Origin of the sequence: Novosphingobium sp. KCTC 2891, from assembly GCF_025938155.1 — a bacterium.
Classification (GTDB): Bacteria; Pseudomonadota; Alphaproteobacteria; order Sphingomonadales; family Sphingomonadaceae; genus Novosphingobium.
The window spans coordinates 284,008-396,364 of the sequence record NZ_JAPCZG010000001.1; the positions used below are offsets into that span (position 1 = coordinate 284,008).

Sequence of the window (112,357 nt, forward strand, 5' to 3'; positions counted from 1 at the left end):
CTCGCGGGCTTCGGCACCGGCGTGCTCGGCACCGGCGAACTGAAACTGGGCGCTGCGGCATCCACCGCCGGCGACCATCTGATCTACAGTGCCGCCACCGGCGCGCTGTTTTACGACGCCGACGGTGTCGGCGGCGCGGCGCAGGTGCAGATCGCCACGTTCACCGGCAGGCCCGCGCTGACCGCGGACGATTTCATCGTCGCCTGAGATGTGACGACGGGGGGCCGGACGTCAGGCTCGGTCCCTGCCGCTGCGGCGCAGTTCCAGCAATAAGCCTTCCAGGCGCGAGACATCGGGCACACCGCCCACCTCGAAGCGCTCCGTCACGCGGTCACCATCGGTGTCTACGTGGCTGCCTGTTTCGATGCGCAGCGTACCCCAGCCATCGGCCCCTGCACGCACGTCGACCGGCCCCATCTGGTCGATCATCACGCTTTTCGCCTCGCGCTGGCGCCCGGCGGTCAGGCGCAGTATCCGCCGGTCGGTCAGGCCGAAGATCGTGCGCGTGGCTTTGCGCAGCGCGATCACGGGCACGGCCAGCAGGCCGGCCCCCACGGCCACGAACGGCAAGCCGAACAGCGGGAACAGGAGGCCGAAGGTCCAGCGGATGCCATCGGGCGTGCGCGTTTCCGCCAACCAGGGCAGCAGCGTCATGCCTTCCCAAAACAGCGCGAAGGCCGTCCAGGGCACCGCGAACAGCCACACCGCGAATACCTTGCGCAGCCGCGCCGGATCGGGACGCGCCTGCCACAGCAGCCGCTCGCCGGGCAGCAGTTCGCGCCGCAGGATTTCCGTCAGTTCGCCATCGGTCATGCTGTGCCCTCCGCGCGCCGTCATTCGCGCGCTGTCTAGCAGCCAAGTGTTACCGCTGCCTTGTTGGTCCGGATATCTGGCCGGAGCGCACGAAAAAGGGCGCCACTGCGGCGCCCTTTCGTGGTCCTCGAGAAGAAACGGGCGGGCCGTGCCGGGGTGATCCCAGAACCCCTTAACGACCCGCCCGCCGCCTTCGTACCCGCCGTGCGTGGGGCCCGGCGGGGCCGAAGGAACCGTCAGAAGCGGTAGGCGATGCCCGCGCTCAGCACCCACGGGTCGAGCTTGTGCTTGGTTTCGAGCGCCAGCGTGCCGTTGTCATAGAACTTGGCGGTGGGCTTGATGAAATACTTCTTGGCGTCGAGGCTGAGGCCGAAGCCCTTGTCGCCCAGCGGAATGTCCACGCCGCCCTGCAGCGCCACGCCGAAGGCATTGCTCATGCGGACCTTGTCGATGCCGAGTGCGGCAGCGGTCGCGCCGGGCTTTTCACCGAACACGAAGAACACGGCAGGGCCGGCGCCGATGTAGGGCTTGATGGGGCCGAGCGGCATGTGTGCCTTCAGCGTCAGGGTCGCGGGCAGGATCAGCACGTGATCGACGATCTCGGTGCCGGCAAGACCCTTGTCGCCGCTGACGTGATGCTGGGTGAAGCAGCAGATCGTTTCGACCGAGACGTTGGGCGTGAAGAAGTATTCAACGGCGAGCGTCGGCACGACGTTGTCGTTGGCCTTGGTTTCGACCCCGGTCACACCCGCAAGCGTGCTGCCCAGCGTGGTCGTGGTGTCGATCGACTTGATCTTGTCGATCTTGCCGTCGGGAAGCACTGCGGTGCCGAGCACCTTGACCTGCCACTTGCCATCGGCCGAGCCGGCGTGCGCGGTCGCAGGGGCGACCAGAGCCGTGGTGGCGAGGGCGGCGCCGAGCGCGGCGCTGATAATCTTCTTCATGGGTTCACGTCCTGCGCCGCTGGTGGCCTGCCCCTCGCAAAGCCAATTATTCCCTCGCGGCGTGGTCAGCGTGATGCACCGGTGCCGAATCGCCAGCATTGACGGAGCGCAAATTTCGCAAGCCATCGAACTGACTTTAGTTCATCCTTGTATTTCCAGTGATTTGACTCGCATCAATGTTGACCCCCGGGATCGGGCGCACGGGCGGATGGCATCTTGCATGGAAGGGAAGGCTCCATGGAATCGTTAGTGATGCGCAGCGGCATCTGGTTCGCTGTGCTGGTTTTTGCCGTTATCGCGATGGCGATGGCGGTTGATGGGGGGTTTGCCATCCACATGGGCATCTGCGCGCTTGCCGCGCTGATCGGCCTTGTCGTCTCGCTTCGGCAGGCGGATGTGGATGGTATCGCGCGCGGCATCCTGAAGATGCCCGATCAGGGGCGTTATGATGACGACCCGATCCGCTGGGGGGTTATCGCGACGGTGTTCTGGGGCATGGCGGGTTTCCTCGCCGGTCTCTACATCGCGCTCGAACTGACCTGGCCGCAGCTCAACTTCGGACTCGAGTGGATCAATTTTGGCCGCCTGCGTCCGTTGCACACTTCGGCGGTCATCTTCGCTTTCGGAGGCAATGCGCTAATCGCCACGTCGTATTACGTCGTGCAGCGCACTTGCCGGGCGAGGCTGGCCTTCCCTGGCCTCGCCCGTTTCGTTTTCTGGGGCTACCAGCTGTTCATCGTGCTGGCCGCCACGGGATACTTGCTCGGCATCAGCCAGGGCAAGGAATACGCCGAGCCGGAATGGTACGTCGATCTGTGGCTCACGATCGTCTGGGTCGCCTATCTCGCGGTGTTCGTGGGAACGATCCTGAAGCGTTCGGAACCGCACATCTACGTCGCCAACTGGTTCTATCTCTCGTTCATCATCACCGTGGCGATGCTGCACATCGTCAACAACCTGAACCTGCCGGTCAGCTGGTTCGGCACCAAGAGCTATCCGGTGTTCGGCGGCGTGCAGGGCGCGCTGGTGCAGTGGTGGTATGGCCATAACGCGGTCGGCTTCTTCCTGACCGCCGGCTTCCTCGCGATGATGTACTACTTCGTGCCGAAGCAGGCCGAACGTCCGATCTACAGCTACCGGCTGTCGATCATCCACTTCTGGGCGCTGATCTTCCTCTATATCTGGGCGGGTCCGCACCACCTTCACTACACCGCGCTGCCCGATTGGGCGCAGACGCTGGGCATGGTCTTCTCGGTCATGCTGTGGATGCCGAGCTGGGGCGGCATGATCAACGGCCTGATGACGCTGAACGGCGCCTGGGACAAGATCCGCACCGACCCGATCATCCGCATGTTCGTGATGAGCCTGGCCTTCTACGGCATGAGCACGTTCGAAGGTCCGATGATGTCGATCAAGAGCGTGAACTCGCTCTCGCACTACACCGACTGGACCATCGGGCACGTTCACTCGGGTGCGCTCGGCTGGAACGGCATGGTCACCTTCGGCACGCTCTACTACCTCGCGCCGCGCCTGTGGAACCGCGAGCGCCTGTACAGCCTGCGCATGGTGAACTGGCACTTCTGGCTCGCGACGCTGGGCATCGTGTTCTACGCCGCCTCGATGTGGGTTGCGGGCATCATGCAGGGGCTGATGTGGCGCGAATACGGGCCGGACGGCTACCTGGTGAACTCGTTCGCCGATACCGTCGCTGCGCTCCACCCGATGTACGCGCTGCGCGCCTTTGGCGGGCTGCTCTACCTCACCGGCGGTGCGATCATGGCGGTGAACATCACCCGCACGATCCTTGGCCACAAGCTGCGCGACGAGAAGCCGATGACGGAAACCCCCTACGACGCCGCACGCGACGTCCCGGTGGCCGCCGTCCCGGCGCACGCCTGAAACGCCCGGAAGGAGACAGACAATGGCACTCTCCATCGTGGAGCGTCACAAGAAGCTTGAACGCAACATCACCCTGCTGGGCATCTTCGCCTTCGCAGCGGTGACGGTGGGCGGCATCGTCGAGATCGCCCCGCTGTTCTGGATCGACAACACCATCGAGAAGGTGGAGGGGATGCGCCCCTACACCCCGCTCGAACAGGCCGGCCGCGACATCTACGTGCGCGAAGGCTGCTACGTGTGCCACAGCCAGATGATCCGTCCGTTCCGTGACGAGGTCGAACGCTATGGTCACTACAGCCTCGCCGCGGAATCGATGTACGACCATCCGTTCCAGTGGGGTTCCAAGCGCACCGGGCCGGACCTGGCGCGCGTGGGCGGCAAGTATTCCGACGAATGGCACGTCCAGCACCTCAAGGACCCGCGGGCCGTGGTGCCGGAATCGATCATGCCGACCTACCAGTTCCTGGCCGATAAGGACCTTAAACCGGGCGACATGACCGCCGAGCTGCAGACGCTCTACCACGTCGGGGTGCCCTACTCGAAGGAGGACATCGCCAAGGCCAACGCCGACATGAAGGCGCAGGCCGATCCCGAAGCCGACTCGGCCGACTTCAAGAAGCGCTATCCCAAGGCGCAGGTGCGTGACTACGACGGCGATCCCAAGCGCCTGACCGAGATGGACGCGCTTGTCGCCTATCTCCAGATGCTGGGCACGCTCGTCGACGTGAACGCTCCGGCGGCGCAGGAGGATCTGGCGAAGGAGAAGGGGCGATGAACCTCTTCTCCCTCAGCTCGCACTCCACCTACGACATGCTCCGCCATCTGGCGGACAGTTGGGGCCTGCTGGTCATGGCGCTCGTGTTCCTCGTGCTCTGCCTCTGGCCGTTCCGGCCGGGCGCGCGCGCGATCAACAACGAAGCGGCCACCTCGATCTTCAAGGATGAGAACGATGGCGAATAAGCGCGTCGACGACGCCACGGGCGTCGAAACCGTCGGCCATGAATGGGACGGCATCGAGGAACTGAACAATCCGCTGCCGCGCTGGTGGTTGTGGTCCTTCTATGCCTGCATCGCGTTCGCGGTCGGCTATTGCGTGGTCTATCCGGCCATTCCGGGCCTGCACAAGGCGTCCGCGGGGACGTTCGGCTGGTCGAGCCGCGGTGCGCTCGCGGCCGAGATGACCGCTGCCGATGCCGGCCGCGCCCAGGTTCGCGCGGCCATCGCGGCCACCCCGGTGGAAGCGCTGGCGAACGATCCCAAGCTGCTGCGCGCGGCAATCGAAGGCGGCCGCGCCGCTTTCAAGGTGAACTGCGTGCAGTGCCACGGTGCGGGCGCGGCGGGGGCCAAGGGCTACCCGAACCTCAACGACGACGACTGGCTGTGGGGCGGCGATATCGCCACCATTCACCAGACCCTGCAGCACGGCGTGCGCCAGCCCGGCGATGACGCCACCCGCATGAGCCAGATGCCGGCCTTCGGCCGCGACGGCATCCTCACCGCGGCGCAGGTGCAGGACGTGGTCAGCCACGTTCGCGTCATCAGCGGGCAGGAAAAGGCCAGCGGCTCCTCGCAGCGCGGCGCGAAGATCTTCGCCGAAAACTGCGCAGTGTGCCACGGCGCCAACGGGGAGGGCAGCCGCGCCGTCGGCGCGCCGCGCCTCAGCGACGCCATCTGGCTCTACGGCGGCGATCGCCAGGCGCTGACCGAAACCGTGACCAACGCCCGCTATGGCGTGATGCCGGCCTGGGGCACGCGCCTCGACCCCGTCACGGTCAAGATGCTCGCCACCTATGTCCACTCGCTGGGCGGCGGTGAAGCAGCGCCTGCTGCTGCGCCTGCCCCTGCGGCAAGCGCCCCTGCGGCGGCACAATGACGAAGTGAAATGAAGTGACCGTCGCCCCAGCGTGGGGCGGCGGCCACACTTCAAAGGACGTACCAGTATGAACGCGCAAGATCCCACCCTCGCCCGCGCGGACCACTCGGACGAAATTTCCTTCTACGAAAAGCGCAAGGGGGTGTTCCCCCGCGGCTCTGACGGCCGCTTTCGGCGCTTCAAGTGGGCGGTCATGGCCTTCTGCCTGATCGTTTACTGGGGCACGCCGTGGCTGCGCTGGAACCGCGGTCCCTACGCGCCCGACCAGGCGGTCCTGGTCGATCTCGCCCACCGCCGCTTCTACATGTTCGACATCGAAATCTGGCCGCACGAGTTCTATTTCGTGGCGGGCCTGTTGATCATGGCCGGCATCGGCCTGTTCCTCGTCACCAGCGCCGTGGGCCGCGCCTGGTGCGGCTATGCCTGCCCGCAGACGGTCTGGACCGACCTGTTCCAGCACGTCGACCGCCTCGTCGATGGCGACCGCAATGCCCAGATCAAGCTGCAGAACGCGCCCTGGACGGCCTCGAAGGTGGTCCGGCGCCTGTTCAAGTGGGGCATCTACCTCACCATCAGTTTCCTGACCGGCGGCGCCTGGATCTTCTACTTCGCCGACGCGCCCACGCTCCAGCATGATTTCTGGACCGGGACCGCCGCGCCCGTCGCCTATGCCACCACCGGCGTGCTGACGTTCACCACGTTCTGGCTGGGCGGTTTCATGCGCGAACAGGTGTGCATCTACATGTGCCCCTGGCCGCGCATCCAGACCGCGATGCTCGACGAAAGGTCGCTCACTGTCACCTACAAGCACTGGCGCGGCGAACCGCGCGGCTCGGTGAAGGCGGCAGCGAAGCGCGTGGAGCAGGGGCTGGACCCGCTGGGCGACTGCATCGATTGCAAGCAGTGCATCGCGGTGTGCCCCACTGGCATCGACATCCGCGAAGGACCGCAGATCGGCTGCATCACCTGCGCGCTGTGCATCGACGCCTGCGACAAGGCGATGGAAGACGTCGGCCGGCCGCGCGGCCTGATCGACTACTTCACGCTGGAAGATGCCGAAAAGGAACAGCGCGGCGAAACCGCGACATCGCTGGTCCGCACGATCTTCCGCCCGCGCACGCTGGTCTATTTCGGCGTGTGGGCCTCGATCGGCGTGGCGATGCTGTTCCTGCTCGGCCAGCGCACCCGGCTCGACCTGTCGGTGGCCAAGGACCGCAATCCGGAATACGTGATGCTGTCCGATGGATCGGTGCGCAATGGCTTCACCGTCAAGCTGCGCAACATGGAAGATCGTCCGCGCGCCGTCGTGGTGTCGATCGCCGATCTGCCCGGCGGGACCATCTACACCGACGAGATGGAATCGCAGGCCGCCAGCACCGCGCTGTCGGTCGAAGTGCCGGCCGACACGACCAAGCGGATACGCGTCTATGCCGTCGCTCCGCGCGGCGCGAAGCCGACCGACTTTTTGTTCGATCTCAAAGCGTCGGACAAGGAAGGCGGGCATGACGTGGCTCGCACCACGTTCACCACAGCGGAAGGAAACGGCCAGTGACCCAGCAGCGCCGTAACGTCCGTCCCCACCAGGGACGGCAATTCACCGGAAAGCACATGGCCGCGATCATGATCGCGTTCTTCGGCACCGTCATCGCGGTCAACGTCGTCATGGCGCGGATGGCCATTTCCACCTTCGGCGGCGTGGTGGTGGAAAACTCCTACGTTGCCAGCCAGCACTTCAACGGCTGGCTGGACGAAGCGCGCACCGAAAAGGCGCTCGGCTGGAAAGCGCTGTTCGGCCGCCGCGCGGCGGCCGAAATGCAGGTTGGGCTGGTCAACAGCCTGGGCAAGCCCCTCGCGGGCGCCCACGTCACCGCGATTGCGGAGCACCCGCTCGGCCTGCGCAGCGACGAGACGCTGACCCTGCGCGAGGTCGCGCCGGGAGAATACGCAGCGCCGTTGCCGGCCGGCCGGTGGCGCCTGCGCCTGACGGCGAAGGTCGGGGACCACACCTGGCGCACGGTCGGGGACGTCCTGTGAACGCCCCGGCCCGCCTTGCGGGCGATGTCGCGGAAAGCGTGATCCACAGCATCTACTCGGTGCCCGGAATGCACTGCGCCGGCTGCATGGCCAAAGTCGAGCGCGGCTTGTCGGGCTTGTCTGGCGTAACCTCGGCGCGCGCCAACCTGACTGCGCGCACGGTCGAGGTCATCCATGCCGAAACCGTCGAAACGCCAGACATCGTCGCCGCGCTCGCCGCTGCCGGGTTCGAGGCGCAGCCGCGCGTGATCGCGGAGGAAGCCCCTTCGGCGGTCAAGCCTTTGCTGGCCCCGCTCGCGGTCGCCGCCTTCGCCTGCATGAACGTGATGCTGCTGTCGGTCAGCATCTGGTCAGGCGCCGAAGGCACCACCCGCGCCATGTTCCATTGGCTCTCCGCCGCCATCGGGGTGCCGGCCATCGTCTTTGCCGGGCGGCCGTTCTTCTCCTCCGCGCTCGCGGCGCTGAAGCGCGGGCGCACCAACATGGACGTGCCGATTTCCATCGGCGTCACGCTGGCGACCACGCTGTCGCTTTATGAAACCGTCACCGGCGGCGCCGATGCATGGTTCGACGGCACCCTAATGCTGCTGCTGTTCCTGCTCGCGGGGCGCGTGCTCGATGCGATGATGCGCGACCGCGCGCGTGCCGGGGTCGATGCGCTGCTGCGGCAGGCCGCCTCTGGCGCGATGGTGGTGGAGGCCGATGGCACCACCCGCTGGGTTGCCGCGCCCGCACTTGCCCCCGGCATGGTCATGCGCATCGCCGCCGGCGAACGCCTTGCCGCCGATGGCCGGATCGTGCGCGGCGAAAGCCGGTTCGACCAGGCGCTGCTCACCGGCGAAAGCGCGCCGGTTCCCGCCTCTGGCAACGATCCCGTCCACGCCGGCACGCTCAACATCGACGCGCCCGTCGACGTGGAGGTCACCGCTGCCGGGCAGGACACCGCACTGGCCGAAATCGCGCGCCTGATGGAAGCGGCGGGGCAATCGCGCTCCGCCTATGTCCGCATCGCCGACCGCGCCTCGCGGCTCTATGCGCCCGCCGTCCACACGCTGGCGGCGCTCAGCTTCGCCGGGTGGATGGTTGCGGGGGCAGGGGTGTATCACTCGCTCGTCATCGCCATCGCGGTGCTCATCATCACGTGTCCTTGCGCGCTCGGGCTTGCCGTGCCGGTGGCGCAGGTCGTTTCCGCCGGTGCGCTGATGCGCCGGGGCATCCTGGTCAAGGACGGCTCGGCCATGGAGCGGCTGGCCGAAGTCGACCGCGCGATGCTCGACAAGACCGGCACGCTCACGCTTGGCCGCCCCGTGCCCGACGAGGCCGCGCTGGCGATGCTTTCGCCGGACGAGGCGTCGGTCGCGCTCGCACTGTCGAGCAACAGCCGCCATCCGCTCTCGCTCGGGCTGGCGCAGGCGCTGGCCGCGCGCGGGGTGAAGGCGGCTGAACTGGAAGGCGTGGGCGAACAGGCCGGGCGCGGTGTTTCCGCGCGTTGGCAGGGGCAGGCGGTGTCGCTCGGCCGGCCGGTGGCGGCAGAAGGCATGGCCACTGCGCTCAGCGTCGGCGATGCGCCGGTCAAGGTGATCGGCTTTGCCGACCGTCTGCGGCCCGATGCGCAAGCGGCTTTGGCGGAATTGGCCGGTCTGGGCATCGAATGCTCGATCCTCTCGGGCGATGCGGTGCCGGCCGTGGCCACCGTTGCGCGCGAAACCGGGCTGACCGCGCGCGCCGGGGCTTCTCCGGCGGACAAGCAGGAAACCATCGGCGTGTTCCAGAAGGCCGGCCGCAAGGTGTTGATGGTGGGCGACGGTTTGAACGACGGACCCGCGCTCGCCGCGGCCGATGCCTCGATCGCGCCGGGCAGCGCCAGCGATGTCGGCCGCCAGGCATCGGACTTCGTGTTCACCGGCGAATCGCTGCTCGCCTTGCCGCGCGCGGTGCGCGCCAGCCGCCGCACGATGCGCGTGGTGCGCCAGAACTTCGTGCTGGCGATCGGCTACAACGTGCTGGCGGTGCCTTTGGCCATCGCTGGATTTGTCACGCCGCTTGTCGCCGCCATTGCGATGTCGACCAGTTCACTGATCGTCGTCGCCAATTCGCTGCGCCTCAACGGAGCGGCTCGATGACCAGCCTCGCGTTCCTTCTTCCGATCGCGCTGGGCATGGGCCTGTGCGGGCTGGCGGCATTTTTCTGGGCTTTGAAGCGCGGGCAGTTCAGCGATCTCGACGGGGCCGCCGCGCGCATCCTGATCGACGACGAGGAGGACATCCACCCGTGAACAGGCTTCACGCCGTGCTGGCCCCGCTGGCCGTGCTCCAGATGGCAGCGCCCGCGCCGTCGGGCGCGGCGTTCCTGCTGGTGCCGATCTGCGGCGAAGCGGCGGGCCATGTCGTGCCGATCCGCGTGCCTGCCAAGAATGATGCGCCGGGCGGCGCGCCATGTTGCAAAATTTGCCATATCTCAATGAGGAAGCGCATCGGGGGCGATAGCTGTTGCGGGGAGGAGGACGACCCCGATGTCGCCTGAAGCAATGCCCCGGCCGGAAATCATTGGCGGCTGGACCTATCATCCCGATCTGCTGGCCCGGCCGGTGCCGCGCTACACCAGCTATCCCACCGCGGCCGAGTTCGTGGAGGAATCGTTCGAGGAACGCCAGCGCAACGCGCTGCGCAACTTGCGCGGCACCGCATCGCTCTATCTCCACATCCCCTATTGTCAGGAAATCTGCTGGTATTGCGGCTGCAACACCGGTGCCGCGAACAAGCGCCAGCGCCTGACCGCCTATCTTGAGGCGCTGCACCACGAGATCGAACTGGTCGGGCAGATGCTCGATCCCTCGGTCCGCATCTCGCGAATCGCGTTTGGCGGTGGCAGTCCCAACGCGATCAAGCCGACCGACTTCGTCCGGCTGGTGGATACGCTGACGCTCAATTTCCGCATGGACCAGCCGGTCGTCTCGATCGAACTCGACCCCCGCAGCCTGCCGGCGGACTGGTTCATGGCGATCCGCGGGATCGGCGTAATCAAGGCCAGCCTTGGCGTGCAGACGCTCGACCCGCGCGTGCAGGCGGCCATCGGCCGCGTCCAGCCGGCCGACATGATCGAGCGCGCGGTCGAAGGTCTGCGCAAGGCAGGCGTCGATTCGATCAATTTCGACCTGATGTATGGACTGCCGTTCCAGGACGACGCAGTGCTGGCCGATACGCTGGATCGCAGCGTGGCGATGGGCGCGGACCGCATCGCGCTGTTCGGCTATGCCCACGTACCCCACCTGATCGCGCGGCAGCAGCGGATCGACGCCAGCCAGTTACCCGATCAGCGCGCGCGGTTCCGCATGGCGGCCGAAGGATACCAGCGGCTGGCCGGCGCGGGCTACCAGCCGGTGGGCTTCGATCACTTCGCACTTCCGGGCGACAGCCTTGCCGTGGCGGCGCGTTCGGGGACGCTGCACCGCAATTTCCAGGGCTTCACCGACGATAGCGCGCCTGTCCTGATCGGCCTCGGGGCGTCCTCGATCAGCGAATTTCCCGAACTGTTCGTCCAGAACGAGAAGAACGCCGGCCGCTACCGTATGCTGACAGGCGCGGACCAGCTTTCGGGCCGCAAGGGCGTGGTCCGCACTGGCGACGACCGGCGCCGCGGCGCGATCATCTCGGACCTGCTGTGCACGGGCCATGCGCGGATTGACGCGGACCTGCTGCCCGCCGCGCGTGAGCGTCTGGGCGCGTTCGAGGCGCGGGGGCTCGTGCGGCTCGAGGGTGATCGGCTGGCGCTCCAGCCGGGCAGCGAGCCCTATGCCCGCACCATCGCGGCAGTGTTCGACGCCTACCGCGAGGGCGCAAGGCAGTTCAGTTCGGCCGTCTGAGGGCATTCTGCCACGGTAATAGCTATGCGCACCGCTCGTTAGCGGCTGCACAATGAAGGCGTTGCACGTTACTCTCCGCACTCCATAATTCGCGAGAGAGACGAGCCATGAAGCCGATCGAGTCCATCATGCGCACCGCGCCGGTCATTCCGGTGCTGGTGGTCGAGGACGTGGCCCACGCGCTGCCGATCGCGCGCGCGCTGGTCAAGGGCGGCCTGCGCGTGCTGGAAGTCACGCTGCGTACTCCTGCCGCGCTGGACGTGATCCGCGCGATGAAGGGTGTCGAAGGCGCTATTGTCGGCGCGGGCACGGTGACCAATCCCGATCAGCTCAAGGCCTCGATCGACGCCGGGGCGGAGTTCGTCGTCTCGCCGGGGCTTACCGAGAAGCTGGGCAAGGCGGCGGTGGCCTCCGGAATTCCGTTCCTCCCCGGCACTGCCAATGCGGCGGACATCATGCTCGGCCTTGACCTTGGCCTGACCCATTTCAAGTTCTTCCCGGCGATGACGTCGGGCGGCTTGCCCGCGCTGAAGGCGCTCGCCGGGCCGTTCCACCAGTGCCGCTTCTGCCCCACGGGCGGGATCACGCTTGGAACCGCGCCCGAATGGCTGGGTTTCGATCCCGTGCTCTGCGTTGGCGGCAGCTGGGTGGTGAACAAGGGCGAGCCGGACGAAGCGGCGATCGAGGCGGCGGCGCGGCAGGCCGCAGCCCTCGCCGTGCGCTGATACGGCCCACGGTAAAGTGGCGCGCAAAGGGGGAAAACGAGCGATGAAGACGGTCGACGCGCTGCGGGACAGGTTACGCAAGCTGCATGAACGGACGGCAGAAACACCGCTGTTCAATCCCGTTTTCCAGCTCAGCCACGATCTTTCGCGCCAGATCGAAAGCGGCGCGATGGGGCTGGACGAGGTCGAGAGCCTTGTCGCCGAACTGGAATGCGAAGCGCTGCAAAGCCGTGCCGCGCGCCTGCGCCGGCTGGTCGCGCCCACCGACGCGCCCGACAATCTCGCTCGCATCACCGCGCTGCTCCACGAGGAAGACGGCTTCTCCGAGTTTCGCACGCGCTGGGAAAAGCCGCTGCTTCACGCGGTATTTACCGCGCATCCCACCTTTCTGCTCACGCCCGTCCAGTCCGATGCCGTCGCCACCGCCGCGCTGGCCGACGATCCGCTGGCGGCGACGGTCTGCACCGTTCCCTCTGCCGGTCCGCCCATCACGCTCGATTTCGAGCACGCCGAAGTCTGCGATGCCATCGAACGCGCCGCCGCCGCACGCGACCGCATCAACGCCGCCCTGCTGTCCCACGCGCGCCATCGCTGGCCGGGCCGGTGGCTCGATTTCCGTCCGCTGCCGTTCCGCTTCGCCAGCTGGGTCGGCTATGACATGGACGGCCGCACGGACATCGGCTGGCACACCTCAATCTCCTACCGCCTTGCGGAAAAGGCGCGGCGGCTGGCGAGTTACGGTGCGCAGCTGGCCGCCATCGAGCCGGGGCACGAACTGGTCGAGGTCCTTGAAGCCGCGCAGGCCCACGCCGCTGAAATGGCGGACGTGTTTTCTGTGCCGCTCGACGCCACCGATGCGCTGGCCACTGCCGCCAACCGCCTGACCGCAGACGATCCGGCCAAGCTGCTCAGCCTGACCCCGCTGATCGCTCGCCTTGAGGCCGATGCCCACGCTGCCGAAGGTGATGCCGCCATCGGCCTCGCGACGCTGGCCGGGGCCATGCGCGCCGACGGCCTGGGCATGGGCTGGATTCATTTCCGCGTGAACGCATCGCAGCTTCACAACGCGCTGCGCCGCCGGATCGACCCCGACGGCACGCTCGACCTGTCGAGCAAGAGCGCGATTTCGCGCCTGCGCGAACTGCTGGCGGAGGTGAAGCCGCTGCGCGTCAACTTCGCCGCGCTCGCCATCGAGACCAGCACCGCGATGCGCCAGTTCCTGGCCATGGCGCAGATCCTCCACCACATCGACGCGGACGCGCCGATCCGGATGCTCATCGCCGAATGCGAACAGCCGCAGACCGTGCTCGCCGCGCTCTATTTCGCGCGCCTGTTCGGCATCGAAGGCAAGGTCGATGTCTCCCCGCTGTTCGAAACCGAGACCGCGCTCGAACACGGCGGCCGCTTCCTCGAAGCGCTGCTGTCGGAGGAAAGCTACCGCGCCTATGCCCGCCAGCGGGGCCGCGTTTCGATCCAGACCGGTTTTTCCGATGCGGGCCGCTTCATGGGCCAGCTTCCCGCCGCGCTCGCCATCGAGCGCCTGCAAGGGCGCCTGGCCGAGGCGATGAAGGCCAATGGCCTGACCGACGTTGCCGCACTGATCTTCAATACCCATGGCGAATCCATGGGGCGGGGCGCGCATCCTTCGGGCTTCGTGGACCGCCTGACCTGGCCGCTCTCCCGCTGGGCGCGCGGGCGCTTCGCCACTGCGGGCATCGCGATCGAAGCCGAGGCCAGCTTCCAGGGCGGCGACGGCTACCTGTTTTTCCGCAACGATGATCTTGCGCTCGCCACGCTCACCCGCATCGCGGAGGCCGAAGCGGCGCTGGCCGGGGCAGGGGGCTCCGACCCGTTCTACGACCGCACCGATCTCAGTCTCGATTTCTACCGCTCGATCCGCCGCGTCCAGCGCGAGCATCTGGAAAGCGCGACTTATGCGCGCGCGGTCACCGCTTTCGGCCTCGGCCTGCTCAAGGTGACGGGCAGCCGCGTGTCGCGCCGCCAGTCGGACATCGGCGCCGACCGCACGATGAGCCTGCGCCAGATCCGCGCCATCCCCCACAACGCCATCCTCCAGCAGATCGGCTACCCGGTGAACGTGGTCGCGGGCGCGGGCAGCGCTGCCGGCGACGAGATGGAGGCGATTGCCGAACTGCTCGGCCATTCCGCGCGCGGCAGCCAGCTGGTCCGCCTGCTTCGCGCCGCGAACGGCCTGGCCTCGATCAAGACCGTGGCCGCGCATGGTGAGCTGTTCAATTCGGCCTATTGGGCCAGCCGCCCCTATCGCGGTACGGAGACCGGGCTTGAAACCGGCTGTCTGGCACTTGCCGAATACCTCACCAAGGACGACCGCGCGGGCGTGTTCCGGCGGCTGGTGTCGCGCTTGCGGGTGGACTGGATGAAGCTCCACCGCCTGCTCGCGCTGACTGCCGGCGGATCGACCGAGCGCGACCCCGTTGTCGATGCCGAGCGGCGCAACATCGGCCTGCTGCAATCGGTGCGGCTGGCGCTGCTGATGCACATGTTCCTGCGCGCGGTGCAGGTGCCGCCTTTCGCGCGCTCGAACGATGTCAGCCGTGACGACGTGCTGGAAATGGTGCTCTCGCTGCGGGTGGAGGATGCGCTGGCGCAGCTGCGCCGCGCCTATCCGGTCGTCGAGCCGGGCATCGCGGATTTCGCGGTGAACGAGCCGACCGACTTCCCCGACCATCGCGGCGAGGACTACGGCGCGATCCGGGCGCGGTTCATCGACCCGATCGAGCGCGCCCATGCACTCAACCTGCGCATCGCGGTGGCCATCGCCAACTACTTCGGCGCGCACGGCTGACGCTCACCAGCCTGTCCCGGCGCTGCGTGATGGCAAGGACAGGTTCAGGTCATGGTCCGGACATGATCGGGTGCGTATCAAGGGCGCTGTTATGGACAAGGCATTCACCACGCTGATCCGATTCGGACTGGGGCGCCGACCCGGAGAGGCGCTGCCCGCCGATCCGGCGCGCTGGGGCGAAGCGCAGTTCGCCGCATTCCGCCCGGCGCTTCCCGGTGCCGACCGGCTGGCAAGGCCCGAGGCGGTGCTGGCCCGCTATCTGGAATATCTGAAGGAGCGAAAGGCCGAGAAGCAGGCCCAGGCCCGGTCGATCGCGATGGCGGAGGCCGGGGCTGGACCGGGGACCGAACCGGGTATGGACCCGGGCATCGGTCCAGCAAACGGCCCCGTGGAACCGCTGCCCGCCGCAAAGCCGGCGGAAGCGGCTGGTCTGGAATTGCGCCGCTTCCTGCGTCAGCAATATACCGCGCAGGTCGGCCTGCGGCTGCGCGCTGCGGCGTCGAGCGACGCGCCTTTCGTCGAGCGGCTGGTGCACTTCTGGGCCAACCACTTCGCGGTTTCGGCGGACCGGGCGGACTTGCGGGCGCTGACCGCTTTTCTGGAATTCGATGCGATCCGTCCGCACGTGCTCGGCCGGTTCGAGGATATGCTCGTCGCGGTCGAACGCCATCCGGCGATGCTGCTCTATCTCGATCAGGCGAAATCGGTCGGCCCCGGCAGCGCGCTGGGCAGGCGCTCGGCGGACAAGGGCCGGCCCATCGGTCTGAACGAAAACCTCGGGCGCGAGATCCTGGAACTGCACACGCTGGGGGTGCGGGCGGGCTACAGTCAGGCCGATGTCACCGAACTGGCGCGGGCGCTGACGGGGTGGAGCGTGACCGGGCTTGGGCGCGGCGTCACGGCGGGCGCGGGGCAGGGCACGGCGCCCGCGGGTCAATTCGTATACGCGGCCGACCTGCACGAACCCGGCAGCCGCACGGTGCTCGGCAAGACTTATTCCGATGGCGGAGAGGGGCAGGCGCGCGCCGTGCTGGCCGATCTTGCCCGCGCACCGGCAACGGCGCGGCACATCGCGGTCAAGCTGGCGCGGCATTTCGTGGCCGACGATCCGCCGCCTGCGCTCGTTGCAGGGCTTGAACAAGCGTTCCTTGAAAGCGGCGGCGATCTGCCGCGCGTCTATGCCGCGCTGCTCTCCGCACCCGAAGCACTGGCCGGCGCCCCGGCCAAGTTCCGCTCGCCGTGGCAGTGGACCTTGGCCTCGCTGCGCGGCGCGCCCGAACTGCTGCGCGGCATGACCGATCAGGGGCTTACCGCCACGCTCGAACAACTGGGGCAACCGACGTGGCGGCCGGGATCGCCCGCCGGCTTCGACGACATCGCTGCCGCTTGGGCCGCGCCCGATGCGCTCTATCGCCGGATCGAGGCTGCCGGCCGGCTGGCCGCGCAATATACACAGGGCGATCCGCGCGCGCTGGCGCAGGATCTGTTCGGTGCCGGTCTCTCGCCGGCCACGCGCGATACGGTGGCGCGTGCCGACAGCGCGCAGCAGGGCTTTGCGCTGCTGCTGGTCTCCCCCGAAATGCTGAGGTGCTGACAATGCTCGGCCGTCGCAATGTGCTGAAAACGCTCGCGCTGGGCGGGGCTGCCGGGCTGGCGGGAAGCGCCTTTCCGGTGCGGATGGCTTTCGCCGCGGCCGCCACCGACCAGCGCTTCGTGTTCGTGATCCAGCGCGGCGCCGCCGATGGCCTGCACATCGTGCCGCCGCTGGGTGATCCGGGCTATGCGCCCTTGCGCGGCCGGTTGCTCGGCAGCCTGCAGAGCGCGCACAAGATCGACGGCACGTTCTCGCTCCATCCCGCGCTGACGCGCACCGCGTCGATGTTCGGCCAGCATCAGGCCATGGCCATCCATGCGGTTGCCTCGGCCTATCGGGATCGCTCGCATTTCGATGGCCAGAACGTGCTCGAAACCGGCGGGCGCGGCCCCTATTCGGAACCGGACGGCTGGCTCAACCGCCTGCTCGCGGCGCTGCCTTCGGCCGAGGCACGGGCGCTGGCGCTCGCTCCCGACATTCCGATGGCGCTGCGCGGCAGCCGCGCGGTGGCCAGCTACGCGCCCTCGACCTTGCCCGAGGCGACCGAGGATCTCCTGCAACGGGTGTCGTCGCTTTACGCCGGCGATGCCCAGCTGGCGTCGCTGTGGCGATCCGCGCTCGATACGCGCCGTGTCGCCGAAGGGGCGGACCAGTCCGCCACCGGCAACAGCGGCGCCGTGATCGGCGCGCTGGCGGCGCGGCTGCTGCGCCCGGCCGATGGGGCGCGGGTGCTGATGATCGAAACTTCCGGCTGGGACACGCACAGCAGCCAGGCGCTGCGGCTGAAGACCCGGCTGCGCTCGCTCGATGACCTGATCGGCGCGCTGGCCGATGGCCTGGGGCCGGCGTGGAACAGCACGATGGTGCTCGTCGCCACGGAGTTCGGCCGCACCGCCGCCGTGAACGGCACCGACGGCACCGACCATGGCACCGCCAGCGCGGCGCTGCTGCTGGGCGGCGCGCTGCGGGGCGGCGGCACGGTTCATGCGGACTGGCCGGGCCTTGGCCAGAACGCGCTCTACGAAGCGCGCGATCTCAGGCCCACGCTCCCGCTCGAAGGCGTCATCACCGGTGCCCTTGCGCGCCACTATGCGCTTGATCCCGCGCGGCTCGCTGCCATGCTCTATCCCGAACAGGCGGGGCTGAAGCCGGTTCTGGTCTAGCCGATGAAGCCGCGGCCCTGCCGCACCGGACGCGCGGGCGCGGAGAAGATCGCGCCTGCCGAAAGCCGGCTGCCGCGCACCACCAGCATGACCTGATCGCCTGCTTCGATCTTCACGTCCTCGCCCGGATGCTCGATCGCCTGCCCGCCCACGCGGTCGATGCGCACGATGAAGAACGCGCCGTTGCCGCGCCGCTCGGCTTCGCCCACCGTCTCGCCTGTCAGCGCGCCCTTGTCCGCCGCGCGCACCACTTCCAGGTCCAGGCCGAAATCGTGGAGGTTGCGCTTCACGTCGCCGATGTCGGCGCCGTCGGTCATCGCGTCGGTCGCGGGATAGAGGATCAGTTCGGTGATCCGCTCGGCGCCGATGTGCGTGGGCAGCACCACCTTGTCGGCGCCGGCGTGGAACAGCTTGTTCTCGGTGGTCGGCGCCTCGCCCCGGGCGATGATCTTGACCGCCGGGTTCAGGTTCTTGGCCGAAAGCGTGATGAACACGTTGGCGGCATCGTCGGGCAGAACGGTCGCCAGCACGCGCGCGCGGTCGATACCGGCGGCTTTCAGCGTTTCCTCGTGTGTCGCTTCGCCCACCAGCGTCAGGTAGCCGTGCGCCTTGGCCTCCTCGGCTTTCGCCACGCTGCGCTCCAGGATCAGGAACGGGTGGCGCGCTTCGGTCAGCGCCTTGGCCAGTTGGACGCCGATCCGGCCATAGCCGCAGATGATCGCGTGGTTCGACAGCTTCTCGATTTCGGTATGCATGCGATCAAGCCCCAGCAGGCGGCGGAACTGGAAGAGGGTGAACACCTGCACCAGCGCGCCGGTCAGCACGATCATCCCGGTGCAGCCCAGCACGATGGTGATCGTCGTCCAGACGCGCAGGAACGTGGTGTCGATCGGCCGGACTTCGCCATAGCCGACCGAGAAGATGGTGAGCAGCACCATGTAGGCTGCATCGCCCAGCGGCCAGCCCGCGCGAACATAGCCCATCGTGGAAATGCAGAACAGCGCGGCGACATAGATCACCGTGCCCGACAGCAGCCGCAGCGGCGAGCCGAGCACCGTGTTTGCGCCCTCCGAGAAGGCCGAACGTTCGCTGTTCTGATCCATGCCGCCCCTTCGTCCGCGCCCGTACTGGAGCAGCGGACGGGGGCTTGTCCAGCGCCTCGGCCCTGATGGCGCCTCTGTCGTCAGACCGCGTCGAGCGCCTGCGCGAAATCGGCGATCAGGTCGTCCGCGTCTTCGATACCGATGGATATGCGCACAAGGTTGTCCGTGATCCCCAGCAGCGCCTTGCGTTCGTCTGGCACCGAAAGGTGCGTCATTGCCGCCGGATGGCTCGCCAGCGTCTCGGTGCCGCCAAGGCTCACCGCCAGCTTGGCCAGGCGCAGCGCGTCAAGGAAGCGGAAGCTCTCCGCTTCGCCCCCCTTGATGAACAGCGAGAACGTGCTGCCCGCGCCCGAACAATGCCGATCGAAGATGTCCTGCTGGCGCGGATCGGCGATCATGCCCAGATAGCCCAGCCCTTCGACCTTGGGATGCTCGGCCAGAAAGGCGCAGACCTTGGCCGCGTTCTCGCCAGCGCGGGTCATGCGCAGTTCCACCGTCTCCAGGCTGCGCAGCAGCATCCAGGACGAATAGGGATCGAGGATGGTGCCCATCACGTTGCGCAGCGAACGGATCGGATCCATCCAGCGCTTCGCGCCCGAAAGCCCGCCCGCGACAAGGTCGGAATGGCCGCCGACATACTTGGTCAGCGAATAGACCACGATATCCGCGCCGTGCAGCAGCGGCTGCTGCCACAGCGGGCCGAGGAAAGTGTTGTCGATGGCGATGGGCGGGCCGTCGGTGCCCAGCACGGCATCGCGCGCCTGCCCCACGGCCTCGATATCGACCAGCGCGTTGGTCGGGTTCGCCGGGCTTTCCAGATAGACCAGCGCCAGCTTGCCGCCCTTCTGCGCGGCCAGCACCTTGCCCTGCTCAAGGATCGCCTCGATTTCCGCGCGCGATGCGCCGGCGGGAAAATCGAGGTAGGAAACGCCGAAGCGCGACAACACCTTGGCGATATAGGTTTCGGTCGCGGCATAGAGGGGGCCGGAATGGACCACCACGTCGCCCTGGCTGCACTGCGCCAGCAGCAGCGTGGCGATGGCCGACATCCCGCTGGAGAAGACGAGGCTGTCCTCCGCCCCATCCCAGATCGAAAGGCGGTCCTCCAGAATCTCCTGGTCCGGCCCATTGAACCGGCCATAGACCAGGCCGTCCGCGCCGCCCGGCCGCTTGCCGGTGATCCCTTCGAAATGGCGCTTGCCCGCCGCCGCGCTTTCGAAGGCGAACGTCGATGTCAGGAAGATAGGCGGCTTCAGCGCGCCTTCCGACAGACGGGGATCATAGCCATGCCCCATCATCAGCGTCGAGGGCTTCAACTGGCGTCCGCCGAGCGTGGGGGGCTGGCGCTTGGTGCGGTCGGTCATGCGGCGGGTATCCTCTCGTGAAACCGTGTTGGTTTCATGTGTAACTGTCAGGGGCGCGGTTGGCCAGTCAAAGCCCGCCGAGCCGCTCCACCAGCCAGACCAGCGCGGCCGTGCCGGTGAACGCGGCGAGAACGAGCCGCACGGCGCTTCCGTTCCGCAGGCGCGGCAAGGTCATCAGCAAGGGCAGGGCGCCCAGCACCACCAGCAGCTGCACCGCCTCGATCCCCACGTTGAAACCCAGGATCGCGGTCAGCCGCGTGGCCGTGCCCAACCCGAAGTTGGCGATGGTGGTGGCAAAGGCCAGACCGTGGACCAGTCCGAACAGCCCGGCCACCACCGCCTCGCGTCCGGGAAAGATCGGGCGCGCCGCGTGGACCGCGGACACCAGCACCGAAAAGGCGATGCCCGCTTCCACCGGGGCGGCGGGCAGGCGCGCGCCCAGCAGCGCGGCGGCGATCAGGGTCAGGCTGTGGCCCAGCGTGAAGGCGGTGACGATCCCTGCAAGATGCCGCACCGTCGCCCGCGCGGCGCGGCGCTCGCCCCAGCGTCCGCCCTGCGCCAGCAGCGGCGCGGGCAGCAGCAGGGCCAGCAGGAACAGCAGGTGGTCATACCCTTCGGCGATGTGCCGCGCGCCCAGGCGAAAGGCGCTGGCGAACAACGAGGGCAGCGTCGCCGCGCCGCGATCCACCGTCAGGCTGGGCCGCGCCGCCGTCAGCGCGCCGACCAGCTCGCGCGTTTCCGCGGTGCCGCCGGCCAGATCGCCGCCGATCACCAACAGCGCGAAATGGGTCGGCACCTCGCGCGTGATGACCCGCCAGTCGATGCGAAAATGCCGGTCGCCTGCGCCGGGCGGGGGGATGAGGACGAGACTGGCGTGCAGGTCCGGCGGGCCGGCAATGGTCTCGAAGGCCAGCCGCCGCACGCGCACCTGCCACGCGCGCCCATCCGGCGCCGTCACCGCCATGTGGCCCAGCAGATATCCCCGCGCCGCGCGCAGGCTGTCCGGGTGGTTGTCGATGGCAAGCCCGGTGGCATAGCCGAACTCGCTTTGCGGCACGACCACGTCGGCGGTCACCGCGCCGGGGGCAAGATCCAGCCTGATCTCCGAATTGGGCGTCAGGTGCGCCGCCGCCGGGGCGGCCCATATCGCCAGCAGCACCGCAAGCCCGGCCAGCAGCCGGCGCCCTGCGTCAATCATGCCCGAACCACACGAACCGCGCCGCCGGATCGGCGGCCTTCGGATTGATCTTCAGCGCCGCCGTGCGTGCGGCCTCGGCTGCGCCGCCGCGTCCCAGCGCGTCGAGCGCCTCTGCCTTCTGGAGCAGCAGCAGCGCCGAACGCCAGCCGCCGCGCTCGGCTTTGTCGATGGTCGCCAGCGCGCCCGCCGCATCGCCCGTCAGCAATTGCGCGCGCGCCAGCAGCGCCAGCGTCGCGCCGTGCGGGCGCCGCGCCGCATCCGCGCGCGCCAGCACCAACGCCCGCGCCGGATCGCCCACCGCCAGTTCGTGCTCGGCGGCATGGGCGGCGGCCGCTTCGGGCAGCACCTGCACCCGCCGCGCCCAGATCGCGCCGGCGCGCGCGGCCCATTGGCGGCTTTCGTCCCGCTTGCCCTGCAAGCGCAGCAGGTGCGCCAGCGCGTCCATCACTTCGGGCGCTTGGGTGTGCTCGGCCAGCGCGGCATAGCGAGTGGCCGCCACGTCCGGGCGCCCCTCGACTGCTTCCTGCTGCGCGGCGAAGGCCTGCGCCAGCCACTGCCCCGGAAACACGCCGTCGGCATAGCGCACCCAGCGTCCCGCCGCCGCCCAGTCGCCCACGGCATAGGCCACGGTCGCGCGTTGCAGCGCCGCGCTCGCCAGCGCCTGCCGGGTCAGCCGCTTGCCGCGCAGCACCGCGTTCACACGGCGGCGCGCCAGTTCGGGATCGCCGGTGCGCAGCGCCAGCATCGATTGGCGCAGCGCCAGCCCGGCATTGTTCGCCGCCGCTTCGGCGCGGCCATAATCCTCGCGCGCGCTGGCATAATCGCCGCGCTGCATCGCCCCATCACCGCGCAGCGCCCATGCGCTCGACGCCTCGTCGGGCAGCGGCCTGGCCTTTTGCGCGTCGAAGCGCGTCAGCGCCTTCTCCACGTCATCCAGCCGGTGCAGCGTGTTCGACAGCGCCGCGCGCGACAGGCTGGGGCCGGCGGGAAAGTCCGCCAGCGCGATGGCCTCGTCCAGCGTGCGGTCGGCCTCGGCCAGATCGTCCCAGTTTCCGGTCAGGCGGTAACGGCCCACCAGCGTATCGCCCAGGATTTCAAGATGGAGCCAGTCCTTCTGGCCGCGCGCGATCCGTTCGCGCGCGCCGTCGATCTGCACGTTCGCGGCGGTAATGGCCTCTGCGGCGGTCTTCGGGCCGAACCACGGGTGGATCTCGGCCGGCACCGGGTCGGGCGGTCCCTGACGATGCCGCCAGCGCTGCACGCCATAGCCGGTCGCCGCCACCACCAGCACGGCCAGCAGCAGCAGCCACGGCCAGCGGACCCGCACGCTCCTCTGCGCGTCACGCGTCATGCTGCCGGCGATCCGAAAACGGCGATCAGGATGTCTTGGCGCAGAGCTTGAGGCCGAGGCCCACCAGATCGTCGCCAATCAGGTGGAACAGCTCGCCAAGATCGGCCTTCTCTTCCTCCAGATACTTGTCGCTCGCGTCCACCCCCGGATTGTCATCGTTGTATTCGACCTTCTTCGGGCCACGGATCAGCGCGGTGGCGACCGCCGGATTGCCCATGCGGTCCACGTTGACATAGCCCGCATCCGCATCGGTGCGGAAATCGAAGCCGCTGCCCGTGCCGCTCGCCACCGTGGGCGATCCGTTCGGCGCGGCGAGGAACGGGAAGTTCAGGCTGAACGGCTTGTCGTTGGATGGCGGGTCGAGCGGGATATTGGCCAGCGTGTTCGGTCCCTGCCCCGATGCGCTCATGTCAAGGAACAGCGTGGCCAGCAGCAGGTCCACCACCGGGTCCGACGGATGGCGCCCGTTGGGCCAGCGCGTGGGGCGGGTCAGGTCCAGCTTCAGCGTGTCGGGGATGATGATGCCCTTCAGCGTCGAGGTCGCCCCCGTCTGCCCCTGGATCTGCTGGCTGAAGCAGGGCGTCACGTCATAGGCGATTTCGCTCGGCGTGGGCGTGGGGGTGGGCGTGCCGGTCGTGCTGGGCTGCGGCGCTGGCACCACCACCACGCTGCCCGCGCCGTCCTCTCCGCAGGCGGCCAGCGTCAGAGCGAGCGCGACGGGCGCGCCGAACAGCATCGCGGCGCGGGAAAGCGAGAAGCGCGCCATCACAGGTTCCCTCCGAAGCGCAGGGTCTGGCCCCAGAACTCAAGCTGGCTCACGTCGCCGCCAAAGTTCGCGTCGGGAATCTCGAACACCACGGCGGTGTCGTTCTGCCCGTCGAAGAAATTGCGGTTGTTGCGGATGCGGACCTGCCCGAACGAGCGCGTCTCGCGGAAGCCGATCAGGTCGAAGAAGAACGGTTCGTCGAACAGCCCGGCGCGGGCCTTCACCCCGTCCTTCTCAAGGTTCGTCTCGACCGGTCCCTCGATCGTGCCCACGCCCGGCACGCCCTCGAACCGCACCCCCCAGTCGTTCGCGCCCGCGCCCTTGCCGAAGCGCGCCTTGATGGTGAACTCGTCGGTGGTGCCCGGTGCCTTGGTCGAAATGTGGATCTTGTAGAGCACATCGCGGTCGTAATAGCTCGGCGCCGTGGTCGCGACCGGGCCGGCGAACGTCATCGCGATTTTCACCGTGCCGTTGGAATGCCACGCGAACACGTCGGCGATGTCTGCCGGCACGTCGGGCGTGGTGTCGAAGCCGGCATCGGTGCGGGTCGGCGGGTCGAGATGGTCGGCGCTCTCCGCGCCGTCGGACGGCACCAGCACCAGCCCTGCCAGCGCGGCCGAAACCCCGCCTGCGGCCATCAATGTCCTGAATATCCTGCGCACGGCGTCCCTCTTCCAAACCGACCGAAAGTTCGATTGCTGGTGCGCCCGCAACATACCCGCTCTGCATGTCGCCGCTGTGCCGTCCCTCACACAGGGGCACGCGCCGTTACACCGGCAGGATCAGGACGATTACTTACCGGCAAACGGCCCCGGCTGGGAAGGGGAAAAACGCCCCGCCTAGAGGCTCATGACGCTCGCCACGCCCCACACCACCGCCACGATCAGCACCGCGCCCGCAAGGTCCAGCATCAGCCCGGCACGCAGCACGCGCGGCATGGCGATATGGCCCGTGGCCCAGGCGATGGCGTTCGGTCCGGTCCCGGCGGGCAGCATGAAGCCCCAGCTCGCGGCGAGCGCGGCGGGCAGCGCCAGAAGGATGGGATCCGCGCCCAATGCCCCGCACAGTGCCGCGACCACCGGCATGATCCCGCTTGCGGCGGCGATGTTGCTGGCGAATTCTGTGACCACGATGACGAAGCCCACCAGCACCAGCGCCACCACCGGCAGCGGCACCTTGGCCAGCGGCAGCATCGCCTGGCCCAGCCAGTCGGCGAGTCCCGATTCGCTCATGCCCATGGCCAGCGAAAGCCCGCCGCCGAACATCAGCACCACGTCCCACGGCGCGCGGTTGGCTTCCTTCCACACCAGCATCGGCCGTCCCGTCCCATCGGGCAGCACGAACAGGACAAGGCCCGCGATCGCCGCGATGGTCCCGTCGGTCAGCCCGCCCTTGGGAAACAGCGGCTCGGTGAGCGGCTGGGTCACCCACGCCAGCACCGCCAGCACGAACACGGGCAGCAGACGCTTTTCGGGCGTGGTCCATTCGCGCGAATGATCGATCGCCGCGCGCGCCGCCGCCGGATCGAAGGTATCCTCCGCCAGCCGGTGCACGCGCGCGATGATCCACGCCGCCAGCGGCACCGAAATCAGCACCACCGGCAATCCGAAGGCCGACCATTCGATGAAGCTGATCTTCACGCCCAGCGTCCGGTCCAGCAGCGCGACGGCGATCGCGTTGGTGGGCGTGCCCACGATCGTGCCATAGCCTCCCAGCGTCGCGGCAAAGGCCACGCCCATCGGCAGCGCGCCGGCCATGCCGCGCGTCTCGCCCTGTTCGACCCCGCCCGAAGCGAGGATCGCCAGCGCCATCGGCATCATGATCAGCGCGGTCGACGTGTTCGAGATCATCGTGGAGATCGTTGCCGTGGCCGCCATCACCGCCAGCAGCAGGCGGAACGGGCTGGACCCTGCATGGCTCAGCATCGCCAGCGCCAGCCGCCGGTGCAGCCCGGTGCGCTCGATCGCCAGCGCCAGGAACGCGCCGCCGATGAACAGGAACATGATCGGCGAGTAATAGGCGCCCGCGGTCTTGTTGGCATCGGCCACGCCCGTCAGGGGCAGGATCACGAACGGCAGCAGCGCGGTTGCCGAAAGCGGCAGCGCCTCGCTCATCCACCATACAGCCATCCACCACACCAGCCCGGCGGTCAGCCAGGCCGCCACCGGCATCGCGGCGGGCGGGGCCAGCACCAGCGTGAGCGCGAAGCCCAGTGGTCCGGCCACCAAGGCCAGCTTGCGAATATCCATGCCCCCAATGATCCCCTTTGTCTTTGCCGGGGGCGTAGCAGACGCGCGCGGGCCGGGGGAAGGGGAAGGCAACGCAAAAAGGGCGCACCTCGCGGCGCGCCCTTTTTCGATTCGCAGTGAAGGTCCGGCGCTTACTTCGGCGCCAGCACCATCAGCATCTGGCGGCCTTCCATGCGGGGGAAGGCTTCGACCTTGGCGATCTCCGCCACGTCGTCCTGCACCTTGCGCAGCAGGTTCATGCCCAGCTGCTGGTGCGAGAGCTCGCGGCCGCGGAAGCGCAGGGTCACCTTCACCTTGTCGCCATCCTCGATGAAGCGGAACACGTTCCGCATCTTCACGTCATAGTCGTGATCATCGATGTTGGGACGCATCTTGATCTCTTTGATCTCCTGCGTCTTTTGGCTCTTTCGGGCGAGGTTGGCCTTCTTCTGCGCCTCGTACCGGAACTTGCCGACATCGAGGAACTTGCAGACCGGCGGGTCCGCGGTGGGCGAGACTTCGACGAGGTCGAGGCCAACTTCGGCCGCCTGATCGATCGCCTCGCGGGTGTACATCACCCCCAGGTTTTCGCCGTTCTCATCGATCACGCGCACCTTCGGCACGTTGATCATCAGGTTGTAGCGTGGCCCGCTCTTGACGGGGGGCGCCATACTGCGCCGGGGAGGGGGAGCTATAGTGCGATCTCCTGAATGTTGCTCGAAATTGCGGCTTCGGGCGCGCTCATATCACAATGGCGCAGCAGATAAAGAGCCAAGCTTGCAAGATGGTGACTGCGACGTGCCGGATCAAGCCCGATGCTGGCTTTCGCGCCACAGCGGAAAGCGCGCGAGACGGCCCGCCGCGGGCACCAGCGCGTCGATCGCGCGCGCCGGCTGCATTGCCGCCAGAATGGCAGGATCGCCCGCATCCATCCCGCCGGTCAGCGCGCCGAAGGCCGGCAGGATCAGCTTGCGCTCGCTCGCAACCACGCAAGGCCGCGCAATTCGGCGGCCGCGCGCGGTAATCCGCAGCTTGGGGTGGAAGTGACCGGAAAGCTCGGGCCGTGTCTCGCCGGGCCGCGCTTCGTGCCGCAGCAGCAGCCCGCGCACGTCCAGCTCGTCCACGAAAGTGCCCGGCGCCTTGCCGCCCTTCACGTCGTGATTGCCGGTGATCCACACCCAGTCGGTCGCGCGGCTCAGTGCATCGAGCATCCCGGCCGCGTGCGGTTCGAGCCGCTCGGCGCCCTGCGCATCGTGGAAATTGTCGCCCAGGCAGAACACCCGCCGCGCGCCGGTCTCGCGAATCGCCTCCGCCACCCGCTCCAGCGTCTCGCGGCTGTCGTAGGGGGGCAGCATCTGCCCGAACCGCGCAAAGTAGCTCGCCTTTTCCAGATGCAGGTCCGCCACCAGCAGCGCCTGTTCCTCCGCCCAGTACAGCGCGCGCCCGCTGCCCAGCCGCAAGTCCTGATTGGCGAACGAAAAGGGAACCATGGCTTCCCCTTGCCGGATGGCGATTCCCTTGGCAAGGCCTCTGCATGACCGAGACGAAGACCGACTGGACCGACCAGACCGCCCGCGCCCGCCAGTGGTTCGAGAGCCTGCGCGATCGCATCTGCGCCGAATTCGAAGCGATCGAGCGCGAGGCCGGCAGCGACGCCCGCTTCGCCTATACCCTGTGGAACCGCGAGCACGAAGGCGAGCCGGTCGAAAATGGCGGCGGCGGCGTGCAGGGCCTGATGAAGGGCAAGGTTTTCGAGAAGGTCGGCGTCAACGTCTCGACCGTGGGTGGCACCTTCTCCAAGGACTTCGCCGCTTCGATCAACGGGGCGGACCCGGAAAACCCCGGCTTCACCGCAACCGGCATCAGCCTCGTCGCGCACATGGCGAACCCGCACGTGCCCGCCGTCCACATGAACACCCGCTTCCTCACCACGCGCAAGGCATGGTTCGGCGGCGGCGGCGATCTCAACCCGCCGATCCCCTATGCCGAGGATACCGCCGATTTCCACGCCGCCTACAAGGCCGCGTGCGATGCGCACGATCCCGAATACTACCCGCGCTTCAAGGCGTGGGCGGACGACTACTTCTACATCCCCCATCGCAAGGTGCATCGCGGGGTCGGCGGGATCTTCTACGATCACCTCGAATGCGCCGATGAAGCGCAGTTCGACGCGAACTTCGCTTTCACCCGCGATGTCGGCGAAGCGTTTCTGGCCGCATTCCCCATGCTGGTCCGCCGCCGCATGGGGCTGCCGTTCAACGACGCGGAAAAGCTCCAGCAGCTGCAATGGCGCGGTCGCTACGCCGAATTCAACCTCGTCTACGACCGCGGCACGCTGTTCGGCCTCAAGACCGGGGGCAACATCGACGCCATCCTGATGAGCCTGCCGCCTGAAGCGGTGTGGAGCTGACACCCGGATGCTGAAGCTCGCCTGCCTTTGCGGCCAGGTTCATTACGAAGTCCGCCAGCGGCCGGACTTCATCAATGAATGCAACTGCACGCTCTGCCGCAAATCGGGTGCGCGCTGGGCCTACTTCCATCCTGACGATGTGACCGTCCAGGGGGCGTCGGCGGGCTACAGCCGCGAGGACAAGCCCGAACCCGGTGCGAACCTCCGGTTCTGTCCCGCCTGCGGTTCGACCACCCATTTCACGTTGACCGAAAGCGCGGCAGCGAAGTTCGGCAACACCATGATGGGGGTCAACATGCGGCTCGCGCCGGAAAGCGACCTCGCCGGCATCGAACTGCGCTATCCCGATGGCGCCGCCTGGGCGGGTGAGGGTGACTTCACCTACGTGCGCGAGGCGCGGATCCTGTAATGGGGCGCGGTCAGGAACGGACCGCCACCCGGCTCCGCCTCAGCCGTTCTCGCTGACGGTGCCTGGCGGGGTCCGGCTCTTCAGCTTGCGCAGCGTGGCGGTGAAGCCCATCACCGCTTCGCCGTCCTGCCGCAGCGTGCCGCGGATGAACGCCAGCCTGCCGGTCTCGCGGATGCACTCCACTTCGCCCACAAGCGGCACGCCCAGCGCCGCGCCGGCAAGGTACTGCATCGCGAAATCGACGGTCAGCGTGCCGCCGCCCACGCCCATCCGCTCGTGCAGCGCCAGTGGCAGGTACAGCACCTGCTCGCCCAGCGAGGCAAGGAACGCGCCGTGGACCAGTCCCTGGTAATTGCTGCTGCTCTCGTCGGGCACGACCCAGCATTCCGCGCCTGCATCGGTCTTGCGCGCGAAGATCGGCGGCATCGTCCGGCCATAGCCGGCGGGGGTTTCGTTGATGCGCCGCCAGCCGGCGCCCTGCGGGCTATCAAGCTTGAGAGTTTCCATCGTGTCAGGCCTTTGTCGCAGGTGCGAACGCCGCGCAAGGGGCGCGGGCCCCTTTTTCGCGCGAAGCATCTTCCCTTTCCCCGTCATCCCCGCGAAGGCGGGCATCCCGTCTCGCCGCGTCAGGACCAAAACGCATGATCACGCCCGACCACCCCGAACCGCTCCGCGAAGGCTACCATGCGGTCGCCCCGGGCGATCTCGCCTGCGTGGTCACGGCGCTCGAAATGCTGGCCCCGCCGGCGGCGTTGCGAAGGTTGGCTCCCGAAGCCGACGTGCCGCTGCAACTGGTGCGCTGGAAGGATACCGCGCCCGAAAAGTACCGCCTGCTCTACAAGCGAGTCGGAGCGCCGTGGCTGTGGTGGTCGCGGCTGGCGAAAAGCGATGGGGACCTTGCCGCGATCATCCACGATCCCGCCGTCCAGCTCTATGCGGTCGCGGATCGGGCCAAGGTCGAAGTCGGCATCCTCGAACTTGATTTCCGCGTGCCGGGCGAATGCGAGATTGCCTTCTTCGGCCTCATTCCCGGCGCGACCGGCAAGGGGCTGGGCAAATGGCTGATGCGCCGCGCGCTCCAGATGGCCTGGGCGCCGGGGGTGGAGCGGGTCTGGGTTCACACCTGCACGCTCGACGGGCCTTCGGCGCTGCCGTTCTACATGGGGCAGGGCTTCACGCCCTATGCCCGCTACGTCGAGATCTTTCCCGACCCGCGTCTTGGCGGGGTGCTTCCCGAAGACACCGCACCCCAGCAGCCGCTACTGCGCGCCTGAACGCGGCGTCATCCGCCGCCACACCGCCCACACCAGCACGGCGGAGGCCACCGGCATCAGGTTGAGATGCAGCGGCAGGGCGACCGCGCGCGTCGCCAGCGGGGCCAGCCACAGCCCGGCCACGGTCATCTTCTCCCACGGCCGCCAGCCCTGCGCCCGCGCCTCGCGCACCAGCCAGAATACCGGCAGGACCAGGAACGGCAGGTCGTAGGAAAACAGGTAGGGAGAGGCGAGGGCGGTCGCCGCCAGCAGCAGCGCGCCGTTCGCCTGCGTGTCCTGCGTCCGCCGCCAGCCCAGCCAGACCAGCGCGCCGCAGCCGATCGTGACCAGCCCCTGTCCCAGCAGCGCCGCGTCCGCCCCGAAGTGATAGCGCAGCCCGGCATAGAGCGTGGACATCCGCAGGTAGAAATCGGTCCCGTCGCGCGCCATCAGCACCGCGCTGGCCTTGAAGCTTTGCGGATAGGCCGCCCACGTCTCCGCGCCGAACACCGCCAGCGACAACAGGCACAGCAGCGCCGCACTGGCCCCGGCGGCGGCGAAGGCAGTCCACTTGCGCCCGGCGGCCAGCCACAGCGGCACCAGCAGCGCCAGGTGCGGCTTGATGATCAGCAGCCCGAACAAGGTGCCCGACAGCGCCTGCGAGCGCCGCAGCGCCAGCACGGCGCCCACCAGCAGCGCCCCCGTGAACAGCCCGTTCTGCGCATGGCTCGCGGCAAGGTAGGCGCCGGGGAAGGCCAGTATGGCGATGGCAGCGTCCGGCAGGATGCGCCGCGCCACCGCGAACCACACCGCCCAGCCGGTGAAGGCCCACAGGATCCACCCGGCGGCATAGGGCAGGGCGCCCAGCGGCATGACAAGGAACAGGTAAGGCGGCGGATTGACGTAGGCGACCAGTTGCCCGGTCCCGCTCAGCGCCTGAACCGCCTGCTCGGCAGCAAGGTTGTAGACCGCCGCCGGCGTCCCCGCCGCGATCAGCTTGCCCGCGCCCCAGAAGGCGAGGAAGTCGCTGCCGATGGTCCCGGTCGCCTGGCGAAAGACATTGGCGATCATCGGCAGGTAGGCGACCAGGATCATCAGCGCATAGACGCGCACCCTCCCGGCATCGAGCCACTCGCCGGAGCGGAGCGCGGCCAGCACGCGGGCCGGGCCGCCGCGCTCTTCCGCCCGTTGCTGCTTCACGTCCATTGTCCCCCCGGCCGGTGCCGCCTGCATCGCCTTCATGTCGTCTCAGGTGCCTTTAGGTGCCGTTCAGGTCGCAACATGGCAAACAATGCGTGAAGAAACCTTTGCCGGCAGGTTTTTCCCTTGCTCCCACAGGCTTGTTCCCCCCATTTTAGGGGCCAGATGCTGCGCCAGTACGAACTTGTCGAACGTGTGCTCGCCTACGCTCCCGATGCGGACGAGGCGATGCTGAACCGTGCCTATGTCTATACCGTGCAGAAACACGGCACGCAGAAGAGGGCTTCCGGAGACCCCTATTTCTCGCACCCGGTCGAGGTTGCGGGCCTCATGACCGAACTGAAGCTCGATCAGGAAACCATTGTAACTGCTCTGCTTCATGACACGATCGAGGATACCCTCGCCACGGTCGAGGAAGTGGAGCGCCTGTTCGGGCCGGACGTCGCGCGGCTGGTCGATGGCGTGACCAAGCTCTCGAAGATCGAGACGATGACCGAGAGCGAGCGCGCGGCCGAAAACCTGCGCAAGTTCCTGCTGGCGATGAGCGAGGACCTGCGCGTCCTGCTGGTCAAGCTGGCGGACCGCCTGCACAACATGCGCACGCTCCACTTCATCAAGAGCGAGGACAAGCGCCGCCGCATCGCGCGCGAGACGATGGATATCTACGCCCCGCTGGCCGAGCGCGTGGGCATGTACGAATACATGCGCGAGATGCAGCTTCTCGCGTTCGAGCAGATCGAGCCTGAGGCCTATGCCACCATCACCGGCCGGCTCGCCGCGATCCGCAGCGAGGAAGGTGCGCAGGTCGATTCGATTGCCTTGCAGATCAAGCAGTCGCTCGCCGAAGCCGGGCTGAAGGTTGAAGTTTCGGGGCGCGAGAAGCATCCCTATTCGATCTGGAAGAAGATGGCCGAGCGCCACGTCAGCTTCGAGCAGATCACCGACATCATGGCCTTCCGCGTGCTGACCGACAGCGAGGAAGATTGCTACAAGGCGCTCGGCATCCTGCACCGCACCTGGCAGATGATTCCCGGCCGCTTCAAGGACTACATCTCCACGCCGAAGATGAACGGCTACCGTTCGCTGCACACCGCCCTGATCTACAACAACGCGATGCGCGTCGAAGTTCAGATCAAGACGAAGGAGATGCACCGCCTGAACGAGTATGGCCTGGCCGCGCACTGGGCCTACAAGCAGGGCGGCAAGCCCGATGGCGAAGTAGGCTGGCTGCGCGATCTGGTCGAAATCCTCGATGCCAGCCACGATGCCGAGGAACTGCTCGAAAACACCAAGATGGCGATCTATCAGGATCGCATCTTCGCCTTCACGCCCAAGGGCGCGCTGTTCCAGCTGCCGAAGGGTGCGACTCCGATCGACTTCGCCTTCGGCGTGCACACCAATCTGGGCGCGCAGGCGGTCGGGGCCAAGATCAACGGCCGCCACGTGCCGCTGCGCACGCAGCTGAACAACGGCGACGTGGTGGAGATCATCAAGAGCCGCAATTCCGAGCCGCAGCTGTCGTGGCTGGGCTTTGTGGTGACCGGCAAGGCCCGCGCGGCCATCCGCCGCTTCGTGCGGCAGAAGGAGCGGGCCGAAGTGGCGGCGATCGGCCGCAAGCTTTACGAGGAGATCGCCGAGCGGCTGCCGTCGAAGGTGGGCAAGAAGGCTCTGGCCGATGCGGTCAAGCGGCTCAAGCTGGCGTCCGAGGAGGACCTGATGTTCGCCATCGGCGCCGCCAAGATCGACGACCGCGCCGTGCTGGAAGCGCTCGTGCCCGGCAGCGCCGCCAACCTGCCCGGCAGCGAGGAATGGCCCAAGCAGCAGCGCGCGATCGCGGTGCGCGGGTTGACGCCGGGCATGGCGTTCCAGCTGGCCGAATGCTGCCACCCGGTGCCGGGCGACCGCATCGTCGGTCTGCGCCGGCCGGGCAAGGGCGTGGAAGTCCACGCCATCGACTGCATGAGCCTGGCCGACGGCGTCGATGCCGACTGGATCGACCTTTCCTGGGACGCGCGCACCGATGGCGCGGTCGGTCGCCTGCGCGCCGAGCTTTACAACCGCCCCGGCACGCTGGCGGAAATGGCAGGGGTCTTCGCCAGCAACCACGCCAACGTGGTCAACCTGGAGATGACTCAGCGCGAAAACCCGTTCCACACTTACGAAGTCGATCTGGAAGTGCGCGATCTTGCGCACCTGACGCGCATTGTCAGCGCGCTGCGCGCCAGCGACGCGGTGGCGCAGGCCGAGCGCATCTGACCTGCCGGGGGCAGGGTGCCCCCGGCCTCGCTCAGAACGAGAGCAGGAAGTCCCCGGCTTCCAGCACGGGATGGACGCCCGCGCCCATCTTCAGGATCTGCACGGAGGCCGCGCCGCCCGCGCCATCGGCATCATAGTAAACGGCGCCGGTAACGGGATTGTAGACGATGCGGTCGTCGGCATCGTGGGCCTTGGTCGCCCCTGCCGCCGTGTAGAACTGCGCTGCGGACAGCGCGGTGTCGACATCGCCCGACAGTCCTTGAAAGGTCAGCTTGCTCAGCAGGATCTGGTCGCCCTGGGCATGGCTGAAATCGGTGATGAGATCGCGGTCGGCAGACGAAGCGAAGCCGAACAGCGAGAACAGGTCAGCACCCGTGCCGCCCGTCAGCGTATCACGCCCGCTGCCGCCGTCGAGGCGGTCGTTGCCTGCCTTGCCGAGAATGATGTCGTTGCCGCTAAGCCCGATGATCTCGTTCGCGCCGGTGTTGCCGGTAAGCCTGTCGTCGAAGGCGGACCCATAAAGGCGATCGAAGCTGGAAAGCGTATCGGTCCCCGCTCCGATGGTATCCTGCGCGATGGTGATGCGCAGGTCCACGGTCACGCCGGTGTCGGCGTTCTGGTAGGACACGGTATCGACGCCCGCGTTGCCATAGAGCAGGTCGTCACCCCGGCCGCCTTCAAGCTGGTCGTCGCCCGCGCCACCGTAGATCCTGTCGTTGCCGTCCCCGCCATAGATCAGGTCTCCGCCGCCATAGCCGTAGATCACATCGTTGCCGGCATAGCCGGACACCGCGTCGACCTGCTCGGACAGAAGGAACCGGTCATTGCCGGAAAAGGCCTTTGCCAGCAGAGCGAGGTCATCCTGGTTGTCGATGGTGTTCTGCGCCGCGCCCACTTCGGCGCCCTTCAGCGCGATGCCCTGAACGCTTTAGGCTGGCGTGGTGAAGGTGTTCAGCTTGCCGACGAAGTCGAAAATCCCGTTGACGATACCGGCGGAAAGGACCGTGCCCGTTCCGCGCGCAAGGCCGGTCCCGCAGTAGATGCTGTGATACGCGTCGTGTGCCGGGGATGACGACGTGGATCCGAATAGCTTTTTGCGCAGTCCAGGCCGTGCGCCCAGCCTATTGCGAATGAAATCGCACCCTCATCCGTGCCACGAGGCGTGTGCCACTGGCCTGTCGGACATCCACCTCGACAAGCGCGGTCCGCCGGGTGCGTGATACGATACGGGCGTGCAAGTCTGCGGGTTCCGGCAGGCCCGACCGAAGGTAATCCACCGACAGCTGGATGATGCGCCAGCCGTCGGGCGGTGCGAGCGCGGCACGCGCGGACGCGGCGCCGGCCGCGGCAATCGCGCCGCCGTGCAGGGCAAGCGGATCGCGCGATCCCGCAAGGTTGACGCGGTAGGGAAGGCGATGGTCCGTTTCGCCAAGGGGTTCGAGCCCGAGCCCTGCGTAGACGTCCGCAGCTTCCAGTTCCTCGATGATCTGCTCGCCGACTTTGGCAGGGTCCGCGATCGGCCGGGTGGTCGAGGCGCCTGCATCGCCGGGATAGCTGCCCAAGGCAAAGTCGACCGATCCGCGGGCAACTTCCCGTCCATCCGGCTGCACCACGGTCACGGAGGTCTGTCCCAAGCCACCGGCGTCGGCCAGAAGCGCGGCGTCGAACGCAAGACAGGCACCGCGCGCGGGTGCAAGAAAGGTCAGGCTCAGGCTGACCGTGGCATGGGGAAACGCCAGGCCGAGCCGCGACCAGATGGCCACGCTGCCCGCCTGGTCCGCCACCGCGGCGATGATCCCTTCGCAAAAGCGATCATCGCCCGGCTGGATGGCGAAGGCGCCGCGAAAGGGGACGGTCGAGCGGGCCGTTCCGCCGCCGCACCGGGTGGCCGTCATCCCGATCGCTCGCGCGAACGGGATGCCTTGGAGCCGCTCGGTTGCGGCCGCGCCGCCAAGGTCGTCAGCGAGGTCGGTTTCGGGCGCAAGGCTCATGCCGCGTCTCCGGCCCGCGCCGTTATCGCCGCATGCCAGGGACGAGCGCGACCGGGGTCTGGGCCTTGCCCCAATAGGCATCGCGGATCAGGCGCTTGTATAGCTTGCCGGTCTGATGGCGGGGCAGTTCCTGCATGAAGTCGATCTGGCGCGGGGTCTTTACGTGCGACAGGCGCTCGCGGAGCCAGACGGACAGTTCCTGCGCGAGTTCCGGACCCGCGTTGGCCCAGTCCATCGGCTGGATCACCGCGACGACCTGTTCGCCCATCTCCTCGTGCGGGGCGCCGACCACGGCGGCGTCGGCGACCCCGGGATGGCCGACCAACAGGTTCTCGATTTCCTGCGGGTAGATGTTCACGCCGCCCGAGATGATCATGAAGCTCTTGCGGTCGGTGAGGTAGAGGTAGCCCTCCTCGTCGAGCCAGCCCACATCGCCCAGCGTTGTCCAGCCATGCTTGTTGATCGAATCTGCGGTCTTGGCCGGATCGCCATGATATTCGAACGCGTTGCCACCGGCGAAGAACACCGCGCCTTCGGTGCGGGGGGGCAGCGCATCGCCGGCCTCGTTGCAGATCTTCACTTCAGCGGTCAGGCCCTTGCCGACCGAGCCCTTGTGCGCGAGCCATTCTTCCGAGTTGATCACGCAGAAGCCGTTGCCTTCGGTGCCGGCGTAATACTCGTTGATGATCGGCCCCCACCACGCGATCATCGCCTCCTTGACCGGGATCGGGCAGGGCGCCGCAGCGTGGAACACGGCTGTCAGCGAGGACAGATCGTAGCGTGTGCGCACGTCCTCGGGCAGCTTGAGCATCCGGATGAAGTGGGTCGGTACCCATTGCGCAGTGGTCACCTTGTGGTGTTCGATTGCGCGCAGCGCCGCTTCGGCGTCGAAATTCTCCATCATGACGACAGTGCCGCCGATGGCCTGGACCGCCATCGACCAGCCGAGCGGTGCGGCATGGTAGAGCGGGGCGGGGGACAGGTAGATGGAGTCCGCCGTCCAGCCGTAGAGCGCCGCGCCCAGCGTCGCGAGCGTGTTGGGGGCCGCGATATCGGGGTCGATCGCGCCGGCACGCTTGACGCCCTTGGGCCGGCCGGTCGTACCGGACGAATAGAGCATAGCGCTGCCCGCGGTTTCGTCCGTGATCGGCGTGGTCGGATGACCGGCGCGGGCGGCCTCGAAGCTGGCGAACGCTCCCACTGGCTCGCCCAGCACGTAGAGCTGCGGGCAGGATGCCATCGCGGCCGCTGGCGCGGCTACCTCCATCAGCGCCGCCGACGCGACGAACGCCTTGGCGCCGCAATCGTCGAGGATGTACGCCACCTCGTCAGCCGTGAGCTTTGACGAGATGCAGGTAAAGCGCAGCCCGGACCGCTGCGCCGCCCACAGCAATTCATAATAGCGCGGGTGGTTGTCGATGAAGAACGCGATGCCGTCGCCCGCTTCCAGCCCGATCGCGCGGAACAGGTGCGCGCCCTGGTTCGAGCGTTCGTCCAGTTCGCGATAAGTGACCGTCTCGCCCGTGCCGGCCATGATATACGCGGGCTTGTCTGGTGTCGCCTGCGCGTGAAGCGTGGGGTGCATCTCAATTCTCCCGTTGATCATGGTCTTGTTGGCCACGAGCGATGCGGCATTGGATCAAATGAATGATGGCTTGGCAATCCAGGCCTGCCCCAAGCCGCATCGCCGCGACCCCGCCGTGCCCGCCGTTATCGCCATCGGCGTGACGGGGGGCAGGGCCGGGACGGGATGAGGCGAGGCCTGCAAGGACTACCCCTTGGCGCCATCCAGGAATTCGGAGAATCCCGCTGGTGCGTAGGGACCGATGGCCACCTGTTCGAGCACGCCGATGCCGGTCCGCTCGCCGTCGCTGGCGCGAACGACTTGCTGCACGTGCAGGTTTTCGGGAGCGAGCGGATCGAGCTGGCGTGGATCGAAGGATTCGCCCCCGATTTCGAGCTCGCCTTTCCACATGCCCTGGCCCCACACCGGATGGCCATAGCCGAGCCCCTTCATCTGGAACTTCAGGATCGGATCGAGAGAGATCGTCCGCACCTTGCCGTCGAGGTGCACCAGGTCGATTTCGGCAGACTTGGCGAGCCGGGTGCCCGGCACATAGGCAACCCGGTGCCGCGCGGTCGCCATGCGCTGGTCAAGACCGTCCTCGACGCCGGGGACGGCGGCTTCGCTGGCGTAGAGCGGCGCGATGATCCCTTCGCGGACCAGGGCTTCGCCTTGCGGGCCATCGAAGAAGATCGCGTGGGTAATATGGTCGTCCCAGGCGATGGGCGCCCACAGGAAGAAGGCGCTGCCCGGCGGCGTTGGCGCGCCCCCGCTATCGGGTTCGCCCATCCTTCGCACGCCCCACGACCGGTCCTTGGTGCCGCGGCACATGGCGTCATCGACCACGATGTCTCCATCCGGGGTGTGGATCGTGCCGCTCCAGCGCCCGAACTGGTCGAAACGGGTGCTGTCCATGATGCGGCGGGCGCCTGACCACAAAGTCTGCCGCGCCTCCTGGATCGAAGCCGTGCGCGTCGAGAAGGTCAGGTCGCAGGAAAGGCCGCTGGCATTGTCATCGAGAATGACGCGGGTGCGGCGCATGGGCTCGATGATTTCGAGGCGGAACGGCCCGACACTCATGTCGGTGCGTTCGAGCGGGGCGCGGCGCGAGCCATAGAAGCAGTGCTGCTGCTCGCCGGGGCGAACGGTGCTGAAGGCGCAGTCCATGATCCCGCGGTGCGGGTATATCGCCATGCCGATGCCGAAATAATACGAGCCGTCCTGAGCATATCCGTTGAACCAGGTCCGGTCATAGGCATTGCGATCGCTGGTCGCGAGAACGGCCAGCGGCTCGGGGGTCTGATGGACCGGGAAGTCGTCGAGTTTGTTCAGCATCACCAAATCCTTGGCTGGGGGGCTGGGGTAATCTTGCGTCAAAAGGCCGCTGCTGCATCGGCATTCTTCGCCGGATCGAACGGGGACCTGGCCATGCCGGCATCGCTCCTGAAATTGTCCTGCCGGGCAGTCTTTGCGCAACCGAGCGTTTGCATTCCCCTCCTTTGGGAGGGTGCGGGCGTGTTGATCCTGACCGCAACTTGATGCGGCAAGCCCTCACTCGGCTGACAGGAGCCTCACATGACCACCGGCGGCAGCCCCCTCGAACAGGCATCGCTCTATCTCGGCGGCGTCTACGCGCCCGTGATGGACGAGGTTACCGCGACCGACCTGACCGTGATCGGCGAGATCCCGCGCGATCTCAACGGCATGTTCGTGCAGAACGGCGCAAACCCTCGCTTCCATCCCAACGCCGGACATTCGTGGTTCGACGGCGACGGCATGGTCCATGGGGTCCAGATCGATGATGGCAAGCCGGTGTTTCGCAGCCGCTGGATCAAGACCGAGGGCCTGGCCGAAGACATCGCCGCCGGTCACGCCACGTATGTCGGATCGCTCGCCAAGCCCGGCGCGGGCAAGCGCCACAAGAATGTCGCCAACACCGATCTCGTCTACCATTCGGGCCGGCTCCTGGCGCTGTGGTGGGAAGGCGGCGATCCCCACGAACTGTCGCTGCCCGACCTGCAGACCAGGGGCACCTTCACCTACAACAACACGCTGAAGGGCGGGCTGACCTCGCACGCCAAGATCGACCCGAAGACCGAGGAACTGTTTTTCATCTCGTGGTCGCCGCGCCCGCCGTTCCTGCACGTGGGCGTGGCGAGCAATGCCGGGCAGATCACCCGCCACACGCCGATAGATCTGCCGGGGCCGCGCGTGCAGCACGACATGGCGATCAGCGACCGCTTCATCTGCGTGTTCGATTTTCCGCTGATGATGGACTTCAAGCGGCCCGGCCAGGATACGCTCGGGTTCGTGCTCAACGACGAAGCCCCTGCGCGCATCGGACTGGTCGACCGGCACGATCTTGACGCACCGGTGCGCTGGTTCGAGGCCAGCCCGTGCTTCATGTGGCACCTTTCATCGGCGTGGGACGAGGGGGACGAGTTCGTCCTTGTCGGTGCGCGCATCGCCGGCGCGACCCGCGTCGACAAGCGGGGGCAGGTCCACGCCGACCTGCCGCTGGTCGACGGGGAGCACCGTTTCGATTCGCATCCCTACATGTGGCGGCTCAATTTGCGCACGGGCGCCGTCGTCGAACGCCAGATCGATGATGCTTTCGTAGAGTTCCCGCGTGTCAACGATGCCAACATCGCGTCGGGGGCGCGCTACAGCTACATGGCGCAGATCAAGACCGACGAGCCCACGCTGATGGCCAACGGCCTCTTGAAGTATGACCTCGTGTCCGGCGCGCGGGATCGTCTTGCTTTTCCCGACCATCATGTCGGCTACGAGGCGTGCTTCGTCCCGCGCGATGGCGGATCGGGCGAGGATGACGGCTATGTCGTCGGGTTCGTCACCAATCGCACCGACATGGCATCGGAGTTCTGGATCACCCCATCGCGGGCGCTCGCCGACGGCCCGGTCGCGCGCATCAGGTTGCCGCAGAAGGTGCCGCCCAAGTTCCATGGCCGGTGGCTGCCCGCCAGCGTGCTGTCCTGATCGCAATCGAGCGAGAAACACCATGAACCATGAATTCGAAACACTGCGCCTGACGATCGAGCAGGGCGTTGCGCGGCTGACCCTGATCAACGGTGCCAAGGGCAACCCGCTGGGCCGTACGCTCGGCCGTGAACTGCGCGATGCGGCCATCATCCTCGATGAGACGCCCGGCCTTCGCGTGGTCATCCTGACTGCAGAGGGCAAGAATTTCTGTGTCGGGGGCGATCTTACCGTGTTCGCCGCCGAGGAGAACCTGTCTGCTGCGGTCAAGACGATGACGGCCGATTATCACGCGGCGCTCTCCAAGTTGCTGCGGATGGATGCGCCGATCATCACGGCGGTGCAGGGGGCGTGCGCTGGGGCCGGGGTCGCGCTCGCGGCGCTTGGCGACATCGTCGTGGCGTCTGCCAGTTCGCACTTCACGATTGCCTATACCGCGATCGGCTTTTCGCCGGACGGTGCCTCGACCTTCATCCTGCCGCGCCTGATCGGCCTTCGGCGTTTCCAGGAACTGGTCCTGACCAATCGCCGGATTGCCGCGACGGAAGCTGCCGCCATCGGGCTGGTGACCGAGATCGCGGAGGATGACGCGTTGGCGGCACGGGGCGAGGAACTGGCGCAGGTCGTCGCGGCCGGTCCGACCCGCGCGTTCGCGGCCACCCGCCGCCTCCTGCTGGAAACTTTCGGCGCATCGCCCGAAGCGCAGATGGAATGGGAAGCGCGGCTGTTGTCCGAGCAATGCCGGACCGACGATGTGCGCGAAGGCGTCAGCGCGGCCCTGGCGCGGCGGCGGCCTCACTTCACCGGGCGGTGAGGGGGCGGCTTACAGGTCCATGCCCAGCCGGCGGGCCTGGACGAAGGCTGCGGTTCGCGACCTGACCGACAGCTTGGCGAATATGTTCTTGAGGTGCCACTTCACCGTGGTCACCCCGATGGTCATGCGCGCGGCGATGTCGGCATTGGCGAGGCCCTGCGCGGCGAGGGCGAGCACCCGGCGCTCGGTATCGGTCAAGGCGACGGGATCGATCGGCGCATCCCGTTCCATCGATGGCAGGTCGATCGCAGGCTGTCGCCGGCCTGCCCGGCGCCCCAGCTCGCTGATCGCGGCGACCGTGGCGGCGCTGTGCGTGTCGGCCGTATCGTGCGCACGGGCGACCAGCGCGTCGAGAAGCGGTGCCAGAAGCATATGCTCGTCGGCGATGCTGGAAAGGTATCCTGCGTCGGCCATCGTCGCAATCGCGGACCACGCCTGCCGCATCGCCCGGTTCGTGTCGCCGCGGCGGGCCAGCGCGCCGGCGTAGATCAGCGAGGCTTCCCCCCAGCAAGCGATGCGATTGACGCGCAGCGCCGCCGACTGGATCGGCTGGACCAGCGAGATGGCGCGCCGGGGATCGCCGCAGCGCGCGTGGTAGCGCGCGAGTGCGAGGCGCGCGGTCTCGACATACGACGGGCATAGCTGCTGCGCGACCGCATCGTTGCAGACGGCATCGAGCTCGATTTCCAGCGACGGCAGCAAGGCTTCGCCCGGCGCCTGCAGGATCAGCGCCGCGCGGAGGAGCCGCACAAGGCGCCGGGCACGCTCGCCATGGCGGGATGCCATCAACGCTTCGGCTTCCTGCAACACCTGCAGGACCGCCGAAAACTCCGCGTCGCGCGCGGCCAGTCGTGCCGCCGTGCCCCAGCCGTAAAGCGATGTCTCGACGACACTGTGGCGAACGCCTGCGCGCAGCGAAGACCGGATCAGCTGCTGCGCCCTGTCGGTCTGTCCCAGCTCGTAGGCCAGCGCCGCGCGCACGAGGTCCATCGTGTGCCGGATCATGCCCGTAGCATGCGCGGCATCGAGCACCTGCGCCGCGCCGCCTACCTGCCCGTAGGCGAACTTGTGGGCGGCGGCGATGATCGACAGCCAGCCATCGAGGAAGGGGGCCCGCGCCTTGGCAACGTCCGTGCGGGCGATCCCCAGAGCGCGGTAAGCGCCGCTGCTGTCGCGTTCGGCGGTGCACGACCAGAACAGCGCGATCGCGGCGACGGCGCGGTAACGTGGATCGACCAGCGGATGGCGTTCGAGCCAGCGTGGGGCCTCGGTCCGGACCGAATGGAACCGTTCGAGGCCGAAATTTACGCTGATTCCGATGGCTTCCAGCCGTACGCGCTCGTCCTCGCCGAGCTGCGGCGCGCTGTAGGCCTGATCGACAAGCGCGGCGGCCCCGGCAAAATCGCCGGCAAAGATCGATCCGAGCGCCAATTCCGCGGCGAGCGACGACATTTGCGCCGCATCCTTGGGCAGGCTTGCGATCAGTTGGCGAAAGCTGGCCACCTCGCCCCGGCCGGTGATCAGGTCATCGGCAAAGCGGCGCAGGATTTCGATGGCCTTGCCTGCATGGCCGGACTCCGAGAAAAGCCGCGCGGCCTCCAGCCACTCGCCGCGCGCGCCGGCGACTTCGGCGAAGCGGGCGGTCAAGGCGTGATGGCGTTCGGCATCGCCCTGGCGCGCCAGGCCATTGAGGTAGTCGCGGAACAGCGGGTGCAGGCGCTGGCGATCGCCGTTGCGGTCGATATCGAGGACAAAGCCGCAATCGCGCACCGCCGCGCGCAGCAAAGGCCCGCCATCGGCGCGGCCGGTTGCGGCACGCACCACGTCTTCGCTCACCTCGTGGAGCGGCGCGATATCGCGCAACAGGTCGCCGACGCCGGGCGCCAGGTTCGGCATCACCTGTTGCCCGAAATAGGCCGCCAGATCGCGGTCGCGGCCCGAAAACGATCGGGCCAGATCGGCCGGCGCATGGCCTTGGCGCAGCAAGGTGCGAACGACCATCCACGCGCCCGCCCAGCCGCCAGCGCGTTCATTCAGGGCGCGCAGAAAACGCTCGGGGATCTGTCCGGCCAGATCTGCGCCCAGGAATTCGCGTACTTCCGCATCCGCCAGCGCAAGGTCGTGCATGCCGAACTGGCCGACCTCGCCGCGCATCCGGTTGATGGCGAAGAAGGCATCGAGGCATCGATCCGACGTCACCAGCCAGCGCTGTCCGGCCATGACCGCCGCTTCGATGTCCTGCGCCACTTGCGCCTGTCGTTCGGGGGCGAGACGGCCGAAATTCTCGATGATCTGCACCGACGGAAAATCGTCCAGTTCGGCCATGCGTGCGCGAACCTGCCGCACCAGCGTGGCCTTGCCGCTGACCGGCGGCGCGACGATCAGCGTGATGGGATGCACGCGCAGCGCGGCCAGCACGGCCTCGCGCAGCGCGGTACGCGCGACCTCGGTGGCCGCCCTTGTGGTTCGACTATGCTGCCCCATGACCCGGTGGGTTCGCTGCGCCTCGTGTGATCTCCATGCCCCCTCCTAAAGGTGGGGGCCGATCATCGAAAGCCATGTTGTTGATCGTGCGGTAAAGGGAGGCCCCGCGTGATCGATCTCGACGAGCAATACCTCAGCGGCGAGCACAAGGAACTGCGCGCCCAGTTGCGCAAATTCATCGCTGCCGAAATCGTCCCTGCCGCGGCTGCATGGGAGAACCTGGGAACGCTGCCGCACGCGGTCTTCGCGCGGATGGGCGAACTCGGACTGCTCGGCGTCTCGATGCCCGAAGCCTTTGGCGGCGCGGATTTCGATACGCTCGGCACCGTCGTCTTCGGCGAGGAACTGGGGCGATCCGGCTTCGGGGGATTCATGAGCGCGATCAGCGACCACGCGGATATCACCGCGCCGGTGATCAAGCGCAACGGCACGCCCGAGCAGTTGCAGCGCTGGCTTCCCGATATCATCGCCGGCCGGCGGATCGCCGGCCTCGCCGTGACCGAGCCGGGCGGCGGATCCGACCTTGTCCGCATGAAGACGACCGCCGTTCGCGACGGCGACCATTACGTGCTCAACGGCCAGAAGACGTTCATCACCAACGCCCTGTCAGGCGAGATTTTCGTCACGGTCGCGCGGACCGATCCGGAAGCCAAGGGCGCTGCCGGGTTCTCGCTGTTCGTTATCGAAAAGGGCGCGCCCGGCTTCACCACCGGCGCGCCGTTCAGCAAGACGGGCTGGTCCAGCTCCGACATGAGTGATCTGTTCTTCGACGATTTTCGCGTCCCCGCGGCGAACCTGCTCGGCGAGGAAGGGCGCGGCTTCTACCTGATGATGCAGGGCATCGAAAACGAGCGGTTGAGTATCGGCGCGCAATGCGTGGGCATGGCCGAACGCGCCATCGAGATCACGCTCGATCATCTCAAGCAGCGCCAGGCCTATCGCGGGACGTTGTGGGACCTGCAGGTGATCCGCCACGATATCGCGCGGCTCGTCAGCGAGTTGAGCGCCGCCAAGCTCCTGCTCTACCATGCGGCGGTGAAAAAGAGTCGCGGTGAAAGCGTCCGGCTTGAAGCGACCATGGTCAAGGCGACCCTGCCCGAGCTGCTGAAGCGGGTGGTCGACGTTTGCGTCCAGCATCACGGTGCGTCAGGTTACATGCGCGGGACCGAGATCGAGCGGCTGGGGCGCGACGCGCGCCCCCATTCGCTAGGCGGGGGCGCATCGGCCGTCATGCTCGACGAGGTTGCCAAGCTGCTCTGATCGCGTGCGGCCGTTCTGCTCCACGGCGATGCCGGTCAGGCAAGGGTGGCCAGAAAGGCTTCGCCGTCGCGCCACAGCTGTTGCTGTCGTTCGGGGGCGAAGCGGTTCCATGTGGCCACCATTTGCGTCATGCGCGGGTTGCGGGCAAGCCGCTCCCGGTGGCGGGCAATGAAATGCCAGTAGAGCAGATTGAACGGGCACGCCTTTGGCCCCGCCTTGGCCTTCACATCGTAGGCGCAAGACCCGCAATAGTCGCTCATCCGGTTGATATAGGCCCCGCTCGCGGCATAGGGTTTGGAGGCGAGCAGGCCGCCGTCGGCAAACTGGCTCATGCCGATCGTGTTGGGCAGTTCCACCCATTCATAGGCGTCGGCATAGACCGCCAGATACCATTCATGCAGTTCGTGCGGGTCTATCCCGGCCAGCAGCGCGAAATTGCCGGTGACCATCAATCGCTGGATATGATGTGCGTAGGCCTCCTCGCGCGTCTGGCTGATGCAGGCGCGCATGCACGCCATGGGCGTGTCGGCACTCCAATAGAAAGCCGGCAGCGGGCGATGGGCGTCCAGCGCGTTGGATGCCGCGTAATCCGGCATGCGCCACCAATAGATGCAGCGCACAAATTCGCGCCAGCCGATGATCTGGCGGATGAAACCCTCGGCGCTGTTAAGGGGCACGCGGCCGGCACGCCACTCGGCCTCGACCGCCTGGGCCATGGCCAGCGGATCGAGCAGGCCGACATTGAGATAGGGCGAGATCACCGCGTGGCAGAGGAACTTGTGCGCCGACAGCATCGCGTCCTGATAGGTTCCGAAATCGCGCAGGCCCGTCGCCAGGAAGTGCGCAAAGGCGGCTTCTGCCTGGGCGCGGGTCGTGGCGAACCAGAAGGGTTCCAGATCGCCGAAATGATCAGGAAACCTGTGCGCGACCAGATCGAGCACCTCCAGCGTGATGGCATCCGGCGCAAAGCGCAGCGGCTGGGGCAGCAGCAGGGCACTGTCTGCGGGCTGGCGATTGTCGGAATCGAAGTTCCATTGGCCACCGGCTGGTTGATCGCCTTCCATCAGCAGCCCGGTCTTGCGGCGCATCAGGCGATAGAAATGCTCCATCCGCATGGTCTTGCGGCCGTCTGCCCATTGGGCGAAGCCTTGGCGGTCGGCCAAAAAGCGGTCGTCAGGCAGGATGCTGGTGTCGGGCCATGCGGCCATCTCCTGCATCAGCCGCCATTCGCCCGGCTCCGTTACCAGCGTTTGGGTCATGCCATGCCGCGCCAAGGCGCGCTGCACCTCGCCCGCCAGAGAGCCGGTGTTTGCCGGATCGTCCAGCCGCACGTAATCCACCCGCCAGCCCGCCGCCCGCAATTCCTCGGCAAAGTGGCGCATCGCGGCGAAGACGAAGGCGATCTTCTTCACATGGTGGCGCACATACGTGGCCTCGGCCATGACTTCGGCCATCAGCACCACATCGCGCGCCCGGTCGCCCTCGCGCAGGGCGGAGAGGCGGGGCGTCAACTGATCTCCCAGGACAAGGATGAGGCGCTCGGTCATGACGGCGCCTCTACCCGCAATGCAGGTGTGATGAAGCCTGTCCAAGAGTGCCGATAGCCCTACCGTCGATATTCAGCCCGGCTCAGTCCCGGGGCGTGCGTCGGCGTTGCTGGCGGCTGTCAGTTGCCGTCCGCATCGACCACGAACACCATGGGCTTGCCGCGCGATGCGGGCTCCCACCCAGCCAGCAGAGCAGCCCGGATTCCCCGGGAGACAATGGCATCGTTGATCTGGAGGCGGCCCCGCGGCATGCCTTTCAGCAAGCGCTTCGGCGGAGGAAATTCGAGCAAGGCGCCGCGCTGCGTATCCTTCTGGAGCAGGGCAACCGTCATGCCCTGCCAGCCATCGTAATCGCCCCACTGCGGCTCGCGCCGCAGTTCCCACTCATATTGGAACCCGTCTACCTCGACGACACCGGCAAGCTTGTGGATATTGGACATGTTGCCATTCCTAGCATGTTTGTGACCGCAAACCACGGGGATGCGAACCTATTGGCATCCATCAGCGAACGACTGCCAACATTCGACATCAATCGTATCAACGGGATTCAAGCGGTACCTGCATTGATGAAGTCTGCGGCGCTATCAACGCCTGCCTGGCGCGTGTGCGGTTTTATGACGGCTGGCGAAATGGGGCTTGGCGGAGCGGGAGTCCTTAGAACGTATCGTCTAGCCGCATTCACTTTCATCTATCCCTTATTCAACTTTTCCTTGAATTTCCTAGGGCTTGCAAGGTGGAGGCTCTAGAAATCGTCTAGCCGCATTCACTCACTTACGCTACATTGCACCAGCGGAAAGTATGAAAGCGGATGATGAAAATCTATGGCTGAGCACACCCTGAACCGGCTGAAGGAGAAGCAGGTCGCCAACGCGCCGGAGGGGAAGCGGCTACCAGATGGGGGCGGCCTTTGGCTATCGACCATCCGCGGCAAGTCCTGGGTCTTCGTCTATACGCGGGACGGAAAGCGTCGCGAGATCGGGCTAGGCTCTTGCAAGGCCGTCACCTTGAAGGAGGCGCGGCGGCTTGCTGCTGAGGCGCGCGACACGCTTAAGGACGGCCGCGAGCCGGTCTCACCGCGCAAGGCTGCGAAGGCCAAGGCTGAACCGGCTGAAGCGGAAGCTGCGCCTGTCACGTTCGGCGACTATGCCGAGACGTATATCTCCCGAGTGGAAGGCGGATGGAAAAGCCCTGTGCATCGGCAGCAGTGGCGCCAGTCGCTACGCGACCATGCCGCCGCGCTTCAGGGCAAGGCGCTGCCGGACATCACGACTGCGGACGTTCTTGCGGTGCTAGAACCTATCTGGCAGGCCAAGCCGGAAACCGCCAGCCGCGTTCGGGGAAGGATCGAAAAGGTTCTATCGGCCGCACTCGCCGAGGGGCTTATCCCGCGTCCCTATGAAAATCCGGCACGCTGGAAAGACCATTTGGAGCACAGTCTAGGCGGACGAAAGAAGCTAGTCCGGGGGCATCATGCCGCGCTGCCCTATGAAGACGCGCCGGCATTCATGGCAGCATTGCGGAAGCGTTCGGCATTGGCTGCGCAGTGCCTTGAATTCACGATCCTAACTGCCGCGCGCAGCGGTGAAGCGCTAGGCGCGACTTGGGGCGAAATCGACCTAGACAAAGAGCTTTGGACCATCCCAGCCGATCGGATGAAGGCCAAGGCAGAGCATCGCGTCCCGCTGTCGCCTGCGGCAATCGAGATCCTGAAGGAGCTGCTGCCCGAAAAGCCTAAGCCGGATGCCAAGGTTTTCGCGATCAACGGCGCCGCGCGGTCGAATATGGCAATGGCAATGCTGCTGCGCCGGATGGGGCGCGGTGAACTGACAGTGCATGGCTTCCGGTCGACCTTCCGGGACTGGGCTGGAGACGCCACCGGACACGCTCACCAGATCATTGAAGCCGCGCTTGCACATACGATTCAGAACAAGGCTGAGGCGGCATATCGGCGACGCGACGCTCTCGAAAAGCGGCGCGCGCTAATGGTCGAATGGGCCGACTATCTCGCGAAGCCGAACGAAGGGGCTGCCGCATGACAGAGGCGACCGGCTGGCAGCGGTTCTTCCCGCTATTCCTGCGACACGGACTCCTTCCTGAGCCGGAAGCGGTGAAGCGTCTGAGCGAAGAGCTAACGCGCGAACTTGCGGAGATGGAGGCGAAATCGTCGCACGCGGCAGGCGTTCACAATGCCGCTGAATGGGCAAACCTGAAGCGCCAGCGCGAAGAGGCCATGATTGCCGAAATCGAGGCCGCCCGGCTCGACATTGGCAACTATCCCGAATGGGCGCCAACGGGCGAAGACTGGATGCGCCTAGCGATCGGTCTCGCAATCAAGCACGGGGAGCCAGGTTTCGCATTCACGGCGCCGGAGACCGACGAAACGGCCGAACAGAACTGGCACAGGGACCGGCTGCTAGAGGCAATCATGGCGGCCGAAGAAATGCCTGCCGACGCGGCAGCAGAGAAGGCGGAAGCATACATAGCAAAGCAGCAGGCGGCGGGGCAGGGCCTGGAGTATGGCAAGCGATATTCAGCCGACTATCTAAAAGGCGGCTTCGCGGCACGAAATAAGGCGCGTCGGGACGGTCGACAGGTCGATAAGAAATATCGGAGCAAGACTCCATCCTACATTGATTTCCTTCTGTTCTATCAGGAGCACTTCGAAACCATGTTGGAAGAAGCAAGGGCACTGAATCAACCCGAAGTTGATTAGAAACAAGAGGCGAGCAGAGCCGCTTTTTTTCTAATCGTCTCGAATCCACTTTCGCTTTTGCAGCCGGAATTCGCCGGCTCACTGAACGAAGGGATTCGGAATGGAAATCGGGAACCCTGCAGCGCCGTGGGCCGGACTCCCGGCGACTGGACCGCTGCTGCCGCTGAAAGAGGCGGCGCAATACATCGGCTACAGCCTCAGCGGCTATTACGCGGCTGCCGCGCGCGGCGAACTGCCGCCGATGATCAAGATGGGCCGCGGACAAGGCGGCCGCGTTGCAGTACCGCGCCCTTGGCTTGATGCGCTGATTGCGGCCCGCGCCAGTGAAGGCGGCGCCGTATGATTGCGACCGGGAACCCGCCGCTGCGGTTCAGCCCGGACCGCGAAACCCTAGAGCGACTCAAGATTGCCGCCCTCGCCGACCTCGCCAAGGCTGGACTCGTAAAGGCCGATGAAATCGAGCGGCTTGTCGCAGGACCGTGCGACGCTGTGCTCGACCGGATGTTTCAGCACTGCGGTTGCATTCGTGTCCGGTGCGCCAATGGGCAGATCCTGGAGATTTACCCTGGAGGCACGCTGCAATGAGCGCGCATGATCAACGGCGCCGCGTCGCCGCTGCCGAGGAACGGGTTAACCTGGCACTCGCAGAACTGAGCGCGCCGAACCCCTTTGCAACCGGCACATTCCGCCACTTCCGCGAAGCAGAAGACCGCCACGAAGCCCTAGTGAACGCGGAAGCAGACCTGCTGCGCGAACAGGCCAAACTTTCCGCAATGGAGCAAAACCAATGAGCGAAACTGCCGATTATATCGCGCAGGCGCGGGCGGCCGTGGAAGCCGTCGACGCCAGCGAACAAGCCGCAAGGGCGGCACGAAGCAAGATTGCCGAACTGCAGCGGCTGGAGCGCAGCGAGCAGGCCGAACGGGAAAAGCTGCGCGCCCTGGAAGACGAAGCCGAGGCCCTGCGCCAGCTTGATGGCGAGGAAGCCGCGCCGGCAGACAAGGAACGGCTTAAGCGGCTCGCGGCCCTGGACAAGTCAGTCCCTGCCCGCGCCGCTGCCATTCGGATGCAACAAGGCCGTGTTGCCGCCGCGGAAGACGAACTGCGAAAGGCGCGTGCTGCCCTGGCAGGGCCGGCGCTTCACGTCATCGCCGATCTACAGCGCAACGCGACGGATGGAATCCGATCGATCATGGCGCAACTGGCGCCGGAATTTGCGCAGCTCATTGCGGCAGACCAGATCCGGAACGCGCTGCTAGGCGACCGTTTCACGGTTCCGGACGGCTGCCCGCTGCCGATCGGCGGACTCCGTATCGTCGAAAACTTCAACAAGTCGCTGCCGGACCGCCTGAAGGCGCCCGAACTGGCAGACCGGCTTGTGTTCGACGCGGCGCGCGCGGTTTCTTCCGAAATCCTCACTCAGATCAAAGGGTAAGCAGTCATGGCAAAGCGTAGCGTTATCGCCCTGTGCAAAATCACCACGTCCGACCCGGACGCGCAGATGGAATTCAGCGGGCAGTATGACGAACAGGGCAATCCGGTTCTGAAGAAGCAGATGTATTCGATCCTGGCCGGCAGCCTGTTCCAGATGGACGAAGGCGACCCGGACTTCCTGCCGTTCATCGAAAACGAAGTCATCCGGCTCGCGACCGACCTGGAAATTCAGCACGGGCGGGCAATCGACTGACCGGCTGAAGACACTCCCTCAAAAGCGAAGGACAAGCCGTCATGGCAAAGCGTAGCGTTGTCGCAAATCACCTCATTGTCGCATCCGACCCGGACCCCAAGATGGAATTCACGGGGCAGTATGACGACAAGGGCGAACCGGTTTTGCAGAAGCAGACCTATTCAATCGAGCCCGGAACCGTGTTCGAGATGGACGAAGCGGACCCTGATTTCCTGCCTTTCCTTGAACAGGAAACCATCCGGCTCGCGACCGACCTGGAAAGTGAACGCGGCCGAGCAATCGAGGCTTGAGCGGTGCTCACCATGCGCGCGCCACAGGAAATCGCTAGGCATCGCGTTCGGCGGAAGGTCAACGCGAACGCCAAGGATCGGCGCAGTTCTTTGCAGGGGCAGGAGCCGACAGAGCCTCAGCCGTGGAAGCAGGCCGTATGGCTGGAGTCCGCCGTGTCGCACCTGGACGGCGTGCCGCTGCCTTCGCGCTTCCTGCGCCGGTTGATCGGGGCGCGGCAGTGAAGCTGCGCGGCTGGAATCGCTGGCAACGCAGCCGGCGCAAAGAGCTGCGACAGGTCCGCGGCATTCCGCTGAACCTGGCAACGTTTATCGCGCTGAATGAAGCCCGCTGCCGCGCTCGCATAGCCGACGTGATCGGGAAGAAGCGAGCCGAGACGCTGCGCCTGATTGTCTGCCGAGGTTTCGAGCACGGCGCGCATTCTGACGTTCAGTTCCTCATTGCGACCCGTTTGGACCGGCGGACGCGCGAAGAACTGAACGGCATCCCTGAGCTACTGTGGCCGATCGAACTGCGGCCATAGCCCTGAAAAAAGAAACGGCAGCCGGAAAGGTGAAGAACCGGCCGCCGTCTCGCTGTCAAAGGTATAGTAGCAGTGCCCTTATACCCCTTTGACGGCGGGAACTCAACGAAGGTCCTGCCCGGTGAAAGCTGAATTTGAAGAACTGCTGTGCGCCTCTGCTAATACGTCCAACCGCGACGTTGCCATGGAGCTTGCCCGCGCCGGCTTTGCCGTCTTCCCTATCTGCGATTGGGGCGATGGAGACGGGCTGAAGCCGATCAAGAATTGGCCTGAGCGAGCGTCGACCGACGCTAGCCGCGTTGTCTCATGGTGGGCGACGTGGCCCGACGCAAGCGTCGGACTCGCAACCGGAGACCGAAGCGGCCTTGCGGTTCTGGACGTGGACACGAAGAAGGGAAAGGACGGCGTTGCGACGCTTGCCGAGATGGGGTTTGCCGACCTCGCCGCGCTGACTCCGGTCCGCGTCCGAACCCCTAGCGGCGGCTGGCATCTGTATTTCCGGAACGACGATCGTCTCAGGAACGCGGTGGACCTAATCCGACCGGGCAGCGGAATTGATGTCCGCACGACTGGCGGTTTCGTCTATGCGCCCGGCTCGCTGAAGAACGGCCGGCCCTACACGGTTGAAGGGGCAACCCTTGGCAGCGTCACCCTGCCGCCTTTCCCTGAGGTGCTGCTTCAGGACGATCAGCCGACAGCCGAAAACGAAGAGGCCGGCGAACCGCTCACCTTTGAGCCGGGCGAACTGGAGCAGATCCTTGCTGCCCTGCCGGTCGATACGATCGAAAACCGCGCTTCCTGGATTACGATCGGGCAGGCCCTGCATCACCAGTTCAGCGGCGGCGACGAAGGCTTTCGCCTGTGGATGGAGACCAGCCAACGCGGCGCGAACTATCTGGAGAACAGCAGCGAGGCGAAGGAACGGCGCCGATATGATCGGTTCGGCCGGACCCGCCGCAAGCCTGTCACAATGGCAACTGTGCGCCAGTGGGCGAGGGAAGCCGAACTGTTGCGCCAGCTCGAAAACCTGGATGACTTCGACAACCTGCCGGAGACCGGAGACGAATTCGATTCCCTGCTGCTGCCTGCTGCCGCGGCGGTCGACGATCTAGCCGCGTTCGACCTGACCGAAGACGAAAAGGCAGCGGCTGCCGCGCCGCGCAAGAGCCGAGATCCGATCATTGAACGGATGAACCGGAAGCACGCGGTAGTTGCGCACCATGGGCGTACGCTCATTACAACGCTGCAGGACGACGACTCGATTGCGTTCGGCACCATGGCGGACCTGAACACGCTTTACGCGAACGTCCGGCGCACATTCACGACGGGCAAGGGCGACAAGGCTACCGAAAAGAGCGAGCCGGTTTCCGCCTATTGGCTGCGCCACGAAGACCGCGCGACCTATGAGCGGCTGACATTCGAGCCGGGAATCACGCGGAAAGGGGCGCTGAACCTGTGGCGCGGCTGGAACGTCGACCCGGACCCGTTTGCATCCTGCGCCCTGTTTCTGGAGCACGTCCGGAAGGTAATCTGCCGCGGCAATCCCGATCATGCCGCCTATGTGTTCGGATGGATGGCGCACCTTATCCAGCGGCCGGCGGAAAAGCCCGGAGTCGCCCTGGTGCTGCGCGGCGCGAAGGGCGCAGGCAAGGACACGCTAGCCGAGTATCTGGCAGCCGTGATCGGCCGGCGGCACGTTCCGACCGTCAGTCATGAAAACCACATCACGGGGAACTTCAACAAGCGGCTTGAAGCTGCGCTGCTGCTGCATGTGCAAGAGGGCACTTGGGCAGGCGACCACAAGGCAGAAGGCGTCCTGAAGTACCTTGTGACATCAGACTTCGTGGAGATCGAACGCAAGGGTATCGACTCTTTCCAGCTTCCGAGCTTCCTGCGCCTGTTCATTTCGTCGAATGCGGATTGGACCGTGCCAGCGAGCGCCGATGAACGGCGATGGGCCGTGTTCAATGTTAGCGATGTCCGTTGCGGCGATGCCGAGTATTTCGGCCGCCTGCGCGCTGAGATGAAAGGGAGCGGCCCGGCTGCCCTGCTTGCTTGGCTTCAGGCTTACGACCTATCCGGCTTCAACGTCCGCAAGGCGCCGGACACTGCCGGGCTACTTGATCAGAAACTGGCGTCACTGCGAAACGTGGAAGCCTGGTGGCATGAAGTGCTTTGCGCAGGCGAACTGCCGAGCAGCCTTTGCGAGGCGGACGAATGGCAGCATGAAGGCGCGCGCATCCTGTGCGACACTCTGCGCCGTGCCTATGCCGAATGGATGAAACAGCGACGCTATGACGGGGAGACCCTGAGCGATCAGCATTTCGGGCGGAAGCTGCAGGCCTTTTGTCCGGAGATCAAGCGAGCGCGCCCCAACGTGCCCGGTCGACCGCGGCAGTATGTGATTCCGACGCTCGAAACCTGCCGTGAACGCTTCTGCGAATGGATTGGCGGCACGGTTGATTGGACGGGCTAGGCGCTTACTTGGACGGCGCGCGGTTTACTTGGACGGGAGAAACGGCAGAAATCCGCCAATTTTGAGTGTTCCGTCCAAACAGTCCAATCAGTCCAATCAAATATCCCGTGCGAGGCAGTGGCACTTTCTCAGGCTGCATTCGGATGGCGCACGCTGGCACTGACTCCGCTGCAAAAATTCCTCCGGCAACTTTTCCGTTTGGACGGTTGGGACTGTTTGGACGAAGCGAGGATTTCCGCGGGTTTCGGGCTGAATTTTACTTGGACGGCGTTTGGACGGGCCGGACCCCTTACTTGGACGGCAGCCCATAGAGTCCGGCGGGTCCCTGTTCTGGGATTCGGCGCCTACGGGTTGCGCTGAGCCGCGTTTCAAGCACGAGTTGGAATCGTTCTAAGGGGCTAATTACCTGCGAAATCCTACACTTTTGCTTTCATCAACTCCCGTGTTGCGGCATGTATTGGCAGGGGTGAGCGGCAACAGGGTTAATTATGGAAATTGTGCTTATTATCTGGCTGGCATTCGGAATTGCCGGCGCGGTGGTGTTAACAAACAAGGGGCGCAGCGGTTGCGGCGGTTTTGCCCTTGGCTTCCTGCTAGGCCCCATCGGTCTCGTGATCGCCCTAGTCATGAATCGTGATCATCGCGAGCTAGAGAAGCAGGCCTTACAGTCAGGTGCGAACCGGAAGTGCCCGCAATGTGCAGAACTTATCAAAGTCGAAGCTCGGAAGTGCCGCTATTGCGGGACCGAGCTGTCGCCTGTTGAGGCTATCACACAGGCAAATTCGATCGATCCGCGCGACTACTGAGGCACTCCTAAATTTATCGGTCGAAAAGCGAGCTCTTGCGCTTGCTGCGTGCCTTTGTGGGCCGCACATTGAAAACCTGTAGATCGTAGGAAAGTTGGATTGTGGCGCTCCCGGAAATCTTCTCACGACGTAAGCGCCGGGCAAGCGGCGAAGCTGTTGATGTTTACACTTACCACGAAATTCCGAATAAGCTTCGTGTTCAAGTGATTCAAATAATATTAGAAGGTCTGGGTGAATTTGATTATGCAAATAGGGAATCATGGGGAATTATTGTTCGAACAATGCGAAAAGAAAAGGGGGTTTTTGAGTTGGCCAAGGTTGGTTATGGCCAAGATATTGACATGGAGTTCGGAAACTGGCTTTTAAACGAGAAAGAAACAGAAATCGTCATAGATGCAATTGAAGTTGCATTTGCAGAGATTTCCGATTTTCTGGGAGGGTATAAAAGGGCCTATTTTGAGAAAATCTGCAATGAGCTGAATGGGCGGTTCCAAGAGGCTGGGATTGGTTATGAGTTTAACTCGGGGCAGATGGTCCAAATAAGTCAGCAAGTCATCCATGATCAGGTTGTCAAGCCCGCTTTGCACCTTCTAAGTGACCGGCGTTTCAAAGCAGCCCAAGATGAATATCTTGAGGCGCACTCGCTGTTTCGGAATTCCAAATTTGAACAGTCGCTTGTGGAGTGCGGTAAGGCGTTCGAAAGCGTTTTGAAAGTTATAGCGGGCGTACGAAAGTGGGATATCGGCCCCAATGATCCGGCAAGCAAACTGATTGCGGCGGCATTCAATTCCGGTTTCATTCCGACGTATATGCAGGCGCAATTCAATTCACTGCGATCGATGCTCGAAAGTGGTGTACCTGCTGTTCGGAACAGAATGGGCGGTCATGGTGCCGGATCTACCCCACGAACTGTGGACCGTCATCTGGCAGCGTATCAACTCCACCAAACGGCCGCCGCAATTGTATTCCTCGTAGAGCACGACAAAGCGACCCCCTGACTTCCTCAGCGAACTAACATGCTTAGGGCGGTGAGAAAGCCGATTTCCACACCGCTCATTTCCTGCCCGCGCGGCATTGCGCGGATGATCCAAGGCAACAGCGATTCATTGCCGCCGTCGCGCATCATGGCGGCGAATTGCCCGGCATAATTGCGCCCTGTCGCGCAGTCGACGGCATAGTCTCCGGTCCGCTCCGGATTCCAGTGACTTTCAATCGTCCCGTCCTGGCGAAAGGCGACGAACGGCAGCGCGGTGACAGTGTTGCTCATAGTGAGAATCCCTATTCCCAAATTTCGATGCAATGAGAATCGCGATTCTTAGGCAGTAAGTCAAGAATACTGTGAAACATTCAACTGTAAGTAGAAAAGTAAACTCAATCGTGATTTTTGATTACTTCTGTGATATCGGAAACATGGGATCGGTATAGTTGCAAAGGTGAATCCCATGACCCCGCAGAATGCAAAGAACAACACTGGCTACCCCACGGCTAGCCAAAGCGAAATCCTCGCCTCGCTGGAGTCGCTGGGCGTGATCGCCAAGGACCCGGCAGCCGCTGAAGTCGTGGGGCTTGCTCGCGCAGTTGGCCTGAAAGGTTTCTCCGACCCTGACGGCGCCGGGACGCGCGCCCAGCCGGCCAGCCAAAGCGAAATCCTCGCCTCGCTGGAGGCCATGGGGCTCATTGCCGAGGGCGCCGAAGCGGCCGAAGTGGTGGAACTTGCGCGCAGCGTTGGCCTGAAGGGATTCGAGCAGTGATCCGCGGGCTTACCGAACAGGAAATGCGCGCCATCATCCGCGCGCATCCCGAAGTCTTTCGCCGTTTTGTCGACCTGGAGGAACGGCCGGACTCTCACATTTACCGGCAGATGGCCGATATCGCGTCAAATGACCTGGGCGTGATTTGCTCAGTTGTGGGGGCGGGTATGGACCTGGAATCGCCCGCAGAGGCCGCAAAACAGACCGGTCCCATGCGGAACCTTGCGGCGATCCGCATTGCGTACCTGACGCGCGACCGTCACACCGCGGCCGAACTGGAAGGCATTTTTCTGTCTGAAATGGCGAACCTTGTGTTCGGCGATATCGAACAGCCGCAGCCTGAACGCCCAGCCGGACGGCTGTCCCTTGTGCAAGGGGGCCGCGTATGAGCACGCAAAAGGACGTTAGCCTAGTCATCCGGGCGAAGGATGAAGCAAGCCGCGCCCTTGAAGGCATCAACCGCGTAATCGGCGACCTGGTGCGAGCGAACAGCGACGTTGCCCGCTCAGGCGAGCAGGCGAGCGGCGGCCTATCGCAGGCGCTGCAAACTGTGCTGTCACTGGACCGCGCAGTTTCCGGACTAACCGGTAAATTCGATGCCGCGCAGTCCGGACTCGCTCAGCAGGCGCAGGCAATCGCGACAACTGCCGATCGCCTGAGCGCGGTACGGGGGCAGATGACCGGAGCCGCAAGCGCAGCGGACCGACTGCGCACGGCGATCGTCGATGCGCTGCTATCCGGCGCGGATGCCGAACCGCTGCGGCAAAAGCTGCGGGCGGCCGAATCTGCCATGAAGTCGCTGGAAGGCGAGGCAGGACGGCTGCAATCTACCCTTACCGCGCAGCAGGCGCGCTATGGGGCTGCCGGTGAAGCCGTCCGGACCCTTGAAGGCAACCTGAACGCGCTTGCTGCTGCGCAGCGCGCCGCGCGCGAGGAATCCGACCAGCTTGCGGGCGCGATCGATCGGCAGGCCAAGGCGTCGAATGTCCGGCCAACTATCGAGCGCGCAACCGGAGTAACGCGCGACCGTGGCGACTATGACCAGCTAACCGCGCAACTGAGGCAGGAGTCGCAGCAGGCGGCCGAGAAGGAAGCCGCCGCGATCAAGCGGCTGCGGGATGAACTGAACCCGCTGGCCGTTGTGGAGGCCCGCGTCGCGGCCGAAACCGCCAAGCTGAACGAATGGCAGCAGCGCGGCGAAATCACCGCGGACGAACATAGGCAGGCCCTGGCGCTACTGCGCAGCGAAGCGGACCGGGCCGCAAAGTCGCTCGCCCGCGCTGGCGGCGGCGGGAAGGGCAACTTCCTTGGCCTGGAGCCGTACCAGCTTCAGAACCTTGGCTATCAGGTCAATGACGTTTTCACGCAGCTCGCATCCGGCACCAGCATTATGCAGACGCTGGGGCAGCAGGGCGGGCAGATTATCCAGATTTTCCCGCGCGTCGGTTCGGCGATTGCGGCCGGCCTCACCAGCGCGCCGATCCTTGGCGCCGTTGCTGCGATCGGCGGCCTTGTCCTAGCTCTGAAGGAGGCCGGCGACCAAGCCGAGCGGCTGCGCACGTTCAACGCGATTCTTGCCGCGAATGCGGATGGCGCGGCGCATAGTGCCGAACGGCTGAACGAGGCCACGAAGGCGCTAACTCATTACGGGCTTTCGGCAGAGGATGCCCTTGCATCGGTTCGGACCTTCAACCGTGAAGGCATTGACGACTCCCGCCTGACTCAGTTCGGAAAGGCTGCCGCCGACACTGCCGAAGTAATGGGAGTCGACCTGAAGCAGGCAGCGAAGGAAGTCGCGGACGGGCTGACGGGAGGGTATAACGTAGTCGTCAAACTCGACGAGGCTTACAACTTTCTGACCGCGACGCAGCGGGAGCAGATCCGCGCACTGTTTGAGGAAGGCCGGGCCGGCGAGGCGCGCACTCTCGCCCTGAGCATCTACAGTCAGAAGATGGGCGACGCGGCAGACAAGCAGCGCGGCCCGTGGGCAAGCGCGGCCCGCGAACTTGGCGGCGCCTGGTCCGAACTACTGAATTGGTTTTCCGACCTTGGCCCGATCAAGGGCGCCGCGGACGCGATCGCCAGCATCGGCCGCAACCTCGCAGCCCTTATCCGCCAGATCCGCGGCACAACTACCGAAGCGGACGTTCAGGCGCAGATTGCAGGGGCTCAGGCGAACATCCGCGGCTTTGGGCAGCGCGCTCGCGACGGTTACGGAAGCGCTGGCGCCCAACAGCAGCTCGATAACGAACGGAAGCGTCTCGCGACGCTACAGGATCAGCTTCGCACCATTCAGGCGCAGAACGCGGCCGAACAACAGCGCGGGCAGCAAGGTGGCAGCGACACGCGGACGAACGGCGAAAACACGCCTGAGGCTAAGCGCGCGGCCGATACTATCCGGGCGCTTTCCCTAGAGGAGGAACTGCAGCAGCTTCGCGATAAGGCGGACAAGGGACTCACCGCTGCCGAGGCACGGCGCCGGGAGGAACTGGCCGCGCAGATCGCCTACAACAAGGAAATCCAAGCCAGCGGCAACACGCAAATTGCGCTCAAACAGCGCGAACTGGCGCTTGAGCACGAACGCGCGCAGATCCTGCGGCAGAACGAAGAGGCCGCAAAGAATGCGACTGCCGAGCGCGAGCGCGAAATCAATCAATTCACTGGCCGCGTGATCGGAGCCGAGGGCGGCGCCGGGCAAAACCCGTTCTCGACTGCCTCAGGCTTTGGGCAGTTCACGAATGGAACTTGGCTGGCGCAGTTCCGGAAGGTTTTTGCCGAGGAAGCTGCGCGACTGAGCGATTTCCAGATCCTCGCCCTTCGGCAAAACAGCACTGTCGCAAAGGCGATTATCGACAATTACGCCCGTGAAAATGCAAGATTCCTGGAGGGCTTCGGCGCGAAGGTTACGGCGGGGAATCTCTACCTCGCTCACTTCCTTGGCCCGGCGGGCGCGAAACGGATTCTCACGGCGGACCGGAATATGCCCGTCGACCAGATCCTTAGCGACAAGGTGCTGAACGGGAACCGGGGCTATCTCTATACAGACGGCGGCAAGGGGCGCGCTCGCACGGCTGGGGAACTGCAAACATTCATCGCCGGTCGCGTCGGCGATACGGGCGCCGCGCAGACAGCCGGGCAAGTCGCGATCAATGGCCTAATCGAGGAAGGCAAGCGAAAGCAGGACGAATTCAACCTTTCGGTGCAACAGGCCAATGAGGAACGGCAGCGCCAGATTGGAGTCCTGACGACCGAAAACCAGCTTCAGGGCGAGGCGCTGATTCAGGCGCAGCGGCAGGCGGCAATCGATAAGGCGGAATTCGACCTTCGCCAGCGTGTGACCGAACTGAACAAGAACCTGAAGCCGGGGCAGGAAGCGCTTCGACTCAGTGACGAACAGATAGCGAAAACCCGCGAACTGGCGGCCGCTGAATTCGACCTGGCGCACGCTCGAGACCTGGCGCAGGCCAAGAGCAGCGACGCCGAACGGCGAATGAATGACCTGACGGCCGACCGCGACGCGATCAAGCAGCAGATCGAAGCACTACGGGCCGTGGGTGATAGTGCTGGCGCGGCTGCCCTTGTGCCGAAGCTGCAGGGCGTGAATAACGAGCTACGGGCCGCAATCGATCAGGCAATCGCGTTCTATGAGGCGCTTGACCCGAAAACCGACCCGCTACACCGGACCCGCGAGCAAATCGAGGCGATCATTGCCCGGCTGAAGGGCGCGCAGACCGAAACGACGAACTGGACAACTATCCTAGGCATATCCGGGGAGACGATCGCCCGGACGTTCGCATCAGGCGCGGCCGGAGCAATCGACAAGTTCGCTCAGGCGGTTGCCGAGGGCAAGAACGTGTTCACGTCGCTGAAGGACGCCTTCCTCAGCTTCGCGTCGGACTTTCTGCGCCAGATCGCGCAGATGATCGAACAGCAGATTATCTTCAACCTGGTTTCCGGGCTGCTGCGGAGCATCGGTGGGAGCATCGGTGGGAGCGTCGGCGGCATCGGTGCCGGTGCCGGGAGCGCGACAAACGGATTCGGCGCTGTCGGCGGCGTTATGGCGCACGCTGGCGGCGTTATCGGTTCCGGCTCGCTGATTCCGGGCCTGAGCGGCGCAGGGCTATCCGGTCCGCGTGCCGTCTCGCCGGGTTGGTTCAAGGATGCCCTGCGCTATCACACGGGCGGCATTGCAGGACTGAAGCCGAACGAAGTTCCGGCCATTCTCCAGCGGAACGAAGAAGTGCTGACACGCGATGATCCTCGCCACAGCTGGAACGGCGGCGGGGCGCCAGCCGGACCCGTCAACCTGAAGGTTGTGAACGCGATCGATGCCGGCGATATGTACCGGCAGGGCCTTGCCTCAAAGGCAGGCGAAAAGGCATTCCTGAACTTCGTTCGGGACAATGCCGGAGCGGTGAGGCAGGCCCTGAGCTAAGTGCGACAGATCGAATCCGGGCCGGCTGCGAACCGCCCGGATTCGCATTGGACCAAAGCCCATTGGCACGGGCATTATCCGCAAAGTATGAAAAAGAGTATGAAAGCTCCCATTCCCGGCGAAAAAATCTAGTTTTTTCAACGGAAAATGGCGGAGCGGGAGGGATTCGAACCCTCGATACGCTTTTGGCGTATACTCACTTTCCAGGCGAGCGCCTTCGACCACTCGGCCACCGCTCCGCATTGCACTGGATAGGGGACGCGCCCTAGCGGCATGGGAGCGCTTCCGCAAGCAGGCGAAGGATGGCAGAACCCAATTATGTTCCGTACCTCAACTCTTGCCTGCCTGCTGGCAGCGTCAGCAGCTTTCGCAGGACCCGCATCCGCCGCGCCGGCGCCGGCGGAGATCGTCGCCGCGGCGCCTGCAACGGATTGGGCCGCGATCGATCTGGCCGACCTGCTCGTGATGGATCTCGCATCCGGCCCGGCTGACCGCGAGGTGGGTGCGTCGCCGCGCCGCATCGTGATTCAGTTGATGCCGCCGCCTTTTTCGCAAGGGTGGATCGGCAACATCCGCAAGCTTGCCGCAGCGCATTGGTGGGACGGCACGAGTGTGAACCGCGTTCAGGACAATTATGTCGTGCAATGGGGGGATGCGGAGGCGGACGACAAGGCGAAGGCGAAGCCGTTGCCACCGGGGCTGCGGGATCTGACGCGGGTGCCCTATCAGGCGCCCGCTGTCGGAACGGCATGGATCAATCCCAGCAGGGACGCCTATGCCGCCCGGACCGGTATCGTGCAGGGCTGGCCGGTGTCCTTTGCCAAGGACGGCGCGGCGCCCGTCCATTGCTATGGCATGGTCGGCGCGGGGCGTGCCATGCCGCCCGATACAGGCTCGGGCGCTGAGCTCTACGCGGTGATCGGCACCCCGCCGCGCCACCTCGATCGAAACATAGCCCTCGTCGGCCGCGTGATCGAAGGCATCGAGCACCTGTCGTCGCTTCCGCGCGGCACCGGCCCGCTCGGTTTCTACGAGAAAGCCGGGCAGCGCGTGCCGATCAGCTCGATCCGGCTTGGAACAGAGATGCCCGGCCTGCCGCGCTACGAATACCTGTCCACCGACAGCACGAGCTTTGCCCGCTATGCCGATGCGCGGGCCAATCGGCAGGATGCCTTCTTCGTCAAGCCTGCGGGCGGTGCGGACATCTGCAACGTGCCCGTCCCGGTGCGGCGCGTGCCCTGAAGCTGCGTCGCGCCTTTGGCGCTGGATTATATGCTTGACGAAGGTGTGCCGCCATGTGCCCACTTGAGGGCAGGGAAACGGTTTCGTGATCAAAGCACTTGGAGAAATGCGGCCCCGCGCGAACATCCGTTTTCGGTGAGAAATGCCTGCCCGCGCGATCACGCGGGCCAGTAGCAGGATGGACATTCGATGCCTGAAGCCTGCCCGATAATGTCCCGGTTGGAGTTAAAGAACGCGCGGGCCGATCCAGATGATTGCAACGCGAGTGGTTGACGCAAGCGGCTTCGATTCACGGCATGTGTTCCCGAATGGCTTCGCCGCGCGCGCTTTTCTTCACTTCGGCTCGCTGCCAATTGTATTGGCCTTGGCCGCATGCGCTGCCGGGCCAGACTATACTCCCCCACCGCAGGCGGCGCTGTCCGTGCCTTATGCCTATTCGGTCCCGGCCGACTCGCGTGCGCCGGGCAATATTTCCCGCTGGTGGGAGCGTTTCAATGACCCCTTGCTGACCAGACTGATCGACGACGGCGCGCGGGCCAATCTTGATATCGCCATTGCCCTGAGCCGCCTGCGGCAGTCACGTGAGTCCTTGATCCAGGCGCGCAGCGGCAATGTGCCGACCGTCGGCGCGTCCGTCGGTGCCGGACGGACCGAGGTTCTGGCGGGGACGGGTTCCGGCATGCCTGCCAGCAACATTTCCCTGGCCGTTGACGCATCGTACCAGGTCGACCTGTTTGGCGGGCGGGGGCGAGGGATCGAAGCGGCGCGGGCGGATGTCGAGGCCAGCGGGTTCGACTATGGCTCGGTCATCCTCTCCGTTGAGGCAGAGATTGCGAACAATTACATGCTCGCCCGGCTCCAGCAGGCGCAACTGACCAATGCCCGGCAATCTCTGGCCAACCAGGATGACAACCTGCAGATCGCGCGCTGGCGCAACCAGGCCGGACTGGTGGGGAGCCTTGATGTCGAACTGGCGCGCACCCAGCGCGCCCAGACCGCGGCAACGATCCCGCAACTGGAAAGCAGCCTCAACCAATCCATCTCGCGCCTTGGCGTGCTGCTTGGCACTGCACCGGGAGCGATCAAGACGGACTTTGCGACGCCGGCACCGATCCCGGCCGGCCCCGCTGCGATTTCCGTTGGCGTTCCGGCCGGCGTCCTGCGCCAGCGCCCCGATGTCCGCTCTTCCGAGCGCCAGCTTGCTGCGGCAACCGCCCGGATCGGCGTGGCCGAGGCCCAGCTTTATCCCGCGCTTTCGCTGGGCGGCACGATTTCGACCGGCGCCAGTGCGTTCAGAACCCTGTTCGACCTGATCACCGGGCAGGTGTTCGCCAATGTTGCCCAGACCATCTTCGATGGCGGCCGGCTGCGCAGCCAGGTGCGGTCGCAGCGGGCTGCGGCGGATGGTGCCTTTGCCGGTTACAAGCAGGTCGTCCTGCGCGCACTGGAGGATACGGAGAACGCTATTGTCGCATTGCGGGCGGCAGACCAGCGACAGGCGGACTTTCGCATGGCTCTTGATGCAGCCAACAACTCGGCGATCATCGCGCGCACCCAGTATCGCAGCGGATTGATCGATTTCACGACTTTGCTCGGCACGGAAAACCAGGTGCTGGCATCGCGCAGCGGCCTTGCCCAGTCGCAGTACGACCACGCAGCAGCCATCGTGCAACTCTATACGGCTCTCGGCGGCGGCTGGGACGAACTGGCCTCGCCGCCCGCGACGTACCCAGCACCTCGACGGGATCAACCATGAGCGCGCAATCTCAAACCCCGGCCTATGCCCCAGCCGGCACGGTGGCTGTTCCAGCAACAAATCCCCCGGTGGGCGACCAGAGCCTCGACGAGTTTCTGGGCGTAAAGCCCGTCCCATGGTGGCGCCGCTATCTGAAGTGGTTGGCGATCGGGCTGGTGGTGATCGGGCTCATATTGCTGCTGGCGCGGTGCTTTGGCGGATCGAGCGAGGCAAAGTACGCCACCCAGCCCGTCCGCCGCGACACGCTGCAAGTTACGGTTTCCGCCACCGGCCGGCTTGCGCCGACCAATCAGGTGCAAGTGGGCTCGGAACTGTCCGGGCTGGTGCTGAAAGTGCTGGTCGACGTCAACGATCGCGTCCGCGCCGGTCAGGCCATTGCCCTGATCGATCCTTCCCGCTTTGCCGATACGGTTCGCCAGAGCGAGGCGCAACTGGCCGCCAACCGGGCGGGCCTTGCCCAGGCAGATGCGACGCTTGCGCAAGACCGCGCGCAGTTGGGGCGGCTCGAAGAAGTCTATCGCCTGTCTGGCGGCAAGGTTCCTTCGGCCACCGAACTGTCGGCCGGTCGGGCCGAGTATGGCCGGGCCAAGGCGGCGCTGGCAGCCGCGCAGGCCAACGTGGTTTCGGCGCAGGCCGCGCTTTCCTCCAACCAGACCAACCTGACCAAGACCGTGATCCGCTCTCCGGTCAACGGCGTCGTGCTGGCCCGCCAGGTCGAGCCGGGCCAGACGGTCGCGGCCTCGTTCAACACGCCCACGCTGTTCGTCATCGCTCAGGATCTGGCGGAAATGAAATTGCCGGTGGCGATCGACGAGGCGGATGTCGGCGAAGTTACCACCGGTCAGCGCGCGAGCTTCACCGTCGATGCGTTCCCGGGCGAACGCTTCCCGGCCACGATCACCCGGGTCGAACTCGGCTCCAACCAGACGGTTACATCCAGTTCGACGACCAGTGCCGCGGCCAGCGCGGCACAGGTTGTTTCCTACATTGCCAATCTGGCGGTCAAGAACCAGTCGTTGCGACTGCGTCCGGGCATGACGGCCACGGCAGAAATCATCACCACGGCGCGATCCAACGTGCTGCTCGTGCCCAATGCCGCGCTGCGGTTCACCCCCGCCACCAGCGGACAGGCCGCATCGGGAGGAGGATTGGCGGGTGCGCTTACCCCCCGGCGCCCACGCAGCAGCAGTGACGGTCAGGCGCAAGGCGCAGTCAAGGGCCGCGGCGCGAGCCAGACGATCTATGTGCTGGAGGGTGGCCAGCCCAAGGCCGTGTCGATCAGGACCGGGGTCTCTGACGGAACCATGACCGAAGTGATCGGTGGGACTTTGCAGCCGGGGATGCTTGTGATTACCGGGCAACTTGCGAGCGCGAACGGATAATGCCGCAGGCACCGCTCATCAGCCTGCGCGGCATCACCAAGATTTTTGGCGAGGGCGAAGCCCAATTCCAGGCACTCAAAGGTGTCGACCTCGACATCGCATCCGGTGACTTCGTTGCGGTAATGGGGCCGTCAGGGTCGGGCAAGTCGACCATGATGAACATTCTGGGTTGCCTCGATGTGCCAAGTGGCGGCCGTTTCCTGTTCAAGGGCCGCGATGTGGGGATGCTGAACCGCGACCAGCGTGCCCTGCTGCGGCGGCGCTATCTGGGCTTCGTCTTTCAGGGCTACAACCTGCTGGCGCGCACATCAGCGCTGGAGAATGTGGAACTGCCCCTCATCTATCAGGGCGAAACCCGCGAGACACGCCGCACCCTGGCGATGGCGGCGCTCGAAAAGGTCGGCCTTGCGGCTTGGGCCGGTCATTCGCCGGCAGAGCTTTCGGGTGGCCAGCAACAGCGGGTAGCCATCGCTCGCGCCATCGTCACCAACCCCGAACTGCTGCTGGCCGATGAGCCGACGGGCAATCTCGATACCGAGCGCTCGATGGAAATCATGCGCCTTCTGACCGACCTCAATCAGACCAACGGCATCACGATCCTGATGGTGACGCATGAGCCCGAGATGGCCCAGTTCGCACGGCAGATCATCCACTTCCGTGATGGCTTGGTCGAAAGGATTGAACGTACGCCCGAACGGGCGAGTGAGCCGGCAAGCTGATGCTGGGCACCACGTTTATCCTGGCTTTCCGGTCGATCCGCCGCCACCTGATGCGCTCGTTCCTGACGACGCTGGGGATCATCATCGGCGTGGCGGCTGTGATCACCATGGTAACGCTGGGCGAGGCGACGACCTTGGCCGTGCAGCAGCAGATCGCCAGCTTGGGCAACAACATCCTGCAGATCCGGCCCGGGCAGGGCTTCGGGCGCGGCGGTGGCGGTCCTCAGCCGGCCAACTTCACCGAACAGGACGTGACTGCGATACGCACGCAGATTGCCGGGATCACCGCGGTTGCCCCGCAGGCCAGCAGTTCGGTCGTCGCGGTCTATGAAGGGTCCAACTGGTCCACCACCGTCAACGGCACGATCGGTGAGTTCTTCCGGATCCAGCCGTGGCCGCTGGTGGAGGGGCGCAGCTTCGAACCGGCCGAGGAGGAGGCAGGCAAGGCCGTCTGCATTCTTGGCAATACCGTCAGGAAAAATCTGCTTGCAAGAGGTTCGCTGCTGGGCCGCAGGGTCCGGCTGAACAGCATTTCCTGCACCGTGATCGGTATCCTGTCGGCACGCGGGCAGGCCGGATTCGGCGGAGATCAGGACGACGTGGTGATCATGCCGATCAAGCAGGTCCAGCGTCGCCTGACCGGGAACCACGATATCCGCCTGATGCTGGTGGGCGTGGACCAGAAGTACGAGAGTGCAGCCGTACAGGCCGCCATCGCCAAGCTGCTGCGCGAACGACGCAATATCGAGGGCGTGAAGCAGGACGACTTCAACATCTTCGACACCGCCCAGATCAGCGCGACATTGACCGGGACGACAACGCTGCTGACCCGGATCGTCGCAGCAGTGGCCGCGATCAGCCTGGTGGTCGGCGGGATCGGGATCATGAACATCATGCTGGTTTCGGTCACCGAGCGGACCCGCGAAATCGGCATACGGCTGGCGATTGGCGCGCTCGCGCATGAAGTCCTGACCCAGTTTCTCGTCGAAGCCATCGTCCTGTCGTGTCTTGGCGGCGTCCTTGGCATCGTGCTGGCGCAAGCTCTGATCGTGATCATCGCACCGCTCATGCAGGTGCCGGTGGTATTCGTGCCTCAAATCAATCTCATCGCCTTTTTGATCGCAGCGGCCATCGGCGTGATCTTCGGCTATTTTCCGGCACGGCGCGCAGCCAGCCTGAACCCCATCGATGCCTTGCGTTACGAATAGGCACGCTTGGTCCTGGCCTGGAACTGCTCGACACAAGCGATGGCAGATGCGCCAGGGGCAGGCGTTTCAGCGAGCGGGAGCTGAAATGAACGGAGGGCAGCCTTGGCATGCCCCAAAACGCCCCGGAATGATGGATTTGTCAGCGGCAAAGGTCGGTGAACTGTCCCAGTATTGTTGGGCGCCGCATTTTGCCCAGCAGAGCCTTTTTCGGATTCTCGCCGCAGCTCTCTTTCGGGAACCCGATAGCTACCGGGCACAATCACCTTGTCTGCTGGGCGTCCTCGATGATCGAGACATTTGTGGTGCCGGCTGAGGGATTTGAACCCCCGACCTTCGGTTTACAAAACCGCTGCACTACCACTGTGCTAAGCCGGCGCGCGAGCTTCCTTGCCGGAAACCGTGCGCGACGTCCAGTGGGCGAGATGCCGGGAGGGCCGGATCAGATCACGATGAAATCGGCCCTTCCCGTCATCTGGCGCCGAACGTCCAGCCTTCGGTTCGCGCGATGGCGTCTGTCAGGCCGGCGGGGTTCCACAGGCACGCCTCGTGCGCGGCGGTGCGCAGCCAGGCGGCGGTGAGGATCGCGTCGCTGCGGTGATCGTCGATTGCGCCGGGCTGTCCCGCCGGTGTGCTGCCCAGCCGGGCCAGCGCGAGGTCCAACTCGCCGCCGTCGCGGATCTTCGAGCGCGCCGCTGTCCGCCCCGCCGCCATCGCCGCGATGGTGGTGTAGATCTCGCACACCACGGATCCGCGCGGGGGCAGGGGGTCGATGGGCCACACCGGCAGTCGCCCGGCGAGCCGGTGGAGCACGCGCATCCCCGACAGGCTCGACTTGCCGACTTGCGCCGCCCCGACGAGGTTGAAGTTGGAATAGGGCTTGCACCCCTGCGCTTCCTGGGCGCGCTCCGTCACGCGCAGCCGTCCGCGGCCGCCGCCCTTGCCATCGGCGCTGAAATACGCGCCTTCGCGCCCGCCGTGGCGGCGGAAGTGTGGGGCTATGTGCGGATGATCGACGAACGAACCGACTGAAAGGTGCGCATCGTCTGCTGCCATGGAGTCCACCAGCGCCCAAAGCGACCGCGCATCGGGTGGACTGCCCGCCCAGCCGGGAAAGAACGCGCCGACATCGGCGAAGGCCAGGCTGATGCCCAGGTCCATGCCCACCAGCGTGTTGTCCGGCAACTCGTGCGTCAGCCAGTGCAGCACTTCCGCGCGCGACCAGCGGTGCGCGGGGCGGACAAGTTCGGGCGCGGCGTGGCCTGTGCCACAGATCGCCAGCGCAATGCCCTTGTGCCGCTCGCCTGCCGCGCCCGACCAGTCGATCGCGGCGAAATGGCGAAATCGGCCGGGTCTCACGCGCGCTCGCGGCGCTTGCGGTCCCACCACTCCAGCCGCTTCGTTACCTCGCGCTCGAACCCGCGCTCGACCGGGCGGTAGAACGTCTGCGGGACCATGTCCTCAGGCCAGTAGTTCGCACCGGAAAAGCCATCGTCCGCATCGTGGTCGTAGGCGTAGTCCTTGCCATAGCCGATGTCCTTCATCAGCTTGGTCGGCGCGTTCAGGATATTGGCGGGCGGCATCAGCGATCCGGTGTCGCGCGCGCTTTTCCACGCGGCCTTCTGCGCGGCATAGGCCGCGTTCGACTTGGGCGCGGTGGCGAGATAGAGGCACGCCTGCACGATCGCGAGTTCGCCTTCGGGCGAGCCGAGGAACTCATAAGCATCCTTGGCCGCAAGGCACTGGACCAGCGCCTGCGGGTCGGCCAGCCCGATGTCCTCGCTGGCAAAGCGCACCAGTCGGCGCAGCACGTAAAGCGGCTCCTCGCCCGCGACCAGCATCCGCGCCATGTAGTAGAGCGCCGCCTGCGGGTCCGATCCGCGCAACGATTTGTGCAGGGCGGAGATCAGGTTGTAATGCCCGTCGCGGTCCTTGTCGTAGACCGCGACGCGCCGCATCAGGAACTTCGACAGCCCGGCGGGATCGAGCGGCGCGGGCAGCGACACGTCGAACAGCGTTTCCACCTGGTTGAGCAGGAAGCGCCCGTCGCCGTCGGCCGATGCGACGAGCGCCTCGCGCGCAGGCGGCGTGAGGGGAAGGGTGAGGCCGGTCACTTCCTCTGCCCGGCGCAGCAGTTCCCCCAGCGCGGCCGCATCCAGCCGGTGCAGGATCAGCACTTGCGCGCGGCTCAGCAGCGCGGCGTTCAGCGCGAAGCTGGGGTTCTCGGTGGTCGCGCCGACCAGCGTGACCGTGCCCTTTTCAACAAAGGGCAGGAAGCCGTCCTGCTGCGCGCGGTTGAAGCGGTGGATCTCGTCCACGAACAGCAGCGTGCGGCGCCCGGCGAGCGCCATGGCATCGGCTTCGGCAAAGGCCTTCTTGAGGTCGGCCACGCCCGAAAAGACGGCGCTGATCGCCACGTAGCGCATCCCCACCGCATCGGCGAGCAGGCGCGCGATGCTGGTCTTTCCGGTGCCGGGGGGCCCCCACAGGAACATCGAGGAGAGTTTGCCGGCCACCACCATGCGCCCGATCGCGCCGTCCGGGCCGGTCAGGTGGTCCTGCCCGATCACTTCGGACAAGTCGCGCGGGCGCAACCGGTCGGCCAGCGGGCCATCGTCGCCGGGGGGCGGTGCGGGCACATCCTGCGGAGGCGGGGCGAAGAGATCGGCCATGTCCCGCTCGAGATAGGGGCTTGCGGCGAAAATTGCAGCACCCTCTTGTCGAGATCGCTTTAAGATATATCTTAGATCCATCGAATCGAAAGGAGAACCAATGCGTTTCGACATGCGCGGCTACGGCCGCGGACACCCCGGATGGGGAATGAAGATGATGCGCCATGGCGCGTTTGCCAGCCGTTTCGGCGGCTATGATGATTCCGATGGTGAAGGTTTCGGCGCCGGCTTCGGGGGCGGATTCGGCGGTGGGCGCCACGGCGGCGGTCATGGCCGTCGTGGCGGCGGACGGGGCGGCCGGATGTTCGCACCGGGCGAACTGCGGCTGTTCCTGCTCCACCTCGTCGGCCAGCAGAACCGCCACGGCTATGAACTGATCAAGGCGATCGAGGAACTGACCGGCGGGCACTATGCGCCCAGCCCTGGCGTGGTTTATCCCACGCTCGCGCTGCTGGTGGACGAGGCGATGATCGCCGAAGTGCCGGGCGAGGGCGCGCGCAAGGCTTTTGCCGTGACCGATGGTGGCCGCGCCGAACTGGCCACCCGCGGGGCAGAGATCGCGGCGATCCGCGCGCGGCTGGAAGGGATTGCCGAAGTGCGCGGGCGCGAGGCCAGCCCGCCGGTGATCCGCGCGATGACCAACCTCAAGCTGGCGCTGCGCCAGCGCGCGATGGCGGGCGGACTGGAGACAGAGACCGCGCACCAGATCGCCGACATTCTCGACGAGGCCGCCCGCAGGATCGAACGACTGTGAACCACGCGACCATCAGCAGCACCGCGCGCGTGCCCACCATGCATGGCGCGCGCTACCTTCAGCAGCTGTGCAAGCACTGGGCGCACAACCTTGCGGTCAGCTTCGACGAGACGCACGGCCGCGTCGTGTTTCCGCGCGACGCGCGCGGCGCTTCGTGGGCGGGCGACGGCATCGTCACGTTCGCGGCTGAGTCGGAAACGCTCGTCTGCGCCGTTACGGCCAGTGAGCCGGGCCAACTCGAAGGATTGAAAGGCGCGGTCGCCCGGCATCTTGACCGCTTTGCTTTCCGCGAGGCGCCGCTGGCGTTCGACTGGATCGATTCCGCCTGATTTGCGAGGCGCGCGGTTTGGGCGTAGTCTGTCGCAACTTCGCAAAGGGGAGATTGCGATGGAGCACGCCGACAACCGGTTCGCCCCAGCCCATCTGTGGGTAGTAGGCACGATCAGCCTGCTGTGGAATGCGTTCGGCTGCCTCGATTACCTGCAGACGCAGCTCGGCATGGTGCAAATGCCGCCCGAGGTTGCCGCTTACGTAGCGGGCCTGCCGGGCTGGCTCACCGGCTTCTGGGCGCTGGGTGTCTGGGGGTCGCTGGTCGGCTCGATCCTGCTGCTACTGCGCTCGCGCCATGCGGTGACGGCATTCGCGCTGTCGCTGCTCGGCCTCGCGGTCAGCCAGGGCACCCAGATGCTGACGCACCGCCCCGCCGAAATGAGCGGGCAGGCGATGGCGGTGTTCACTGCGCTAATCTGGGGTGTGCTGATCTTCCTGATCGTCTACGCCCGGCGGATGCGCGTGGCCGGCGTGCTTCGCTGAACCGACGGCCCGTCAGCCGGCGCCTTCCAGACGCTTCTGCTTCTGGCGGATCAGTCGCAGATATGTGTCGGCCACCGCCTGGTTGATCCGGTCCCAGCTGAATTCAAGGCTGCGCTCTTCCCCCGCCGCGCCGTGGCGGGCGCGCAGTTCGGGGTCTTCGGCATAGCAGCGCAGGGCTTCGGCGAACTGGCGCACCGCGCCGGGGGTGATGAGGCGGCCCGAGCCGTGGTCGTCGACAAGGCTCTGGCTGCCGGTGGCTGCGGCGGCGACCACAGGAATGCCGCAGGCCATTGCCTCCAGCGTGACGTTGCCGAACGTTTCTGTGATCGAGGGGTTGAAGAGCATATCCATGCTCGCCACCGCGCGGCCAAGGTCGGATCCGCCCTGAAAGCCCGCGAACACCGCATCGGGCAGGCGCGCGGTGAACCAGTCGCGCGCGGGGCCTTCGCCCACCACCAGCACCTTGTGCGCGATGTTCCGGCGCACCAGCTGGTCGATCGTGTCCGAAAACACGTCCAGCCCCTTTTCCATCACCAGCCGGCCCAGAAAGCCGATCACCACCTCGTCGTCGGCGATGCCCAGGCTGCGCCGCCACGCGTTGTCGCGGCGGCCGGGGTTGAAGATCTCGCGGTCGACCCCGCGCGACCAGATGTCGATGTCATAGTTCATGCGCTGGTCGCGCAGCACTTGCGCCATCGATTCCGAAGGCGCCACCAGCGCGTCGCAGCGGCGATAGAACCGGCGGAGCATCGCTTCCAGCACCGGCTCCAGGAAGGCCATGTTGTAATAGCGCGGATAAGTCTCGAACCGTGTGTGGACCGAGGCGAGGATCGGCAACCCGCGCCGGCGCGCCCAGCTGACCGCGCGGTGCGCGGCGATATCTGGCGAGGCGACGTGGATCACCTGCGGCGCGAACGCGGCCAGGTCGCGCCGCACGCGGGGCGAAAGCGCCATCGGCACACGGTATTCCGCGCGGCCGGGAATGGCGAGCGAAGGCACGCCGATCAGTTCGCCCGTTGCCGGGAAGGCGGGATTTTCCACCTTGGGCGCATAGATCCGCACATCCGCGCCCTGCCGCAGCAGATAGCCGACCAGCCGATTCAGCGCCTGATTGGCGCCGTCGCGGACGTAATTGTAATTGCCGCTGAACAGCGCAACGCGGAGGCCGGCAAGCGGCGCGGCGGGTTTTTCGGAAGGGATCGTCTCTGTGCTGGGCATCGTCCGCGCCATAGCCGCCCCGCTCGCGCTTGGCGAGGGGGCGTGCCTATGCGGTCCTGCAGCGATCACCAGCCGCGGTAATGCTCGCGGTATTCGTGATCATCGTCGTCGCGGTCGCGGTAATGGCGACGCCAACTGTCGTCGCGGTAGTAACCGCGATAGCGCGGATAGGCATAATATCCCCCGCGATAGCGCGGGTAGGAATAATAGCCCCGGTTGTAGTAACCGCCATTGTAGTAGCCGCCGTTATAATAACCGCGGTCGTAATAGCGATCATCGTGGTCTGATGCGATCGCCGCGCCAATGGCGAGGCCGATGATGCCCGCGCCGATAGCCACGGCGGCATCGTCACCGCCGCGGTCGCGATAATATCCGCGCGCCTCGGCTGGCGCGGCGGCGGCAAGCGCGCTGGCCGCAAGCGCGGCGGCAAGGGCGCCCTTCCTGACAAGGTTCATGGTACGTCTCCGTTCCCGCCGCCAACTGCCGGTTCATCGCGGCGCTGCGGAGGGTCAATAACCATATTGTCACAAGGCGCTGAACCTGCGCTGAAACCTTTGTTAATAAGCGGCCTTTTCGACGAACCGTTCGCCGCATTCCGTGCGGGGATGCCACCGGGCGAAAGGCTTGCCTCCGGCGCAGGCAGGCCGTTCCGTCTTCAGCGCTCCAGGCCGCCACGCGCCCTCTCGGGGCCGGGAATGCTGGAGCTTCGGATGCCTTGGCGGCAGGTCCGTTCGATACGTCCGCGTCTGTTGGCGGCTATCGCGTCAGATAGACGGCGGCATTGATCGCCGCGCCGACCATGAGCGCGGCTATGGCCAGGGCTTCGATCGCGCCGCGCTCGATCAGGTCGCGTGCCTTGCCGCGAAATGTATCGGAAGTACGGACCGGCCCCGCCCATTCGAAGGTTGGCTGCTCGGCATGATCCCCGGAATGAATGTCATAAAGCAGGCATCCCTGATCGCCGACTTCACTTGTGGTATCATGACCGAATTCAAGCATGATCGCCGCCAACGATTTTCCGAACTCTCCAGTTTCCTTGGGGGTCGCGGATCATCTTGTGCTGCGTATTGGCAACGTCAGTCAGGTATTGAGTCATCGCATCCAGGCCGTGCTGTGTCAGCCTGATGAAGCTGGCGCGGCCGTCCGTCGTGTCAGGTTCGCGCTCGATCAATCCCTTCACTTCCAGGATCGAGATCCATCGAAGCCCCGTCGATGTTGAATTCGATGCTGCACGGCATGCGCTGGTGATCCGGACGGAGCGACCCTGGGCGTGCGAGATGTAGAGTTCCAGGAGCAAGTCCCAAGCGGGGTCCTTGAACAACTCGTCCGAAAAGTAGCGGTCGCGCCTGCGACGGGCCCGAAAGTGCTCAATAGCCCAAAGGGCGAGATCGGAAGACCTGACTCCCAACTCGGCCGCATTGTCTTGAGCAGGCCTGTCGGCGCGCGACTTCCGATGTAATTGCGCATCGCCAATGGGAATAATGCCTGCGACGGCAGGAAGTGTTCTGTCTCTCTGCCCCATTTCGCAAACCTCCTATCCGCCGATTTGGCGCATTTAAAGTGCCTGCTAGCGGTCAGATCTTCAATATAACGTAAGTTATGATGCGGTGCCAAAATGGGTCTATTCTGATAAGTAATAATCCTAATATCGTCGAGATTTGGCCATTTTTGTTATCATGAAAATGGAGTGATAAATCCAAATTGGCAGGGTTAACTATGATATGGGGAATTGTGTTGGTAATTGTCGGATATGAACGACTTTTTTACTGATAACAAGAAATCGAGAGGTCGGCCTCCGACGACGGGGATCGGGAAGATGATCGGTGTCCGAATCCAGCCGGACCTGCTTGCGGCGATCGACTTCTGGAGTGCGGCGCAGCACGACATCCCCTCGCGCCCGGAAGCGATGCGTCGGCTTTTGCGCGCCGCGCTAGGGGGTACGAAGCATGGGTAGCGTCTGGGTGAAGACCTGTGCGTCGGTCATGGCGGGGGCGTCGTTCATGGGCGCGGCCTGCCTCGCTTACATTGCCCAGGGCACGGGCAATGGCGGAGTTGAAGAGGCGCTGGAGAACCGCGCCGAAGCGCGCCGCAACGAAGCGGCGATCAATTGCCTGGCCATGCTGGAGCGGGCAGAGGCCGCGCAGGAGCGGCTGATCGACTGGGAGATGAGCAAGGAGGCAAACATCCTTGCGAATGCTCGCCGGGGTGAGGGCGCGGCTGTCCGGCGCTAAGCCTCGGGTATCAAATCAGATATAAGGTATCCGGAAACCGACGGCGCAGATAGCCCCGTCGGTCTCCGGGTAATATGTTAGGCCGCTTCCTTCTTGCGGCCGGCCTTCTTGCGCTCGTTCGGATCGAGGATCGCCTTGCGCAGGCGGATCGACTTCGGAGTCACTTCCACCATTTCGTCTTCGTCGATGTAGGCGATGGCCTGTTCCAGCGTCATGATCTTCGGCGGGGTCAGGCGGATCGCGTCGTCCTTGCCGGTCGAACGGAAGTTCGTCAGCTGCTTGGACTTCATCGGGTTGACTTCGAGATCGTCGGGCTTGGCGTTTTCGCCGATGATCATGCCTTCATACAGCGGTTCGCCCACGCCGACGAACAGGATGCCGCGCTCTTCGAGCGGCCCCAGCGCATAGGCGACGGCTTCACCGGCGCCGTTGGAGATCAGCACGCCGTTCTTGCGGCCTTCGATCTTGCCCTTGTGGGTGTCATACTTCTCGAACAGGCGGTTCATGATCCCGGTGCCGCGCGTGTCGGACAGGAATTCGCCGTGGTAGCCGATCAGGCCGCGCGACGGGGCGGAGAAGGTGATGCGGGTCTTGCCGCCGCCCGAGGGGCGCATGTCGGTCATTTCCGCCTTGCGGGTCGCCATCTTCTCGACGACCGTGCCCGAATATTCGTCGTCCACGTCGATCACGACGGTTTCGTACGGCTCGGTGCGCTTGCCGTTCTCGTCCTCGCCGAACAGCACGCGCGGGCGGCTGATGCCGAGTTCGAAGCCTTCGCGGCGCATCGTTTCGATCAGCACGCCAAGCTGAAGTTCGCCGCGCCCGGCAACCTCGAAGCTGTCCTTGTCGGCCGATTCGGTGATGCGGATCGCCACGTTCGATTCCGCTTCGCGCTCAAGGCGGTCACGGATCATGCGGCTGGTGACCTTGCTGCCTTCGCGGCCGGCCATCGGGCTGTCGTTCACGGCAAAGCGCATCGACAGGGTCGGCGGATCGATCGGCTGGGCGTAGAGCGGCTCGGTGACCGACGGATCGGCGATGGTGTTCGCCACGGTCGCCACCGTCAGGCCGGCGATCGAGATGATGTCGCCCGCCTTGGCTTCGTCCACCGGCACGCGCTCCAGCCCGCGGAACGCCATGATCTTCGAGGCGCGACCGGTTTCGACGATCTTGCCGTCGCGATCGAGAGCGTGGATCGGCGAGTTGACCTTGATCGTGCCGCTCTGGACCTTGCCGGTCAGGATGCGGCCGAGGAAGTTGTCGCGGTCGAGCAACGTGACGAGGAACTTGAACTGGCCATCGACGTCGGCGGCCGGCGGCGGCACGTGGTCGACGATCTTCTGGAACAGCGGGGTCAGGTCGCCTTCGCGCGCTTCCTGGTCCTCGCTGGCGTAGCCGTTGCGGCCCGAGGCGTAGAGCACCGGGAATTCAAGCTGTTCGTCGTTGGCGTCAAGGCTCACGAACAGATCAAAAACTTCGTCGAGCACTTCCTGCGGGCGGCCGTCCGGACGGTCGATCTTGTTGACGACCACGATCGGCTTGAGGCCCAGCGCCAGCGCCTTGCCGGTGACGAACTTGGTCTGCGGCATCGCGCCTTCCGAGCTGTCGACCAGCAGGATCACGCCGTCGACCATCGAGAGGATGCGCTCAACCTCGCCGCCGAAGTCGGCGTGGCCGGGCGTATCGACGATATTGATGTGCGTGCCGTTCCACTCGACCGAGGTGCACTTCGCGAGAATGGTGATCCCGCGTTCCTTTTCGAGGTCGTTCGAGTCCATTGCGCGCTCTTCGACGCGCTGGTTGTCGCGGAACGTGCCGGACTGGCGGAAGAGCTGGTCGACCAGCGTGGTCTTGCCGTGGTCGACGTGGGCGATAATCGCGATATTGCGCAGTGGCAGCGACATGGTGTGCTTTCTTCGAGAGATACCGGAGCGCCCCACGTCTCATGGCGAAGAACACGGGGGCTATTACGGGCGCGCGCTTACATCTAATTGTGCATTGCGGCAAGGCGCGATGCCGATTTGCGGACCCGGACGTGAGATGGGGCGTCATCAGGCAGTTTCAACTGCATCCGGATTTCGGCGGGCGGCACGCAGGCTGCCCCAAATTTGCTGATCGCTTGGCAGGACTGTGATCGACCGGCCACATCGCGCGCGAATGCGGCGAGGCGTGCGACGTCAGTGGCAGTTTGCGGATTGTTCGCTACGCCAGCGGAAATTAGGGAGCGATCCGAAAGACATGGGCACGGCGCTCGGTCCGGCGGGCGATCGCCCCTGGGACGCGCATCAGCGGCGATGCCCGGACCGGACCACCCAGGAAGGATTTCTCCCGTCATGAAGCTCGTCGCCACCGGTCGTCATCCGAAGGCCCGCGCCCTGCTGCTCGCCGGCGCCGCCACGCTCTTTGCCGGCATGCCTGGCCTTGCCGCGGCGCAGGAAGCCGCGCTTGCGGAAGAAACGGCCCAGCCCGCCACGGACGACGCCAGGCCGGCCGCCGGTGTGGATGGATCGGACGACGCGATCATCGTCACCGCCACCAAGCGGGAGCAGACGCTTCAGGATGTGCCCGTCGCGGTCAGCGTGACCACGGCGCAGACCATCGAGCGTGCCCAGATCCGAGACATCAAGGACCTGTCGAGCTTGGTGCCCTCGCTGCGGGTCAACCAGCTCCAGAGCACGGCCAACACCAACTTCTTCATTCGCGGCTTCGGCAACGGCGCCAACAATGTCGGCATTGAGCCTTCGGTCGGCGTGTTCATCGACGGGGTCTATCGCTCGCGCTCGGCAGCGCAGGTCGGCGATTTCCCAGATATCGAACGCATCGAGGTGCTGCGGGGCCCGCAATCGACGCTGTTCGGCAAGAACGCCTCGGCTGGCGTCATCTCCATCGTCACCGCGAAACCCAGCTTCACCTTTGGCGGTAATGCAGAGGCCAGCTATGGCAACTATAATGCCGTGGTCTTGAAGGGCGTGGTCACCGGTCCGGTGTCGGACAAGGTCGCCGTCAGCCTTGCTGGCGGATACAACCGGCGCGATGGCTACAACAAGGATCTGGGCACCGGCAGCGATGTGAACGATCGCAACCGCTGGTTTGTGCGTGGGCAGCTCTATGCCGAACCCAGCACGCAGCTGCGCCTTCGCCTGATCGCCGACTATTCGAGCATCGACGAAAATTGCTGTGCCTCGGTCAATGTGCGCCCGTCTGCCTCGACGCTGGCGGTCCGCGCGCTTGGCGGCAACGTCAACGACGTGAGCGAGCGCTTCGCCAACCGGGTCTGGTCGAGCTATGACGCGCAGAACGACATCCGCAACTACGGGTTGTCGGGGCAGGTCGACTACGATCTCGGCCCGCTGACCTTCACCTCGATCACCGCGTTCCGCCGCACGGATGCCTTCACCAATTCCGACGCAGACTTCACCAGCGCTGACTTGATCGGCCGGTTCTCGCAGGACCTTAAGATCAATACCTTCACGCAGGAACTGCGGGTCGCCACCAACATGGAGGGGCCGCTCAACTTCCTCGTCGGCGGTTACTACTTCAACGAGAAGATCGACCAGGCCAGCCAGCTGCAATGGGGTGCCGACGCGCGCGGTTATGCCGATGTGCTGATCCGTGGCCTCAGCGGCGGGGCGCAGTCGCTCGCCGGGATCGAGACGCTGTTCGGCGGCCTTTCCGGGCAGGACTTCGCGGGCAAGTTCTTCGCGCGGGGGCAGGGGCTGGACGAAAAGTACCGGCTCAAGAACGATGCCTTCTCGGTCTTCGGGCAGGCCGATTTCAAGCTGGGCGACCGCATCACCATCACTGGCGGCGTGAACTATACCAAGGACCGCAAGCGCTTCTCCACCAACATCACGTCCAGCGATGTGTTCGCTTCGCTGGACATCCCGGCGCTGCGCTCGGCCGCCGCCAATTATGGCATCGCGCAGTATATCGGCCAGACCTTCTTCAACGTGCCAGTCGCCTCGGCCGCGCAGGTTCAGGGCTTCGCTCAGGCCAACCCCGCCGGCTTCGCGCAGATCAACACCGCCGCACAGACGCGGACCGCGCCGCTGCTCGGCCTCCAGCAGCTGCAATACCTGCCCGCTTTCCTCAACCTGCCCAACGCGGTGGAGCCGGGCCGGACGAGCGACGACAAGGTGACCTGGGTGGCGCGCGTCGCGTTCGACGTGAACGACCAGATCAATCTCTATGCAAGCTACGCCACCGGCTTCAAGGCCAGCTCGATCAACCTCTCGCGCGACAGCCGCCCGTTCGAAAGCGACCGCACCGCGATCGAAGCGGCGGGCATCGGCGTGCCGAACCAGACCTATGGCTCGCGCTATGCCGGGCCGGAATATGCCAAGGTCTATGAAATCGGCCTGAAGGCGGACTGGAAGGTGGCGACCGCCAACATCGCGGTGTTCCAGCAGTCGATCGCGGGCTTCCAGTCGAACGTCTTCACCGGCAAGGGCTTCATCCTCGCCAATGCCGGGAAGGAGACGGTGAAGGGCATCGAGTTCGAAGGCACGGTCAAGCCGGCGAAGGGCTGGCTGTTCTCGGCCGCGTTCACCTACCTTGATGCCAAGTACGACAAGTTCGTGTTGTCGGCGGTGGGCGATCTTTCGGGGACGCTGCCCGCCGGCATCCCGTCGCTCTCGACCACGCTGGGGGCGCAATACGACTGGGCGCTGGCCAACGGCGACCACCTGATCCTGCGCGGCGACTATCACTACGAATCGCCGACCCAGATCATCGAGGGGCTGCCCGGCTTCCTCGACATGGGCGTGGCCGCCGCGGTCGATGCGGCGCGGCCCTTCCGGCGCGAGGTGAGCGAGGTCAACGCCTCGATCACCTATGCGCTGGCGAATGGACTGGAACTCACCGCGTGGGGCCGCAATCTCACCAACGACCGCTACCTGCTCAACGTGTTCGATTCGCCCGCTCAGCCGCATTCGGTGACCGGCTACACCAACCAGCCGCGCACTTATGGCGGCACGGTGCGCTACCGTTTCTGACGCAGGCCCGTGTCAAAGCGACGGGATCAGGGGCGCTGCGGCGCCCCTTTTTCTTGCAGCCGGGCGCGATTGGTGTCTCAATCGTTTCAGCGCCTCCGCGCAACGACGGATGGCGATCGGCAGAGGGGAACCGGTCATGGAATGGATGCTGATGCCGCTTCGGCGCTACGCCGACTTCAAGGGACGCTCGCGCCGCAAGGAATTCTGGCTGTGGGTCCTGCTCAACATGATCGTCATGACCGTCTTCGTCGGACTGTTCTTTGCCACCGGCGGATACCAGACGGTGATCGACGCCGGAAAGAACGGTGCGTTCGCGGTCTATGGCGCGATGTTCTCGGGCTTCGGACTGCTGTTCGCGGTGTGGGGGCTGGTCACGCTGGTGCCCAACATTGCGGTCACCGTGCGCCGCCTGCATGACCGCGACCTCAGTGGCTGGTGGTATCTCGCGGTCGTGCTGCTGGCGATGATTCCCTACATCGGCGGGCTGGTGAACATCGGGTTCCTCGTCCTGATGTGCCTCGAAGGCACGCATGGTCCCAACCGCTTCGGCCCCGACCCCAGGGAAACGGGCGGCGCCATGGTCTTTGCGTGATCAAGCTGCCCTGACCAAGGAGACAGGCGCCATGAACTGGATGCTGCTGCCCTACCGCCGCTATGCCGAGTTCTCCGGCCGATCGCGCCGGCGCGAATACTGGATGTTCGTGTTGTTCTACTTGCTGGTGTTCGTGGTGCTGAACGCGGTGTTCGGCACCAACGAGGTTACCCGCACGCCCACCGGATTCGGCTACGGTAGCCGGCTGGTCGGCGGCGGCGGCCTCCTCGGCGGGCTGTTCGCGCTGGCGAGCTTACTGCCGGCGCTGGCCGTGTCGGTGCGCCGCCTGCACGATCAGGACCGCACCGGCTGGCTCGTCCTGCTCGCGCTGATCCCGTTCCTCGGCGGCTTCGCGCTGCTTGTGCTGATGTGCCTGGAAGGAACGCGCGGCCCCAACCGCTTCGGTCCCGACCCCAAGAATCCCGCCGGCGCCGAGATATTCTCCTGAGGGACGGCGCCTCTTACAACTCTCGCAGCGCCTGCGCGGGCCGGGTGCGCAGTACGCTCAGCGAGCCGGCCACCGCCAGCACCAGCACCAGCGCCACCCCGGCTGCGAGCACGCCCAGCACGCGCGGCCAGTCCGGCATCCATGCGAAGTCGAACAGCTGCGTCACCACCAGCCACGCCGCGCCCGTGCCCAGCAGCAGCGCGACCGCCGCAAGCAGCGCGGCGAGCAGGCCGTATTCCGCCAGCAGCAGCGCCAGCAACTGTCGCCGGCTGGCGCCCAGCACGCGCAGGATCACGCTGTCGTACTGACGCCGCTCGCGCGCGGCCGCGATGGCGCCGGCCAGCACCGCCATGCCCGCCAGGATCGCCACGCTGGCAGCGGCGAGGATCGCGGTGCCCATCTGCGACAGGATGTCGCGCGCCTGCGCCAGCACCGGCCCGATCTCGATCACCGAGGATGAAGGCAGCGCGCGCACCAGACCTGACAGGATCTGCCGCCGCACCTTGCCCGATTTCTCGCCGCCGGGCAGTTCGATGGTGGCGGCAAGGTTGTGAGGCGCATCGGCGATGGCGTTGGGGCTGAACACCAGCACATAGTTGAACCCCATCGAATCCCAGTCGATCCGCCGGAACGAGGCGATGGTCGCGCTGCGCTCCACCCCCAGCAGCGTCACCGTGATCCGGTCGCCCAGCTTCAGGCCCAGCACGTCGCGCAATTGCTCGTCCACCGAAACCATCGGGTCGCCGGCATAGCCCCTGGGCCACCACGCGCCCTCGGTGATCGTGTTGCCGTCGGGCACCGCGTCGGCATACGTCAGGCCCCGGTCGCCGCGCAGGGCCCAGGCATCGTCGGGGATCTGCTTCAGGTCCGCCACGCGGGTCATCCGGTCCGCCGGGCCATAGGCGATGATGCTGCCGCGCATCGCCGGAACGGTGCGGATCGCGGCGTCGGGCGCGGCGGCGCGCACCACCTGTTCGAACTGCGGCAGGCTGGCGGGCGGCACGTCGAGCACGAAATAGTCCGGCGCGCGCGCGGGCACGCGGCGGGCGATATTGCCGTCCAGGCTGGTCTGGATCGCCGCCAGCAGTACGAAGGCGGCAAGCCCGAAGCCCAGCGCCACCACCAGCGCGCCGGTCTGCGCGCCGGGCCGGTGCAGGTTGGCCAGCGCCATCCGCGCGATCGCGCTCTTGGGCCGGGGCAGCCGCGCCGCCAGCCGCGACAGGCCAAAACCCAGAGCCGCAAGGCTGAGGAACAGCGCCGCCGCGCCGCCCAGGAACCCAGCGGCTAGCAGCTTCTGCGGCGATGTCAGCACGGCCAGCGCGGTGATCCCGGCCAGCCCTGTGCCCACCGGCAGCGCCGCCGCGCGCCAGCGAGTCCCCAGCGGCGCCACCCGCGCGCGCATGAGTGCCATGGCCGGGAAATCGCGCGCGCGCAGCAGCGGCGGCGCGGCGAAAGTGAGCGCGATCAGCACGCCATAGGCCGCCGCGATGGCCAGCGCGGCCGGATCGACCACGAAGCCCGTCTCGATCGGCAGCAGGCCCGACAGCGCCTTGCCCAGCAGCGGTGTCACGCCCACGCCGATGCCCAGTCCCAGCGCAATGGCCAGCGTGGCCGCGGCGGACAGTTGCAGCAGATAGATGCGTGCCACGTCGCCGCTGGTCGCGCCCAGGATCTTCAGGGTGGCGATGCTGCTTCGGCGCGCTTCCAGATAGGATGTCACTCCGTTGCCGATGCCGATCCCCGCGATGGCGAGCGCGGCCAGTGCCACCAGGACCAGAAACTGCCCCATGCGCGACACGAACCGGTCCAGCCCCGGCGAGGCCTTGTCGCGCGTGCGGATCTCGAAGCCCGAGGTAGGAAACCGCGCCTTGAACGCATCGGTGACGGCCTGCGGATCGGCGGCGGCAGGCAGGCGCACGCGATACTTGGTGCGCGCCATCGAGCCGACTTGGACCAGCCCGGTCGCGGCCAGCGCCTCCGGGCCGACGATCACCGTGGGGCCAAGCGAGAAGCCTTCGCCCAGCCGGTCGGGCTCGTCGCCGATCACGCCGCCCACGGTCAGCACGGCCTGACCGATCTGCACGGCATCGCCGACGCGTATGCCCAGCCGGTCGGACACGCCGGGCGCGATCCACGCCGTCATCCCGCGCGGCGCGCCGGCCTTGTGGCCACCGTCCAGCGTGAACGTGCCGTAGAGCGGCCATTTCGCATCGACCGATTTCAGCTCCACCGGCACTGTCATGCGCAGATCGCCAGGCCGCCGCGCGATGGCCTGAAGCCGCATGCCGACAGACAGCGTGCCCAGCCGGTCCAGCGCCGCGCGCTCATCTGCCCCGGCCTCGCGCCCGGCGAGTGTGAATTCCGCGTCGCCGCCAAGCATCGTCTGTCCGCGCGCGGCAAGTTCGTGGCGGATCGCGCCGGTCAGCGTGCCGATCGCCGCCAGCGCGGCGGTGCCGAGCACCAGGCAGACCAGCAGCAGCCGCAGGCCCCGGAACTTCCAGTCCAGCCCGCGCCGCGCCAGCCGCCATGCGGCGGACCAGGAGAGGTTCATTGCGGCCCGTCCGAAACGATGTGCCCGTCGGCCAGCCGCACGATCCGGCCGCAGCGCTCGGCCAGCGCCTCGTCATGCGTCACCATCAGCAGCGTTGCTCCCGCCTCGGCCGCGCGCGCGAACAGCAGGTCGGCCACTGCGGCCCCGGTCGCGGCATCGAGATTGCCGGTCGGCTCGTCGGCGAACAGGATGCGCGGCGAGGGCGCCAGCGCGCGGGCAATCGCCACGCGCTGCTGCTCGCCGCCCGAAAGCTGCGCGGGATAGTGGTGCAGGCGGTGGCCCAGCCCGACCGCTTCCAGTTCGGCCCGCGCGCGTTCCATCGCCCCGTCCGCACCGGCCAGTTCCAGCGGGGTCGCCACGTTTTCCAGCGCGGTCATCGTCGGCAGCAGGTGGAAGGCCTGGAGCACGATGCCGATGCGCCCGCGCCGCGCGGCGGCAAGGCCATCCTCGTTCAGCACAGTGAAGTCCTGCCCATCGACCAGCAGCGTGCCACCGCTGGCGCGCTCCAGCCCTGACAGCACCGCCAGCAGCGACGACTTGCCCGATCCCGATGGCCCCAGCAGCGCCACGCTTTCACCCGCGCCCACCATCAGGTCGATGCCGCGCAGGATTTCCACCCGGCCATCGCCGTCGCCGAGCGCAAGGGTCAGCGCCTTTGCCAGGATGACGGGGCCGGAGAGGAAGGGAGCAGGGGCGGGCGCGGAAGGATCGCTTGTCACGCCTGCAACCATGCCTAGATTGGTTGCATCAAGCAACCTGCCCGAAAGTGCCCGATGCGCCGCCTGTCGATTACTGCCCTGTTGCTGCTCGCCGCCTGCTCGTCGCAGCCCGCGCCCGCGCCGCAGCCCACCGCGACAGGGGCGGCCCATGCCGCAGCGCCGGTCCCCGCAAACGCTCCGGTGATCCTCGCGTTCGGAGACAGCCTCTACGCCGGCTACCAGCTGGCCCCGGGTGAAAGCTATCCGGCCAAGCTCGAAGCCGCGCTCAATGCCGGCGGCACCGGCGCGCGCGTGGTCAATGCGGGCGTATCGGGCGATACCACCGCCGCCGCGCGGCAGCGGCTGGCCTTTACGCTGGACAACCAGCCGGTGAAGCCCGCGCTCGTGCTTGTGGGGCTGGGCGGCAACGATATGCTGCGCGGTCTGCCTCCGGCCGAAACGCGCGCCAATCTCGATGCGATCCTGGCCGAGCTCAAGCGACGCCAGATCCCCGCGATGCTCACCGGCATGCTTGCCGCGCCCAATCTCGGTGCGGATTACGTCAAGCAATTCAATCCGATCTGGCCCGCTCTTGCGGCGAAATACAAGGTGCCGCTGGTGCCGTTCTTCCTCCAGCCGGTGGTCGGCAACGATGCCCTGCTGCTGGGCGATCATCTCCACCCCAATGCGCAAGGCATCGACCGTATCGTGGCGGCCACCGAGGGACAGGTTGCGGCGACCCTGAAGGCAGCGACGCGGGGTTAGACCCGCAGGGCCGCCCCTTCCGCGACGCGCCACACCGCTGCTTCTCCGGCGATCTCGGCAAAGGGCGCGATTTCCGTCCCCGTCATCCACACTTGCGCGCCGGATGCTGCCAGCCGCTCGTAAAGCGCGGCGCGGCGCAGCGGGTCGAGATGCGCCGCGATCTCGTCCAGCAGCAGCAGGCGCGGGCGTGGGCCCGCGGTCAGCGCGGCGTGGGCCAGCACGATGGCGATCAGCATCGCCTTCTGTTCCCCGGTCGAACAATCGGCGGCGGGCGCGTTCTTGGCCGCCAGCATGACCGCCAGATCGTCGCGGTGCGGCCCCGTCAGGGTGCGCCCGGCGGCGCGGTCGCGGCGGCGACCTTCGCGCAAGGCCCGGCGCAGCGCGTCCTCGTCCGCGGGGGTCTCGCTGGCATAGGCCAGCGCGGGGCGCGCAAAGGGCTGTTCGGGCAGTGTCTCGATCACTGCCGCCAGATCGCCCACCAGCGCGCGCCGCGCCCCTGCCAGGGCCGTTCCGGTTTCCGCCAGCTGCGCTTCCAGCGCGTCGAGCCACGCCGGGTCCGGCTCGGCCGGATCGGACAGCAGCCGGCCGCGTTCGCGCAGCGCCGTTTCATACCGGGTGGCGGTGCGCGCATGATCGGGCCGCACCGCCAGCACAAGCCGATCGAGGAACCGCCGACGCGCGCTCGGCCCTTCGGCGAACAGCCGGTCCATCGCCGGGGTCAGCCAGGTGATCGAAAGCCATTCGGCCAGCCGCGTCGCCGGTCCCGACGCGCCGTTGATCCGCACCGTGCGGCTGTTGGGAGCCGAGGCGAGGGTCGCCGTTCCCAGCGCAAGGTCTCCGCCTTCCATCTCCGCCGCCACCGCGAAGCTGCCGTCGCCGGTCCGTCCCGCCATTTCCGAAGGCTGCGCGCGGCGCAGGCCGCGGCCCGGCGCGAACAGGCTGATCGCTTCCAGGACGTTGGTCTTGCCCGCGCCGTTCTCGCCCACCAGCACGTTGAACGCAGCCGTGTCCTCCAGCCGGGTTGCGGCGTGGTTGCGAAAATCGCGCAGGGTCAGGCGGGTGAGGGCCATGGCGGAGCGGGGGTTAGAGGGTTTCGCGCGTCGCGCACATCCCGAAAAACCTAGCCCTGCTCCCGTTCCAGCAACCCATGCTTCTTCAGGCAGTGCCGCAACTGGTCGTACGTCAGCCCCAGCGCCTTGGCGGTTTGCCGCTGGTTGTAGCGGTTGCGGCCCAGGTGGTGCTCCAGGATGGCCCTCTCATGCGCTTCCACCGCTGCGCGCAAGTCGGCGATTTCGTCCAGTTCGGCGCGCGCGGGGGGCCGCGCTGGGCGCGCATCGTTGGCCGCGACGGGCGCTGCTGGCGAAGCGGCGGGCTTCCATGGGCTTTCGAACGGATCGAACTGCACATGGCCGATCGGCGTCGCCGGATCGTCCCAGCGATAGACCGCGCGCTCGATCACGTTGCGCAGTTCGCGCACGTTGCCAGGCCAGGCATAGCCTTCCAGCTGCGCCTGCGTGTGCGGGGTAAAGCCGGGCCAGGCGTCCCAGTGCAGCTCGGCCGCCATGCGCCGGCCGAAATAGTCGGCCAGCACGGCGATGTCGCCTTCGCGCACGCGCAGCGGGGGCAGGGTGATGACCTCGAAGCTCAGCCGGTCGAGCAGGTCGGGGCGGAACCGCCCTTGCCCGGCCATGCGCGGCAGGTCCTCGTTGGTCGCGGCGACGATGCGCACGTCCACGCGGATCGGCCGGCTCGCGCCGATCCGGGTCACTTCGCCATATTCGACCGCGCGCAGCAGCCGCTCCTGCGCGCCCATCGACAGCGTGCCCAGCTCGTCCAGAAACAGAGTGCCCCGGTCGGCTTCCTCGAACCGGCCCACGCGGGCCCGGGTAGCGCCGGTGAAGGCGCCGGCCTCGTGCCCGAACAGTTCGGCCTCGATCAGCGTTTCGGGCAGCGCGGCGCAGTTCATGGTGACCAGCGGTTCCTGCCACCGCGTGGAGAGGCGGTGCAGGCGCTCGGCGATCAGTTCCTTGCCCGTGCCGCGCTCGCCGATCACCAGCACCGGCCGGCGCATCGGCGCGGCCCGGCTGGCGCGCTCTACGGCGTCGAGAAAGGCGCCCGACTGGCCGATGAACTGGACTTCGCGATCCACCCTGAACACTCCGTTGCCGCGTTCGCGCCAAGGGATGGCACATTTTCCCAACCTTACGCAAGATTGACCATTTCGTCTGGCGGTGCGCGCGCCCATATCCGCGCAATTCGGCGGCTTTCGTGGTTTGGCACGCTGCTTGCTGAAAGGTGAACAACGCCGGATCGCACGGCGAACCACGGAGACTTCAGATGTACACCGCCCGCTTCTTCTCGACCAAGCTCGGCCGCGCAAGCCTCGCCAGCATCATGGCGATGGCGGCGATGAACTGCTTCGCGCTCACCCAGCAGCTCCATGCCGCGCCGCAGGTCCTTGCGTCCTCGGCCGCGATCACCGGCGAGCTGGCGTGACCTCGGACCTCACCCCGATCCGGCCCGAAGGCAACGACGGCCGCCGTTCTTCCCGCTTCGATGCGGAGCTGGAAGCCCTTCGCAACAGTGCCGCCAATCGCGGCTCGGGCGGCCAATCGCGCCCTTCCTTCACCAACGGAGTCAACCTGATGGGCATCTTTTCGCGGACGCGCGATATCATTGCCGCCAATTTCAACGACCTGCTCGACAAGGCGGACGATCCTTCCAAGATGATCCGGATGATCATCATGGAGATGGAGGAAACGCTGGTCGAAGTCCGCGCCTCGGCGGCGCGCACCATTGCCGACCAGAAGGAAATGCACCGCCACGTGTCCAAGCTGGACCGCCTCCAGGCCGACTGGTCCGAAAAGGCCCAGCTCGCCCTGTCGAAGGACCGCGAGGATCTGGCCCGCGCTGCGCTGGTCGAACGCAAGAAGGCGGCCGACATGGCCGAGCAGCTCCGGTCCGAGATCGGCGTGCTCGACGATTCGATGCGCGCTTACGAGCAGGACATCGAAAAGCTGCAGACCCGCTTGCGCGAGGCCCGCAGCCGGCAGACCGCGATCGCCGCGCGCCTCGAAAGCGCCGAGAACCGTGTCCGCCTGCGCAGCCTGCTGACCAACGAGCGCGTGGACGAGGCGCTGGCCCGCTTCGACCAGCTGGAACGCCGGGTCGATTATGCAGAGGGCCGCGCCGATGCGCTGGGTCTTGCAGACGGCACCGCGCCCAACCTGGCGGACGAGATTGCCGCGCTGGCCGGGCAGGACAAGATCGATGAGGAACTCGCCGCGATGAAGCGCGCGCTCAGCAAGGACAACGGCTGATGGAAGACATTGTCGTCCCGATGGTGGCGATCCTGGGCATCTTCGTCGGATTGCCGTGGATCATTCTTCACTACATCACCCGGTGGAAAACCGCCGCCACCCTGACCACCGGTGACGAGGCGCTGCTGGAAGAGCTTTACCAGCTCGCCCGCAGGCTCGACGAACGGATGGACACGGTCGAACGCCTGGTCGCGGCCGACAACCCGGACTTCCGTCCGGCACGCATCGTCCACGACCGCGAAACCGACAACCAGCAACTGCGCGAGCTTGATCGGATGCTCGCCGAAAAGAAGGGGACCCTGAAATGACCGCGCAGCGCACCCGCTTCTATCGCGACAAGGTCAACGGCAAGTTCATGGGCGTCTGCGCCGGGATCGCCGACTACACCGGGGTCGACGTGCTCTGGGTCCGGCTCGGCTTCGTGGTGCTCACGCTCGCCGGCCTCGGCTTCCTGCCGCTCGCCTACTTCGCGCTGGGCTTCCTGTCCGAAAAGAAGCCGTCCTACCTCTACGTCGACCGCGACGAGCAGAAGTTCTGGCAGGGCGTGCGCCAGTCGCCGGCCCGAACTGCCCGCGAAGTCCGCGCCAGCTTCCGCGATATCGATCGCCGGTTGGCCGACGTCGAGAACTTCTATGTCTCGGGCAATCCGCGCCTCTCGGCGGAAATCGAAAAGCTGCGCTGACAGCACCCCGCGCAAGCGGGAAACCAGGGGGAAATCGCCATGAATCCGGACTCCATCTTCGTGCTGATCCCGCTTGCCCCGTTCCTGCTGGGCGGGCTGGCGATCTGGACCAAGCACAGCCGCAAGCTGGAAGAGGTCCGCGCCGCCGCCACTGCCGAAAAGGCCGCGCAATATGCCGCGCAGAGCCAGGCGCTGGAGGAACGGGTGCGCGTGCTGGAACGCATCGTCACCGACAAGGGCTACGATGTCGCCACCCAGATCGAGGCGCTGCGCGACACGCGCCGCATCGAGAGCGCAAACAGGGGGGGCGTGCAATGACCGGCCCCGAAGTATTCGCCTTCTGCGCGCTGGTCCTGCTGCTCATCTGCGCGATGGGCATGGCGCTTGATGCCTACAAGCGGCGGATGGACCTGCGCGAGAAGGAACTGGAACTGCTCGCCGCGCGCACCGCTGAAAAGGCCGCGCAATACGCTGCCGGGGCCGAACGGCTGGAACAGCGGGTGCGCGTGCTGGAGCGGATCGCCACGGATCGGGCCACCGATCTTGCCGCCGGCCTTGCTGCCGAACCCGTCACCGCCCCGGCCACAAGCCTTGCCGGACAGATCGAAGCCCTGCGCGAAGCGCGGGCGAATTGAGGGAAAGACGACCGTGAGCTTCTGGACCGCCATTGTTGTCATCGTCGCGATCATCGCCTGGGCCAATATCCGCATGACGAAACACCGCGGCGAAAGCCGCCCCGGCCAAGACATTGAAAGCCAGTACACCGCCTCGCTGGAGCGTGAAGTCGCCGACTTGCGCAAGCGGCTGGAAGTGCTGGAGCGCATCGCCACCGACGATCGGGAGACGAAGCGTCTCGCGCAAGAGATCGAAGCCCTGCGCGACCGCTGAGCCGGCCGCGCGCATCGCAAGGGAGCCATCGATGCCCGCTGAAACCCTCGTCGATACCATCGTCATCGCCGTTGCCGCGCTCGTTGGCCTTGCCGTCCTCGCTGCCGCGCTGCTGCGCGCGTGGAACGGCTGGCTCGACCTGAAGCGCCTCGAACTTGGCCGTCAGCCAGGTGTGGACCTCCTGCCGGGCGCGGGTCGGATCGAATTGGCCGACCTGAAGGAGCGCCTGCGCAAGCTGGAAGCCATCGCCGCCGGCGTTGACCTCTAAGGGCAGGCGCTCGCCCCTTGAGGCCGCGCCCGCCTCTGCTAAAGCCAGTCCCATGCAGAGCCTCGAAGACATCCTCGAAGAGTACGAATTCCTTGATGGCGATGAACGCTATCGCCTGCTGATCGAGCTGGGGCGAGAGCTTGAGCCGATGCCCGATGCGCTGAAGACCGACGCTACGCTGGTACGCGGCTGTTCAGCCAGCGTGTGGGTCTATCCCACTACGGGGCAGGGTGGGCGCCTCCATTTCCTGGCAGACAGCAATGCCGCGATCACCAAGGGGATCGTCGCGCTGGTGCTGGCCGCGGTCCAGGACCGGCCCGCCGCCGAAGTGGCGCAGACCGACATCGCCGCGCGGCTGGCTCCGTTTGATCTTCGCAACCAGCTGTCCTCCAATCGCACCCAGGGTGTGCCCAACATGATCGCGTTGGTGCGCGACCATGCCGCGCGCCTTGCCTCCGCCGGCTAGGGGCGTTGCGCCGCCATCTCTGGACCGGGGCTGGGCTAGGCTTCGTGGGGCTGGGTGCGGTGGGAGCTTTCCTGCCGCTATTGCCCACCGTCCCTTTCCTGCTGCTGGCGATGGTCTGCTTTGCGCGGGGCAATCCGGCGTGGGAGCGGCGGCTGCTCGATCATCCCACCTACGGTCCTTCGCTGCGCGACTGGCGCGAGCGCCGCGCGATTTCTCGCCGGGCGAAGAAGGCGGCGCTGCTGGCCATGGCGCTCAGCGTGGCGGTGACCGCTTTCACCGCCGGCTGGCCCTGGGTGCTGATCCCCCTGGGCGTGATGGCGCTGTCGGGCACATGGATCTGGACCCGCGCGGAGTAGGGCGGGAAAATTCCGAACTTTCGTTATCGGTATTGTTTTCGATGTGAAACATTAACGCAATTTAATCTTCGCGGATTTGCCACATCCCGCGCCTAGGCCGGACCCCTGACCACCAAAGGGGACCACCAATGGCCACAGGACCTTCCACCACCACCGATTCCTTCCTGCTTTCGCTTGAACCGAACGTGACCTTCACGACGATTCTGACGGTGGGCGACGCACTTCCCGGCAGCACCAGCGGCGTGTTCGGCGGCATCCCCGACGGTATCGGTGCGTTCGACAACGGCGACGGTACGCTGACCGTCATCGTCAACCACGAAATCAACAACGCCCAGGGCATCGTGCGCGATCACGGCTCGATCGGTTCGTACATCGACCGCATCGTGATCGACAAGGCGACCCTCGCCGTCATCGGCGGCGACGATGCCATGCAGACGCTCAACGTGTGGAACACCGCCACGCAGCAGTATGAAGTCGGCACCACCGCGTTCAGCCGCTTCTGCTCGGGCGATCTGGCCGACCAGACCGCGTTCCTCAACAGCGCCAGCGGCCTCGGTACTTCGGCCCACATCTACCTCACGGGTGAGGAAAGCGGCGTCGAAGGCCGTGCCGTGGCCACGATCGTCAGCGGCGAAAACGCCGGCCAGGCCTATGTCCTGCCCACGCTCGGCAAGCTCGCATTTGAAAACCTGACCGCCAACGCCTTCGCGCAGGACAAGACCATCGTCGCCGCGACCGACGACGGCCAGAACGGCCAGGTCTACATCTACGTAGGCGACAAGCAGGCCACCGGGACCGACATCGACAAGGCCGGCCTCACCAACGGCGCGCTCTATGGCATCAAGGTCACCGGCTTCACCGACGAGACCAACGCCGTCGCCGCGAACGGCAGCTTCACGCTCGAAGCCATCGCCGATGCTGCCAGCAAGACCGGCGCGCAGATCGACGCCGCCAGCGAAGCGCAGGGCGTGACCAGCTTCCTGCGTCCGGAAGACAGCGCGTGGGATCCGCAGAACCAGAACGTTCTGTACTTCACGACCACCAACAGCTTCACCGGCAACTCGCGCCTCTACAAGGCGACCTTCGCCGACATCACGCACCCCGAACTCGGCGGCTCGATCGAAGCCGTGCTCGACGGTTCGGAAGGCCAGAAGATGTTCGACAACCTGACCGTCGCCAACGGCAAGATCATCCTGCAGGAAGACCCGGGCAACCAGGACTACATCGCCAAGGTCTATGAATATGACATCGCCAGCGACACGCTGTCGACGATCAGCTCGTTCGATCCGGCGAAGTTCGCACCGGGCGCGGCCGGCTTCATCACCAAGGACGAAGAATCGTCGGGCGTGATCGACGTCACCAACCTGCTGGGCGATGCCACGCACCGCGCCTACCTGCTTGACGCGCAGGTCCACAAGGCCACCGGCGATCCCGCCACGGTCGAACAGGGCCAGCTGCTGCTGATGAAGGTCGAAACTGTCCATGATGGGGCCAACGGCGACGACGTGCTGAACGGGGATGCCACCGCCAATGTCATCTCGGGCAACAACGGCAACGACACGATCCGCGCCGGCTCGGGCAACGACACGCTGTTCGGCAACAACGGCAACGACGTGCTTGACGGAATGCGCGGCAACGACGTCCTCGTCGGTGGTCGCGGCGACGACCGACTGACCGGCGGCGAAGGCGACGATCGCTTCGACTTCACCGCATGGGGTGACAACAAGGCGGCCATCGGCAACGATGTCGTCACCGACTTCGTCAGCGGCCACGACGTCATCGTCCTCACGGCCGATGCCTACATCCGCAAGACCGCCACGGGCGACTTCAACGCCGATGGCGTGTCGGACCTCAAGCTGACCGTTTCGACCGGCGGCACGATCACCCTTCTGGGCGTGAACTCGCTGCACGATGGCGACGTGATCAACCAGGATCTGGGCGAACTCGCCAACCGCGCGTTCCACGACATGGTTCTGCTCTGATCCTTCCGATCGACTGAACAGGCAGAGGCCGGCTTGCCCCAGGGCGAGCCGGCCTTTCGCTTTGCGGCGGGCGGTATCACCTTGCGCGCATTCCGTATTGTTCCTTATTTGTTCTCACCTTATCCTGCGCCCCATGACGGATTCGCAGGCCACGATCATGCTCACCGTGGGCAAGGCCACGGAGGGCGCCCACTGGTTCGACCGGCTGGTGACGTTGACCGGCGCGCTGGCGTGGCCGCTGGTCGCGCTGGTCGTCGCGCTGCTGTTTCGCGCGCAACTGGTGGCGCTCACCGCCCGGCTTGATGAACTGCGCTGGGGGGACAAGTCCGCCCGCTTCGCCCGACGGCTCGACCGGCTCGAGGCCAGCGCCCCGTTTCCGCCGCCGCCCCCGCCGGACGAGCCGGAGATCGCGCTGTCGGGCGATCACGCGCGCTTTCTGCAACTGCTCGAAATATCCCCGGGCGCGGCCGTGCTCGATGCCTGGGCACGCGTGGAGGAAGGCCTTGCCCGGCTCGCCCGCCGCGCCGACGGCGGCGAACTCGACCGCCGCATCCGCGCCATGGTGGTCGAACTGGGCGCCCTGCGCGCCGATGCCGCGCGCAACCGACCGATCACCGTCCCCGACGCGCTGCGCTTCCGCAACCTCGCCAAGCGCGTGCTGAACGAGATCAACCTGGCGTGACGGCGGTCTTCGCGCGCTGCGGGAGCACTGCAACCAGCATCACGATGGCCACCAGCAGCACCGCCGATGCCAGCGGGCGGCTGAAATCCAGCCCGCCCTTGGCCAGCGGCTTGTCCAGGTAGTCGCCCACCGTCGCGCCCAAAGGCCGGGTCAGGATGAACGCCGCCCAGAACAGCGCTGCCCGGTTCGCCGACGTCGCGGCATAGAGCAGCGCGATTCCCGCCAGCGCGATGGAGAACAGCACCGCTCCCCCCAGATACCCCAGGCCATTGCTGTCCGCGGTCCAGTCGCCCAGCGCAGTGCCCAAGGTCTGCGACAGCGAGATCGTCAACCAATAGAACCACTCGGCGCGCGGTTCGACCAGCCGCGTGACCGAGACTGATCCCGTCGTGCGGTGCCACGCCGCCAGCGATCCTGCGACGAGCGCCAGCAGCAGAGCCGATCCGCCAGCATAGCCGATGCCGAGCGAGCGCGTGGCGAAGTCCGCCAGCGTCGTTCCCGCCGTGGTCGATGCGATGATCGTGGCCCAGTACAGGGCCGGCCGGAAATGCGCTGCGCGCACCTGCACCGTCACCAGAACGAGCAGGACAGCCAGGAATACTCCCGTGCTGACAAGGTAACCGAGCCCGAGGCTCATCGACAGGGTGTCGCCGGCCGTTTCGCCCAGTGTGGTGGCCAGGATCTTGATGATCCAGAAGCCCAGCGTGATTGCGGGGGCCTTGCTTTCGTGGGTCCGGTCACTCATCGATTGCCTCTCGCAGCACCGCAATACCAAGATCGCGCTGCGCTTTCAGTTCCCGCTTCAGCACGGCGGGATCGCGGGCGAATACGAAGCCGAAGCTGACGCCGCCTTCCTTGCCCTCGGTCGCGTGATGCAGCTTGTGCGCCTGCACCAGCCGCTTGGCGTAGCCGCGTCGGGGGACCCAGCGGAACCAGCGCTGGTGGACCAGCCCATCGTGCACCAGCGTGTAGATCACGCCGTAGCACAGCACGCCCAGTCCGATCCACGTGCCCGGCCACCACGCTTGCGCGCCGCGCACCAGCGGGCTGCCCACGGCGAAGAAGCTGATCGAGATTATCGCGCCGACAATGGCGTAGAGGTCGTTCTTCTCGAAGAACCCGTCGTGCCGCTCATGGTGGTCACGGTGCCAGCCCCAGCCGAAGCCGTGCATCACGTACTTGTGGCTGGACCATGCGACGAACTCCATCGCCAGCACGGTGGCGACAATGATCAGGACGGCAGCGACTGCGTTCATGCCGCCCTCCCTAGTCCTTCCCGCGACAAACCGCGACACTTTCTCGCGTCGTTGCGACGTGAGATTTTCCGTCCGTTCAGGCGCGAAAGGCGATTCCTTTATGGTGCGGAACACCCGCCCCGCAAGGAGGACCGACCTTATGAAGAAGCTCATTCTCGCCGCCCTGATCCCCGCCGCGATCGCCGGGGCCGCCGCGCCCGCGAGCGCGCAGGCCTGGCATGGCAATGCGCACGATCGGCACGATTCGGGCTGGCAGACCCCGGCGCGGAACGGCGACATCCGGCAGCAGATCAACGGCCTGCGCCAGCAGATCGACCGCGCCGAGCAGCGCCGCACCATCTCGCGCCGCGAGGCCGATGGCCTGCGCCGCGAAGCGCGCGACATCCAGCGCCAGTATGCCAGCTTCGCGCGCCGGGGGCTGGACCGTAGCGAATACCGCACGCTCCAGCGCCGCGTCGACGATGTCCGCTCACACCTGCGCATGGAGCGCCGCGACCGCGACGGCCATCGCGGCTGATCGCAAGTGCATCGCAAGGCGCAATTAAATTACGCCGATAAGCAACAAGGCGCGCCTTTCCTGCTTGAAAAGCGGGAAGGGCGCGCCTAACCGCCTTGCATGGCTCAGAATCCGCGCACTCTTTACCAGAAGATCTGGGACGCCCACGTTGTCGAGAACCGCGACGACGGCACCAGCCTCATCTACATCGACCGGCACCTCGTTCACGAGGTGACCAGTCCGCAGGCGTTCGAGGCGCTGCGCGTTGCCGGGCGCAAGGTGCGTCGCCCCGATCTCACGCTCGCGGTGCCGGATCACAACCTGCCCACAACCGCGCGGCTCGATGCATCGGGCCACCGCCTGCCCATCGCCGATCCCGAAAGCGCGCAGCAGCTTGCCGCGCTGGAAAAGAACGCGCCCGATTTCGGTATCCGCTACATCGGCGCAACCGATCGCGAGCAGGGCATCGTCCACGTCGTCGGGCCGGAGCAGGGCTTCTCGCTCCCCGGCGCGACCATCGTCTGCGGCGACAGCCACACCGCTTGCCACGGCGGACTTGGCGCGCTGGCGTTCGGCATCGGCACCAGCGAGGTCGAGCACGTGCTCGCCACGCAGACCCTGATGCTCAAGCAGTCGAAGTCGATGGAAGTGCGCGTCGAGGGCGACCTGCTCCCCGGCGTCTCGGCCAAGGACGTGGTGCTGCACATCACCGGCGTGCTCGGCGCGTCGGGCGGCACCGGCTATGTCATCGAATATACCGGCAAGGTTATCCGAGACCTGTCGATCGAAGGCCGCCTCACCGTGTCGAACATGGCGATCGAGCATGGCGCGCGCGCTGGCCTGATCGCGCCCGATGAAAAGACCGTCGCCTATCTGAAGGGCCGGCCGCTGGCGCCCAGGGGCGCCCAGTGGGACGCCGCCGTGGCATGGTGGACCAGCCTCGCCACGGATCCGGGCGCGAAGTACGACAAGGTCGTGGTGATCGACGCGAAGGACATCGCGCCTTCGGTTACCTGGGGCACCAGCCCGGAAGACGTGCTGCCGGTCACCGGCATCGTCCCCGCGCCCGAAAGTTTCGCCGATCCCTCGAAGCAGGACGCGGTGAAGAAGTCGCTCGAATACATGGGCCTCGTTCCCGGCCAGCGGCTGCAGGACGTGGAAGTGCAGAACATCTTCATCGGCAGTTGCACCAACAGCCGGATCGAGGACATGCGCGCCGCCGCCGCGATCCTGAAGGGCCGCAAGAAGGCCCCGAACGTGCGCTGGGCCATCGTTGTCCCCGGTTCGGGCCTCGTCAAGGAACAGGCCGAGGCCGAGGGGCTGGACAAGATCTTCATCGATGCCGGCTTCGAATGGCGCGAGCCGGGCTGCTCGGCCTGCCTTGCGATGAACCCGGACAAGGTGCCTGCCGGCGAACGCTGCGCGTCCACCAGCAACCGCAACTTCGTCGGCCGCCAGGGGCCGGGCGCGCGCACTCATCTCGTCAGCCCGGCGATGGCCGCTGCCGCCGCCGTCACCGGCAAGCTGACCGACGTGCGCGACCTCACGCCCGCCTGAACCCGGTCACGCACGTTTACAGCGGCCCCATCGGCCTCTAGCCTCGCTCCCGGAAGCAAGCGGGGGCGAGGACGATGGACTTGATCAAGGGCGTGCGTGCGCAGGAACGCGCCTATGGCGGCGTGCTCTGGCTGGTGTCGCTGGTCTTTGCCGGATTCATCATCGGCATGGGTAATCTCGTCATCGGCGACCTGCCGCTGGTCGATGAGCAGGTGGCCGGTGCGCAGCTGCCTCCCGACCCGCAGCTTGTGCGAGTCCGGTCCGAGATCGCCAGTGCCACCGTCGCCGCTGGCCGGCTGGACGACAGGTTGGAAATCGCACGGCTGCAACTGGCGCAGGCGCAGCGCGCCTCGCGCACCGCGACCGACACGTTCCGTGCGTGGATCGAGGCACGCACCGCGACCACCGATCCGCAGCAGGACCCCGAAGTCCTTTCGCGCACCCGCCAGCTCGAACAGCTCAAGGGCAACGAGCGCACCATCCAGTCACAGATCGCCGCGCTGGAGAACGAGAAAGCCCCGCTCGAACAGCAGGCCAGCGCCTTGCGGATGCGCCAGTTCCGGCTGGAGCAGGAGGCCATCCCCGCGCAGGAACGCGCCCGGTTCTGGCAGGAACTGCGCGTGTTCGGCCTGCGCCTGCTGATCACGCTGCCCATGCTCGGGCTCGGCGTCTGGCTCGCGGTGAAGAAGCGCAAGAGCGACCACTGGCCGCTTGCGCGGGGTTTCGTGCTGGCCGCGGTGTTCGTGTTCTTCGTCGAACTCGTGCCCTATCTGCCCAGCTATGGCGGCTATGTCCGCTACGCCGTGGGCATCGGCCTGACTTTTGCCGCCGGGCACTTCCTCATCAAGAACATGCGTGCCTGGCTGGCCAGCCGGCAGGCGGCCGAAGCGCAGGGCGAGGCCGAGCGCCGCAGCCGCGTCGACCAGGACGAAGCGTTCCGGAAGATGGCCGCCAAGGTCTGCCCCGGATGCGACCGTCCCATCGCCACCACCGGCGATGCGGAAGCCAACTATTGCGTCCACTGCGGGCTGACCCTGTTCGACCACTGCGCCAGCTGCAACACGCGCAAGATGGCGTTCTTCCGCCATTGCATGACCTGCGGGGCACCTGCCGCTGCGGCCGCCGAGGCACCGCCGCCCAAGGCGCCCGCACCAGCTTGACGCGCAAGTCCGCCTTCGCCCCGGTCGTTGCTGCGCACACCCGCGTCCTCGTCTTGGGCAGCTTGCCGGGGGAGGTGAGCCTTGCCGCGCAGCGGTACTACGCGCACCCAGCCAACCAGTTCTGGCGGCTGATCGGCGGGGTGATCGAGCGCGATCTGGTCCCGCTCGATTACGAGACGCGGCTGGCCGCGCTGCTCGAAGCGGGCGTGGGCCTGTGGGACAGCGTGGCCACCGCGCGCCGCGCCGGCAGCCTTGATACCGCGATCCGCGAGGTGGAAGCAGCCCCGCTCGCCGATCTCGCCGCCACGCTCGCGGGCCTGCGCGCGGTGGGCTTCAACGGCGGCACCTCGTGGCGCATCGGCCGCCGCCAGCTGGCCGCGCGCCACGATCTCGCGCTCGTTCAGCTTCCGTCCAGCAGCCCGGCCTATTGCCGCGTCACGCCTGCCGAAAAGCAGGCTTCGTGGGATTTCCTGCGGAAATACCTGCGATGAATGTTGCAATCGCGCGGTGCCTCGCCAATCGTGCCGCGTTCCAACCACGTTAGGAGCGGCTTGTGAGCAAGAAGACCGAAAACTGGACCGGCAAGGCAGCGATGGCAGGTGCGGCAATCGGCTCGGCGGCGCTCGCGGCGGCCCTGCTTTATGCTTCGCGCCGCAAGGAACGCGCTGAAAAGGGCGAAGTGCCCAAGGCACCGCCGGTCGACACGCCCGAAACCGACTGACAATACCCGTCGATCGGCTGTTGCATGGCGCTCCGCCCCGGTTATAGCGGGCGCCATGGAACCGGTTAGCCAGATCGAAGGCCGCGCCTATCCCTTTGGGCGCAAGAACGTCGATACCGACGTCATCATCCCCGCGCATTGGCTGAAGACGATCAGCCGCGAAGGACTCGGGCGCGGCGCGTTCGAAGCCCTGCGCCAGGATCCCGACAACCTGTTCGACAGCGCCGAGTTCGCCGGCTCGCCGATCCTCGTTGCAGGCGACAATTTCGGCTGCGGCTCCAGCCGCGAACACGCCGCGTGGGCCTTGCTCGACATGGGCATCAAGGCGGTGATTGCACCATCCTTCTCGGACATCTTCTCGGGCAACGCGTTCAAGAACGGTATTCTCACCGTCGTGCTGCCACAGGAAGCGGTGGACCGGCTGGTCGAGGTGGCCAAGACCGACCCCATCCACATCGACCTTGAAGCGCAGACGGTCACCACGCCGTTCCAGGATCGCTTTGCATTCGAGATCGATCCTTTCCGCAAGCACTGCCTGCTGAACGGTCTGGACGAAGTGGGTCTGACGATGGCCCGTGACGCCGCCATTTCCACGTTCGAGGACAAGGTCCGCGCCGAACGGGGCTTCCTCGCGCAGGGCACTGCTGTCGCCGCCTGAACGGTCCGTCCGTTTTGCCGCCGCGCGCCGGTCCATCCGGGCCGAAGGGCGAGCTTGCGCGTGTGCCTATTAATTGTTCGGTTAAAAAGGCTTTCCTTTAGCCGAAAATCTTGCTTTTCTGCCCGCCGAACCGGGACGTGCGCCAGCACGCCCGAAGAAAACACGCGGGAGAATTATCCATGAAAGCCTTGCAGACCCACGCCGTGGGCGGCCCCGAAACGCTCGTCCTTGATGACCTGCCCGACCCTGTCGCTGGTCCCGGCCAGGTGGTCGTCGCGGTCAAGGCTTGTTCGATCAATTTCCCCGACACGCTGATGATCCGCGACTTGTACCAGTTCAAGCCGCAGCGCCCTTATTCGCCCGGCGGTGAGCTTTCCGGCGTGGTCGAAAGCGTGGGCGAGGGCGTCACCCAGTGGAAGGCCGGCGACCGCGTGATCGCCATGGTCGGCAATGGCGGCCTGCGTGAAAAGGTCGTGGCCGAGGCGGCGCGCCTGTTCTCGCTGCCCGATGGCATCGATTTCGAAACCGGCGCCTCGCTGCTGATGACCTATGGCACCAACATTCATGGGCTGGTCGATCGCGGCCACATCAAGGCTGGCGATACCGTGCTCGTGCTGGGCGCTGCGGGCGGCATCGGCCTGTCCGCCATCGAACTGTCGAAGGCGTTCGGCGCGCGCGTCGTCGCCGCCGTCTCCAGCGAGGAAAAGGCCCAGATCGCGCGCGAGGCCGGTGCCGACGACGTGGTGATCTATGGCCGCCCGCCGTTCGACAAGGCCCAGTCCAAGGCCCTGTCCGAGCAGTTCAAGGCCGCCTGCGGCCCGGACGGCGCCAACATCGTCTATGACGTGATCGGCGGCGACTATTCCGAACCCGCGCTGCGCGCCATCGCGTGGGAAGGGCGCTTTCTCGTCGTCGGCTTCACCGCCGGTATCGCGCGCCTGCCGCTCAATCTCACCCTGCTCAAGGCCTGCGACGTTTCCGGCGTGTTCTGGGGCGCATGGACCGCGCGCGAGCCGGAGAAATTCCGCGCGGAAGTCGCCCAGCTGTTCGACATGGTCAAGGCGGGCAAGATCCGCCCCCGTGTCTCCGCGCGCTTCCCGCTGGCGCAGGGCGGCGATGCCATCGCCATGCTCGAAAACCGCCAGGCTGTGGGCAAAGTGGTGGTGACGATGGACTGACGCGTTGCTCTACACCCCCTCCTCTGCAGAGGAGGGGGTGACATCCAGCTTCCCCTCATTTGTCCCCGTAAGCCGGCAATCCCAGCCTGAACTGGATCGCCACCCCGCGCAGCGCGAAGCCCGCCAGCGCCGCCACGGGCCAGACCAGCCCGTTCGCCAGCCCCAGCATCTGCCCCGCCGCACACAGCGCCGAGGACAGCGCGGCCGCCGTCACGTAAAGTTCCGGCCGCATCAGGATCGAAGGACGCCCGGCCAGCACGTCGCGGATCACCCCGCCCACGCAGCCGGTAATCACCCCCATCAGCACCGCCGGCACCGGCGTCACGCCGTAAGCCAGCGCTTTCGCCGTTCCCAGCACGGCATAGGCGCCCAGTCCCGCCGCGTCCGCCCATTCCAGCACCGGCCGGTCCCACCAGCGATGCGGCGTGAACCACGCGACCAGCGCCACGCCCAGGCAGACCGGCGCCACCGCCGAATCGCGCACCCAGAACACCGGTGCGCCGATCAGCAGGTCGCGCACCGATCCGCCGCCCACGCCCGTCACCAGCGCAAAGAACGACATCGTCACGAACGTCTGCCGCAGCCGCGCAGCCAGAAGCGCGCCGCTCAGCGCGAACACGGCCACGCCCGCCAGATCGAGCAGGCTGGCGATCGCGGGCAGGGCGGGGGATGTAAGGATCGGCGCGGGCATCGCCGGCGCATAGCACTGCCGCGCCACTTCGGACCAGTGCGCGGACGATCCCTTAGGGTGATGGTAACCATCTGTGTGGCAGAGACCATGAGCGAAAGGCAAAGATCACAAGCCCATGGCCTTCAGGAACCTACTGCGAAACCGGGGAGAGAGCGCCGGCGGGGATAGCGGCACGGCATCGGGGGCACACGCCCTGTCCGATCCCGTGCGTCGGCTCGACGTGCTCGATGCGGTCGAACGCTCGGGCCGCGTGTTCCTCTGGGGCACCGATTCCGCTGGCTGCCTTACCTATCTGTCGCCCGGCGCCGCGCCGCGGCTTGGCGCTCAGGTTGAGACGATTCTCGGCCGCCCCTTCGCTTCTCTGTTCGAGGTGGACCCCGACAATCCCGGCGAACGCTCCGACCGGCCGCTCCAGTTCCAGATGACTTCGCGCGGGCGGCTTGCCGACCTGATCCTGCGGTTCAACCCGGCCGCGTCCGATGCAGGCACGGCGCCGACGTGGTGGGCGCTTTCGGGCGAAGCAGCGCTGGCGGAGGACGGCACGTTCCTTGGCCACCGGGGCCATGCGCGCGATGTCACCACCGAATACGTCCGCCGTATCGAGGATGCGCGCCTCGCCGAATTCGACACGCTCACCGGCCTCGGCAACCGCCACCGGCTCAATCGCCGGCTCGACCAGGTGCTCGCCGCCTACCGCGCCTCGGGCCGTGCCTGCGCGCTGCTCATGCTCGATCTCGACCGGTTCAAGCACGTCAATGATACTCTGGGCCACCAGGCCGGCGACGAGCTGCTGCGGCAGGTTGCGCAGCGCCTGCGCAAGGTGATCGGCGAGCGGGGCGAGATCGGCCGGCTTGGCGGCGACGAGTTCCAGGTGATCATCCCCGACCTCGATGATCGCGGCAAGCTGGGTGAACTGGCCGAGCGCCTGATCGGCCATATTTCGCAGCCTTATCTCGTCGGCGCGGACCGCGCGGTGATCGGCACGTCGGTCGGCATCGCCGTCGCCCCGTTCGATGGGCAGGAACGCGACCAGGTTGTCCACGCAGCCGATCTTGCGCTCTATGCCGCCAAGAACGGCGGGCGCGGCCAGTTCCGCTTCTTCTCGTCCGACTTGCGCGACGAGAAGGAGGAGCGCCGGCTGATCGAGGAAGCGCTGCGCGCCGCGCTCGGCAGTGAGGAACTGACGCTCAGCTACCAGCCGGTCGTCCGCACGGACGATCACACCGTGGTCGGCTTCGAGGCGCTGATGCGCTGGGAAAATGCGGATCGTGGCGCCATCGACCCTTCGCTGTTCATTCCGATTGCCGAGGAAACGGGCCTGATCGCCCCGCTCGGCGCGTGGGCGCTGCGCCGCGCCTGCGCCGACGCCATGGCGTGGCCCAAGTCGGTGCGCGTCGCGGTCAATGTCTCGGCCGTCCAGTTCGCGGACACCGCGTTCCCTGCCATGGTCGAGGAAGCGCTGGCGGACAGCGGCCTCGCGCCCGACCGGCTCGAACTGGAACTGACCGAATCCATCTTCCTTGGCGATGATGACGCGACCAGCGCCGCTTTCGATGCGCTCAAGGCCATCGGCGTGCGGCTGGTGCTCGACGATTTCGGCACCGGCTATTCCTCGCTCAGCTACTTGCGCGCCGCCCCGTTCGACAAGCTCAAGGTTGATCGCAGCTTCGTCGAGGTGTGCACGCTGCAGGATAACAGCAGCGCCAAGATCATCGCCGCGATCATCGGGCTTGCCGAAGCGCTGGGCATGGAAACCACGGTCGAGGGCGTCGAGGCGTTCGACCAGTTCCACCTCGTCTGCGCCAAAGGTGCGCGCTTTGTGCAGGGCTTTCTCTATTCGCCGCCGCTGCCGCATGAGGAAACCCTGGCGCGCATTGCCGCCGATGCATTCCGCATCGAACCGACCGGACCCGAACGCCACCGGCCGGAACGCCGCTCGGTCTATCGCCGCGTGGGCCTGATCCACGAGGACCACCGCTACGAAGCGGTGATGAAGGACCTGTCCGCCACCGGTGCCCGAATCGATGGGCTGGTCGGCGTACCCGTGGGCACCGGGGTGGTGCTCGATCTCGGCGCGGGCCAGCTCGCCGTAGGCCACGTGGCCCGCTCCGAAGACGCTACCATCGGCATCGAGTTCGAGACTCCGCTGGTGCCCGACGGGGCAGGGGGCCTCGTCACCCGTCACCGCGTCTCACCCTCCGCGCTCGCCGCTGCCGCCCGGATCGTGCCGACCACTGCGCCGCGCTTCATGGAAGTGAAGCCCGGCAGCAGCACGGCCTCCGCCGCGCGGGCGTAGCGCGCGGCCTTCTTCAGCGCGCTACGCGTGGGGGGGCACCCCGCCATGCAAAAAGGCCGCCCGGTTGCCCGGACGGCCTCTTTCTTGCCAGGGATGGCAATTCGTCAGATGTGGATCGGCTTGCCCTGCACGCCCATCGCCGCTTCCTTCAGTGCTTCCGAATGGGTCGGATGCGCGTGGCAAGTGTAGGCGATGTCCTCGCTCGTCGCGCCGAATTCCAGCGCCAGCGCGGCTTCGGCGATCATCGTGCCCGCCACCGAGGCGATGCACCACACGCCCAGCACGCGGTCGGTCTTGGCGTCCGCGATCACCTTCACGAAGCCGTCGGGCTCGTGGTTGGTCTTGGCGCGGCTGTTGGCCAGCATCGGGAACTTCGAGACCTTGATCTCGCCCTTCTCCTTGGCCGCTTCCTCGGTCAGGCCCACGCCGGCGAACTCGGGCATGGTGTAGACCACGCCGGGGATCACGTCGTGGTTCACGATGCCGGTCAGGCCCGCGATGTTCTCGGCCACGGCGATGCCTTCGTCCTCGGCCTTGTGCGCCAGCATCGGACCCGGGATCACGTCGCCCACCGCCCACACGCCGTCCACCTTGGTGGCGAAGTCATGGTCGGTCTCGATCTGGCCGCGCGCGTTCAGCTCAAGCCCGATCTTGTCGAGGCCGAGGCCGTCCACGTTGGGACGGCGGCCGATCGCCACCAGCACGCAGTCGGCTTCGATCGTGGCCGCTTCGCCGCCTTTGGCCGGCTCGACGGTGAGGGTGGCCTTGCCGCCGTTCACCGCAACGCCCGTCACCTTGGTGCCGAGCTTCAGCTCCATGCCCTGCTTCTTGAAGATCTTGGCGGCTTCCTTGCGCACGTCGCCGTCCATGCCGGGCAACAGCTGGTCGAGGAATTCCACCACGGTGACCTTCGCGCCCAGGCGGCGCCACACCGAGCCCAGCTCCAGCCCGATCACGCCGCCGCCGATCACGACGAGGTGGTCAGGCACCTTCTTCAGCGAAAGCGCGCCGGTGCTGTCCACGATCACGCCGGCGTCGTTGTCCACGGTCACGCCCGGCAGCGGAGTCACGCTTGAACCGGTGGCGATCACCACGTTCTTCGCGGTCACCTTCTCGCCATTGACGATCACGGTGTGCGCGTCCTCGAACGCGGCGTAGCCCTTCAGCCAGGTCACCTTGTTCTTCTTGAACAGGAACTCGATGCCGCCGGTCAGGCCCTTCACCGAGTCGGCCTTCTGCGCCAGCATCGCGTCGAGATCGAGCGTGACCTCGCCGGTCTTGATGCCATAGGTGGCAAAGGTGCCGTTCTTCGCCTCGTCGAACTTCTCCGAGCCGTGCAGCAGCGCCTTCGAGGGGATGCAGCCCACGTTGAGGCAGGTGCCACCCAGCGTCTCGCGCCCTTCGGCGCAGGCCGTCTTCAGGCCCAGCTGCGCCGCGCGGATCGCCGCGACATAGCCGCCGGGGCCGGCACCGATGACAAGGACGTCGTAATCGTAATCAGCCATGTTCTTGGCTCCTTCAGATCCTCCCCCGTGGGGGAGGTGGCAGCCGGCAGGGTTGACGGAGGGGTATTGGCGCAATGCGCGAACCCACCCCTCCACCGCCTGCGGCGGTCCGCCTCCCCCGGCGGGGGAGGATTGAATATCACATATCGATCAGCAGGCGGGTCGGATCCTCGATCGCTTCCTTGATGGTCTTGAGTGCCGTCACAGCCTCGCGTCCGTCAATCAGGCGATGGTCGTAGGACAGCGCGATGTACATCATCGGGCGGATCACGATCTCGCCATTGCGGACCACCGGGCGGTCCTCGATGCGGTGCAGGCCCAGCACGGCCGACTGCGGCGGATTGATGATCGGGGTGGACATCAGGCCGCCGAACACGCCGCCGTTCGAGATGGTGAACGTGCCGCCCGCCATGTCGGCCATGGTCAGCGCGCCTTCGCGGGCCTTCTTGCCGTATTCGGCGATGGCCTTCTCGATCTGGGCAAAGCTCATCTTGTCGACATCGCGCACCACCGGCACGACCAGCCCGTTCGGGGCCGAGACCGCGACCGAGATGTCGACGTAGTCGTGGTAGACGATCTCGTCGCCCTGGATCTGCGCGTTGACCGCCGGAATGTCCTTGAGTGCCAGAACCGAGGCCTTGGCGAAGAACGACATGAGGCCGAGCTTCACGCCGTGCTTCTTCTCGAACACGTCCTTGTACTTGTGGCGCGCTTCCATCACCGCGCTCATGTCCACGTCGTTGAACGTGGTCAGCAGCGCGGCCTGTTCCTGCGCGCTCTTCAGGCGCTTGGCGATGGTCTGGCGCAGGCGCGTCATCTTGACGCGTTCCTCGTTGCGGCCGGCAACCGGCGCTGCTGCAACCGCGGGAGCGGCCACGGGGGCGGTTGCCGCCGGGGCTGGCGAGGCCTGCTTGGCTTGCGCTGCGGCCAGCACGTCTTCCTTGGTCAGGCGGCCGTCCTTGCCGGTGCCCTTGACGCTCGACGGGTCGATGCCGTGCTCCAGCACCGCGCGGCGCACTGCCGGGGACAGCACCGCAGCGTCATCGCCCTTGGGCGCAGCGCTGTCGGAGGCCGGGGCAACCGGGGCTTCGGTGCGCGGCGCGGGAGCCTGGGCTCCGGCGGCGGCAACGCCGTCCTCAATCGTGCCAAGCGGCGCGCCAACCGAAACGGTGTCGCCTTCCTGTGCGATGTAGTTGCCCATCACGCCGGCGGCGGGGGCGGGCACGTCGACCGCAACCTTGTCGGTTTCGAGGCTGCAGATGGGCTCGTCGAGCGCCACCGCTTCACCGGGCTTCTTGAGCCACTGGCCGACCGTCGCTTCGCTGACGCTTTCACCCAGCGTCGGAACCTTGACTTCGATGGACATGACTTGGTCTTCCTTGGGGGAGAATTTCGTGATCGGGCGGGGGCGGCGGCCCTCAGCCCTTCTGCTTGCGGCGGATCTCGCCACGGACGGAAAGCGACAGCGCGTCTGCCACCAGCGCGGCCTGTTCGGCTGCGTGGCGCTTGGCGAGACCGGTGGCCGGAGAGGCCGAGGCGGCGCGGCCGGCATAGCGCGGCCGCGCGACCTTGGTCTTGGCCGCCTTCATCGCGTCCTCGATCAGCGGTTCGACGAAGAACCAGGAACCGTTGTTCTTGGGTTCTTCCTGGCACCACACCACTTCTTCCAGGTTCGCCATGCGCGACAGGCGCAGCGCCAGCGGTTCGCCGGGGAAGGGGTAGAGCTGTTCAAGGCGGATGATCTGCACGTCCTTCATCTCGGCGCTATCGCGCGCTTCGATCAGGTCGTAGGCCACCTTGCCGCTGCACAGCACGACCTTGCGGGTGTCCTTGTCCGCCGCGCCGTTGGTGTCCGACAGGATGCGCTTGAAGTGCGCCTCGCCGATGAACTCGCTTGCCACCGACTTCGCCAGCGGATGACGCAGCAGGCTCTTGGGAGTCATGATGATCAGCGGCTTGCGGAACGGACGGTGCATCTGCCGGCGCAGCACGTGGAAGTAGTTGGCCGGGGTGGTGATGTTGCACACCTGGATGTTGTCCTCCGCGCAGAGCTGGAGGTAGCGTTCCAGACGTGCCGACGAGTGCTCCGGCCCCTGGCCTTCGTATCCATGCGGCAGCAGCATGACGAGACCGTTGGCGCGCAACCACTTGGCTTCCGACGCGGCAATGTACTGATCGATCACGATCTGCGCGCCGTTGGCGAAGTCGCCGAACTGCGCTTCCCACAGCACCAGCGTCTTGGGATCGGCGCTGGCATAGCCATACTCGAAGCCCAGCACGCCATATTCGGACAGCGGGCTGTCATGCACCTCGAAACGGCCGTGCGGCAGCGTGGCGAGCGGCACGTACTTGTGCTCGTCGGTCTGGTCGACCCACACCGCGTGGCGCTGGCTGAACGTGCCGCGGCCCGAATCCTGGCCTGACAGGCGGATGTTGAAGCCCTCGGTGGCAAGGCTGCCATAGGCGAGCGCTTCGCCGGTCGCCCAGTCGAAGCCCACGCTGCTGCTGAACATCTCGCGCTTGGCATCAAGCACGCGGCCCAGTGTCTTATGGATCGTCAGGCCTTCGGGCACCGTGGTCAGCACGCGGCCCAGGCTGTCGAACAGCTTCTGGTCGATGCCGGTCGCCACGTTGCGGCGCGCGGTCACCGGGTCGGCCGGCTTGTTCAGCCCCGACCAGCGGCCACCGAACCAGTCGGCCTCGTTCGCCTTGTAGCTCTTGGCCGCTTCGAACTCGGTCTCCAGCGTGGCGACGAAGTGATCCTCGATCTCGCCCTTGGTGCTGGCGTCGATCACGCCCTGCTCCACCAGCCGCTCGGCATAGAGCGTGGAGACGGCGGGGTGCTGGCGGATCTTGGCGTACATCAGCGGCTGCGTGAAGCCCGGCTCGTCGCCTTCGTTGTGGCCGAAGCGGCGGTAGCACCACATGTCGATCACGATGTCGCGGCCGAACTTCTGGCGATAATCGATCGCCAGCTTGCACGCGAAGGTCACCGCTTCGGGATCGTCGCCGTTGACGTGGATGATCGGCGCCTGCACGCCCTTGGCCACGTCCGACGGATACGGCGACCCGCGCGAGAACTGCGGGCTGGTGGTGAAGCCGATCTGGTTGTTGATGACGAAGTGCAGGCAGCCGCCGGTGTTGTAGCCGGTCACGCCGGAGAAGCCGAAGCACTCCCACACGATGCCCTGGCCGGCGAAGGCCGCGTCGCCGTGGATCAGCACGGGCAGGACCTGCTTGTGCTTGCCCTCACCGATGTCGTCGCGGAAGACCTGCTGCGCGCGGGTCTTGCCCAGCACGACCGGGTCCACCGTTTCGAGGTGGCTGGGATTGGGCTGAAGGCTCATGTGAACCTTGATCCCGTCGAACTCGCGGTCGGTGCTGGTGCCGAGGTGATACTTCACGTCGCCGGAGCCGCCCACGTCCTCGGGATTGGCGGTGCCGCCCGAGAATTCGTGGAAGATCACGCGGTAGGGCTTGGCCAGCACATTGGCGAGAACGTTCAGGCGGCCGCGGTGGGCCATGCCGTAGATGATCTCGCGCACGCCCAGCTGGCCGCCGTACTTGATCACGGCTTCCAGCGCCGGGATCATCGATTCGCCGCCGTCGAGGCCGAAGCGCTTGGTGCCGACGTACTTCTTGCCGAGGAACTTCTCGTACTGCTCGCCGCGCACCACGGCGGCGAGGATCGCCTTCTTGCCGTTGGGGGTGAAGTCGATCGACTTGTCGCCGCCCTCGATGCGGTCCTGCAGGAACCGACGTTCTTCCACGTCGGAGATGTGCATGTATTCGAGGCCGATCTTGCCGCAGTAGTTCTTGCGCAGCACCGCCACGATCTCGCGCGGGGTGGCCCACTGCACGCCCAGCACGCCGCCCAGGAACACCTTGCGGTCAAGGTCGGCGCCCACGAAGCCGTGGTATTCGGGCGAAAGGTCGGCCGGCAGGTCCTGCTTCGACAGGCCCAGCGGATCGAGGTTGGCGGCCAGGTGGCCGCGCACGCGGTAGGTGCGCACCAGCAGCATCGCGCGGTACGAATCCATCGCCGCCTTTTCCAGCGCGGCCTCGTCCAGTGCGGGCGCGCCGCCCTTCTTGGCGGCCTTGGCGATTTCAAGCTTGAGCGCCATCGGGTCGAGCGCCCGGGTCAGATCGTCGCCGGCGGCGGCGTCGGTGATGGGCCACCGCTTGGATTGCCACGAAGGGCCGGGCTGCGGTCCTTCCTGGAAAGGATCGACGTCGAATTCGTGCACTTCCTGACCCATGCGTCACTCCTATTGCCCCCGGGGAGGGTGGGGCTTCGGAAAAAAGGGGCCGCCCGCGCCAACGCGCGCGCCGCGGCAGGTACTTTCCAAGGGGCGGATCGTTCCGCCCGATACGTCGGCCATCGTTTCCGCGCAGTCTTGCGCGCTACCAGCGATGGTCCAAAGGCCTGACGGGCAGACCCCTAGGTAGAATGCCGGAGCGCGGGGGAGCGCGGCACCAGCACTTTCAGGCCGGGATCGCGGCGCGCGGGAGGCCGGGAAAGCCCGCCGCGCGCGCCGCTTTCATCCGATCAGGCCAGCGAGCCGTCGATGGCCTTGCAGGCCACCAGCAGTTCCTTGACCGCATCGACCGAGACCTGGAGACCGGCCTTGTCGGCGTCGTCCAGTTCGATCTCGATCACCTTTTCCACGCCGTTCGCGCCAATCTGCACCGGCACGCCGACGTAGAGGCCGTCAACGCCATACTGGCCGTCGACATAGGCGGCGCAGGGCAGGATGCGCTTCTGGTCGCGCAGGTAGGCTTCGGCCATCGCGATGCCCGAGGTGGCGGGGGCATAGAACGCCGAACCGGTCTTGAGCAGCGCGACGATCTCGCCGCCGCCCGAACGGGTGCGCTGCACGATCGCATCGATGCGCTCCTGCGTCGACAGGCCCATCTTCACGAGGTCGGGCACAGGGATGCCGTTGACGGTCGAATAACGGGTCACGGGGACCATCGTGTCGCCGTGGCCGCCCAGCACGAAGGTGTTCACGTCCTTCACCGAGACGTTGAACTCGTCGGCGATGAAGTGGCTGAAGCGCGCCGAGTCGAGCACGCCGGCCATGCCGACGACCATGTGGTGCGGCAGGCCCGAGAATTCGCGCAGCGCCCACACCATCGCGTCGAGCGGGTTGGTGATGCAGATCACGAAAGCGTTCGGCGCGTTGTCGCGGATGCCTTCGCCCACGGCCTTCATGACCTTGAGGTTGATGCCGAGCAGGTCGTCGCGGCTCATGCCCGGCTTGCGGGCGACACCGGCGGTGACGATGATGACGTCGGCGCCAGCGATGTCGGCATAGTCATTGCTGCCGGTGATCTTGGCGTCGAAACCTTCGACGGGACCGCACTGCGACAGGTCCAGCGCCTTGCCCTGGGGCACGCCTTCCACAACGTCGAACAGGACGATGTCGCCAAGTTCCTTCTGGGCGGCGAGGTGCGCCAGCGTACCGCCGATGTTGCCGGCGCCGATCAGGGCAATCTTCTTGCGTGCCATGAGCTTTACGGTCCTTTCCCGTAGTCGCGGGACAAGAGTTCAAGCGACCGCCATCAGGTTCTCCCGCGCCCGCGTGACGGGAAGGCTACCTGGCGGATGGCAGGCGACCTAGGCCTGCCCGCACACGAATGCAAGCCGCAAAAACCCCTGTTTTCCGGGTTTTTGCGATAACAGTTCGCAATAGCAATAATGCGGTATTCCGACGTCGGTCCGGTTAGCGGCGATGCGCGCGGCGGCGGCTGAATTCGCGCGCCATACCCCGGTCGAGTGTGCGGCAAACCTCGATCCACCACGCGGCAAGGGTGCTGTCGCCGCGCCGTTCCGCGTCGGCCGCTTCTTCGCACGCGCGAGCGGCCGCGGACAGGCCGTGCGCGGCGAACAGGCGCAGCGCGGCGCCCAGCAGGGCATCGCCCGCTGGCGCGTTGTCGATCAGGGGCATGACGGCGCGAGTGTTGTCGTTCGCCGCGCGCGGCAGCAGCCATCCAGTGGCGGGGCGGACGAGGCAGGGCGAGACGATCCCGTATGCAGGGGCAAAGCGCAGCATCGTTTGGTCTCCATCTCCGCAGGAACGTGCCGCAGCCCGTTCCCGTCTCGTCCCCGCGTTATGGGCGCGGCACGTGAACACTCGGTTCGTCGTCACGGTAAAGGAAGCGATAACCTCCCGGAATGCACCCGGCGCGCGACGAAGTGTTTGAAAGATAGAGATTCGTGCGGTTTCACGCGCGATCCGGTCCGCCTCAGCCCTGCGGCTGGGCGATCCATTTGCCTGCGTTTTCGTACGCAGGGTTGACCGCGCCAGAGCGGGGCAGGGCGCCGGCCTTGAACACCGCGTCGCCGCCGCGTTCCTCCACCGCCGGGACATAGGTCGGGGCGCTGGCATGCGGCAGGGGCGCCTGCCCGAAGCTCGCCCCCGGAGCCACCGCGCCCGCCTGTCGCAGCGCGGCGATGCGGCCTTCCTCGAACGCCTGTTCTAGCGCGACCGGATCGGCCACATCGGCCGGCGTCGGGGTCCAGCTGCGCGGGTGCGGCGCGGCCATCGGCTCGCCGCCTGCATAGACCGAAGTGAACGCGGCTGGCCGCCCCGCGCTGCCCGCCCAGCGGTAAAACCGGTGCGCGCCGATTGCGCCGATGAAAGTCAGCTTGTCCGCCCAGCCGGGATGCACAGCCCAGGTGTGGTAATGTGTGGCAAGGCCCACTGGCGCATAGACATAGCCCGCCAGTGCATCGGCCGCGACTCGGCGCGCCCGGTCCCAGAACGCCGCCACCGGCCGCCGCGCCAGCGATCCGTCGCAGGCGAAGCTGAACTGGCACCCCGGCCGCTCCGACCCCTGATAGACCACCCCGCATACCGAATTGGGATAGGCAGGATGCGCCACGCGGTTCAGCACCACCTGCGCCACCGCGCGCTGGCCCGCATCCGGCTCGCTCGCCGCCTCGTAATAAACGGCGGCGGTCAGGCACTGCAGTGCGCGCCACTGGTCCTCGCCGCTGCCGCGCGCCAGCACCGGGCGCGCCGCCGGGCCTGCGGGCGAGGTCATGTCCTCATCGTCGCGCCGCGCGTTCCACGCCGCCTGGGCCGCGTCGGGCGCGACCAGGCCGCTGTCGCCGGGTGCCAGATAATAGAACGCCGAACCGGGAAAGCTCTCGCCCGACCGCTCGAACGGCTGGAGCCGCTCCTGCGCGGCGGCCGGCTCGATCCCTTGTGGATTGCCCCAGCCCAGCATGCCCAGGACCGCGCCGGCCAACCCGATCGCGGCGATGCCGGCCACGCGCTGACGCAGCAGCGAGGGCCGCCGCAGCGCGCGCCGGGCCGAGATCATGTCGCGCTGGCGAATGCGCGCGGTGAAGTCGCGCGGGCGCAGGTCTCCCGGCTCCGGCGCGCCGATTATGGCGCGCGGGGCGGGCACTGCCTCGGGTGGCAGCATCACGGGCCGGTAACGGACCGTCAGGGGCACGGTGTGGACGCCATGGCGAACGTGCAGAATCGCTCCTTCGACCGCAGGCGATAGGGCATGGACCGCCTGTCCGCACCCTG

General features: G+C 66.2%; 112 protein-coding genes and 2 tRNA genes. 70 read left to right on the top strand and 44 right to left on the bottom strand.

Annotation, left to right across the window (positions count from 1 at the left end; genetic code table 11):
• Positions 1-21 precede the first annotated feature (21 nt).
• The gene (locus OLX02_RS01345) at positions 22-207 is read left to right on the top strand and encodes a hypothetical protein (RefSeq protein WP_264419571.1); all 186 of its coding nucleotides are present in this window, start codon (positions 22-24) and stop codon (positions 205-207) included.
• Positions 208-231: 24 nt separating this feature from the next.
• Here the strand turns inward: OLX02_RS01345 and OLX02_RS01350 are convergent, their stop codons facing one another.
• Positions 232-813 (bottom strand): hypothetical protein, encoded by a 582-nt coding sequence (locus tag OLX02_RS01350; protein WP_264419574.1) that lies wholly within the window; start codon positions 811-813, stop codon positions 232-234.
• 236 nt (positions 814-1,049) lie between these two features.
• The gene (locus OLX02_RS01355) at positions 1,050-1,757 is read right to left on the bottom strand and encodes an OmpW/AlkL family protein (protein WP_264419576.1); all 708 of its coding nucleotides are present in this window, start codon (positions 1,755-1,757) and stop codon (positions 1,050-1,052) included.
• A 237-nt stretch (positions 1,758-1,994) separates the two neighbouring features.
• Between OLX02_RS01355 and ccoN the strand changes: the two genes are divergently transcribed.
• From ccoN to OLX02_RS01425, 14 genes are all read left to right on the top strand, one after another.
• The gene (gene ccoN / locus OLX02_RS01360) at positions 1,995-3,656 is read left to right on the top strand and encodes a cytochrome-c oxidase, cbb3-type subunit I (RefSeq protein ID WP_264419578.1); all 1,662 of its coding nucleotides are present in this window, start codon (positions 1,995-1,997) and stop codon (positions 3,654-3,656) included.
• Between the two features lie 22 nt (positions 3,657-3,678).
• Entirely contained in the window at positions 3,679-4,431 is a 753-nt protein-coding gene (ccoO, locus tag OLX02_RS01365; protein WP_264419580.1) for a cytochrome-c oxidase, cbb3-type subunit II, read from the top strand.
• Positions 4,428-4,616 (top strand): cbb3-type cytochrome c oxidase subunit 3, encoded by a 189-nt coding sequence (locus OLX02_RS01370; RefSeq protein ID WP_264419582.1) that lies wholly within the window; start codon positions 4,428-4,430, stop codon positions 4,614-4,616. Before ccoO ends, OLX02_RS01370 begins: the two co-directional genes overlap by 4 nt.
• Complete coding sequence (ccoP, locus tag OLX02_RS01375) at positions 4,606-5,529, top strand: cytochrome-c oxidase, cbb3-type subunit III (RefSeq protein ID WP_264419584.1); 924 nt, start codon at positions 4,606-4,608, stop codon at positions 5,527-5,529. Before OLX02_RS01370 ends, ccoP begins: the two co-directional genes overlap by 11 nt.
• A gap of 67 nt (positions 5,530-5,596) precedes the next feature.
• Entirely contained in the window at positions 5,597-7,081 is a 1,485-nt protein-coding gene (gene ccoG, locus OLX02_RS01380; protein ID WP_264419585.1) for a cytochrome c oxidase accessory protein CcoG, read from the top strand.
• Positions 7,078-7,563, top strand: coding sequence for a FixH family protein (locus tag OLX02_RS01385; protein WP_264419586.1), 486 nt, complete (start codon positions 7,078-7,080; stop codon positions 7,561-7,563). The genes ccoG and OLX02_RS01385 overlap by 4 nt, the downstream gene beginning before the upstream one ends.
• Positions 7,560-9,686 carry a heavy metal translocating P-type ATPase gene (locus tag OLX02_RS01390; protein WP_264419589.1) on the top strand — a complete coding sequence of 709 codons (2,127 nt, stop codon included), beginning with the start codon at positions 7,560-7,562 and terminating at the stop codon, positions 9,684-9,686. Before OLX02_RS01385 ends, OLX02_RS01390 begins: the two co-directional genes overlap by 4 nt.
• Complete coding sequence (gene ccoS / locus OLX02_RS01395) at positions 9,683-9,838, top strand: cbb3-type cytochrome oxidase assembly protein CcoS (protein WP_264419590.1); 156 nt, start codon at positions 9,683-9,685, stop codon at positions 9,836-9,838. The genes OLX02_RS01390 and ccoS overlap by 4 nt, the downstream gene beginning before the upstream one ends.
• Entirely contained in the window at positions 9,835-10,086 is a 252-nt protein-coding gene (locus OLX02_RS01400; protein ID WP_264419592.1) for a hypothetical protein, read from the top strand. Before ccoS ends, OLX02_RS01400 begins: the two co-directional genes overlap by 4 nt.
• A complete protein-coding gene (gene hemN / locus OLX02_RS01405) occupies positions 10,076-11,425 on the top strand; it encodes an oxygen-independent coproporphyrinogen III oxidase (RefSeq protein ID WP_264419594.1) in 1,350 nt (449 codons plus the stop codon). Before OLX02_RS01400 ends, hemN begins: the two co-directional genes overlap by 11 nt.
• 107 nt (positions 11,426-11,532) lie before the next feature.
• On the top strand, positions 11,533-12,150 hold the full coding sequence (gene eda / locus OLX02_RS01410; RefSeq protein ID WP_264419596.1) for a bifunctional 4-hydroxy-2-oxoglutarate aldolase/2-dehydro-3-deoxy-phosphogluconate aldolase: 618 nt from the start codon (positions 11,533-11,535) through the stop codon (positions 12,148-12,150).
• Positions 12,151-12,193: 43 nt separating this feature from the next.
• Positions 12,194-14,977, top strand: coding sequence for a phosphoenolpyruvate carboxylase (locus tag OLX02_RS01415; protein WP_264419597.1), 2,784 nt, complete (start codon positions 12,194-12,196; stop codon positions 14,975-14,977).
• Between the two features lie 91 nt (positions 14,978-15,068).
• Positions 15,069-16,571 (top strand): DUF1800 domain-containing protein, encoded by a 1,503-nt coding sequence (locus OLX02_RS01420; RefSeq protein ID WP_264419598.1) that lies wholly within the window; start codon positions 15,069-15,071, stop codon positions 16,569-16,571.
• A gap of 2 nt (positions 16,572-16,573) precedes the next feature.
• Entirely contained in the window at positions 16,574-17,734 is a 1,161-nt protein-coding gene (locus OLX02_RS01425; RefSeq protein WP_264419599.1) for a DUF1501 domain-containing protein, read from the top strand.
• Here the strand turns inward: OLX02_RS01425 and OLX02_RS01430 are convergent.
• From OLX02_RS01430 to pdeM, 9 genes are all read right to left on the bottom strand, one after another.
• On the bottom strand, positions 17,731-18,837 hold the full coding sequence (locus OLX02_RS01430) for a potassium channel family protein (RefSeq protein ID WP_264419600.1): 1,107 nt from the start codon (positions 18,835-18,837) through the stop codon (positions 17,731-17,733). The genes OLX02_RS01425 and OLX02_RS01430 overlap by 4 nt on opposite strands.
• A gap of 80 nt (positions 18,838-18,917) precedes the next feature.
• Positions 18,918-20,201 carry a cystathionine gamma-synthase family protein gene (locus OLX02_RS01435; RefSeq protein ID WP_264419601.1) on the bottom strand — a complete coding sequence of 428 codons (1,284 nt, stop codon included), beginning with the start codon at positions 20,199-20,201 and terminating at the stop codon, positions 18,918-18,920.
• A 67-nt stretch (positions 20,202-20,268) separates the two neighbouring features.
• Positions 20,269-21,399 carry a HupE/UreJ family protein gene (locus OLX02_RS01440; RefSeq protein ID WP_264419602.1) on the bottom strand — a complete coding sequence of 377 codons (1,131 nt, stop codon included), beginning with the start codon at positions 21,397-21,399 and terminating at the stop codon, positions 20,269-20,271.
• Positions 21,392-22,750: a tetratricopeptide repeat protein gene (locus OLX02_RS01445; protein WP_264419603.1), complete on the bottom strand. Its 1,359-nt coding sequence runs from the start codon at positions 22,748-22,750 to the stop codon at positions 21,392-21,394. The genes OLX02_RS01440 and OLX02_RS01445 overlap by 8 nt, the downstream gene beginning before the upstream one ends.
• 25 nt (positions 22,751-22,775) lie before the next feature.
• Entirely contained in the window at positions 22,776-23,516 is a 741-nt protein-coding gene (locus tag OLX02_RS01450) for a DUF4331 domain-containing protein (protein ID WP_264419604.1), read from the bottom strand.
• Positions 23,516-24,154: a hypothetical protein gene (locus OLX02_RS01455; RefSeq protein WP_264419605.1), complete on the bottom strand. Its 639-nt coding sequence runs from the start codon at positions 24,152-24,154 to the stop codon at positions 23,516-23,518. Before OLX02_RS01455 ends, OLX02_RS01450 begins: the two co-directional genes overlap by 1 nt.
• Before the next feature lie 201 nt (positions 24,155-24,355).
• Positions 24,356-25,765, bottom strand: a complete 1,410-nt coding sequence (locus tag OLX02_RS01460) for an SLC13 family permease (protein WP_264419606.1) — start codon at positions 25,763-25,765, stop codon at positions 24,356-24,358.
• 131 nt (positions 25,766-25,896) lie between these two features.
• A complete protein-coding gene (infC, locus tag OLX02_RS01465) occupies positions 25,897-26,415 on the bottom strand; it encodes a translation initiation factor IF-3 (RefSeq protein ID WP_264419607.1) in 519 nt (172 codons plus the stop codon).
• 135 nt (positions 26,416-26,550) lie between these two features.
• The gene (gene pdeM / locus OLX02_RS01470) at positions 26,551-27,234 is read right to left on the bottom strand and encodes a ligase-associated DNA damage response endonuclease PdeM (protein WP_264419609.1); all 684 of its coding nucleotides are present in this window, start codon (positions 27,232-27,234) and stop codon (positions 26,551-26,553) included.
• 44 nt (positions 27,235-27,278) lie between these two features.
• Here pdeM and hemF point away from each other — a divergent pair, with 44 nt between their 5' ends.
• Together hemF and OLX02_RS01480 are read left to right on the top strand one after the other, a co-directional pair.
• On the top strand, positions 27,279-28,154 hold the full coding sequence (hemF, locus tag OLX02_RS01475; protein WP_264419611.1) for an oxygen-dependent coproporphyrinogen oxidase: 876 nt from the start codon (positions 27,279-27,281) through the stop codon (positions 28,152-28,154).
• A gap of 7 nt (positions 28,155-28,161) precedes the next feature.
• Positions 28,162-28,563, top strand: a complete 402-nt coding sequence (locus OLX02_RS01480; protein WP_264419612.1) for a GFA family protein — start codon at positions 28,162-28,164, stop codon at positions 28,561-28,563.
• A gap of 39 nt (positions 28,564-28,602) precedes the next feature.
• Here the strand turns inward: OLX02_RS01480 and OLX02_RS01485 are convergent, their stop codons facing one another.
• The gene (locus OLX02_RS01485) at positions 28,603-29,070 is read right to left on the bottom strand and encodes a PaaI family thioesterase (RefSeq protein ID WP_264419613.1); all 468 of its coding nucleotides are present in this window, start codon (positions 29,068-29,070) and stop codon (positions 28,603-28,605) included.
• A 134-nt stretch (positions 29,071-29,204) separates the two neighbouring features.
• Here OLX02_RS01485 and OLX02_RS01490 point away from each other — a divergent pair, with 134 nt between their 5' ends.
• Positions 29,205-29,837, top strand: a complete 633-nt coding sequence (locus OLX02_RS01490; RefSeq protein WP_264419615.1) for a GNAT family N-acetyltransferase — start codon at positions 29,205-29,207, stop codon at positions 29,835-29,837.
• Here the strand turns inward: OLX02_RS01490 and OLX02_RS01495 are convergent.
• Positions 29,823-31,058: a glycosyltransferase family 87 protein gene (locus OLX02_RS01495; protein ID WP_264419617.1), complete on the bottom strand. Its 1,236-nt coding sequence runs from the start codon at positions 31,056-31,058 to the stop codon at positions 29,823-29,825. The genes OLX02_RS01490 and OLX02_RS01495 overlap by 15 nt on opposite strands.
• Before the next feature lie 123 nt (positions 31,059-31,181).
• Here OLX02_RS01495 and OLX02_RS01500 point away from each other — a divergent pair, with 123 nt between their 5' ends.
• Positions 31,182-33,272 (top strand): RelA/SpoT family protein, encoded by a 2,091-nt coding sequence (locus OLX02_RS01500; protein WP_264419618.1) that lies wholly within the window; start codon positions 31,182-31,184, stop codon positions 33,270-33,272.
• A gap of 31 nt (positions 33,273-33,303) precedes the next feature.
• Here the strand turns inward: OLX02_RS01500 and OLX02_RS01505 are convergent, their stop codons facing one another.
• The 4 genes from OLX02_RS01505 to OLX02_RS01520 form a co-directional block, all read right to left on the bottom strand.
• On the bottom strand, positions 33,304-34,167 hold the full coding sequence (locus tag OLX02_RS01505; protein WP_264419620.1) for a calcium-binding protein: 864 nt from the start codon (positions 34,165-34,167) through the stop codon (positions 33,304-33,306).
• Between the two features lie 226 nt (positions 34,168-34,393).
• Positions 34,394-35,263, bottom strand: a complete 870-nt coding sequence (locus tag OLX02_RS01510; protein WP_264419622.1) for a PaaI family thioesterase — start codon at positions 35,261-35,263, stop codon at positions 34,394-34,396.
• A 22-nt stretch (positions 35,264-35,285) separates the two neighbouring features.
• Positions 35,286-36,848, bottom strand: coding sequence for an acyl-CoA synthetase (locus OLX02_RS01515; RefSeq protein ID WP_264419623.1), 1,563 nt, complete (start codon positions 36,846-36,848; stop codon positions 35,286-35,288).
• A gap of 186 nt (positions 36,849-37,034) precedes the next feature.
• Positions 37,035-38,162 (bottom strand): hypothetical protein, encoded by a 1,128-nt coding sequence (locus tag OLX02_RS01520; RefSeq protein ID WP_264419625.1) that lies wholly within the window; start codon positions 38,160-38,162, stop codon positions 37,035-37,037.
• Between the two features lie 240 nt (positions 38,163-38,402).
• Here OLX02_RS01520 and OLX02_RS01525 point away from each other — a divergent pair, with 240 nt between their 5' ends.
• Together OLX02_RS01525 and OLX02_RS01530 are read left to right on the top strand one after the other, a co-directional pair.
• Positions 38,403-39,824 (top strand): carotenoid oxygenase family protein, encoded by a 1,422-nt coding sequence (locus OLX02_RS01525; RefSeq protein ID WP_264419627.1) that lies wholly within the window; start codon positions 38,403-38,405, stop codon positions 39,822-39,824.
• 22 nt (positions 39,825-39,846) lie between these two features.
• Entirely contained in the window at positions 39,847-40,638 is a 792-nt protein-coding gene (locus OLX02_RS01530) for an enoyl-CoA hydratase/isomerase family protein (RefSeq protein WP_264419630.1), read from the top strand.
• Positions 40,639-40,647: 9 nt separating this feature from the next.
• On the opposite strand, the gene OLX02_RS01535 is transcribed toward OLX02_RS01530, so the two are convergent.
• A complete protein-coding gene (locus tag OLX02_RS01535) occupies positions 40,648-43,122 on the bottom strand; it encodes a helix-turn-helix transcriptional regulator (protein WP_264419631.1) in 2,475 nt (824 codons plus the stop codon).
• Positions 43,123-43,230: 108 nt separating this feature from the next.
• Here OLX02_RS01535 and OLX02_RS01540 point away from each other — a divergent pair, with 108 nt between their 5' ends.
• Positions 43,231-44,382: an acyl-CoA dehydrogenase family protein gene (locus tag OLX02_RS01540; RefSeq protein ID WP_264419632.1), complete on the top strand. Its 1,152-nt coding sequence runs from the start codon at positions 43,231-43,233 to the stop codon at positions 44,380-44,382.
• Positions 44,383-44,417: 35 nt separating this feature from the next.
• Here the strand turns inward: OLX02_RS01540 and OLX02_RS01545 are convergent, their stop codons facing one another.
• Positions 44,418-45,929, bottom strand: a complete 1,512-nt coding sequence (locus OLX02_RS01545; protein WP_264419633.1) for a cryptochrome/photolyase family protein — start codon at positions 45,927-45,929, stop codon at positions 44,418-44,420.
• Between the two features lie 119 nt (positions 45,930-46,048).
• Entirely contained in the window at positions 46,049-46,369 is a 321-nt protein-coding gene (locus OLX02_RS01550; protein WP_264419635.1) for a hypothetical protein, read from the bottom strand.
• Between the two features lie 381 nt (positions 46,370-46,750).
• Between OLX02_RS01550 and OLX02_RS01555 the strand changes: the two genes are divergently transcribed.
• The 3 genes from OLX02_RS01555 (at position 46,751) to OLX02_RS01565 (ending at position 48,985) form a co-directional block, all read left to right on the top strand.
• A complete protein-coding gene (locus tag OLX02_RS01555; protein WP_264419637.1) occupies positions 46,751-47,965 on the top strand; it encodes a tyrosine-type recombinase/integrase in 1,215 nt (404 codons plus the stop codon).
• Positions 47,962-48,642 (top strand): hypothetical protein, encoded by a 681-nt coding sequence (locus OLX02_RS01560; RefSeq protein ID WP_264419638.1) that lies wholly within the window; start codon positions 47,962-47,964, stop codon positions 48,640-48,642. Before OLX02_RS01555 ends, OLX02_RS01560 begins: the two co-directional genes overlap by 4 nt.
• 100 nt (positions 48,643-48,742) lie before the next feature.
• On the top strand, positions 48,743-48,985 hold the full coding sequence (locus tag OLX02_RS01565; RefSeq protein ID WP_264419640.1) for a helix-turn-helix transcriptional regulator: 243 nt from the start codon (positions 48,743-48,745) through the stop codon (positions 48,983-48,985).
• Between the two features lie 47 nt (positions 48,986-49,032).
• Here OLX02_RS01565 and OLX02_RS01570 read toward each other — a convergent pair whose 3' ends face one another.
• Positions 49,033-49,155, bottom strand: coding sequence for a hypothetical protein (locus OLX02_RS01570; RefSeq protein WP_264419642.1), 123 nt, complete (start codon positions 49,153-49,155; stop codon positions 49,033-49,035).
• A 68-nt stretch (positions 49,156-49,223) separates the two neighbouring features.
• On the opposite strand from OLX02_RS01570, the gene OLX02_RS01575 reads away from it, so the two are divergent.
• From OLX02_RS01575 to OLX02_RS01615, 9 genes are all read left to right on the top strand, one after another.
• Positions 49,224-49,433 (top strand): hypothetical protein, encoded by a 210-nt coding sequence (locus OLX02_RS01575; RefSeq protein WP_264419643.1) that lies wholly within the window; start codon positions 49,224-49,226, stop codon positions 49,431-49,433.
• Entirely contained in the window at positions 49,430-50,077 is a 648-nt protein-coding gene (locus OLX02_RS01580; protein ID WP_264419644.1) for a hypothetical protein, read from the top strand. Before OLX02_RS01575 ends, OLX02_RS01580 begins: the two co-directional genes overlap by 4 nt.
• A gap of 6 nt (positions 50,078-50,083) precedes the next feature.
• A complete protein-coding gene (locus OLX02_RS01585; RefSeq protein ID WP_264419645.1) occupies positions 50,084-50,329 on the top strand; it encodes a hypothetical protein in 246 nt (81 codons plus the stop codon).
• 41 nt (positions 50,330-50,370) lie between these two features.
• On the top strand, positions 50,371-50,619 hold the full coding sequence (locus OLX02_RS01590) for a hypothetical protein (protein WP_264419646.1): 249 nt from the start codon (positions 50,371-50,373) through the stop codon (positions 50,617-50,619).
• 3 nt (positions 50,620-50,622) lie between these two features.
• Positions 50,623-50,841, top strand: a complete 219-nt coding sequence (locus OLX02_RS01595; RefSeq protein WP_264419647.1) for a hypothetical protein — start codon at positions 50,623-50,625, stop codon at positions 50,839-50,841.
• On the top strand, positions 50,838-51,140 hold the full coding sequence (locus OLX02_RS01600) for a hypothetical protein (protein WP_264419648.1): 303 nt from the start codon (positions 50,838-50,840) through the stop codon (positions 51,138-51,140). The genes OLX02_RS01595 and OLX02_RS01600 overlap by 4 nt, the downstream gene beginning before the upstream one ends.
• Before the next feature lie 121 nt (positions 51,141-51,261).
• The gene (locus tag OLX02_RS01605) at positions 51,262-53,616 is read left to right on the top strand and encodes a bifunctional DNA primase/polymerase (protein WP_264419649.1); all 2,355 of its coding nucleotides are present in this window, start codon (positions 51,262-51,264) and stop codon (positions 53,614-53,616) included.
• Positions 53,617-54,104: 488 nt separating this feature from the next.
• A complete protein-coding gene (locus OLX02_RS01610; RefSeq protein ID WP_264419650.1) occupies positions 54,105-54,422 on the top strand; it encodes a zinc ribbon domain-containing protein in 318 nt (105 codons plus the stop codon).
• 101 nt (positions 54,423-54,523) lie between these two features.
• Positions 54,524-55,420 carry an STM4504/CBY_0614 family protein gene (locus tag OLX02_RS01615; protein ID WP_264419651.1) on the top strand — a complete coding sequence of 299 codons (897 nt, stop codon included), beginning with the start codon at positions 54,524-54,526 and terminating at the stop codon, positions 55,418-55,420.
• Between the two features lie 5 nt (positions 55,421-55,425).
• Here the strand turns inward: OLX02_RS01615 and OLX02_RS01620 are convergent, their stop codons facing one another.
• Positions 55,426-55,689, bottom strand: coding sequence for a hypothetical protein (locus OLX02_RS01620; RefSeq protein ID WP_264419652.1), 264 nt, complete (start codon positions 55,687-55,689; stop codon positions 55,426-55,428).
• Between the two features lie 175 nt (positions 55,690-55,864).
• Here OLX02_RS01620 and OLX02_RS01625 point away from each other — a divergent pair, with 175 nt between their 5' ends.
• The 3 genes from OLX02_RS01625 to OLX02_RS01635 are packed head-to-tail and all read left to right on the top strand — an operon-like array spanning position 55,865 to position 60,608.
• Positions 55,865-56,173 carry a hypothetical protein gene (locus OLX02_RS01625; protein WP_264419653.1) on the top strand — a complete coding sequence of 103 codons (309 nt, stop codon included), beginning with the start codon at positions 55,865-55,867 and terminating at the stop codon, positions 56,171-56,173.
• Positions 56,170-56,562, top strand: a complete 393-nt coding sequence (locus OLX02_RS01630; protein WP_264419654.1) for a hypothetical protein — start codon at positions 56,170-56,172, stop codon at positions 56,560-56,562. The genes OLX02_RS01625 and OLX02_RS01630 overlap by 4 nt, the downstream gene beginning before the upstream one ends.
• Positions 56,559-60,608 carry a phage tail length tape measure family protein gene (locus OLX02_RS01635; RefSeq protein ID WP_264419655.1) on the top strand — a complete coding sequence of 1,350 codons (4,050 nt, stop codon included), beginning with the start codon at positions 56,559-56,561 and terminating at the stop codon, positions 60,606-60,608. The genes OLX02_RS01630 and OLX02_RS01635 overlap by 4 nt, the downstream gene beginning before the upstream one ends.
• A 148-nt stretch (positions 60,609-60,756) precedes the next feature.
• On the opposite strand, the gene OLX02_RS01640 is transcribed toward OLX02_RS01635, so the two are convergent.
• Positions 60,757-60,847 (bottom strand) — tRNA-Ser (locus OLX02_RS01640).
• A gap of 79 nt (positions 60,848-60,926) precedes the next feature.
• Here OLX02_RS01640 and OLX02_RS01645 point away from each other — a divergent pair.
• The 5 genes from OLX02_RS01645 (at position 60,927) to OLX02_RS01665 (ending at position 66,915) form a co-directional block, all read left to right on the top strand.
• On the top strand, positions 60,927-61,850 hold the full coding sequence (locus tag OLX02_RS01645; protein WP_264419656.1) for a peptidylprolyl isomerase: 924 nt from the start codon (positions 60,927-60,929) through the stop codon (positions 61,848-61,850).
• A 346-nt stretch (positions 61,851-62,196) separates the two neighbouring features.
• On the top strand, positions 62,197-63,606 hold the full coding sequence (locus tag OLX02_RS01650) for an efflux transporter outer membrane subunit (protein ID WP_413630050.1): 1,410 nt from the start codon (positions 62,197-62,199) through the stop codon (positions 63,604-63,606).
• A 68-nt stretch (positions 63,607-63,674) separates the two neighbouring features.
• Entirely contained in the window at positions 63,675-64,988 is a 1,314-nt protein-coding gene (locus tag OLX02_RS01655; protein ID WP_264420307.1) for an efflux RND transporter periplasmic adaptor subunit, read from the top strand.
• On the top strand, positions 64,988-65,707 hold the full coding sequence (locus tag OLX02_RS01660) for an ABC transporter ATP-binding protein (protein WP_264419657.1): 720 nt from the start codon (positions 64,988-64,990) through the stop codon (positions 65,705-65,707). Before OLX02_RS01655 ends, OLX02_RS01660 begins: the two co-directional genes overlap by 1 nt.
• Positions 65,707-66,915, top strand: coding sequence for an ABC transporter permease (locus OLX02_RS01665; RefSeq protein WP_264419658.1), 1,209 nt, complete (start codon positions 65,707-65,709; stop codon positions 66,913-66,915). The genes OLX02_RS01660 and OLX02_RS01665 overlap by 1 nt, the downstream gene beginning before the upstream one ends.
• A 300-nt stretch (positions 66,916-67,215) precedes the next feature.
• Here the strand turns inward: OLX02_RS01665 and OLX02_RS01670 are convergent.
• From OLX02_RS01670 to OLX02_RS01680, 3 genes are all read right to left on the bottom strand, one after another.
• Positions 67,216-67,290: transfer RNA gene (locus OLX02_RS01670), tRNA-Thr, on the bottom strand.
• A gap of 93 nt (positions 67,291-67,383) precedes the next feature.
• Positions 67,384-68,271 carry a hypothetical protein gene (locus tag OLX02_RS01675; RefSeq protein WP_264419659.1) on the bottom strand — a complete coding sequence of 296 codons (888 nt, stop codon included), beginning with the start codon at positions 68,269-68,271 and terminating at the stop codon, positions 67,384-67,386.
• Positions 68,268-69,584: a replication-associated recombination protein A gene (locus tag OLX02_RS01680; protein WP_264419660.1), complete on the bottom strand. Its 1,317-nt coding sequence runs from the start codon at positions 69,582-69,584 to the stop codon at positions 68,268-68,270. The genes OLX02_RS01675 and OLX02_RS01680 overlap by 4 nt, the downstream gene beginning before the upstream one ends.
• Before the next feature lie 100 nt (positions 69,585-69,684).
• Here OLX02_RS01680 and OLX02_RS01685 point away from each other — a divergent pair, with 100 nt between their 5' ends.
• From OLX02_RS01685 to OLX02_RS01695, 3 genes are read left to right on the top strand one after another with little or no spacing between them, the layout of a single operon-like run.
• Complete coding sequence (locus tag OLX02_RS01685; RefSeq protein ID WP_264419661.1) at positions 69,685-70,338, top strand: PadR family transcriptional regulator; 654 nt, start codon at positions 69,685-69,687, stop codon at positions 70,336-70,338.
• Positions 70,335-70,667: a DUF2218 domain-containing protein gene (locus OLX02_RS01690; RefSeq protein WP_264419662.1), complete on the top strand. Its 333-nt coding sequence runs from the start codon at positions 70,335-70,337 to the stop codon at positions 70,665-70,667. The genes OLX02_RS01685 and OLX02_RS01690 overlap by 4 nt, the downstream gene beginning before the upstream one ends.
• A gap of 58 nt (positions 70,668-70,725) precedes the next feature.
• A complete protein-coding gene (locus tag OLX02_RS01695) occupies positions 70,726-71,151 on the top strand; it encodes a hypothetical protein (RefSeq protein ID WP_264419663.1) in 426 nt (141 codons plus the stop codon).
• A 12-nt stretch (positions 71,152-71,163) separates the two neighbouring features.
• Here OLX02_RS01695 and OLX02_RS01700 read toward each other — a convergent pair whose 3' ends face one another.
• The 4 genes from OLX02_RS01700 to OLX02_RS01715 form a co-directional block, all read right to left on the bottom strand.
• Entirely contained in the window at positions 71,164-72,369 is a 1,206-nt protein-coding gene (locus tag OLX02_RS01700) for a glycosyltransferase family 4 protein (protein WP_264419665.1), read from the bottom strand.
• A 65-nt stretch (positions 72,370-72,434) separates the two neighbouring features.
• Positions 72,435-72,824: a hypothetical protein gene (locus tag OLX02_RS01705; RefSeq protein WP_264419667.1), complete on the bottom strand. Its 390-nt coding sequence runs from the start codon at positions 72,822-72,824 to the stop codon at positions 72,435-72,437.
• A gap of 301 nt (positions 72,825-73,125) precedes the next feature.
• On the bottom strand, positions 73,126-73,380 hold the full coding sequence (locus OLX02_RS01710) for a hypothetical protein (RefSeq protein ID WP_264419669.1): 255 nt from the start codon (positions 73,378-73,380) through the stop codon (positions 73,126-73,128).
• Positions 73,361-73,891, bottom strand: coding sequence for a MarR family winged helix-turn-helix transcriptional regulator (locus OLX02_RS01715; RefSeq protein WP_264419671.1), 531 nt, complete (start codon positions 73,889-73,891; stop codon positions 73,361-73,363). Before OLX02_RS01715 ends, OLX02_RS01710 begins: the two co-directional genes overlap by 20 nt.
• Before the next feature lie 424 nt (positions 73,892-74,315).
• Here OLX02_RS01715 and OLX02_RS01720 point away from each other — a divergent pair, with 424 nt between their 5' ends.
• Positions 74,316-74,600 carry a hypothetical protein gene (locus OLX02_RS01720; protein WP_264419672.1) on the top strand — a complete coding sequence of 95 codons (285 nt, stop codon included), beginning with the start codon at positions 74,316-74,318 and terminating at the stop codon, positions 74,598-74,600.
• A 77-nt stretch (positions 74,601-74,677) separates the two neighbouring features.
• Here the strand turns inward: OLX02_RS01720 and typA are convergent, their stop codons facing one another.
• Positions 74,678-76,498 carry a translational GTPase TypA gene (gene typA / locus OLX02_RS01725; protein WP_264420308.1) on the bottom strand — a complete coding sequence of 607 codons (1,821 nt, stop codon included), beginning with the start codon at positions 76,496-76,498 and terminating at the stop codon, positions 74,678-74,680.
• A gap of 435 nt (positions 76,499-76,933) precedes the next feature.
• Here typA and OLX02_RS01730 point away from each other — a divergent pair, with 435 nt between their 5' ends.
• The 3 genes from OLX02_RS01730 to OLX02_RS01740 all read left to right on the top strand — a co-directional run bounded on the left by OLX02_RS01730 (position 76,934) and on the right by OLX02_RS01740 (position 80,634).
• Positions 76,934-79,594: a TonB-dependent receptor gene (locus OLX02_RS01730; protein ID WP_264419674.1), complete on the top strand. Its 2,661-nt coding sequence runs from the start codon at positions 76,934-76,936 to the stop codon at positions 79,592-79,594.
• A 136-nt stretch (positions 79,595-79,730) separates the two neighbouring features.
• Positions 79,731-80,186, top strand: a complete 456-nt coding sequence (locus OLX02_RS01735; protein ID WP_264419676.1) for a DUF805 domain-containing protein — start codon at positions 79,731-79,733, stop codon at positions 80,184-80,186.
• A 31-nt stretch (positions 80,187-80,217) separates the two neighbouring features.
• The gene (locus OLX02_RS01740) at positions 80,218-80,634 is read left to right on the top strand and encodes a DUF805 domain-containing protein (RefSeq protein ID WP_264419678.1); all 417 of its coding nucleotides are present in this window, start codon (positions 80,218-80,220) and stop codon (positions 80,632-80,634) included.
• Between the two features lie 13 nt (positions 80,635-80,647).
• On the opposite strand, the gene OLX02_RS01745 is transcribed toward OLX02_RS01740, so the two are convergent.
• Complete coding sequence (locus tag OLX02_RS01745; protein ID WP_264419679.1) at positions 80,648-83,185, bottom strand: ABC transporter permease; 2,538 nt, start codon at positions 83,183-83,185, stop codon at positions 80,648-80,650.
• Entirely contained in the window at positions 83,182-83,916 is a 735-nt protein-coding gene (locus OLX02_RS01750) for an ABC transporter ATP-binding protein (protein WP_413630030.1), read from the bottom strand. The genes OLX02_RS01745 and OLX02_RS01750 overlap by 4 nt, the downstream gene beginning before the upstream one ends.
• A gap of 42 nt (positions 83,917-83,958) precedes the next feature.
• Here OLX02_RS01750 and OLX02_RS01755 point away from each other — a divergent pair, with 42 nt between their 5' ends.
• Positions 83,959-84,648, top strand: a complete 690-nt coding sequence (locus tag OLX02_RS01755) for an arylesterase (RefSeq protein ID WP_264419683.1) — start codon at positions 83,959-83,961, stop codon at positions 84,646-84,648.
• On the opposite strand, the gene recF is transcribed toward OLX02_RS01755, so the two are convergent.
• Both recF and pspF read right to left on the bottom strand, forming a co-directional pair.
• Positions 84,645-85,718: a DNA replication/repair protein RecF gene (recF, locus tag OLX02_RS01760; RefSeq protein ID WP_264419685.1), complete on the bottom strand. Its 1,074-nt coding sequence runs from the start codon at positions 85,716-85,718 to the stop codon at positions 84,645-84,647. The two genes, OLX02_RS01755 and recF, sit on opposite strands and share 4 nt — an antisense overlap.
• A 50-nt stretch (positions 85,719-85,768) precedes the next feature.
• Complete coding sequence (pspF, locus tag OLX02_RS01765; RefSeq protein ID WP_264419687.1) at positions 85,769-86,797, bottom strand: phage shock protein operon transcriptional activator; 1,029 nt, start codon at positions 86,795-86,797, stop codon at positions 85,769-85,771.
• Between the two features lie 188 nt (positions 86,798-86,985).
• Here pspF and OLX02_RS01770 point away from each other — a divergent pair, with 188 nt between their 5' ends.
• The 12 genes from OLX02_RS01770 to OLX02_RS01825 all read left to right on the top strand — a co-directional run bounded on the left by OLX02_RS01770 (position 86,986) and on the right by OLX02_RS01825 (position 93,292).
• Entirely contained in the window at positions 86,986-87,144 is a 159-nt protein-coding gene (locus OLX02_RS01770; protein ID WP_264419689.1) for a hypothetical protein, read from the top strand.
• Positions 87,141-87,968 (top strand): phage shock protein PspA, encoded by an 828-nt coding sequence (pspA, locus tag OLX02_RS01775; RefSeq protein WP_264419691.1) that lies wholly within the window; start codon positions 87,141-87,143, stop codon positions 87,966-87,968. Before OLX02_RS01770 ends, pspA begins: the two co-directional genes overlap by 4 nt.
• Positions 87,968-88,276 (top strand): envelope stress response membrane protein PspB, encoded by a 309-nt coding sequence (pspB, locus tag OLX02_RS01780; protein ID WP_264419693.1) that lies wholly within the window; start codon positions 87,968-87,970, stop codon positions 88,274-88,276. The genes pspA and pspB overlap by 1 nt, the downstream gene beginning before the upstream one ends.
• Entirely contained in the window at positions 88,273-88,650 is a 378-nt protein-coding gene (gene pspC, locus OLX02_RS01785) for an envelope stress response membrane protein PspC (RefSeq protein ID WP_264419695.1), read from the top strand. Before pspB ends, pspC begins: the two co-directional genes overlap by 4 nt.
• Before the next feature lie 39 nt (positions 88,651-88,689).
• Positions 88,690-88,968 carry a hypothetical protein gene (locus tag OLX02_RS01790; RefSeq protein ID WP_264419697.1) on the top strand — a complete coding sequence of 93 codons (279 nt, stop codon included), beginning with the start codon at positions 88,690-88,692 and terminating at the stop codon, positions 88,966-88,968.
• Complete coding sequence (locus OLX02_RS01795) at positions 88,965-89,285, top strand: hypothetical protein (protein WP_413630031.1); 321 nt, start codon at positions 88,965-88,967, stop codon at positions 89,283-89,285. Before OLX02_RS01790 ends, OLX02_RS01795 begins: the two co-directional genes overlap by 4 nt.
• A 13-nt stretch (positions 89,286-89,298) precedes the next feature.
• A complete protein-coding gene (locus OLX02_RS01800; protein WP_264419698.1) occupies positions 89,299-89,538 on the top strand; it encodes a hypothetical protein in 240 nt (79 codons plus the stop codon).
• 31 nt (positions 89,539-89,569) lie between these two features.
• Positions 89,570-89,806: a hypothetical protein gene (locus OLX02_RS01805; protein ID WP_264419699.1), complete on the top strand. Its 237-nt coding sequence runs from the start codon at positions 89,570-89,572 to the stop codon at positions 89,804-89,806.
• Between the two features lie 52 nt (positions 89,807-89,858).
• On the top strand, positions 89,859-90,272 hold the full coding sequence (locus OLX02_RS01810; RefSeq protein ID WP_264419700.1) for a SufE family protein: 414 nt from the start codon (positions 89,859-89,861) through the stop codon (positions 90,270-90,272).
• A 5-nt stretch (positions 90,273-90,277) separates the two neighbouring features.
• Positions 90,278-90,628, top strand: coding sequence for a YbaN family protein (locus OLX02_RS01815; RefSeq protein ID WP_264419702.1), 351 nt, complete (start codon positions 90,278-90,280; stop codon positions 90,626-90,628).
• A 128-nt stretch (positions 90,629-90,756) separates the two neighbouring features.
• On the top strand, positions 90,757-92,610 hold the full coding sequence (locus OLX02_RS01820; RefSeq protein ID WP_264419704.1) for a calcium-binding protein: 1,854 nt from the start codon (positions 90,757-90,759) through the stop codon (positions 92,608-92,610).
• 133 nt (positions 92,611-92,743) lie between these two features.
• Entirely contained in the window at positions 92,744-93,292 is a 549-nt protein-coding gene (locus OLX02_RS01825; RefSeq protein WP_264419706.1) for a hypothetical protein, read from the top strand.
• Here the strand turns inward: OLX02_RS01825 and OLX02_RS01830 are convergent.
• Together OLX02_RS01830 and OLX02_RS01835 are read right to left on the bottom strand one after the other, a co-directional pair.
• Positions 93,279-94,037, bottom strand: a complete 759-nt coding sequence (locus OLX02_RS01830; RefSeq protein WP_264419708.1) for a hypothetical protein — start codon at positions 94,035-94,037, stop codon at positions 93,279-93,281. The two genes, OLX02_RS01825 and OLX02_RS01830, sit on opposite strands and share 14 nt — an antisense overlap.
• Positions 94,030-94,548 (bottom strand): sterol desaturase family protein, encoded by a 519-nt coding sequence (locus OLX02_RS01835; RefSeq protein WP_264419710.1) that lies wholly within the window; start codon positions 94,546-94,548, stop codon positions 94,030-94,032. Before OLX02_RS01835 ends, OLX02_RS01830 begins: the two co-directional genes overlap by 8 nt.
• 139 nt (positions 94,549-94,687) lie before the next feature.
• On the opposite strand from OLX02_RS01835, the gene OLX02_RS01840 reads away from it, so the two are divergent.
• The 7 genes from OLX02_RS01840 to OLX02_RS01870 all read left to right on the top strand — a co-directional run bounded on the left by OLX02_RS01840 (position 94,688) and on the right by OLX02_RS01870 (position 100,318).
• Positions 94,688-95,065 carry a hypothetical protein gene (locus OLX02_RS01840; RefSeq protein ID WP_264419712.1) on the top strand — a complete coding sequence of 126 codons (378 nt, stop codon included), beginning with the start codon at positions 94,688-94,690 and terminating at the stop codon, positions 95,063-95,065.
• Between the two features lie 99 nt (positions 95,066-95,164).
• Positions 95,165-96,601 carry a 3-isopropylmalate dehydratase large subunit gene (gene leuC, locus OLX02_RS01845; RefSeq protein ID WP_264419714.1) on the top strand — a complete coding sequence of 479 codons (1,437 nt, stop codon included), beginning with the start codon at positions 95,165-95,167 and terminating at the stop codon, positions 96,599-96,601.
• Between the two features lie 74 nt (positions 96,602-96,675).
• Positions 96,676-97,761: a zinc ribbon domain-containing protein gene (locus OLX02_RS01850; protein ID WP_264419715.1), complete on the top strand. Its 1,086-nt coding sequence runs from the start codon at positions 96,676-96,678 to the stop codon at positions 97,759-97,761.
• A complete protein-coding gene (locus tag OLX02_RS01855) occupies positions 97,758-98,252 on the top strand; it encodes a DNA-deoxyinosine glycosylase (protein ID WP_264419717.1) in 495 nt (164 codons plus the stop codon). The genes OLX02_RS01850 and OLX02_RS01855 overlap by 4 nt, the downstream gene beginning before the upstream one ends.
• A 62-nt stretch (positions 98,253-98,314) precedes the next feature.
• The gene (locus OLX02_RS01860; protein ID WP_264420333.1) at positions 98,315-98,482 is read left to right on the top strand and encodes an LPXTG cell wall anchor domain-containing protein; all 168 of its coding nucleotides are present in this window, start codon (positions 98,315-98,317) and stop codon (positions 98,480-98,482) included.
• 55 nt (positions 98,483-98,537) lie between these two features.
• Positions 98,538-99,140: a 3-isopropylmalate dehydratase small subunit gene (leuD, locus tag OLX02_RS01865; RefSeq protein ID WP_264419718.1), complete on the top strand. Its 603-nt coding sequence runs from the start codon at positions 98,538-98,540 to the stop codon at positions 99,138-99,140.
• Between the two features lie 179 nt (positions 99,141-99,319).
• Positions 99,320-100,318, top strand: coding sequence for an NADPH:quinone oxidoreductase family protein (locus OLX02_RS01870; RefSeq protein WP_264419720.1), 999 nt, complete (start codon positions 99,320-99,322; stop codon positions 100,316-100,318).
• A gap of 55 nt (positions 100,319-100,373) precedes the next feature.
• Here OLX02_RS01870 and OLX02_RS01875 read toward each other — a convergent pair whose 3' ends face one another.
• A complete protein-coding gene (locus tag OLX02_RS01875) occupies positions 100,374-101,009 on the bottom strand; it encodes a trimeric intracellular cation channel family protein (RefSeq protein WP_264419721.1) in 636 nt (211 codons plus the stop codon).
• Positions 101,010-101,124: 115 nt separating this feature from the next.
• Between OLX02_RS01875 and OLX02_RS01880 the strand changes: the two genes are divergently transcribed.
• Entirely contained in the window at positions 101,125-103,305 is a 2,181-nt protein-coding gene (locus OLX02_RS01880) for a putative bifunctional diguanylate cyclase/phosphodiesterase (protein ID WP_264419723.1), read from the top strand.
• Between the two features lie 104 nt (positions 103,306-103,409).
• Here OLX02_RS01880 and lpdA read toward each other — a convergent pair whose 3' ends face one another.
• The 6 genes from lpdA to OLX02_RS01910 form a co-directional block, all read right to left on the bottom strand.
• Complete coding sequence (lpdA, locus tag OLX02_RS01885) at positions 103,410-104,810, bottom strand: dihydrolipoyl dehydrogenase (protein ID WP_264419725.1); 1,401 nt, start codon at positions 104,808-104,810, stop codon at positions 103,410-103,412.
• Between the two features lie 139 nt (positions 104,811-104,949).
• A complete protein-coding gene (gene odhB, locus OLX02_RS01890) occupies positions 104,950-106,176 on the bottom strand; it encodes a 2-oxoglutarate dehydrogenase complex dihydrolipoyllysine-residue succinyltransferase (protein ID WP_264419727.1) in 1,227 nt (408 codons plus the stop codon).
• Between the two features lie 52 nt (positions 106,177-106,228).
• Positions 106,229-109,069 carry a 2-oxoglutarate dehydrogenase E1 component gene (locus OLX02_RS01895; protein ID WP_264419729.1) on the bottom strand — a complete coding sequence of 947 codons (2,841 nt, stop codon included), beginning with the start codon at positions 109,067-109,069 and terminating at the stop codon, positions 106,229-106,231.
• Between the two features lie 290 nt (positions 109,070-109,359).
• Positions 109,360-110,322, bottom strand: a complete 963-nt coding sequence (gene mdh / locus OLX02_RS01900) for a malate dehydrogenase (RefSeq protein WP_264419731.1) — start codon at positions 110,320-110,322, stop codon at positions 109,360-109,362.
• 214 nt (positions 110,323-110,536) lie between these two features.
• Entirely contained in the window at positions 110,537-110,866 is a 330-nt protein-coding gene (locus OLX02_RS01905) for a hypothetical protein (protein ID WP_264419732.1), read from the bottom strand.
• 193 nt (positions 110,867-111,059) lie between these two features.
• Positions 111,060-112,277, bottom strand: coding sequence for a cell wall hydrolase (locus OLX02_RS01910; RefSeq protein WP_264419734.1), 1,218 nt, complete (start codon positions 112,275-112,277; stop codon positions 111,060-111,062).
• Positions 112,278-112,357 lie beyond the last annotated feature (80 nt).

Excerpts from the sequence above, each read along its gene's own strand:
- OLX02_RS01350 (WP_264419574.1), bottom strand. The coding sequence starts at position 813 with ATGACCGATGGCGAACTGACGGAAATCCTGCGGCGCGAACTGCTGCCC.
- OLX02_RS01355 (WP_264419576.1), bottom strand. The coding sequence starts at position 1,757 with ATGAAGAAGATTATCAGCGCCGCGCTCGGCGCCGCCCTCGCCACCACG.
- ccoN (WP_264419578.1), top strand. The coding sequence starts at position 1,995 with ATGGAATCGTTAGTGATGCGCAGCGGCATCTGGTTCGCTGTGCTGGTT.
- ccoO (WP_264419580.1), top strand. The coding sequence starts at position 3,679 with ATGGCACTCTCCATCGTGGAGCGTCACAAGAAGCTTGAACGCAACATC.
- OLX02_RS01370 (WP_264419582.1), top strand. The coding sequence starts at position 4,428 with ATGAACCTCTTCTCCCTCAGCTCGCACTCCACCTACGACATGCTCCGC.
- ccoP (WP_264419584.1), top strand. The coding sequence starts at position 4,606 with ATGGCGAATAAGCGCGTCGACGACGCCACGGGCGTCGAAACCGTCGGC.
- ccoG (WP_264419585.1), top strand. The coding sequence starts at position 5,597 with ATGAACGCGCAAGATCCCACCCTCGCCCGCGCGGACCACTCGGACGAA.
- ccoS (WP_264419590.1), top strand. The coding sequence starts at position 9,683 with ATGACCAGCCTCGCGTTCCTTCTTCCGATCGCGCTGGGCATGGGCCTG.
- hemN (WP_264419594.1), top strand. The coding sequence starts at position 10,076 with ATGTCGCCTGAAGCAATGCCCCGGCCGGAAATCATTGGCGGCTGGACC.
- eda (WP_264419596.1), top strand. The coding sequence starts at position 11,533 with ATGAAGCCGATCGAGTCCATCATGCGCACCGCGCCGGTCATTCCGGTG.
- OLX02_RS01415 (WP_264419597.1), top strand. The coding sequence starts at position 12,194 with ATGAAGACGGTCGACGCGCTGCGGGACAGGTTACGCAAGCTGCATGAA.
- OLX02_RS01420 (WP_264419598.1), top strand. The coding sequence starts at position 15,069 with ATGGACAAGGCATTCACCACGCTGATCCGATTCGGACTGGGGCGCCGA.
- OLX02_RS01425 (WP_264419599.1), top strand. The coding sequence starts at position 16,574 with ATGCTCGGCCGTCGCAATGTGCTGAAAACGCTCGCGCTGGGCGGGGCT.
- OLX02_RS01430 (WP_264419600.1), bottom strand. The coding sequence starts at position 18,837 with ATGGATCAGAACAGCGAACGTTCGGCCTTCTCGGAGGGCGCAAACACG.
- OLX02_RS01435 (WP_264419601.1), bottom strand. The coding sequence starts at position 20,201 with ATGACCGACCGCACCAAGCGCCAGCCCCCCACGCTCGGCGGACGCCAG.
- OLX02_RS01440 (WP_264419602.1), bottom strand. The coding sequence starts at position 21,399 with ATGATTGACGCAGGGCGCCGGCTGCTGGCCGGGCTTGCGGTGCTGCTG.
- OLX02_RS01445 (WP_264419603.1), bottom strand. The coding sequence starts at position 22,750 with ATGACGCGTGACGCGCAGAGGAGCGTGCGGGTCCGCTGGCCGTGGCTG.
- OLX02_RS01450 (WP_264419604.1), bottom strand. The coding sequence starts at position 23,516 with ATGGCGCGCTTCTCGCTTTCCCGCGCCGCGATGCTGTTCGGCGCGCCC.
- OLX02_RS01455 (WP_264419605.1), bottom strand. The coding sequence starts at position 24,154 with ATGGCCGCAGGCGGGGTTTCGGCCGCGCTGGCAGGGCTGGTGCTGGTG.
- OLX02_RS01460 (WP_264419606.1), bottom strand. The coding sequence starts at position 25,765 with ATGGATATTCGCAAGCTGGCCTTGGTGGCCGGACCACTGGGCTTCGCG.
- infC (WP_264419607.1), bottom strand. The coding sequence starts at position 26,415 with ATGGCGCCCCCCGTCAAGAGCGGGCCACGCTACAACCTGATGATCAAC.
- pdeM (WP_264419609.1), bottom strand. The coding sequence starts at position 27,234 with ATGGTTCCCTTTTCGTTCGCCAATCAGGACTTGCGGCTGGGCAGCGGG.
- hemF (WP_264419611.1), top strand. The coding sequence starts at position 27,279 with ATGACCGAGACGAAGACCGACTGGACCGACCAGACCGCCCGCGCCCGC.
- OLX02_RS01480 (WP_264419612.1), top strand. The coding sequence starts at position 28,162 with ATGCTGAAGCTCGCCTGCCTTTGCGGCCAGGTTCATTACGAAGTCCGC.
- OLX02_RS01485 (WP_264419613.1), bottom strand. The coding sequence starts at position 29,070 with ATGGAAACTCTCAAGCTTGATAGCCCGCAGGGCGCCGGCTGGCGGCGC.
- OLX02_RS01490 (WP_264419615.1), top strand. The coding sequence starts at position 29,205 with ATGATCACGCCCGACCACCCCGAACCGCTCCGCGAAGGCTACCATGCG.
- OLX02_RS01495 (WP_264419617.1), bottom strand. The coding sequence starts at position 31,058 with ATGAAGGCGATGCAGGCGGCACCGGCCGGGGGGACAATGGACGTGAAG.
- OLX02_RS01500 (WP_264419618.1), top strand. The coding sequence starts at position 31,182 with ATGCTGCGCCAGTACGAACTTGTCGAACGTGTGCTCGCCTACGCTCCC.
- OLX02_RS01510 (WP_264419622.1), bottom strand. The coding sequence starts at position 35,263 with ATGAGCCTTGCGCCCGAAACCGACCTCGCTGACGACCTTGGCGGCGCG.
- OLX02_RS01515 (WP_264419623.1), bottom strand. The coding sequence starts at position 36,848 with ATGCACCCCACGCTTCACGCGCAGGCGACACCAGACAAGCCCGCGTAT.
- OLX02_RS01520 (WP_264419625.1), bottom strand. The coding sequence starts at position 38,162 with ATGCTGAACAAACTCGACGACTTCCCGGTCCATCAGACCCCCGAGCCG.
- OLX02_RS01525 (WP_264419627.1), top strand. The coding sequence starts at position 38,403 with ATGACCACCGGCGGCAGCCCCCTCGAACAGGCATCGCTCTATCTCGGC.
- OLX02_RS01530 (WP_264419630.1), top strand. The coding sequence starts at position 39,847 with ATGAACCATGAATTCGAAACACTGCGCCTGACGATCGAGCAGGGCGTT.
- OLX02_RS01535 (WP_264419631.1), bottom strand. The coding sequence starts at position 43,122 with ATGGGGCAGCATAGTCGAACCACAAGGGCGGCCACCGAGGTCGCGCGT.
- OLX02_RS01545 (WP_264419633.1), bottom strand. The coding sequence starts at position 45,929 with ATGACCGAGCGCCTCATCCTTGTCCTGGGAGATCAGTTGACGCCCCGC.
- OLX02_RS01550 (WP_264419635.1), bottom strand. The coding sequence starts at position 46,369 with ATGTCCAATATCCACAAGCTTGCCGGTGTCGTCGAGGTAGACGGGTTC.
- OLX02_RS01555 (WP_264419637.1), top strand. The coding sequence starts at position 46,751 with ATGGCTGAGCACACCCTGAACCGGCTGAAGGAGAAGCAGGTCGCCAAC.
- OLX02_RS01560 (WP_264419638.1), top strand. The coding sequence starts at position 47,962 with ATGACAGAGGCGACCGGCTGGCAGCGGTTCTTCCCGCTATTCCTGCGA.
- OLX02_RS01565 (WP_264419640.1), top strand. The coding sequence starts at position 48,743 with ATGGAAATCGGGAACCCTGCAGCGCCGTGGGCCGGACTCCCGGCGACT.
- OLX02_RS01575 (WP_264419643.1), top strand. The coding sequence starts at position 49,224 with ATGAGCGCGCATGATCAACGGCGCCGCGTCGCCGCTGCCGAGGAACGG.
- OLX02_RS01580 (WP_264419644.1), top strand. The coding sequence starts at position 49,430 with ATGAGCGAAACTGCCGATTATATCGCGCAGGCGCGGGCGGCCGTGGAA.
- OLX02_RS01585 (WP_264419645.1), top strand. The coding sequence starts at position 50,084 with ATGGCAAAGCGTAGCGTTATCGCCCTGTGCAAAATCACCACGTCCGAC.
- OLX02_RS01590 (WP_264419646.1), top strand. The coding sequence starts at position 50,371 with ATGGCAAAGCGTAGCGTTGTCGCAAATCACCTCATTGTCGCATCCGAC.
- OLX02_RS01610 (WP_264419650.1), top strand. The coding sequence starts at position 54,105 with ATGGAAATTGTGCTTATTATCTGGCTGGCATTCGGAATTGCCGGCGCG.
- OLX02_RS01620 (WP_264419652.1), bottom strand. The coding sequence starts at position 55,689 with ATGAGCAACACTGTCACCGCGCTGCCGTTCGTCGCCTTTCGCCAGGAC.
- OLX02_RS01625 (WP_264419653.1), top strand. The coding sequence starts at position 55,865 with ATGACCCCGCAGAATGCAAAGAACAACACTGGCTACCCCACGGCTAGC.
- OLX02_RS01635 (WP_264419655.1), top strand. The coding sequence starts at position 56,559 with ATGAGCACGCAAAAGGACGTTAGCCTAGTCATCCGGGCGAAGGATGAA.
- OLX02_RS01645 (WP_264419656.1), top strand. The coding sequence starts at position 60,927 with ATGTTCCGTACCTCAACTCTTGCCTGCCTGCTGGCAGCGTCAGCAGCT.
- OLX02_RS01660 (WP_264419657.1), top strand. The coding sequence starts at position 64,988 with ATGCCGCAGGCACCGCTCATCAGCCTGCGCGGCATCACCAAGATTTTT.
- OLX02_RS01665 (WP_264419658.1), top strand. The coding sequence starts at position 65,707 with ATGCTGGGCACCACGTTTATCCTGGCTTTCCGGTCGATCCGCCGCCAC.
- OLX02_RS01680 (WP_264419660.1), bottom strand. The coding sequence starts at position 69,584 with ATGGCCGATCTCTTCGCCCCGCCTCCGCAGGATGTGCCCGCACCGCCC.
- OLX02_RS01685 (WP_264419661.1), top strand. The coding sequence starts at position 69,685 with ATGCGTTTCGACATGCGCGGCTACGGCCGCGGACACCCCGGATGGGGA.
- OLX02_RS01695 (WP_264419663.1), top strand. The coding sequence starts at position 70,726 with ATGGAGCACGCCGACAACCGGTTCGCCCCAGCCCATCTGTGGGTAGTA.
- OLX02_RS01700 (WP_264419665.1), bottom strand. The coding sequence starts at position 72,369 with ATGCCCAGCACAGAGACGATCCCTTCCGAAAAACCCGCCGCGCCGCTT.
- OLX02_RS01705 (WP_264419667.1), bottom strand. The coding sequence starts at position 72,824 with ATGAACCTTGTCAGGAAGGGCGCCCTTGCCGCCGCGCTTGCGGCCAGC.
- OLX02_RS01715 (WP_264419671.1), bottom strand. The coding sequence starts at position 73,891 with ATGGGGCAGAGAGACAGAACACTTCCTGCCGTCGCAGGCATTATTCCC.
- OLX02_RS01720 (WP_264419672.1), top strand. The coding sequence starts at position 74,316 with ATGGGTAGCGTCTGGGTGAAGACCTGTGCGTCGGTCATGGCGGGGGCG.
- OLX02_RS01730 (WP_264419674.1), top strand. The coding sequence starts at position 76,934 with ATGAAGCTCGTCGCCACCGGTCGTCATCCGAAGGCCCGCGCCCTGCTG.
- OLX02_RS01735 (WP_264419676.1), top strand. The coding sequence starts at position 79,731 with ATGGAATGGATGCTGATGCCGCTTCGGCGCTACGCCGACTTCAAGGGA.
- OLX02_RS01740 (WP_264419678.1), top strand. The coding sequence starts at position 80,218 with ATGAACTGGATGCTGCTGCCCTACCGCCGCTATGCCGAGTTCTCCGGC.
- OLX02_RS01745 (WP_264419679.1), bottom strand. The coding sequence starts at position 83,185 with ATGAACCTCTCCTGGTCCGCCGCATGGCGGCTGGCGCGGCGCGGGCTG.
- OLX02_RS01750 (WP_413630030.1), bottom strand. The coding sequence starts at position 83,916 with ATGGTTGCAGGCGTGACAAGCGATCCTTCCGCGCCCGCCCCTGCTCCC.
- OLX02_RS01755 (WP_264419683.1), top strand. The coding sequence starts at position 83,959 with ATGCGCCGCCTGTCGATTACTGCCCTGTTGCTGCTCGCCGCCTGCTCG.
- recF (WP_264419685.1), bottom strand. The coding sequence starts at position 85,718 with ATGGCCCTCACCCGCCTGACCCTGCGCGATTTTCGCAACCACGCCGCA.
- OLX02_RS01770 (WP_264419689.1), top strand. The coding sequence starts at position 86,986 with ATGTACACCGCCCGCTTCTTCTCGACCAAGCTCGGCCGCGCAAGCCTC.
- pspB (WP_264419693.1), top strand. The coding sequence starts at position 87,968 with ATGGAAGACATTGTCGTCCCGATGGTGGCGATCCTGGGCATCTTCGTC.
- pspC (WP_264419695.1), top strand. The coding sequence starts at position 88,273 with ATGACCGCGCAGCGCACCCGCTTCTATCGCGACAAGGTCAACGGCAAG.
- OLX02_RS01790 (WP_264419697.1), top strand. The coding sequence starts at position 88,690 with ATGAATCCGGACTCCATCTTCGTGCTGATCCCGCTTGCCCCGTTCCTG.
- OLX02_RS01795 (WP_413630031.1), top strand. The coding sequence starts at position 88,965 with ATGACCGGCCCCGAAGTATTCGCCTTCTGCGCGCTGGTCCTGCTGCTC.
- OLX02_RS01805 (WP_264419699.1), top strand. The coding sequence starts at position 89,570 with ATGCCCGCTGAAACCCTCGTCGATACCATCGTCATCGCCGTTGCCGCG.
- OLX02_RS01810 (WP_264419700.1), top strand. The coding sequence starts at position 89,859 with ATGCAGAGCCTCGAAGACATCCTCGAAGAGTACGAATTCCTTGATGGC.
- OLX02_RS01820 (WP_264419704.1), top strand. The coding sequence starts at position 90,757 with ATGGCCACAGGACCTTCCACCACCACCGATTCCTTCCTGCTTTCGCTT.
- OLX02_RS01825 (WP_264419706.1), top strand. The coding sequence starts at position 92,744 with ATGACGGATTCGCAGGCCACGATCATGCTCACCGTGGGCAAGGCCACG.
- OLX02_RS01830 (WP_264419708.1), bottom strand. The coding sequence starts at position 94,037 with ATGAGTGACCGGACCCACGAAAGCAAGGCCCCCGCAATCACGCTGGGC.
- OLX02_RS01835 (WP_264419710.1), bottom strand. The coding sequence starts at position 94,548 with ATGAACGCAGTCGCTGCCGTCCTGATCATTGTCGCCACCGTGCTGGCG.
- OLX02_RS01840 (WP_264419712.1), top strand. The coding sequence starts at position 94,688 with ATGAAGAAGCTCATTCTCGCCGCCCTGATCCCCGCCGCGATCGCCGGG.
- leuC (WP_264419714.1), top strand. The coding sequence starts at position 95,165 with ATGGCTCAGAATCCGCGCACTCTTTACCAGAAGATCTGGGACGCCCAC.
- OLX02_RS01850 (WP_264419715.1), top strand. The coding sequence starts at position 96,676 with ATGGACTTGATCAAGGGCGTGCGTGCGCAGGAACGCGCCTATGGCGGC.
- leuD (WP_264419718.1), top strand. The coding sequence starts at position 98,538 with ATGGAACCGGTTAGCCAGATCGAAGGCCGCGCCTATCCCTTTGGGCGC.
- OLX02_RS01870 (WP_264419720.1), top strand. The coding sequence starts at position 99,320 with ATGAAAGCCTTGCAGACCCACGCCGTGGGCGGCCCCGAAACGCTCGTC.
- OLX02_RS01875 (WP_264419721.1), bottom strand. The coding sequence starts at position 101,009 with ATGCCCGCGCCGATCCTTACATCCCCCGCCCTGCCCGCGATCGCCAGC.
- OLX02_RS01880 (WP_264419723.1), top strand. The coding sequence starts at position 101,125 with ATGGCCTTCAGGAACCTACTGCGAAACCGGGGAGAGAGCGCCGGCGGG.
- lpdA (WP_264419725.1), bottom strand. The coding sequence starts at position 104,810 with ATGGCTGATTACGATTACGACGTCCTTGTCATCGGTGCCGGCCCCGGC.
- odhB (WP_264419727.1), bottom strand. The coding sequence starts at position 106,176 with ATGTCCATCGAAGTCAAGGTTCCGACGCTGGGTGAAAGCGTCAGCGAA.
- OLX02_RS01895 (WP_264419729.1), bottom strand. The coding sequence starts at position 109,069 with ATGGGTCAGGAAGTGCACGAATTCGACGTCGATCCTTTCCAGGAAGGA.
- mdh (WP_264419731.1), bottom strand. The coding sequence starts at position 110,322 with ATGGCACGCAAGAAGATTGCCCTGATCGGCGCCGGCAACATCGGCGGT.
- OLX02_RS01905 (WP_264419732.1), bottom strand. The coding sequence starts at position 110,866 with ATGCTGCGCTTTGCCCCTGCATACGGGATCGTCTCGCCCTGCCTCGTC.